Below are 115,343 nucleotides of genomic sequence, written 5' to 3' on the forward strand. Positions count from 1 at the left end.
CAATCCCGTAGGTTTGCGGTGATTATAGCAAGAGGGAAACGCCTGGTTCCATTCCGAACCCAGAAGCTAAGACTCTTTGCGCCGATGGTACTGCACTTTTGTGGGTGTGGGAGAGTAGGTTATTGCCGCTTTATTATTCAATAGCCCCGGCTTCGCCGGGGCTATTTTTGTTTAACAAACTATTCTGCTTGACGGGTAGTGCGCCCGGTGGAAGAAACTCCGGGCAGAGAATAATAGGGGAGAGGTGCCTCTCCTCCCTAACATCCACGGTCGAGGCCGCTCAGGCGCTTAGAGAGGCCGCGGATCCGCATCGCTACAGGTGCACGAAAGCCGCCCTCTATACTAGAATGGTATGGCTTATATTGGGCATTAAAGACGGGCCAAGCGCCCCTCCATAGAGTTGATGCCTCAGGCAGCGGACCGTCCGGACCGACTGCATCCACGACCCGCCACGAGCGGATACCTCCCAAGGAGATTCATGTCTGAGACCCCCCGCCACGAGTCTAACGGCTCCGGCCCCCGTCAGCACCGCAAGAACAACGGCGGCAAGGATTTCCGCTCCAAGAAGGGCGGCAAGAACTTCGGCGGTAAGGGCGGTTTCAAGCGTAACGATCGCGGAGGTAAAAAGTTCGACGGTCGCCGCTCTGACTCGCGTTCGAAGGCACCCCGCTCCAATGGACCCGAGGGTGACGCACCCCGCGAAGAGGTACGTAGCATCGGTGGCCGTGCAGGCTACCGTCCCGCTAAGCCCAAAGCACCCGAGATTGACAGCGATGTGACCGGTCGCGAACTGGACGGTGCAACCTATCGTCAGCTACGTGCCCTGGAGCCTCGTAACGCTGAGACCGTTGCCAAGCATCTGGTGATGGCGGGTCGTTACCTTGACATCGACCCCGAATTCGCGCTGGCGCACGCCGTTGCTGCCTCCCGTAGCGCCGGTCGTATCGCCGCCGTGCGTGAAGCCGTGGGTATCGCTGCCTACGTGGCAGAGGACTACGAGCTGGCCCTGCGTGAGCTGCGTACTCACCGTCGCATCAGCGGTTCCGTGGACCACCTTGCGCTGCTGGTGGACTGCGAACGTGCACTGGGACGACTGCCCAAGGCACAGGAAATGATTGCCGAATTCAAGCGTGAAGAGCTGCCTGCCGAGGTGCGTGTGGAACTGGCTATCGTCGAGTCCGGTATCCTGACCGATCAGGGCAAGAAGAGCCAGGCCGTGGTAGCCCTTCAGATTCCCCAGCTGAACCCCAAGCGCGCATTCGAATATAGCCCGCGTCTCTTTAGCGCCTACGCCGATGCCCTTGCCAACGCTGGCCGCGATCAGGAAGCCGAGCGTTGGGCACGCCTGTCTGTCGTGGCTGAGGCAGCGCTGGGCCAGGGCAACTTCGCGGAGCCCGAAATCTTCGATATTTTTGGCGAGGCAGACCTCTTCGAGAAGGAAGAGAAGCCCGCAGAACGCCCGGTCAAGGCTGCAGATGAGGAAGCCTCCGAGAAGGCAGAAGCAACCGGCTCCGAAGAGAATACCTCCGAGGACTCCGCCGCGGAAGCACCTGAAGATTCTGAAGCCGAGGAAAAGGCCGAGGCTGACGTAGAGTAATAGCCTGTACATACCGAACCGCCGGATGCGGCTCCCCGAGAGCACGCCTCCGGCTGTTCACGCTATAACGGAGAGGCTACCCGTCCGAATAGGAACTGCCCGTGACGAACGATAGGCCCCGGTAGTGCGGAACGGGTACGATAGAGGGAAAATACTAGCCGCTCAGACCCCGGAAGAGGTTCCTATGACCACGACCGCACTCCTTGCCCGATATGACGCGCTCCTCTCAGACCTGGACGGCGTTGTCTACGCCGGCCCCTTCGCCATCGAGGGGGCTCCCGAAGCCCTCAACCGTGCGGAGGAAGAGCTCAACGTACCGGTCATCTTCGTGACTAACAACGCTTCCCGTTCGGTAGAATCCGTCGCAGAACACCTTCGCGACCTTGGAGTGCACACCCGGGCAGAACGAGTCGTCAGCTCCGCACAGGCCGGCGCAAAGCTTCTCGCGCAAAAGATTCCTGCGGGCTCCAAAGTGCTGATTACCGGTACCGAGGCCCTCGCCGACTGTGTGCGCGACGCAGGCCTGGAACCCGTACGCACCGAGGCCGAGGGGCCAGTAGCCCTCATTCAGGGCTTTGACCCGAAGATGGGCTGGGAGGATCTCGCGGAAGCCGCCTACACCCTCGCTAACCCCGAGGTGCTGTGGATCGCCACTAACACCGACCAGACCATCCCTAAGGAACGCGGCCAGGCCCCCGGCAACGGCACCCTCGTCGCAGCCGTGGCAACCGCTTCGCGCCGTACCCCGCTCGTTGCGGGCAAACCCGAAGCCCCCATCTTCCACACCGCAGCACAGGCCCTGAACTCCGAGCGTCCCGTCATTGTGGGTGACCGCCTGGATACCGATATTCTCGGCGCTAATAACGCGCAGATGGACGGCGCGCTCGTGCTCACCGGTGTGCAGACCTACCGCGACGTCATCGAAGCCGTACCCGAACAGCGCCCGACCTACGTGCTGCGTACCCTGGACGACTTCTTCGCACCCTACCCTGAGATTGAGGTGCTCTTCGAAGGCTACGAGGTGATTGCGACCGGCCCCACCTGGCAGGCACGGGTGCGAGGCGAGAACCTGATTCTCACAGGCCCCGAGAACCTCGACGAGGGCACCTTCGCCGGAAGCGAGAGCGAAGCAGAGGCCTGGCGCGTCGCCTACGCCGCCTGGTGGGCAGCCAACCCCGAGCAGGCCGCCGTGCCCGTCATCAAGGGTCTTCCCGGTGCCTAAACAGAACGGAACTATGAACGCCGAGACCACCGACCGTTCTATCGCGGATGCCGAATTTGAGCGGCAACTGGCGGCGACCCTCGCCATGGACCCGGTAGAACGCGTCAAACGTCTCGAAACGATGAGCGAGCAACTGGAAAAGGATCTCGAGAATCTCTCCTAACCTCGCGGCGGTGAGCTCTCAGACGGTAATGTTCTGAGGGTTCACGGCACTACACGACGACAGAAAGAAGATATGGGCAAAGACACCGCGCGCCTCGATAAGTACCTGGTCGAAGCCGGATTCGTGAGCTCCCGAACCCTCGCCGCAAAGCTCATTGCCGCTGGAGACGTGCAGGTCAATGGCAAGGCCGCGCGTAAAGCGTCCAGGCTCGTGGGACCGGAGGATACCCTCTACGTGCGTCAGAGCGAACTGACCGAATACGTCAGCCGCGCAGGCCACAAGCTCGCGGGTGCCCTCGATGCGTTCCCCGATATCGAGGTTGAAGGCAAGCGTTGCCTGGATGCGGGAGCATCCACCGGAGGCTTTACCGACGTGCTACTTCGTCGAGGGGCCCGGCATGTGGCGGCCGTGGACGTGGGGCACGGACAGCTCGTGGACGCGTTACGCGAAGATCCCCGAGTTGGCGTGTACGAAGGCCTCAACGTTCGTTACCTGAAGCCCGAAGATATTGGCGGACAGGTTGAGCTGACGGTCTCGGACCTGTCGTTCATCTCGCTGACCCTGGTCATGGAGGCGCTAGCGAACGCCACCGAAACCGGCGGTGATCTGGTGCTCATGGTCAAACCGCAGTTCGAGGTCGGCAAGCACCGCATCGGACGCGGGGGAGTGGTCTACGAAGAATCCGCCCGCCGTGAAGCGGTGGAAAAGGTACAAACCTCCGCCATCAGTCACGGGCTGCGGGTGATGGGTATGGAGCCCAGTCCGCTCCCCGGTCAGGACGGCAACGTGGAGTACTTCCTATGGTGTCGAAAAGAAAATAAATAGCGTTGAGATAGTCTGAGAGGACTCCAATCGAGCGTGAGTAAAGCGCTACGGCCGGGGACTTCTCGGGCTATCGCGCTATCGAGGTGCCTTGGCAACGGGCCTCCACAGATTATTCGAAATAATTTTCTAAAAATAGAGTATTTTAGAAAATTTTCGAGAACATATTCGGTATGATGGGTGTAGATACACCAACTCAATACCCCAACCATGAATGGGAGAGAGTCGTTATGGCAGAACAAAAGAGCCATGTAGAAAAGGGAGCTGCTCTCGCGCAGGTGCAGCCGGAGGGCGAGCATCACGCGGCGGAACGTTCGGTCAATCGCGGGCGAAAGATCTTGGTCTTTGCGCACGTGGGACGCAAAGAAGCACGAGATGCCGCTCGCCAGGCCTGCGCTCAGCTCTATAAGGCCGGGCTGACCCCCGTCATGACTCGCTCCGATCTGGAAACCCTGAGCGAGAACTGGGATGAGCCCGTTCCCGTGCAGGTGGTGCATGAATCGGTTGCCCTTATCGATATTGAGCTTGGCGTGGTGCTGGGCGGCGACGGCTCGATTCTGCGTGCCGCCGAGATGGTGCGCCGAACCAGTATTCCCCTGATTGGCGTGAATCTAGGGCACGTCGGCTTTCTCGCTGAATCCGAAGAGAGCGACCTGAGTGAGACGGTGCGTCACATCGTTAACAGCGAGTACACGGTCGAAGAGCGTATGGCCATTGACGTTGAAGTCTGGAACGACGGTAAGCGCGTGCATAGCGACTGGGCACTGAACGAAGCCAGCGTCGAAAAGGGTAACCGCGAAAAGATGATCGAGGTCATCATCGAGGTAGACTGCCGGCCGCTGAGTACCTTCGGCTGTGACGGCGTGGTCATGGGGACCCCCACCGGCTCGACCGCTTACGCTTTCTCGGGTGGTGGTCCGGTGGTCTGGCCCGAGGTTGAAGCGATCCTGATGGTTCCGCTCTCGGCTCATGCGCTCTTTGCGCGCCCGCTCGTGGCGGCTCCCACCTCAACCCTGGCGGTAGAGCTCATGCCCGAAAACGGTGCCTCCGGTGTGCTGTGGTGCGATGGTCGCCGCACTGTGGAGCTTGACCCTGGCTCGCGTATTGAAGTGCGTCGATCCGAGAAGTCCGTGCTGCTGGCCCGCATCCACCCCGCGCCCTTCTCGGAGCGTCTGGTGCGCAAATTTGAGTTGCCCATCCGCGGCTGGCGCGGTCCGCAGGAGGCTGAGACGCAGTCCTCCAAGTAGGGGAGGCTACTTACAATATTCGCTACGCGACGGCAATTGTCACCTCTGCAGAGGGGGCGAGAAAAGTTCGAGACGGTCAAAAGAAAAGGAATGAACGTTCGTGATTGAGGAAATTCATATTCGAGACCTCGGCATCATTACCGATGCGAGGCTCCCCCTCGAACCGGGGTTCTCCGTTCTGACCGGTGAAACCGGTGCGGGCAAAACCATGGTTGTCACCGCCCTCGGAATGCTTCTGGGCGCTCGCTCGGACGCCTCCAGCGTGCGCAACGGCGCCAAGAATGCGCTCGCCGAGGCCGTCATCCGCTTGCCGCGAGGCCACCGTGCCCTCGCCCTGGCCGAAGAAGCCGGCGGAACCACCGAAGAGATTGACGAACAGAGCTCGGAGCTGTTGCTGGCTCGCACCGTCAACGCTTCCGGACGCTCGCGTGCCCACGTCGGCGGTTGCTCCGCACCCATCGGCACTCTCGCCCAGATTGGGCAGAGCCTCGTGGCCGTGCACGGCCAGTCGGACCAGCTACGCCTCAAATCGCCCGCAGAACAGCGCCAATCCCTCGACCTGTATGCGGGGGAGGAGCTGGCCTCCCTACTGGAGAAGTATCGAGAGAACTACGAACGCTACCGTGCCGCTGCCGCGGAACTCAAGGAAGTTCGGGAGAACTCTCGCGCTCGCGCACTAGAGGCGCAGAGCCTGCAGGGGGCGCTCGAGGAGATCGCCGCCGTCAACCCCCGCGCGGGTGAAGAGGACGAGCTCAAGGCCGAAATGATGAAGCTCATGAACGTTGAGGCTCTGCGGATTGCCTCCGCGACCGCCCTGACCGCGCTGAGCGGTAGCGAATACTCGAGCGGCGAGGAAGCCAACGTTATGGGTCTGCTCGATGCCGCCCGTAGCGCCCTGCAGGGACAGGCCTCTGCCGATGAAGAGCTTGCCGCCCTGGAAGCTCGTGTCAACGAGCTCATGATCCTGACCACCGATATCGCCTCGGATCTTTCCTCCTATGCGGCTTCCCTGGATGTGGAGGGGCCCGAGCGTCTGGCGCAGGTGCAGACCCGCCGCGCCCAGCTGGCAACGCTCATGCGCAAGTACGGGGCGGATATCGCCGAGGTGCTTGAATGGGCCGAGGAATCCCGCGCCCGCCTGGACACCCTCGTTGACGACCCGCAGCGCCAGGAAACTCTCGAAACGGAACTCGTGCAGTTGCGCAAGGTCTTGGGGGAACAGGCAGAAGAGCTGACAAACCTGCGCCGCGCGGCCGCCCAAAAACTTGCCGATGCGGTGAGCGAGGAGCTGACCGCCCTGGCCATGCCGAACGCATCCCTTGTGGTGGAAGTTGCCGAGGCGGAGAAATTCTCGGTACACGGCCGCGACACCGTCACCTTCATGCTGGCACCCCACCGCACCGCCGTGCCCCGCCCGCTCGGCAAGGGTGCATCCGGCGGTGAGCTCTCCCGCGTGATGCTCGCCCTCGAAGTGGTACTCGCCGAAGTGGATCCCGTGCCCACCTTCATCTTTGACGAAGTCGACTCGGGTGTGGGCGGCAAGGCCGCCATCGAGATTGGTCGCCGACTGGCCATGCTCGCCCGGCACGTTCAGGTGCTGGTGGTGACCCACCTGCCGCAGGTGGCAGCCTTCGCCGACCAGCACATCCTGGTGCTCAAGAACGACGATGCCTCGCTGTCTAAAGTGCAGGTGCTCACGGAGGAAGAGCGCGTGGTGGAGTTGGCTCGTATGCTCTCCGGTCACGACCAATCCGAGTCGGCTCGCGAGCACGCTCGGGAGCTATTGGAAGCCGGGCGGCAGGTGTCCCAGAACCAGGGGTGAAACACCCCGAACCGCAAGTAATGTACCTCGAAATCCACCGCCTGAAAACGGGCGTGCCGGACGACCAAACCCGGCGCACGTGGGGCGGAGGGTATGAGATACTCAAGGGGTACTTGAGGAAAATCTATGAACGGAGTTGCGGGAATATAAACCCCCGCAGACGTTACAGTGGAGACAGAACCCGAGGGGAGAGCTCCGGCCTGCGAGAATCATCTCGCGGCGTAGTTCTCTGCTTGGATAGCAGACAAGAAAATGGTAGGCTTGAATTCCGTGGTGAATGAAAAAAATAACGCTCAGAACGCGTCCTCTAACGACAAGGTAACCCGCCAGATTTTCGTGACCGGCGGTGTTGCATCTTCTCTCGGTAAGGGCCTGTCGGCCTCTTCCCTCGGTCAGCTTCTTCGCTCTCGCGGCCTCTCTGTGACCATGCAGAAGTTCGACCCCTACCTGAACGTCGACCCCGGTACGATGAACCCCTTCCAGCACGGTGAAGTCTTTGTCACCGACGACGGTGCAGAAACCGACCTGGACATCGGACACTACGAGCGTTTCCTGGATGAGAACCTCGACCAGTCCGCTAACGTGACCACCGGTCAGGTTTACTCCTCCGTTATCGCGAAGGAGCGCCGCGGCGAATACCTCGGCGACACCGTCCAGGTGATTCCTCACATCACCGACGAAATCAAGTCCCGCATGCGTCACGCAGCGGAAATCGACAACGCCCCCGACATCATCATTACCGAAATCGGCGGCACCGTTGGCGATATCGAATCCCTGCCCTTCATGGAAGCCGCACGTCAGGTACGCCGCGATGTCGGACGCAAGAACGTCTTCTTCCTGCACGTCTCCCTGGTGCCCTACATCGGCCCCTCCGGCGAGCTGAAGACCAAGCCTACCCAGCACTCCGTCGCAGCACTGCGCGGCCTGGGTATTCAGCCTGACGGCCTGATTCTGCGCTGTGAGCGCGAGGTTCCCGCATCGCACCGCTCCAAGATCGGTAACGCCTGCGACGTGGACACCGACGCCGTCATCTCCTGCGCCGATGCCCCCAGCATCTACGACATCCCCAAGACCCTGCACAGCCAGAAGCTCGACGACTACATCCTCGACTACTTCGGCATCGAGGCACCCGAGCCCGACTTCACCCAGTGGGACCGCCTGCTCGACGCAGTGCACCGCCCCGCCGCAGAGGTGAACGTGGCCCTGGTCGGTAAGTACATCGACCTGCCCGACGCATACCTCTCGGTCTCCGAGGCTCTGCGCGCCGGCGGCTTCGCAAATAACGTGAAGGTCAACATCAAGTGGGTTGCCGCCGACCTGTGCGCAACCGACGAGGACGCAGACCACCAGCTGCGCGGCATGGACGCCATCCTAGTGCCCGGCGGCTTCGGCATCCGCGGCCTGGACGGCAAGATTGGCGCCCTCAAGTACGCACGCGAGCACAAGATCCCGACCCTGGGTATCTGCCTGGGTCTGCAGTCCATGGTGATTGAGTACGCGCGTAACGTGCTGGGTCTGCCCGAGGCGTCCTCCACCGAGTTCGACCCCGAGACCCCCGTACCCGTTATCGCCACCATCGAAGAGCAGAAGCAGTTCGTCGAGGGTGCCGGCGACCTGGGCGGCACCATGCGCCTGGGCCTGTACAAGGCAAACCTGGTGCCCGGCTCTCAGGTAGCTAAGGCATACGGCGCAACCGAGGTTGCAGAGCGTCACCGCCACCGCTACGAGGTGAACAACGAGTACCGCGAGCAGCTCGAAGAGGCTGGTCTCGTGATCTCCGGTACCTCCCCGGATTCCTCGCTGGTTGAGTACGTGGAGCTGCCCGCAGAGGTTCACCCCTACTACGTGGCAACTCAGGCACACCCCGAGTACCGCTCCCGCCCGACCCGCCCGCACCCGCTCTTTGCAGGCCTGATTAAGGCTGCCCTGGAGCGCCGCGGCGCATAAGGCGACCGAACGCGTTGAGCGCCCCATCCGTCCCCTCGGCGGCTGGGGCGCTCGCCGTTTAACCGTCTTAATCCATCGGGGGAGGCGCCGAGTAACGGGGAGAAGTGCGAGGGAGTTCCGAAACGAACCCTCTAGAATAGAAATATGAGCGAAAACCAGCATATTATCGACGAACCCTCAGAACGTACGATTCGCACCCGGACCGTCAAATACAGCGGATACGTCATCGAAACCGCGGTCGAGGAATACGAGCTGAACGAGGACACCGTACTCACCCGCGACGTCGTGGAGATGCCCGGTGCCGTCGCCGTAGCGGTTCTCAACGAACGCAACGAACTGCTGATGCTCAACCAGTACCGGCATCCGGTGCGCATGAACCTCTGGGAGGTGCCCGCCGGCCTGCTCGACATCGACGGTGAGGACCCTCTGCACGCCGCACAGCGCGAGCTCGCCGAGGAGACCGACCTGCGAGCCGCCAGCTGGCACGCCCTGACCGACTACTTCAGCAGCCCCGGCGCAACCAGCGAGGCGGGTCGCGTCTACCTGGCCCGCAACCTGAGCGAGCTGCCCCGCCAGGAGCGTACCGAACGCACTGAAGAAGAGGCAGAGATGACCTACCGCTGGGTTCCCCTGCAGGATGCGGTGCAGTTGGTTCTGGACGGTAAAGTGCACAACGCGCTGGCCATCCAGGCGATTCTGGCCACTTACGCGGCCTCAGCGCGCGGCTTCGAAGGCTTGCGCGAAGCCGCCGGCGGCTGGGAATTCCACCCCTACATGGGGCATCGCCGACAGAAGCCGCAGACCTTCCGTTAGGGTTCGGAGTCTTCTCGCCTGATCCCTCGAAGAGGCATTTCGCGCTACCGTGCGCATCCGAACAAACCCGAACGACCGCGTGAGAAGGGAAGAGATATGGCACAGCCCGCGCTGAAGGGCGCTACCCCCGCGGTTGAGGGGACCGGCGAGCAGACCCCCCTGGAGCGGGCCATCGACCAGTACCTGGTGCATCTGCGGGTCGAGCGGGGTAGCAGCGAGAACACCATCGCCTCGTACGCGCGAGACTTGCGCCGCTACGCCGCGTACCTCTCCACCCTCGGGGTAATCGACCCCGAACGCATTACGACCGCGCAGGTACGTTCATTTATGCGCGAGCTTGCCGCGCCCACCGTACCCCTACCCGGCCTGGCCGTCCCAGTTAAAAAGCAGCCGGAGGAAGAGAACTCCGTGGATGCCGAAGAGGCCGCAGAATCCCTGGCCGTCCTCATCGCCGCCGACGGGGGTCGCGGTACCGAGCCGGGGGAGCGGGGGAGCGGCGAGGGAAGCATCCCGCTGCCACTGGGTCCTAACTCCATCGCCCGCACCATGGCCGCCGTGCGCGGAGCCCACGCCTTCTGGGTTTCTGCCTTTCTGGTGGAAAAAGACCCCGCCGCGACCGTGACGCCGCCCAAAAACGTCAAGCGCCTACCCAAAGCTATTACCGTGGAGCAGATGCAGCGCCTCCTCGCCGTGCCGGATCGAGACACTCCCATCGGCCTGCGAAACCGCGCCATACTTGAATTCCTGTACGCCACCGGTGCCCGCGTGAGCGAAATGCTCAACGCCGATATCGACGACGTACACAGCGAAGAAACCCTGACCGACGAGGACGGCAACGACATCACCCTCCCCGGGTACGTGCGGCTCTTCGGCAAGGGGAGCAAAGAACGCCTCGTGCCCCTCGGAAATTACGCCCACAAGGCCATTCAGGATTACCTGGTGCGCGGGCGGCCCGCGCTCGTGGCCCACGGCAAAGGCACCGCCGCGCTCTTCGTCAACGGGCGAGGCGGCAGGCTGGGGCGCCAGGGTGCGTGGCTCATCCTTAAGGAAGCCGCCGAGGCGGCGGGCCTCAGCGCGGACTTCTCTCCGCACTCCATGCGGCACAGCTTCGCAACCCACCTGCTGCAGGGCGGCGCCGATATTCGCGTGGTGCAGGAGCTGCTGGGGCACGCCTCCATCGCGACCACGCAGGTGTACACCAAGGTCACTCCCGAGGGGCTCATGGAGGTTTACCGGATGGCGCATCCGCGTGCCCACGAGCGGGGATAAAACCCCGCCAATCCGCGGAACAGCCGCTCTTGAGGTAACCTTATAGACAACGCTTAAACTTAAAACTTCGAATTCATTGATGAAGGTGAACCATTGACTGAAGCTCAGGCACAAGAACTCGGCCCCACCGGTCGACCCCTGCGCGTGTACCCCGACCCGGCTCCGCTGAGCAGCCACGGTCCCGCCCGCATTATTTCTATGGTGAATCAGAAGGGCGGCGTGGGTAAGACCACCTCCACCATTAACCTGGGCGCGGCACTGGCAGAATGTGGCCGCAAGGTGCTGCTGGTCGACTTCGACCCGCAGGGTGCCCTCTCCGCCGGTTTCGGCGCGAACCCGCACGAGCTGGACCTGACCGTCTACAACGTCATGATGGACCGCAAGGTCGACATTAAGGACGTTATCCTGCCCACCGGCGTGGAGAACATCGACCTGCTGCCCGCGAACATCGACCTTTCCGCAGCCGAGGTGCAGCTGGTCAATGAGGTGGCTCGCGAGCAGGTTCTCGCTTCGGCCCTGCGCAAGGTGCGCGACGAGTACGACGTCATCCTCATCGACTGCCAGCCCTCCCTGGGCCTGCTGACCGTCAACGCGCTGACCGCCTCCGACGGCGTGATTATTCCGCTGATTTGTGAGTTCTTTGCCCTGCGTGCCGTGGCCCTGCTCGTGGATTCCATCGAGAAGGTGCAGGACCGCCTGAACCCGAACCTCGAGATTGTTGGCGTGCTGGCTACCATGTTCGATGCGCGCACCATCCACTCCAAGGAAGTTCTGGCGCGCATCGTGGACGCTTTCGGCGACAAGGTGTTCGACACCGTCATCAAGCGCACCGTGAAGTTCCCGGACGCATCGGTGTCTGCTGAGCCGATTCTCAGCTACGCCTCGAGCCATCCCGGTGCCGAGGCGTACCGTCAGGTTGCTCGCGAACTGATTTACAAGGGCGGCGCACGCTAGCCCTTCCCCCGATGCGCCCCCTACCGATGCGGCTTGTACGACCCTTGAGCCGCGCCGGTAGGGGGCGTATAATTATGGGGATTCATTCCCGCCCGCACCGGCTACTTCGCCGAATAACGACCGAAGATGCCGAAGATGCCACCGAGAAATCACTGAGAAATCGCCGAGAACGCGAGCCTCACGATACCGGCAGGCATACCCGGCGCATCGACCGGATGTAACGCCCAGACCGCGGGACGGAAAAACACATAAGGAGAACAGGTCTTTATGACCACACACGTCGCTGCCGTGAGGGTACCGACACCGAACGCAGAGGCCGCCCAGAACGCCCGATCCGAGGGCCGCGGCCTGCAGAACCCGGAACGCGGTTTCACCCTCACCCTCAGTAATTTTGAGGGTCCCTTTGACCTTCTGCTGACCCTCATTTCGCGCCGCAAACTCGACATTACCGACGTTGCGCTCGCCGAAGTGACCGATGAGTTCCTCGCCTACCTGCAGGCCCTCTACGCCGAGGGTACGGAGCGAGCCCTGGACGAGGCCAGCGAATTTCTGGTCACCGCCGCAACCCTCCTCGAGCTCAAGACCGCGCGCCTGCTACCGCAGCACCGCGAACCCCTTGAGGAAGATGTCGCCCTGCTCGAGGCCCGCGACCTACTCTTTGCGCGTCTGCTGCAGTACCGCGCCTACCGTGAGGTCGCCGATATCTTTGCCGAACGCTGGGCGCAGGAAGCGCGGCGTTTTCCCCGCGCGGTCGCCCTCGAAGAACGCTTTGCCCACGCCCTACCCGAACTGGTTCTGGCCGGAGGCGCCGAAGAGTTTGCGCGCATTGCGGCCGCCGCGCTGAGCCGGCAGCCCGCCGAACCCGAGCCCGCCGCGGAAGAAATCGTGGAGGAGCTGAACGAGCACCTGCATGTTCCGGTCACCACCATCGCCGCCGAAGAACACTATCTGCTGCACACCCTGCTTGACGCCTCCGGGCGCGAACTGCGCTTTGACGAACTTGTGCGGGGCGCGGGCGACCTGGAAATTGCGGTGGTTCGTTTCTTGGCCCTGCTGGAGCTCTACAAGGAGGGCGCCCTGCACGTGGAACAGGAGCAACCCCTGGGCGAGATTCTGGTGCGAGCCAGCGCCACGGCGGGAAGCTTCGTGATTCGCCCCGAGGCTCTCCCCGCAGCGCGGGACGGCTCGGAGCCTGTACTCCCCGAGAGCGCGGAAGCCCGCGAAACCCCGGAAGCGGAGTTCACCGAGAACGGCATCGACCCGGAGGAGGAACGTGACTAACCCCGAGAACGGATCGCGTTTCAACCGCGAATTCACCCCCGATGACCTGGCCATCGTGAACCTGGGTTACTGGGATCCGAACGCTGAGGACGATACGGGGCTGGCCGCCTCGACGCCGGTCGAGTCCGCGGTCGCACCCGCGGTCAAACCGGTAGCTGAGAACCGGGAGCTGGTAGCGGCCGAATCGGCTGAACCCGCCGAGGAACCGGAAGAGCCTGAAACGGCGGAGGCACCCGACAGCCCGGAAGCACCGCAGGAACCTGCACCTCGTGCAGAGAAGAGCTCGGCGAAAATACCCGCGGGAGGGCCCTCCACAGCACCCAGCGTGGCGGTCGACCCCGACGCCGAGTTCTCGCGTGTCGAGGCTATCCCCGGCGGCGTCAAAAGCGCCATCGAAGCAATCCTCGCCGTCGCCGAGGCCCCCGTGAGCGTGCGCGAGCTTTCTGCCGCGCTCATCGTGAGCGAGCGGGCCGTCGAACACGCCCTCGATCAGCTGTACCGCGAGTACAACGGCGAGGAGACGGAATACGGCGAGGAAGGCATCTCACCCGAGCCGCGCGGATTCCAGCTGCGCCGCATCGCCGGTGGCTGGAAGCTCTACGCCCGCGACGACTTCGCCCCCTGGGTGGCGCGCTTCGTGACTCGCTCCAAGAGCGCGACCCTGAGCAAGCCCGCCTACGAGACGCTTGCCGTGATTGCCTACCGGCAGCCGGTGACCAGGGCGAGGGTAGCCTCCATTCGAGGCGTAAACGCGGATGCGGCCATCCGCCAGCTGCTGCAACGGCAGTTGATTCGCGAGGCCGGGAGAGAAGCCGGAACCGGTGCGACCCTCTACGAAACCACGGACCTGCTGCTGGCGAAGCTCGGTCTGGACTCCCTGGAGGAGCTGCCGGCGCTCGCGCCCTTCCTGCCCGATGACACGGAAGCCGCAGTGCTCGCCGAGGGCAACGACTAAGACAACGAATCAATAAGACGAACGAACGTTCGGGAAGTACCTGAAACGTTCGCACTATACGACAGAAAAGAGAAGAACACCATGGCATATGGAAACTCCTCCCGCGGCGGCCGCTCTGCATCCGGTCGCCCCCAGAACTCCCGCGGTGGCCGACCCGGTGCAGGCCGTCCCGGCCAGGGCGGCAAGCCCGGCGCTAAGGGCGCAGGCGCACGCGGCGGTCGCCCCGGCGCACCGAAGAACGGCGCTGGTAAGGGCGGCGCAAAGGGCTTCGGCGAGAAGAAGGTCGGTGACAAGAAGTTTGGCGAGAAGAAGTTTGGCGCAGGCCGCGCAGGTCGCGGCCGCGGCACCGAACTGCCCAAGCGCGAACGCCGCGCACCGGGCCGCCCCTACCGCTCCGGCGAAGCTTTCGCCCACGAGCGCGGCGAGTACCGCGTCAGCAACTACGCCGGCCCGCACCGTCCCCGCCGCCCCCGCAACGCGCCGGTCGACCACTACGAGTTCTACGACCACGACGGCGTGCGCCTGCAGAAGCTGCTGGCTCAGGCCGGCGTGGCCTCCCGTCGCGTGTGCGAGGAAATGATTACCGAGGGCCGCGTCACCGTCAACGGTGAGGTCGTGACCGAGCTGGGTGTGCGCGTGGACCCCTCCAAGGTGACCGTGCAGGTGGACGGCATGACCGTGCAGACTAACGACAAGCTCGTCTACATGGCCTTCAACAAGCCCTCCGGCGTGGTCTCCACCATGGAAGACCCCGAAGGTCGCCCCTGCATCTCTGATTTCCTGCGTTCCTCCATGAGCGAGCGCGTGTTCCACGTGGGCCGCCTGGACGTCGAGACCGAGGGCCTGCTGCTGCTGACCAACGACGGCGAGCTGGCCAACCGCCTGACCCACCCCTCCTACGAGGTGCCTAAGACCTACCTGGTGCAGGTGCCCGGCCCCATGGAGCCCGGCGTGGGCGCAGCCATGAAGAAGGGTATTCGCCTGGAGGACGGCGTGACCCGCGTGGACGAGTTCAAGCTGGTGGATTCCACCCCCGGCCACGTGCTCGTTGAGGTGACCATCCACTCCGGTAAGAACCGCATCGTGCGCCGCCTCTTCGACGCTGTCGGCTACCCGGTCGAGCGCCTGGTCCGCGTTGAGATGGGCCCGATCCGCATCGGTTCGCAGAAGCAGGGCACGATTCGTAACCTCTCGAAGGTTGAGATCGGTCACCTGCTTGCTTCGGTGGACATGTAGGAACCCAGAGGAGAGTGTCATGAGCCCCTCTACGACATCCCTTCCGCCGGAGTTGCCGATGAGCCCGACCCTGAACGGCCCGGTGCTCATTATCGGCTCCGGCCTGCTGGGCGCCTCGATTGGCCTGGGCCTGCACGCGGCCGGGTACGAGGACGTGTACGTTCAGGACATTTCACCCACCGCCGAGGCCGTGGCGCAGGATATTGGCGCCGGCACAAGCTTCTCCTCACTGACGGAGGACCAGCGGGCCCGCTTTGAGCCGCAGCTGGTGGTTGTGGCCGCCCCTCCGGATGTGGCCGGCACCGTGTGCGCGCAGGCCCTGCGGACGTACGGGCCGCGTCCCGAGACCGGCTACCCCGGCGCCACGGTGACCGATGTGGCCTCGGTGAAGGTGCGGCCCCTGGCGGATGTGCTGGCCTCCGGCGCGGATGCATCGCGCTACGTGGGTTCGCATCCGATGGCCGGTCGCGAGAAGTCCGGGCCGGTGGCGGCCCGCGGTGAGCTGTTCCAAGCGCGCCCGTGGATTATCTGCGAGCACGATTCGGTTCGCCCCGAGTGCGTGCGCCTGGTGCGTTCCGTGGCGGTGGAGCTGGGCGCGATTGTGACGGCGCTGAGCGTGCAGGAGCACGATCATACGGTGGCCCTCATCTCGCATGTTCCGCAGGCGATGAGCTCGTTGCTGGCCTCGCGCCTGCAGGATACCCCGTTGTACGCGCTGTCCCTGGCGGGTCAGGGGCTACGCGATACGGTGCGTATCGCGGCTTCGGACCCGACGCTGTGGGTTCAGATTTTTGCGGCGAATTCCGAGCCGATTGTGCAGACCCTCTACGGGGTTCGCGATGACCTGAACCGGCTCATCTCGACGCTGGAGAACCCGACGGCTTCCGGCGCTCGCCTGGATTTGGCGCAGCTGATGAGCGAAGGTAATGCGGGTGTCGCCCGCATCCCGGGTAAGCACGGTACGGCTCCGGCGGCCTTCGCGACGATGACGGTGCTGGTGGACGATACCCCCGGCACCCTGGCCCGATTGCTCGCCGAGATTGGTGAGTTGGGCGCTAATATTGAGGACCTGCGGCTGGAACACTCGACGGGTGCTCCGGTGGGTATGGCTGAAATCTCGGTCAACCCCTCGATTCTGGAGTCGCTGGTCCGCGATTTATCGGCCCGCGGCTGGCGCGTGGTGAAGTAGAGTTAATGCTGTATTTTCCGGCATGGAGCGAGACGAATTAAAGGAGTGCAGATGCACGAGAACCCTAAACTGACGATTGCTATCGACGGACCTTCCGGCTCCGGCAAGTCGTCTGTGTCTAAGGAAGTGGCCCGCCACTTTGGCCTGGCCTACCTGGATACCGGTGCGATGTACCGCGCCGCAACCTACCGTGTGCTGGAGCTCGGTATTGACCTGAACGATGCCGAGGCCATCGCGAAGGCCGTCAAGGAGATGCCCCTGGTGTTCGGCACGAACATCAACGAGGAAGAGATCATGATGGGCTCCACCGATATCCGTGAGGAGATTCGTAGCGAGCGCATTTCTTCGGCCGTGTCTGCCGTGGCTTCGGTTCCGGCGGTTCGCGAGTACCTCATCGGTCTGCAGCGTTGGACGATTGACCACGCCGTGAACGGTATGGTCGCCGAGGGGCGCGATATTACGACCGTGGTGGCTCCCGATGCTGACGCACGCATCCTGCTGACCGCCTCCGAGGAAGTACGCATGGCTCGCCGCGGCCTGGAGAACTCCGAGAAGTCCGGCGCTTCGGGTGATCTGAGCAAGCAGATTGCTGAGCGTGACGCGAAGGATGCGAAGGTCAATAACTTCATGGAGGCCGCCGAGGGAGTGACCCTGGTGGACAGCTCGGACCTTGATTTTAATGAGACGGTCTCCGCGGTGATTAACGCCGTGAACGACCAGTTGAAGGCGAAGCGCGCGGGCTAGGTTCCGTGGAAACGCCGGGGGAGCGGGGTATTCGCTCCCGAGAAGACGTTGAGCCGCGCTCGCGTGCTGACCGATGGGTTGGCCGCGGGGCGGGTAGAGAAAGGAGCGCGCATGGCTGAGGACGCTATCCGCGACGATTACGAAGAGAAGTACCTGGGTGGTGGCGAGGACGACGTTACCGAGCGCCTGGCTGAGATTGACGACGAAACCGCCGACCAGCGTGCCCAGGCCTTGCTGGAGGGTCTGGAAGACTACGACCTGGATGAAGAGGACCGCGCCCTGCTGGGTGCCTGGGGCTTCGACATTGAGGAAGAGGAAGAGCAGCTGGCCGACCCGGTGGTGGCGATTGTGGGTCGCCCGAACGTGGGTAAGTCGACCATCATCAACCGTATTCTGGGCCGCCGTGAGGCCGTGGTGGAGGATAAGCCGGGCGTGACCCGCGACCGCGTGTCCTACAAGGCCGAGTGGCTGGGCAAGAGCTTCACCCTGGTGGATACCGGTGGCTGGGAGTCTGATGCCCGCGGTATTGATGCTCAAGTGGCCGATCAGGCCGAGATTGCGGTGGAGCAGGCCGATGTTGTGGTCCTGGTGGTGGATGCACGCGTGGGTGTGACCGCCTCGGATGAGCAGATTGTGCGCATGCTGCGCCGTGTGAAGAAGCCGATCATTCTGATTGCCAACAAGATTGACGACGCCCACCTGGAGCCGGAGATTTATAACCTCTGGTCGCTGGGTATGGGTCAGCCGTTCCCCGTTTCGGGTCTGCACGGCCGCGGCCTGGCGGATGCCCTGGACGAGATCCTTGAGGTCATGCCGGAGCACTCGCAGTTCGCTCAGCCGGAGGCGCTGGGCGGCCCGCGTCGTGTGGCTCTGGTGGGTCGCCCGAACGTGGGTAAGTCCTCACTGCTGAACAAGCTGGCGGGTTCTGAACGTGCCGTGGTGAACGACCTGGCCGGTACCACCCGCGACCCGATTGACGAGATCATCGAGCTGGGCGGCTACCCCTGGCGTTTTGTGGATACCGCGGGTATTCGCCGTCGCCAGCACATGGCGAAGGGCGCGGAGTTCTACTCCTCGCTGCGCACCCAGACCGCCCTGGAGCGTTCCGAGGTTGCCGTGGTGCTGCTGGATGTTTCCGAGCCGATTTCTGAGCAGGATGTGCGCATCGTGCAGACCGTGATTGATTCGGGTCGTGCGATGGTCCTGGCATTCAACAAGTGGGATACCCTCGACGAGGATCGCCGCGAGATGCTGGAGCGCGAGATTGAGCGCGACCTGGCGCACGTGCAGTGGGCGCCTCGCGTGAACATTTCGGCGAAGACCGGCTGGCACAAGGACAAGCTGGTCCCGGCCCTGGAGCACTCGCTGGAGTCGTGGGATTCGCGTATTCCGACCGGCCGCCTGAACGCATTCCTGGGTGAGATTGTGGCCGCGCATCCGCACCCGCTGCGCGGTGGCAAGCAGCCGCGCATCCTGTTCGGTACTCAGGTGTCTTCGCGCCCGCCGAAGTTTGTGCTGTTTACGACCGGCTTCCTGGATCCGGGTTACCGACGCTTCATCATGCGTCGTCTGCGTGAGACCTTTGATTTCACAGGCACCCCGATTGAGATTTCGATGCGCGTGCGTGAGCGCCGCACCCTGGGGGAGCGCCAGAGTGCGAAGGCTAAGAAGGGTAAGGGCGGCCGCCGTTAGCGCGGTCTCGGCTCCTTGAATCGGAATGGGCTGCGCGCCGGGGTGACGGGTTGTGCCGTGGCCCCGGCGCGCGGCGCGTTCGGCGCCGGTTGCGTTTTTGAGAACGGGGTCGGCGGACCGACAGCAGATGCGTCCAAAAGATTTTTAAGATTTTTTCTAAAAATTGTGAATCTGGCTTGCGAGGTGCCGAAAACACCGGTATAGTTATTCGAGTGTTCGGGGGAAACCCCGGGCTAATCGTGAATAACGAATCGGGTTGTGGCGCAGCTTGGTAGCGCACTTGACTGGGGGTCAAGGGGTCGCAGGTTCAAATCCTGTCAACCCGACAGATAAAGCTCCGGAAGGATTTTCCTTCCGGAGCTTTTGTATGCTTTGATTCCTGCTCGCATCATTTATCCGATTCGCGGGTGTCGGCTGTTTGGCGCGGCTGACGCGGTCGTGCGCTCGCTGGCGGTTAGAAAGTCCTTGCACGTGTTCCACGCGTTGATGGAACCCTGGGCTAGGCCCGAGGAACCGCTGAGCAATCTCTCCCGGCGAGAGCCTAGATGACCTGCGTGCCAAGTGTCTGTTGCGTTATATTACCTCCCTCGGGCGCGGATTTGGACGGGGGAGGGAGGGGCCGAGCCGCGAAACTGCCGATGGGATGGGTAGTTTGGGTAGAAATGTAAATATGAGCTTGAATCTAAATGTTGGAATACATCTGAATATGTGGGTATTCGATGGTACATTGGATACCAAGGAACCGTGTTTAAAGTTATGCAAACCACCCTTCAGGGGTTTAGATTTCCTTGATATATCAAGGAATATTTGGGTTTATGTGACCTAAACACGGTCTGGCACACTCAGAATTCACAGCCGTAAAACCAACATAAACCCACGCGAAGACACCTCTTCACACAGTACCTTTCTGGCACGACGAGAAGGACGCTCTCGGTATATCCCGCAGGGCAGGGAATCAGGCAGGTTTACGGCATAACGATCCCGCCCCTCGGGGCGCGGAAAGGAACGCAATACAATCATGTGGCAGCAAGTCTACGACCCGCTACACTCGAGTGCCCTCTCTGCACTCGTGGCAGCAGTCCCGATTATTTTCTTCCTTCTGGGCCTCACCGTCCTGAAGCTCAGCGGTATTAAATCTGCCGTCATCTCCCTGGCGCTCGCACTCGTGATCGGTTGCGGCATCTTCGGTATGCCCGTCACCGCAGGTGCAGGATCCATCCTCTACGGTTTCCTCTCAGGCCTGTGGCCCATCGGCTGGATCGTTCTCATGGCAGTGTGGCTCTACCGCATTTCCGTGCGTTCCGGCGGCTTCGAAATCGTTCGCTCCTCCATCTCCTCCATCTCTACTGACCAGCGCATCCAGATGCTGCTGATTGCATTCTGCTTCGGTGGCTTCCTTGAAGGCGCTGCAGGCTTCGGTATTCCGATTGCTATCTGTGCTGCACTGCTGGTTTCCTTGGGCTTCAACCCGCTCAAGGCCGCAATGTTCGCCCTGATTGCTAACGTGAGCTCCGGTGCGTACGGCGCTATCGGTATCCCCGTGACCACCGCGGCGACCCGCGGTGGCGTGGACCTGCACGGCCTCTCCACCGAGTTGGTTCTGGTGATCCAGATTATCGCAGCCCTCATCCCCGTGCTGCTCGTCGCAATTCAGGACGGTCTGCGCGGTATCCGCGAAGTCGGTCTGGTAGCACTGATTGTTGGTCTGATTTACTCTGGCGGCCAGTCTGTCCTGCTCGCAGGCCTCGGTAACCCCGAGCTCGTCGACATCATCCCGCCGCTACTGGCTCTGATTGCCCTGGCACTCATCATGCAGAAGTGGCAGCCCAAGAACATCTTCCGTGAGCCCACCGCGCCCTCCCTGGAAGAGGTTGAGGCTCAGCAGAGCGTCAAGCACACCGGTGGCGAAATCCTCAAGGCATGGAGCCCCTTCGTCTACCTGTCCGTCGTGATTCTGCTCTGGTCCACCGCGATGAAGCCGCTCTTTGCTAAGGGGGGTCTGCTGGCCTTCAGTAACATCACCTTCCCCGTTCCGTGGCTGCACCAGACCATCCAGCAGACCGCACCGATCGTTGCAACCCCCAAGGCAATTGACGTGACCTACACCTGGAACATCATTGGTGCTTCCGGTACCGCAATTCTGGTGGCTGCAATCATCACCATCCTGACCTCCTCCATCAGCTGGGGCGAGGCTATCGAGGAACTCGGTGCAACCTGGAAGCAGCTGCAGACCCCGATCATCATGATCTGCCTGGTCATGTCCGTTGCAAACGTCATGAACTACGCAGGTATGATTACCTCCATCGCACTGGCTGTTGCCGCTGTGGGCGCAATCTTCCCGCTGCTGTCCCCGATCATCGGTTGGATTGGCGTGTTCGTGACCGGCTCCGTGGTGAACAACAACATCCTCTTCGCAGGCCTGCAGGCTACCACTGCACAGCAGATTGGCGTCAGCCAGACCCTGCTGGTTGCATCTAACACCGCCGGTGGTGTGATGGCGAAGATCGTTTCCCCGCAGTCCATCGCAATTGCCGCCGCTGCTGTGAACAGCTCCGGCGAGGAATCCAAGATTACCTCCATGGCAATCAAGTACAGTGCAGCCCTGCTGGTCGTCACCTGTGTTTGGGTTTACGTCCTGTCGTTGGTTATGCCTTCCTAATATTGGCTCGGGTGCCCCTGCCGGGAACCCCGAATCGTGGTGCGAGCCCCCGTCCACCTGCGTGGACGGGGGCTCGCCCGCGTATTGGAGGATTATTGCCCGTACACGGGTGGGGGAGTAGGGGTATTTTCTGGCGAGCGCGGACATATCTGCTGAGCACCCGGTGGGGAAGAAAATGAAGAGGAAAACCGGAGGGCTATTCGGGCGTAAAAATGCGGATGTGCCCCATCTGTGCAGACTTAAGGTAAACCTATCCTGAAGTAGCCCATGAGACCTGTTAGCGTTAGGGGATAAAGTCAAAAGCACGTAGAGCTCGGAGGCGACCGCCCCGGGTTGGGTGGAGGTGCGGAGCCGTCGGCTGGATTGTGCTCATGGCCGTGTGGCTCTACCGCATCGCCGTGCGCGCCGGTAACTTCGACACCGTGCGAGCCTCCGTCTCGTCTATTACCGATGACCAGCGCATCCAGGTGCTGCTGATTGCCTTCTGCTTTGGTGGATTCATCGAGGGCGCGGCTGGTTTCGGTATCCCGATCGCTATTTGTGCCGCCCTACTGGTGTCCCTGGGCTTCAACCCGCTCAAGGCCTCAATGCTGGCGTTGGTCGCTAACGCTGCATCCGGCGCGTACGGCGCCATCGGTATTCCCGTGACCACCGCGGCTAAGGTCGCCAACCTTGACATCGCGCACCTTTCCGCCGGTATGCTCCCGGTCCTGCACATCTTTGTGGCCATCGTACCCCTGCTCATGGTCGCCATTCAGGACGGTCTGCGCGGCATCCGCGAGGTCGGTCTCGTAGCGCTACTGACCGGCGTCATCTTCTCCGGTGGACAGGTGGGCGTACTGCTCTTCCTGGGTTCCTCCGAGCTGGCCGATATCATCCCGCCACTGCTGGCCCTGGTGGTACTGGCCCTAATCATGAGTAAATGGCAGCCCAAGCACATTTACCGCGAGCCCACCGCTCCCACCCTCGAAGAGGTCAAGGCCCAGCAAGGCATCAAGCACTCCGCCGGTGAAATCGTCAAGGCGTGGAGCCCCTTCATTTACCTCTCCGTGACCATTCTGCTGTGGTCCACCGCCCTCAAGCCGCTCTTTGCGGCTAACGGCCCGCTGGGCGCCGCAACCCTGACCTTCCCCATTCCCGGGGTGCACGAAGCTATCGTTACCGGGGCGGGTAAGACCGTAACGGCGACCTTCTCCTGGAACACCCTGGGGGCTTCCGGTACCGCAATTCTGGTGGCGGCACTGGTTACCGTGCTGACCTCGAAGATTAGCTGGGCTGAGGCGTTCGAGGAGTTTGGCGGCACCTGGAACCAGCTGAAGATGCCGATTCTCATGATCTGCCTGGTGATGTCCGTGGCTAACGTGATGAATTACGCCGGCATGACCACCTCCATCGCGCTTGCGCTGGCTGCGGCCGGTTCGCTCTTCCCGCTGCTCTCGCCGGTCATCGGTTGGATCGGCGTGTTCGTGACCGGTTCGGTGACCAACGCGAACGTGCTCTTTGCCGGCCTGCAGTCCACCACCGCAACCCAGATTGGTGTTGACCCGACCCTGCTGGCGGCCGCTAATACCGCCGGTGGTGTGATGGGCAAGATCGTCTCCCCGCAGTTGATCGCCATTGCGGCGGCGGCTGTGAATAGCGCCGGCGAGGAATCTAAGATTACCTCCATGTCTATCAAGTACAGCGCTATTCTGCTGGTCCTGGTGTGTGTCTGGTCCTACGCTCTCTCGCTCATGGTGGGCTAATGCCGCTCACGGGTGCGGTTTGTGGGGCGACGGCACGATAGCCTCCCGACAAGCCGTAATGCACCGGCCCCCTTCCCAATCGTCGACGGTCGGGAAGGGGGCCTTCGTGTTGAAGCGGGGAGTGTAAAGATGGCGTAAGGCTTGCGCTGTCCTCCCAGCCCGGGGACGCGGAATACAGAGCATGGATAATCAACATAGATAATCAATAAATGATAATGATACTCAAATGGTATTTCGCTCTGTAAAAGCTCCTAACATTCAACAAACGATGGTGATAACCTTCTATATGGGCATTGGCGCCGAAGGCGAGCTACGGACTGAGAGATTTTAGCCTCGAGGCCTCCGGCGAGAGAACCGATGCCCCGTATCGTGCATATCCTTTCCCGCGCTGCGCCTTCCGTCAGGGCCCAGCACACAGACACGATGTTGCTACGCCTTCCGGGCGAAACTCGCAGTAGCAGAGGCGGCGTGAGGTTGCGTCTCCGCGCACCCCAAAAGGGTAAACGGGCGTACCTTACAGCGACATCCAAGCCGCTGTAGGTACTCCTGCGGCGGGGAAGGACAGCATATGTGGTCTCAGATTTATGACCCTCTCAACGCCCCGGTGCTTTCGGCACTCGTGGCGGCATCCCCCATCATTCTTTTTCTGCTCTGCCTTACGGTATTCAAGCTCAGCGGCATTAAATCAGCCCTGATTACCCTTGTCCTCACTCTGGGTATTGCACTGGGTGTTTTCCGGCTACCCGTGACGGCGGCGGCCGGTTCAATCCTCTATGGTTTCCTCTCCGCGTTCTGGCCCATCGGCTGGATTGTGCTCATGGCTGTGTGGCTTTACCGCATCACAGTGCGTAGCGGAAAGTTTGCCGTCGTGCGAGCCTCGGTTTCCTCTATTTCACCGGACCAGCGCATCCAGGTGCTACTCATTGCCCTCTGCTTTGCCGGATTTATTGAGGGTGCGGCTGGTTTCGGCATCCCGATTGCTATCTCGGTGGCGTTGCTGGTAGCCCTGGGATTCAACCCGCTCAAGGCCGCCATGCTCTCCCTGGTCGCCAACGCTACCGTGGGCGCGTACGGTGCGGTCGGTATTCCGGTGACCACCGGTGCCGCCATCGGTAACGTGGACCTGGGACATCTCTCCGACCAGATGGTCTGGGTTCTGCAGATTTTCGCGGCCCTCGTGCCCGTACTCGTGGTCGCCATTCAGGACGGCCTGCGGGGCGTCCGAGAGGTCGGCCCGATCGCTCTGGCTACCGGTATCGTGATTTCCGGCCTGCAGAGCATCATGCTGTGGGTCCTGCAGGCCCCCGAGCTCATCGGTATTCTGCCCCCGCTGGTCGGTCTGGTCTTCCTGGCAACTGTCATGCGTTTCTGGCAACCCAAGCACATCTACCGAGAGCCCACCGCCCCGACCCTGGAGGAGCTGGCGGGGAAGAAGGACCCGGCCTACAGCCTGCGTGAAATTGCCAACGCCTGGAGCCCCTTCATCTTCCTTTCCGCGACCATCCTGCTCTGGTCCACCGTGCTGAAGCCCGTCTTCGATGCTAATGGGCCGCTGGGCTTTGCAAACCTTAGCTTCCACGTGCCCGGTATTCACCACCAGATTGGTGATGGCGAGGGCCTGGCAATTCACGCGGTCTTCAACTGGAACATTCTGGGTGCCGCAGGTACCGCGATTCTGGTGGCGGCTCTGCTCTCCGCCCTGACCTCGAAGATTACCGTGCGTGAGACCCTGCAGGAGCTCAACGGATCCTGGCAGCAGCTGAAGAAGCCCATCTATATGATTTGCCTGGTGATGTCCGTGGCAAACCTGATGAATTACGCGGGCATGACCTCTTCTATTGCTCTTGCGGTAGCTTCCGCCGGTGCATTCTTCCCGCTCTTCTCTCCCGCCATCGGCTGGGTCGGTGTGTTCGTGACCGGTTCGGTCACCAACAACAACGTGCTCTTTGCCGGATTGCAAGCAAGCACCGCGCAGCAGATTGGCGTGGACCCCGCTATGCTGGTGGCCGCCAATACCTCCGGTGGTGTGATGGGTAAGATCGTTTCCCCGCAGTCGATTGCGGTGGCGGTGGCCGCCGTGAACCAGGCCGGTCAGGAGTCGAAGGTTACCTCAATTACCATCAAGTACAGCCTCTTCCTGCTGGTGCTACTGTGCATCTGGACCTACCTCCTCTCTCTGTTCATGCACTAGCCCGTCCCCGACTTCTCCTCTGAAGAAGTACGAGGGCTGAAGGCTTCTCGAGCGCCCGTTGCTACACGCCGTAGCGGCGGGCGTTCGCCGTATGCTCGGATGTCCGAATCTGAGCATGTGCGGCGGTGCAATGCAGGCATTACCGGGGAAGAGTAAAATGGGTGCTTGTGCCCATGCACCGAAGACGACGCGTGCGGAGGCGGCCGCCGGGCTGCCGGTCAGACAGTTACCCGCCCGTATATTGCGATGGATGCACACCTGACAGACGACCTACTAGTATGAGGAGACGGCGATGCAGAGCCTTGCAACGGTTACCACCGTTTTCGCCTTCGTGGCAATCGCAATTCACATCTACATCTGGGTTATTGAGTCCTTCCTCTGGACCAAGCCCAAGGGCCGTGAAATCTTCGGCATGACCGAGGAATTCGCGGAATCCACCAGGGAAATGGCGGCTAACCAGGGCCTGTACAACCTGATGATTGCGTGGATTGCGGCAACTGGCCTGCTGGCTTTCTGGTTTGGTTCTCCGCAGGTTGGTGTGGCTCTGCTCTTCGCGGGCCTGGGCGCCATGGCTATCGCCGGCATCTACCTGTTCCTGACCTCCCCGGCTAAGCGTAAGCCCGCGTTGATCCAGCTGGTTCCGCCGCTGCTGTCCCTGATTTTCCTCTTCGTGACCATCCGCTAAGACCTGTCGGGCTCGCAGAGGAGCGCTATCTTCAGGCCGCGCGCTGCATCGAAAGATGCGGCGCGCGGCTTTTCTATGCCCTCCGTGGCCGCGCCACGGCTGATCGCGCCACGGGTGTAGGAGCCCGGCTAGTTGAAGAGGCCTGAGCATCCGCGCCGGTGCGAATCGAGCAGGTGCGCATCCACCATGCCCACCGCGCACATGAGCGCGTACGCGGTCACCGGCCCCAGGAAGACCCCACCCAACGCTTTGAAAGACTTGGCGAGCACCGCGGACTCGGCGGTATCGGTTGGAATCTCCTCCAGAGTGCGCGGTGCAATGGTCTCGTTCGGCGCAAAGGACCACAGCCATGCAGGGAGCCCACCCGGAACGCGCGTACCGTCGGGTAGGGTGCGCTCGCGCATCCGTTCCAGCTCTTCAACGCTTAGCGTTCGGCCCCGGCGACGAACCGTGCGCGGTACCTCGGCCTGTGGAGGTTCGGTGCGGCCCGCCTCGTTGGGGGCGGAGGAAGACGCGATGAGGGGGAGCGGAATCCCCTCGGTGGGAAAGCTATCGGAAGCTGCGGCCAGCTCGCGCATCCGCAGGGTGAGCTTGGCATTGGAAATTACCGCCCGAATCTTGCGTTCGTTACGGATGATGCCCTCATCCTCGAGCAGTCGCGCAACATCTTGCTCGTTAAAGGAAGCCACACGCTCGGGATCGAACCCCTCAAAAGCTCGTCGGAATGCCTCACGTCGCGCAAGAATCGTACGCCAGGAGAGACCCACCTGGAACGCTTCGAGGCTGAGAGCCTCGAAGAGCCCGCGCTCATCGGTGACGGGAACGCCCCACTCTGTGTCGTAGTAGCCGCGCAGGAGCTCATCGGTGACCCACGCGGGGTAGCTCGGGGAGCTCTTGGCGGTGACGTTATTGGGAACCTGCGAAATCATGATTGCTCCTCTCTGAGAATCTCGGTCAAATCGCGCGCCCCGAAAATTATTCCGGAAATATGTTCTAGTTAAACACTACCGCCCCACGCGGTAATTTCGCAAGTATATTCGATATAGTTTTGGGTGAGGGATTGGAATCGAATACGAGTGCAGGAATATGGGTAGGCAAAAAGGGTGGGATGCCCACCGATAAGCGGCGTACATCCCACCCTCTGCGCGGATTCTTTCTTCAGCCCTGTCTCGCCCGACGAACGCAGCTGGCGTTAGAAGAGCCGCGCCTCCCGCACCTCGGCGGGCTCCTCCAGAGCCAGCAGGAAACGCTTGCGGTCCACGCCCCCGGCGTAGCCGGTCATGCTACCGTCGGCACCAACCACGCGATGGCAGGGGATCATGATGGAAATCTTATTGCGGCCCACCGCCTGGCCCACTGCCTGCGCGGGGGCTCCGGGGCCCACGGCCCGCGAAATGGCGCCGTACGTGGTGGTGTACCCGGCCGGGACGGTCTTTAGATGCTCCCAGACGATGAGCTGAAAGTCCGTGCCCTCCGGGTCGAGAGGGAGGTCAAAGGAGGTGCGCTCGCGGGTGAAGTACTCGTCCAGTTGCGTACAAGCCAGCGCGAGTAGCTGTGCGGCGGCGTATTCGCCGGCCGGTTCGTCATCTTCCGCCGTGCCGTGCTCTCGCAGGTAAGCCTCGGGATTGTCGATGAACGTGCCCAGCTCGTGGGGGAGAGGGAAGTGCTTCTGCTCCTCGTACCAGAGGCCCGTGATGGCGTCGGCCTTGGCCGCGATGTAGAGCGTGCCGACGGGGCTGTCGTGCCGGGTGTACCATCGTGCAGTTTCCTCCTCCTCCGAAGCCGGCGGCGCGATGTGCGGGGGCTGAATCTCGGCGGGTGGGTTTTCGACTGACGGGGCTTCACCCGTTGGGAGATCGGCGGGCTGGGGATCCTGCGAGTGCGGGGATGCGGTCGCTTCGGTCATGGTCTTCCTCGGTGGGCTTGCGGGCGCGGTTAAAGGGCGGTGCCCCTCCATCCATCATAGGGGAGGGGCACTTGTGCGCCGTCATCCTAACGCTCAGGCTGCGCATCCTTATGCTCGTGGTGCAGGTGCGGCAGGTGAGTCGAGTGCAGATCGTGACCGAGCACGTCGTGCGCATCGGGGTCCTCAACGGGGAGCACATGCGAGTACTCGGAGTAATAGCGGTAGACGGCGTAAGCACCAATCACGCTCAGAACAATAGCCACGCCAAGGGCCCAGGGTACGGCCGCGGCGGAATAAATCAGCGAGAAGATAACGAGTAGCCAGGATAGCGCGGCGGCGAGAACCGAAACGTTCATGGCGATAATAGCAAGCTTGCGGCGACGAACATCGACCATGGGTGGCGCGGCCTAAGCCGCTTCCTCCTTTCGGGAGCCTATGCTCCGCTACGGTAAACATCGGTATGCATCGTGTGCGCGCCTATCGTTATCGACGACCATGAGCACGCCCCTATCTGCTGATATATCCATTGTACGGCGCTTTCAATAGACAGAGAAGGCGGGCAACGACGGGGCGGTGCGGCAGTCCGTATCGCAAGATGAAGGCGGAATGTTTGCCCGGGGTGATGCCGGCCGGGCGGTTAAAGACCCGTCCGCCGCGGCGTACGAGACGGCGCGGCGGACGGCGATAGGAGCTGTACATGTAGCAATAGCGCGAACCGGCGAGTCCAGCGGGAAAATACATGAAAACCATGCAAAAGACCCGTGCGACACTGACACCTCACGAACAGCGCAGCATTATGTAATCACCGGAAGATGCTACATCTACATTCACTAACGTTACAACGGCATTGAGAGTATTAGAAATTGCCTTGCAACAAACGCTAAACGCTATGTCATAAAAGGTCTGGCGCTGAGGCACTGGGACATCAGCCGCTCTCTCGGCCCTAGACCCCAGTGCGGGGTGTCTTCCACAGTTGAAAGGGTATGCGGAAGGGCCGAGCACCCGTAGCGGGTACCCGGCCCTAGCACATGCTTGAGGGAAAGAGCGCTAAACGAACGCCAGCGCTCCAGATTGCTTAGGCAGTCTGAACGTCCTCGTCAACCCACTCGAGGGTACGGGAGACGGCCTTCTTCCACAGACGGTACTGGCGCTCAACCTCGGCGGGCTCCATGGAAGGCAGCCAGCGCTTGTCCTCGGCCCAGTTGTCCACGACGTCCTGCTCGCCGGTCCAGAAACCAACGGCGATACCCGCGGCGTAGGCCGCGCCCAGGGCGGTGGTCTCAACCACCTTCGGGCGGATTACGGGAACGCCCAGGATGTCAGCCTGGAACTGCATCAGGAACTCGTTGGCGGTCATGCCGCCGTCCACGCGCAGCTCGGAGAGCTCAACACCGGAGTCGGCGTTCATCGCATCCAGGACCTCGCGGGTCTGGAACGCGGTGGCCTCTAGCGCCGCACGTACGATGTGTGCACGGTTCACGTAGCGGGTCAGGCCAACGATGACGCCGCGAGCGTCGGAACGCCAGTGCGGTGCGAACAGGCCGGAGAACGCGGGAACCACGTAGCAACCACCGGAATCCTCAACGGAGGTAGCCAGACCCTCGGACTCTGCGGCGTTCTCAATCATGCGCAGGTTGTCACGCAGCCACTGAATCAGGGAGCCACTCATCGCGACCGAGCCTTCCAGCGCGTACACGGGTGCCGCATCGCCAATCTTGTAGGCGACGGTGGTCAGCAGACCGTTGTCGGAGAAGACGGGCTCGGCGCCGGTGTTCATGAGCATGAAGTTACCGGTGCCGTAGGTGTTCTTCGCCATGCCCTTCTCGAAGCAGGCCTGGCCGAAGGTTGCAGCCTGCTGGTCGCCCAGAATACCCGCGATGGGGGTGCCGCTGAGCAGGCCGGTGGGGCGGCCGAAGCCGTACACCTCGGAGGAGGACTTAATCTCGGGCAGCATGCTCATGGGGATGCCCATATCAGCAGCGATCTGCGGATCCCACTGCAGGGTGCGGATGTTCATCAGCAGGGTGCGGGATGCGTTGGTTACGTCGGTGACGTGAACGCCGCCGTCAACACCACCGGTCAGGTTCCAGACCAACCAGGTGTCGGTGTTGCCGAAGAGCAGGTCGCCGCGCTCTGCGCGCTCGCGTGCGCCCTCAACGTTGTCCAGAATCCACTTGATCTTGGGGCCGGAGAAGTAGGTGGAGAGGTTCAGGCCGACGATGTCGTGGTACTTACCAACGCCCTCTTCGCCTGCGAGCTCTTCAACGATTTCCTGGGTGCGGGTGTCCTGCCAAACGATTGCGTTGTAGACGGGCTCACCGGTGTTCTTGTCCCACACGACGGTGGTTTCACGCTGGTTGGTGATGCCGACTGCAGCGATTTCGTGGTGGTTGACTTCGCCGTTCGCCATGGCGGTTGCTACGACCTTACGGACGTTCTGCCAAATCTCGGTTGCGTTGTGCTCGACCCAGCCGGCCTTGGGGAAGATCTGCTCGTGCTCGAGCTGGCCCTGAGCCACGTTCTCGCCCGCCTTGTTGAACAGGATCGCGCGGGAGCTGGTGGTGCCCTGGTCGATGGAGAGGATGTACTTGCGCTCGACGTTGAGGGTTGCGGAGTGCAGAGAAGTCGTCATTGATTTTTCCTTAGAACAAAAGAACGGAGTTTTTGAGAGGTTTAGAGGGGCAGAACTGCCGGAACGATCAGGCCAGCGAGGATAGCGCCGATGATCGGGCCAACAACCGGAACCCATGCGTAAGACCAGTTGGAACCGGTCTTACCGGGGATGGGTAGGAAGGTGTAGGCGATACGGGGGCCGAGGTCACGGGCGGGGTTGATAGCGTAACCGGTTGCGCCACCAAGGCTCATGCCGATAGAAACAACGACCAGGGCAACAGCCAAGGGGCCAATCTGGGCGGGGGTCTTACCGGATGCGATAATCCAGCCGATCAGGACGAAGGTGCCGATAATCTCGGTGAGCAAGTTCCAGCCGTAGGACTTGATGGCGGGGCCGGTTGCGAAGATGCCGAGGCGGTCGCCCGGGTCCTCATCGAAGTGCTTCTTGTAAGTCAGGTAGGCTGCGGTTGCACCAGCCATTGCGCCGAGCATCTGAGCGACGATGTACAGGGTGATGTTCAGCGGGGTTGCGGGAACGCCGGTTGCCAGGTCCTTGCCTGCGGTTGCCAGGCCAACGGTCACAGCGGGGCTCAGATGTGCACCGGAGAGGAAGGAGAGGTATACGGCGGTGAACACTGCCAGACCCCAGCCGAAGGTGATAACGACCCAGCCTGCGTCCTTAGCGTAGGACTTCTTGAGGGTCACTGCGGCACATACGCCGGCACCGAGCAGAATCAGGATGAAGGTGCCGAAGAATTCGGAAGCGAAGATTCCGAGGGGGGTGGGGGCCCCGGATGCATCCACGAGTGCGGATGAACCGGCTGCAAGTACAGTTCCTGCGGAAGCAAGAAGAGACATTGATGCTCCTTGAAGACGAAGCGTTCGGAAGGACTCGCGAACCGTTGCGTGCCGTATCCAGTGCGACCTTTGCCGTTGTAACGGGTCGGGGCACAACGCTGTGCTGAAATGTGTAGCGGTTGCTACAAAAAATGTTGGTTGAGTGTCTGAACGGGAAGCAGATTGCACTGTGGGTTAGCCCCGTATTTAGCGCTCTGCTTCTTATGCAGGGGATTTATCGTAAACGGTTATTTAACCGTCCGTCCACCCCTCACCGAAAAATATTGAGTTAGCCCATATCGGTGAGGGGCGAACGGTCGGTTCGTACCAAATAATCGGTTACGAGGGGTGTGGAATCTCTAGCGATTAGAGCTTGATGCGGGGATCAACCGCGGGGACGGCCTCAATCTTGGCCGAAGCCTCGGCGTCGGTGGAAGTGGATTCCGCCTCGCGGATAGCCTGCACGCGTGCGGCGTAGAGGTCACGCTCTTCCTTGACCTTCTGATCGTCCCAGCCGAGCTCGGAGCGCAGAATCTCAAGGATTTCATCGGCGGCAGCCAGGCCGCGGTCGCGCTGCTCGAGGTCGAGGCGTACGCGGCGGACCAGCACGTCCTCCAGGTGCAGGGCACCCTCGTAGCGGACCGCGAAGACAACGTCTGCACGCAGGAACTGGGGTGCCTTAGCTAGGGGAGCGCCGAGGGAAGGATCAGCGTCGATGAGGGCACCGAGGTCCTCAATCTGCGCGCCGTAACGCTCGAGCAGGTGGGTGATGCGGTCCTCGTCCCAGCCGTAACGCTCGGCGTAGCGTGCGCGGTTGGCAGCGATGGCGTGGTAGCCGTCGGCACCGACCAGGCCGATGTTTGCGGTCACGGAGGGGTTCTGCTTGGCCTGCTCACCCAGTGCGAAGTTCACGGCGTCCTCAGCCATGACGCGGTAGGTGGTCAGCTTGCCGCCCGCAATGGCGCTCATGCCGGGGGCAACCTCGGTCACGGTGTGCTCGCGAGAAACCTTGGTGGATGCGGCGCCGTCCTTGACCTTGGGCTGCAGCAGCGGGCGCAGACCGGTGTAGGTGCCGATGATGTCCTCGCGGGTCAGCGGGTTAGCAATCAGCTTGTTCGCCTGCATCAGCACGTAGTCGATGTCCTTGCTGGTGGCGACGGGGCGCTCGCGGTCCTCGGTGTAGGGGGTGTCGGTGGTGCCGATAATCCAGTAGCGCTGCCAGGGGATGATGAAGAGAACAGACTTCTCGGTCTTGGTGAAGATACCGTTGGTCGCGTTGATGCGGTCGCGGGGAACCACGATGTGGATACCCTTGGATGCCAGAACCTCCAGGCCGCCGTCGGGGTTGGCCAGGGACTCGGATTCTTCGGTCCACACGCCGGTTGCGTTGATGACGTGCTTGGCGCGTACGTTCAGGCACTCGCCGCTCTCGAGGTCCGCCAGCTGCGCACCGATGACGCGGCCGGATGCATCCTTGTCGAAACCGATGACCTGGGTGCGGGATGCGGCCAGGGCGCCGTAGCCTGCGGCGGTGCGGACCACGTCGATGACCAGGCGTGCGTCGTCAACGCGTGCGTCGTAGAACTGGATGGCGCCGGTGAAGGCGGAGTCCTTGATGTCGGGGAAGACGGTCTTGGTGCCGGCCTTGGTGAAGTGACGCTGGGAGGGGACGCCCTTGTGGCCGCGCGAGCCGAGGAATGCCAGGGTGTCGTACATACCGATGCCGATGGCGGAGTAGGCGCGCTCGATGACGGGCATCTTCAGGGGCCAGAGGAAGGGCTGTGCGTGCACCAGGTGGGGTGCAATCTTGTTCAGCAGCAGGCCGCGTTCGGTGAGGGCCTCGGTCACGAGCTTGAAGTCGAGGTTGTAGAGGTAGCGCAGGCCGCCGTGCACGAGCTTGGAGGACCAGGCGCTGGTGCCTGCGGCCCAGTCGCCGGCTTCGACGATGCCGGTGCGCAGACCGCGGGTTGCGGCGTCGAGGGCGATGCCGGCGCCGGTGATGCCGCCGCCGACCACGAGGACGTCGAGTTCTTCATTGGCCATGCTCTTGAGAGCCTGGGCGCGGGATGCAGCGGTCAGCTGCGACTGCTGTGCAAAGTGCTGGGAGCTCATGTGCTGTTCTCTTCTTTTCTGTGAGAGCCGCTACGGGGCGGCGTTGCCTGTCGTCTTGACTTAGTAAAACCCGATAATGAAATAATTACCAAGTAGGATGAACGGATTTTCACAGGGGGTCTTTGTCCATGAACGAACGCGCTAGCCACACCTACGAGGCCGCGGAGCTCTACTACATCCACAACATGACCATGGATGCCATCGCGAGCCGCATGGGAGTCTCGCGAGCCACGGTCTCGCGGCTGCTCAAAAGCGCCCGAGAAAGCGGCATGGTGCAGATCCGACTGGACGACTCCTTCCGCACCCGCAGCGAACTGGAGCGGCGCATCGGCGAACGCTACAAGGTGCGCGTGACCCTGGTGAACGTGCGCGCCGACGCCACGCCGATTGCCCGCATGAGCCGGGTTTCGCGCACCGCCGCCTCCCTGCTGGACTCGCTCATCGACGACGGCACCCGCCTGGGCGTGGCCTGGGGCTCCACCATGACCGAGGTGTCTCGGCACCTGCCGCGCCGCCCCCTGACCGGCGTGAAGGTCGTGCAGCTCAACGGCGCGGGCAACGCGCACCACTCGGGTATTCCGTACCTGGGCTCTCTGTTGGGGCAGCTGGTCAACGCCTACGAGGCGCAGACCGTGCACTTCCCGGTTCCCGCCTTCTTCGACTACGCCGAGACGAAGGAAGCCATGTGGCGCGAGCGCAGCGTGCAGGCAAGCCTGCGGGTGCAGCAGAGTGTGGACCTGGCCATCTTTGGCGTGGGTGCGTTCGGCGGCCCGATTCCCTCGCACGTGTACTCGGGCGGGTATTTTGACGCGGAGGAGCAGTACCGCCTGCGCGAGCTGGGAGTCGTGGGGGATATGTGCACCGTGCTATTGCGCGAGGATGGGTCGTGGGCCGATTTGGAGCTGAACCGGCGCGCATCGGGGCCCACTCCCAAGGAGCTGGCGCGTATCCCGCGGCGTATTTGCGTGGCTTCGGGGGTGCACCGCGCGAGGGCGCTCCGCGGGGCTCTGCGCACCGGCGCGATTACGGATTTGGTGCTGGACGATGCGCTCGCCAAGGTTCTGATGGATAGGTAGCTTTCTCGAGGGTTACTCCTCGACCGCAGCAAATTATTCGAGCTCGGCCTGAATGATGCTTCAAGGCGACACTGAGTGTCGTCGTGAGGCGGTTCTTAGACGTACAATGTGAGTCGTTTGCACTGCACTCGGTGCAAATTTTTGCTTGCGGATGCAACATTCGCCTGCAGAACACCTATACAGAACACCGATGTCTACCGCTTACGTGCGCACCGCACGAATTGGCGAGTCACTCACCGTTGAAAGAACCAGCCACATGAACATCACCTATAACGCCCAGCGGAACCCGCACCTGGGCGCTCCCGGCGTCACCACCATGCACGGTGAGGCTCAGTCCTCCGACGCGACCCCTCTGCCCGGCCCCGGCGCGGGGCAGTGGCGCATCACCGGAACCAAGCTTGGCGGCGCCTGCCCGACGATCCTTGCCGGGCGCGACGGCTTCATCCAGGTGCTGTGCACCCAGGTCTTTGCGCACGGAGAATTCATCACCCCGAAGCTTTCGATTCTTGACCCGCACACGGGCCGCGAGCTTTCGCACCTGGACATCCCCAAGGGGGCCCTGCTGGGAGGCGTGTACGCCTACCTTGACGCGAAGGACCGCATGGTTCTGGTGGACGGCTCGCAGTGCCTGCTGAAGCTGGGGCACTCGAGCGACGGCCGCACTATTCGCGTGGAGGAGCGCATCGACCTGAGCCGCATGCTGGCCCAGAGCCCCAAGGACGCGGTGGTCGGCCTGGTGCCCGATTGGGGCGGGCGCATCTGGGTCGCCACGAAGAACGGCTACGTCGCGGTCGTTGATGCGGAGCGCGGCACGATTCGTTCCATGCGCTTGAACAGGGCTTCGGTGGCCGGCGAGCGCATCGACAACTCGATTTCGGCCTGCCCGCTGGGGGTGAGCGTGGTGACTTCTCACGCGATCTACATGCTGCAGGCGAGCGCTGCGGGTGAGCCGGCCCTGCGCTGGTGGCACGCCTACGACCGCGGCACGGCCCGCAAGCCGGGCAAGCTCGCCTGGGGCTCGGGCGCGTCCCCGACGTTCTTCGGCCCGAACGGCTCGGACTACGTGATGCTGACCGATAACGCGGACGTTCAGGAGTCGGTCATCGTGTACCGCACCGAGGACGGTTCGAAGGTGGGGAGTGCGGGGTTGTTCACCGCGGGTGCCTCGGGCACCGAGAACTCCATGATCGGCGTGGGGAACACGATGGTGGGCGCGAACACCTACGGCTATCCGTACCCCAAGTATCCGGAGGGGGCGGGCCCCTCGGTTCCGGCGACGGCTCTCTTTGCGCCCGGCATGGAGCGCTGGGATATTACCGACCGCGGCCTGCGCAAGATTTGGGACCGCAAGGATGTGTATTCCTCGGCGGTTCCGCGCTATTCGGCGGCCGACGGGCTGATTTATACGTGTGAGCGTCGCCGCGGCCCGGCGGGGGCGGCGAACGGCGCCTACGCCTGGGCGGTGGCTCTGGATATGAAGACCGGTCGCACGGTGCACGAGCAGCGCCTGCCGCAGCACGTGAGCCTGCTGCTCGGCGGCGGCGATACCCTGCAGATGGTGGGCACGATTGATCGCTTTGGCACGTGGTGGCAGGGCACGATTAGCGGCGTGTACCGCATCGCGAAGGCTTAGGAAGGGCAGAAGAATGGAACGATACGCAATGAACACTTCCCGCCGTACCGCCCTGAAGGTGGCCGGCACCTCGGCGATGCTGGTGGCCGGCGGGGCCGCCCAGGGTGCGCAGGCCGCGACCCGTTCGGGTGGCCGTCGCTCGGCGAGCCCGCGACCGGTGACGCAACGGGGCGGTGGGGGTGCCGCATCGGCCTATCTGATGCGGGTCCCGGTGCGGTTTACCGAACCGAGCGTGCGCCTGGAATTGCGCGCGCAGAACCCCGAGGCGGTCACTGTGGTGCCGCTGCAGGATCGGCCGGCCCGAACCCTGAACCTGCGGAACCTGCCGAATCTTATGGGCATCGTGAACGAGGGAAATACGACTCTGCCGGTGGGCACGCGCCTGCTCATTCGCGCTCGCGCCCAGGACCCGGCGACCGGTCTGCTCCTCGCCCCGGAGGCAAGCTTGGTCGTTTCCGGCGGCGAGGCGGTTGCGGTCGGTGGGTCTGGCCCTTCGGTTCTGGTGCCTCCTGCGGATGCCCTCAGCCTGCAGGCCCTGGGCCGCGATGAGCTGAACGGCGCGGCCGGAGCGGGCGGGGAGAGCGTGCTGGAGCTACGCGTGTCTATTCCGGCGGGCCACCGCCTGGAGGTACGCCTGCGCTACGCGGTCGCTTCGGGGGTGAGCGCCTCGCGCCTGAAGGGCGTGCACTGCTCGGCTTCCCTGGACATGGTGGCGGCTGGTCTGTCGCGGGGCTTCCATGAGGTGCAGAGCCCGGGCGTGGTCGCGGCGCTTGCCTAGTCGCGCCCCTGGCGTCCGCCGTCGGCTTCGTGCTCGCCGAAGGCCACCTTGACCGCGTGGTGGAGCGCCTCGCGCACCATGGCGATGGCGGGGTTGGCGGCGGATTCGCGGCGTACCGCGGTGAAGATTTTGCGGCAGGGCTTGCCGGGTAGCTCTACGATGCGTAGCCCCTCGGTGGTGGAGAGCGAGGAGAGGATGAAGCCGGGCACGATGGTGACGGCGAATCCTGCTTTGACGAGGTTGGAGTTCGTAATCATGTCATTGGCGCTGTAGCGGATGACCGGCTCGAATCCTGCGGTGCGGCACTGGTTGAGCGCCCAGCTGCGGGAGGTGTTCTGTTCCATTTCCAGGACCCAGGGGAGTGCGTGCGCTTCCTCAATTGAGGTGATGGTGGAGGTGCTGGGCACGATGAGGCTGAGCGGGTCTTCGGTGAGTAGCTCGGAGTGCAGTTCGGGGTATTCGGGGATGTGGTGGTGCGGGTAGGCTTCGGAGAGCACCATGTCGTATTCGCGGCTTCGGGTCAGTGAGGTGCCGGTTTCGGGGTCGATCTGCAGCACCTGTAGCGTGAGCGAGGGGGCGTGCTCGGCGAGGTAGGTGAGCGCGGCCGGTAGCAGGGCGAAGGCCGCGGATTGGAAGATGGCCAGGCGCACGCGTCCTGCGGGTTCTCCGGTGAGGTTGGCGACGGAGGTCTGCATGCGATCGAGCTCGCGCAGGATGCTGCGGGCGCTTTCGACGACGATGAGCCCGGCGCTGGTGAGCTGCACGCGCCGTCCAATGCGTTGCAGGAGTGCGGTGCCGGTTTCTTTTTCGAGGGTTGCAATCTGCTGCGAGACTGCGGAGGGGGTGAGGCTGAGCGCCTCTGCCGCGGCGATGATGGTGCCCCGCTCCTGGATTTCGAGGAGCATCTGCATGCGTCGGATGTCGTAGATGGACACGGTGTACTCCTGCTTTCTCCCGTGGGTGCTCCCGTCGAGGTTTTCGTTTCGGCGGGGGAGCGCCGTGCGCGGGTCAATTTCCTTGCGGCTGGGCGTCTCTGATAGTGGACTCTCGTCCATAGTAGCGCGCTCGGCAAACGCCAAAAATGTGCCGCCTTCGTGGGGGAATCGCTTCGGGGGAGGGGCGTTCCAAGCGGGTAGCTCGCGGATAGCGTCTTGTCCGGGGCTTTCTGCGGGTTGTGAGGGGTTTTCCGAGGTGTTTTTGATTCTGTTTTTGATGTGTTCGTTTGTTACGGTCTAGGTTCGTCGTTTGGCCCCGGAAGTGCTAGCCTGGGAGGGATGGATAGCGATGTCGCTATCGTTTTTGCCTGTCCTCGCTGAACACGGTGTTTTGTGAGGGGAGCGGGCGGAATCATCTCTCAGGTTTATTTAGAAAATCTAAACAAACTTTGGAAAAAACATTCAGTTTTTCTAATGAGGTGTTCAGCACTCTTTTGTGGTGAAATAGAGACATCGCCAAACGTGGTGTGTACCGCACACAGTGAATTAGTTAGGAGTCAAGGATGACCCATCCTTTCGCATCTGAGCACTACCAGAAGATGGCTCAGGAAGCTCGTCAGCTCGTTCGTCAGTGGGTGAACGAGTCCCAGTCGATTAAGCCCACCTTCGCGGCTGAGCAGCTGGCAGGCGTTCTGAAGGACCCGAACGGTCTTCCCTTCACCGTCGGCTTCGTCGATGGCGTGATTCGCCCCGAGGATGACAACGTCTCCGGTCGTAACCTGTCCCGCATCGCTGGCCTGGCACCGTCCTTCCTTCCCTGGTACATGAAGTCCGCCGTTGGCTTCGGCGGCAAGCTGGCCGGCAAGGTTGCCTGGCCCACCGTTCCCGTCGCACGCCGCGTTCTGCGTGAGATGGTTGGCCACCTGATTGTCGACGCTTCCGAGGAGAAGCTGGGCGACGCTATCGCAGAGCTGACCAAGAGCGGTAACCGCCTGAACGTCAACCTGCTCGGCGAGGCCGTGCTGGGTGACAAGGAAGCTGAGCACCGCCTGTCCGAGACCAAGCGTCTGCTGGCTCGCGACGACGTCGACTACGTCTCCATCAAGGTGTCCGCAGTCTCCGGCCCCCACCAGCACTGGGCATTCGACGAGGTCGTTGAGACCGCTGTTCGCCGCCTGACCCCGCTGTACGAGCTGGCTGCTTCTTCCTCCCCCAAGAAGTTCATCAACCTGGACATGGAGGAGTACAAGGACCTCGACCTGACCATCGAGGTGTTCACCAAGATTCTGGACCAGCCGCACCTGAAGGACCTGGAAGCCGGTATCGTGCTCCAGGCATACCTGCCCGACACCCTGGGCGCTATGCAGCGTCTGCAGGCATGGGCTGCCAAGCGTGTTGAGGCTGGCGGCGCCGGCGTCAAGGTCCGCCTGGTGAAGGGTGCAAACCTCTCCATGGAGATCGTGGAAGCCGTCATGCACGGCTGGCCGCTGACCACCTGGGACACCAAGCAGGCTGCTGACACCAACTACAAGCGCGTTCTGGACTACGCACTGCGCCCCGAGCACGTGAAGAACATCCGCCTCGGTATTGCAGGCCACAACCTCTTCGACGTTGCTTTCGCACTGCTGCTCTCCGAGGACCGCGGCGTGAAGGATCGCGTCGAGTTCGAGATGCTGATTGGTATGGCCGAGCAGCAGGCAGAGATCATCCGCCGCCGCGTGGGTCACCTGCTGCTGTACGTGCCCGTCGTGAACCCCAAGGAATTCGACGTTGCTATCGCATACCTGATCCGTCGTCTCGAGGAGAACGCCTCCTCCGAGAACTTCATGTCCGGTATCTTCGACCTGGCAACCGACGAGTCCATCTTCAAGCGCGAAGAGGACCGCTTCATGCGTGCACTGAACTCCGTCACCGACGAGGTTCCCGCATCCAAGCGCACCCAGAACCGTCTGACCGAGAACGAGGACAACGTCTTCGTGCCGGCTGGCCGCTTCGAGAACACCCCCGACACCGACCCCGCACTGGCCGGTAACCGCGAGTGGGGCCGCGCAATCCTCGAGCGCTCCAAGACCACCAAGCTGGGCATCGACACCCTGAAGGCTAACGAGCTGACCAGCGTTGCTGAGGCCGAGAAGCTGATCAAGGAAACCGAGGAAGCAGGCAAGGCTTGGGGCAAGCTCTCCGGCCACGAGCGCGCAGAGATTCTGCGTAAGGTCGGTAAGGCTATCGCCCTGCGTCGTGGCGATCTGCTGGAGGTCATGGCAGCCGAGGCTGGCAAGACCCTGGAGCAGGGCGACACCGAGGTCTCCGAGGCAATCGACTTCGCATACTACTACTCAATGCTGGCCGAGGACCTCGAGAAGATTGATGGCGCAAAGCACAAGTCTGTGGACCTGACCCTGGTTGTTCCCCCGTGGAACTTCCCGACCGCTATTCCCGCCGGTGGTGTTCTGGCAGGTCTGGCAGCCGGCTCCGCAGTGATCTTCAAGCCCGCAACCATCACCGCTCGCACCGGTGCCCTGATCGCAGAGATCATGTGGGATGCAGGCGTCCCCAAGGAAGTTCTGAAGCTGGTCAAGGTTGTCGACCGCGAGGCCGGTAAGGTCCTCATCTCGCACCCCGAGGTGGATCGCCTGATCCTGACCGGTGGTTACGAGACCGCAGAGCTCTTCCGCTCCTGGCGTGATGACCTGCCGCTGTTCGGTGAGACCTCGGGTAAGAACTCGATCATCGTCACCCCGAACGCTGACATCGACCTGGCCGTCAAGGACGTCGTCTACTCGGCATTCGGCCACGCAGGCCAGAAGTGCTCCGCAGGCTCCACCGTTATTCTGGTGGGCTCCGTGGCACACTCCGAGCGCTTCCGTCGCCAGCTGCTCGACTCGGTCAACTCCCTGCACGTGGCACACCCGCAGGACATCGAGTCCCAGATGGGCCCCGTCGTTCAGAAGCCCGAAGAGAAGCTGCTGCGCGGTCTGACCACCCTCGGCCCGGGCGAGCGCTGGCTCATCCAGCCGAAGGAACTGGACGAGACCGGCCGCCTGTGGAGCCCCGGTGTTCGCGAAGGCGTCAAGCCCGGTTCCGAGTACCACATGACCGAGTACTTCGGCCCCATCCTGGGTATCATGACCGCTGACACCCTGGAAGAGGCAATCGAGCTGCAGAACGCACCCGACTACGGTCTGACCGCCGGCCTGCACTCGCTGGATGCCGACGAGCTCGAGCTGTGGCTCTCCAAGGTCCAGGCAGGTAACCTGTACGTGAACCGTGCAATTACCGGTGCAATCGTTCAGCGTCAGCCCTTCGGTGGTTGGAAGAAGTCCACCGTGGGTTCGGGTACCAAGGCCGGTGGCCCCAGCTACCTGATCGCTCTGTCCGATTGGGAGCCCGTCCAGTCCACCGCAACCGCAACCACCCACTCGGTGACCGTTCGCGAGGCTCTGGCTACCATCGAGAACTCCGAGCTGGGCAAGCGCGATGACTTCGCCTTCATCAAGCGCGGTGTCTCCTCTGACGCACACGCTTGGGACACCGAGTTCGGCTTCGGCCACGACCCCTCGAAGCTGGGCGTCGAGCGCAACATTCTGCGCTACGTTCCCACCCAGGTTCTGGTTCGTGCCGACGAGTCCGCATCCCCGGCAGAGACCCTGCGCGTTGTGCTCGCCGGCCTGGCAGCTAACGCACCGGTCGCTCTGTCCGTCGGTAAGGACCTGCCGGTCGACGTCCGCGGCGTCCTGGAGAACAAGGGTGTCAAGTACGAGGTCAAGTCGGATGCACAGTTCCGCGAGTACCTGGCTTCGAACGCTAAGACCCCGGTTCGCGCACTGGCCGGTACCCCGCTGGAAGGTACCCGCATCCGCTACATCGGCAACGATGTGAAGTCCATCTACTCGGCACTGGGTGGTCGCCCGGATGTTGCAGTGTACTTCGCACCGGTCACCGAGGCTGGCCGCATCGAGATGCTGCCCTTCCTCCGCGAGCAGGCTGTTTCGATTACCGCACACCGTTTCGGTAACCCGAACCGCTTCTCCGAGCGCGTCATTTCTTCCCGCTAAGGTCTGATGCTCTGAGCCTCTTGTAAGAGAGGCTTAGGCACCGGCTTCGGGCGATGAGCCCCGCATCCCTCGTGGATGCGGGGCTCATCGCTGTTAACGGGCGCGACCTGCGGGAGGCCACTGTCTAACGGTGGAGGGGACGGAGCTCGCTCCGATGCACGGCCTGGAAATATGGTGTCATTGATGCGGTACCGGGGTGTTTGAACGTGCCCCGCGTTACTTCTTATGTGATAATTGTGATACAACGTTCCGCTATCCCACGTGCGGAGCGGACCGGGACGCGGGAAGGCCCGCGCCACGCAAGAACACACTGAAAGGAAACCGCTGCTATGAGCAACGTTCCCGCAGAACTCTCGTACACTTCCGAGCACGAGTGGGTCTCTGCTCTCACCGCTGAGGGCACCGTCCGCGTCGGCATTACCGACCACGCTCAGGACGCTCTGGGTGACGTCGTGTATGTTGACCTTCCCAGCGTTGGCGACTCCGTGGCCGCCGAGGAAAGCTTTGGTGAGATCGAGTCCACCAAGTCTGTCTCCGATCTCTTTGCACCCATCTCCGGCGAGATTGTCGCCGTCAATGAGGGCCTGGAGGACGACCCCGCACAGGTGAACTCCGATCCCTACGGTGAGGGCTGGATCGTTGAGATTCGTCCCGAGAACGCTGATGACCTGGCAAACCTGCTGACTGCAGAGGGCTACCAGGCAGAGCTGGACAAGCTTTAAGCCTTAAGAACCCACCCCTGTGGGGGTGTCTAGAGGTAAAGCGGCGAGACCAAATTGGTCTCGCCGCTTTTCTTTGTAGGTGCACACAAACGCAAATAAACGGGCATCTTTAAGGTTCTTCGCGAGGGTTTATGAAGTCGTTGAAGGAGGGTGAAATAGTGCTAAACCCCAAGTGGGGGGCTCTTTTAGGTTAAATGTGATGAAAACTTCAACCATCGCGAGAAGATAAAATTTTCCTCGTAAAGCAGTCCAATATTTGGAGGGTATGTTTAGCTTTCGGGTTTCTTGCTAAAATTGGTACCGTTACTGCGGAATTGTGTTTGAATTTGTGGTTGTTTTTGGGGTTCAGAAGGGCTTGAAATGACCCTTCTGAATAGCGAAATGCCTTGTGAGGCTATAAGATTATCTGGAAGGTTCACGGTTTATCATTTCGTGATAAACAAATGGGCCGATCTATCACACTCTCAACACAAGAAGCAAAGACAACCGGCACGAAGCGATACCTTTTCCTCGAAAGGGCGCACTACTCACTCAACTCGGTGCGTAACGTAATCGGCCGGTACATACCCGAAAGACATAGATGACCTCACGCATCGATGATGGCTTCAGCAAGTCTGAGGCCGCACTGGACAGCGCGGAGCACGGTGCCTCTGACCGTAACCCGCGCGAGGTGAAGAGCCGAACCATCGGTCAGGTTCTAAGCCAGCTCGACCTGGAATTCCCCGGGATCAGCGCCTCCAAGATCCGATTCCTGGAGGAGCGAGGCCTGGTGCATCCCAGCCGTACCGAAACCGGATACCGCAAGTACTCCCAGACGGATATCGAGCGCCTGCGCTACATCCTCACCATGCAGCGCGATCACTACATGCCGCTGAAGGTAATCCGTCAGCACCTGGATGACCTGGAGGCCGGTCGAGTCCTGAACTCCATGCCGACCACCGTCAGCGAGGAAGTCCTGGACAGCGTCCTCGGTACCAACGCACAGGAGGGCCGTACCTACACCCTACGCGAGTTGGCCGAGTACGCGAACACCACTCCCGAGCTCATCCGTGACCTGATTGACTTCGGTCTTTTGGAAGACGGAGCGGACCACGAGTACACCGACTACGACGTGCTGATTGCCCGCGTTAGCGCGGAACTGACCCAGCACGGTATTCAGCCTCGTCACCTGCGCGCCTTCAAGTCGGCCGCTGATCGCGAGATTTCCCTCGTGGAAATCGCCGTGGCCCCCCTGGCCTCCCGTCGCGATGCGGCGTCGCAGGCTCAGGCACAGGACCGAGCCGATAAGATTCGCAAGCTCTGCCTGCAGCTGCATGCGACTCTCGTCGAGTCGGCCATGCCTACTTACGAGTAGGAGGGCGACTCCGCGGCACGGATCCTCAAGGAGTCGGCCGCGACCGGGTGGTGTCATCTGCCCTTCCTCCGGGGATACGTCCTGTGTGGCGTAAGCCCGTGGTTACCGTCCGTGCGCGGGTGGTAACTCCCAAGATTTGGACGATGCCGCTTCTAAAACGCGGATTTCTACCCCTTCGTCCAACACGAAGAGCTTCTATACCAGGGGCTCCCGGCCTGCCAAAGGCTATTCACTTAACTCAGCGGCGAATGCGTGCCAGTCTCCGGATTGGCGCGCATTCGCTATTTAAGGCCGGGGGAGTGGAGGCGGAGGCCCGTAGGCTCGATACCCGACGAAGAATGGTAACTCGGTGGTAGCTTTGCCCTCGGGGCGGCCCGCGAGATTACCTGGGGCGGATATCGTGGGCTTGCTGTGGGGGGGGGGGAGCGTGAGGGGCATCTTGAGTGGATTCTGAGAGGAGAAAGAACGACTCTCACGGTGCGTTCGATTTTAAGTAGGGCACCGTATCGGTTAAAATGGAGTGAATGAGCCGCGCCTATCGCGCACCGGTCGCTCTGTCGACCCTCGAATCGTTCTCCAGCGGAACGATGTATTCGGGGCGATACCGGCCGCCGATTGATGGGGCGCGGTGTATCGCTTAACGGCTCCCGCTACGCCCAACGGGCATCCGGGAACCGGGCGAAAACTAGCTAAGACGCGTGACTGGCATTCTGCGGATGCCGCATACGAGGACACAAAAGGAGGGGCCGTGGTGGAGCACCAGACCGCCGGACAGACCGGCGAGAGCACAGGCACTGACGAGGCGTACCCGAGCTTCGACCAGCCCCTGGACGGATTCGACGCGCTCTTTCCCGCGGCACCGCCGCCTCGCGGTGAACAGGGTGTGCTCTTCGCAGACCCCGTTTCTGTGGTGGAGGAAAACCTGGGCTACCGTGGTGCTGTCGCCTGCAAGGCAGCCGGCATCACTTACCGCCAGCTCGACTACTGGGCCCGCACCAATCTTGTGGTTCCCACCGTGCGCGGCGCATCCGGTTCCGGTACCCAGCGCCTCTACAGCTTCCGCGACGTTCTCGTGCTCAAGATTGTGAAGCGCCTGCTCGACACCGGCGTGTCCCTGCAGCAGATTCGCCTCTCCATCGAGCACCTGCGAAGCCGAGGCCTGGATGACCTGGCCGATATCACACTCATGAGCGATGGCACCACCGTATACGAGTGCACCTCGCCCAGCGAGGTTATCGACCTGGTACAGGCCGGTCAGGGCGTCTTCGGCATCGCCATCGGTCGCGTGTGGCGAGAAATCGAGATGAACCTCAATGGCCAGCCCGGCGAGGAAATGCACGATTCCTTCGAAGGTGACGAACTCGCCGCCCGCCGCGCCCGCCGCGCCCAGGCCTAATACTCGTCTGACCCGTCGATCATAACTGCGGGGTTCCAGCCCCACAGACCCCATACTTTTTCTTCTGCCCGCCCGAGCACCAACGATGCACGGGCGGGCAGAACGCTATCTGTGGGGGAGAGGGTAAAAACACTCAGGGTGCCAAAAAGGCGCATCGAGACCGCATGGTGGGCATAACGAGCAAATATTCAAGGATAGGTTGAGAAAAAACTCACGTTACCCCCTGTCAGGTCCGGAAGAAGCACGCGGATTCGCTAGAATGAAGGAGCATTACACCTCACTCATATCACGGATTCTCAATGTCCCGAATCGTTAGTATCAGTAGCCTCAAGGGCGGCGTGGGTAAAACCTCCATCACCTTGGGGCTCGCCTCCGCGGCGCTACACAGCGGCCTTTCCGCACTCGTCATTGACCTCGACCCTCACGGAGACGCCAGCACCGGCCTAGCCGTCGACGAAAGTATCCCCGACGTGGCCTCCCTGATTGCCAGCACCAATGAACGAGCCTTCGCCGATGAAGCCGGAGAGTCCGCCTGGAACAGGCTGGTGGGCAAACCGACCCTGCTGACCAACACCCCCGTCGACACCGGTAGCGTGCGGGTCGCCCGCGGGTCGGCACGTTCCACCCTCGTGGACCGCCAGGAAGCCGCACCGTTCATCCGCAGATTCAAGCGCATGGTGGACGCCGCGGCGGACGCCTACGACGTGATTCTGATTGACTGCCCGCCCTTCCTGGGGACGCTTTCCTCGATGGGCTGGGCCGCCAGCCAGCGCATCCTCTCCGTGGCCGAGCCCTCCCTCTTCTCCGTGGCCGGCACGGAACGCACCCTGCGCGCCATCCTGCGCTTCCAGCAAGAGAGCGGCACAAGCATCGACGGGGCCGGGGTCGTCATCAACAAGATGCGCCCGGACGATAGCGAGCACCAGTACCGCCGAGACGAGATGCGCTCGCTCTTTGGTGACCTCGTGGCCGAACCCGTACTGCGAGAAAGCCCCGTGTTGCAGCGAGCCCAGGGTGCCGCCTACCCGATTCACTTCTGGCCCGACGAAGAATCCGTCGAACCCGCCGTGGACTTTACCCGCCTGCTGGTCGGGCTCATGGCCGACCTATAGGCCGTCAACCGGGTCATCGATCGGGCGAAGAGGTGAACGTTCGAGTTGCGTGCCGCATCATGTTCCGGGCTGATCTGGCGATAGGGGTTTCTACGGGAATAGCCGTGCTCCCCGACGCGTTATAGTGGCAGTAAAAGAGCCGCACGCTCCTAGGAATCCCCGACGTTTCCGTACGGGGCCGCGGTCGTGCCGCAGGTAAGACAGAGAAAGAGAAGAACATCGTGAGCATCGAACACCTGGAACGCATCGACGGGGTAGCCCAGTATGACCTCATCGTGATTGGTTCCGGCTCGGGTAACACCCTTATCGGCCCCGAATGGGACGATAAGAAGGTTGCACTGGTCGACGGCGGCATCTTTGGCGGAACCTGCCTGAACGTGGGCTGTATTCCCACCAAGATGTACGTCTACCCGGCAACCATCGCGCAGAAGACCCGCGAGGTCAAGCACCTGGGCGTCGACGCACACGTGGATGCCGTGCACTGGTCCGAGATTCGCGACCGTATCTTCGCCTCCCGCATCGACCGTATTTCCGAGGGCGGCCGCGATTGGCGTGCAGGCCTGCCCAACGTAGACTTCTACGCTCAGTACGCACGCTTCGTCGGTTCGCACACGCTGGAGTTGACCGACGGCACCCGCCTGCACGGTCGGCAGATCGTGATTGCCGCTGGTTCCCGTGCCGTGTTGCCTCCCGTGCCCGGTATTGACTCCTCCAAGGTCTACACCAACGACAACGTCATGCGCCTGGACGAGCTACCCGACCGCATGGTCGTCATCGGCGGCGGCGTGATTGCGGCAGAATTCTCCCACGTTTTCTCTGCGCTCGGCACCGAAGTCACCCAGCTGAACCGCTCCTCCCGCCTGCTGCGCGGTGTGGACGCGGAGGTCGTGGAACGCTTCGAGAAAGCCGCAAGCAAGCAGTGGAACATCGTCAAGGAAGCCTCCCTCGCCGAAATCCGTGAGAACGCCGACGGCAGCGTGACCGTCGTGGCGAAGCGTGCTTCCGAGAACGGTGAAGAGCTGCTCGAAATCCCGGCAGACGCTGTGCTCGTAGCAACCGGTCGCCGCCCCAACACCGACGTGCTGAACGCCAAGAACTACTTCGACGTGCAGGACGGCGGCCTGCTCAGCGTCGACAAGTACCAGCGCGTGCTCTACAACGGCGCGCCCGTCCCCGGCGTCTTCGCCCTAGGCGATGTCTCCAGCCGCTACCAGCTCAAGCACGTGGCCAACCACGAGGCGCGCGTCGTGCAGTACAACCTCAGCCACCCCGAGGATCTGCGCGCGAGCGATCACCGTTACGTGCCGGGCGCGATCTTCAGCAACCCGCAGATCGCCATTGTTGGCATGACCGAGGAGCAGGCCCGCGAGGCTGCCGCTCGCGAAGGATTCGAGATTACCGTCAAGGCCCAGAACTTCGGCGATACCGCCTACGGCTGGGCAATGGAAGATCAGATTGGTCTGTGTAAGCTGATTGCCCGCAAGGACAACGGTGAACTGCTCGGTGCACACCTGGTGGGTGAAGAGTCCTCCGTGCTCATCCAGCCGCTGATTCAGGCCATGAGCTTCAACCAGGATGCCCGCACCCTGGCCCGCGGTCAGTACTGGATTCACCCGGCACTGACCGAAATCATTGAGAACGCGCTGCTCGGCCTGGAATTCGACGAGCCCGCTCAGGCCTAACGCCCGGGCACATGGAACACCTCTGAAGCCTTGAATCTCGGGGGCGCAAAACACCAAAGGAGGGGGTCGCACCGAATCGGTGCGACCCCCTCCTACTTGCGTTTATTGCTTTGGCCAGAACTAGAGCGGCGCGGCCCTAGCTCCGCTACTCGGGCTTCTTTTCTGCGTGCTGAGCTTCTGCCCGCGGAGCATCCTGCGAACCCGGCTCTTCTGCGGTCTCGGCAGACGTGTCGGCGCCCTTCGCGTTTTTTGTGCTTTCCGCGGATTCCTCAGTCTCTTCAGAATCCCCGACGGCTACCGCACGGTTCTCCTGGTATTCCTGAATCATCTCGACGGCCTGTTCACGCAGCTCGCCCAGGCGCTCGGTTGCTTGGTCACGGAACTCGGCCAGACGCTCGGCCTGCTGATCGGCGTACTCGGCCAGGCGCTCGGTCGCCTGGTCGCGCAGCTCCACGAGTCGCTCCGTCTGCTCGGCGGCGTAGTCCTGCAGTCGGGACAGTGAATCCGACGTGGTGGCGGTAACCCGGCCGTACATTTCATCCACGTAGGAGGAGAAATCCTGCAGCACCTTCGCACGGCGAATCTTGTGCGAGGGGGTCAGATAGCCGTCCTCCTCGGTCAGGTCGCGGTTCATGATGCGGAACTCACGGATACCCTCGGCGCGCGAGACCAGCTGATTCGCCTCGTCCACAATTCGCTGCACGGCGGCGCGTACCGCCGGATGCACGGCCGCCTCCGGGATGGACAGTGAACGCGGCAGCCCCAGGTGCTCGAGCTGCTCGGGCAGGGTATCCGGATCCAGGGTCACGAGGGCCGCGATGAAGGGCTTCTCATCCCCCACCAGCATGGCCTGAGAGACCAGGGGAGAGGTGCGCAGATGGTTCTCCGCAATGCCCGGAATGACGTTCTTGCCGCCGGCGGTGACGATGATTTCCTTCTTGCGTCCCACAATCTTCAGCAACCCGGCCTCGTCGAACTCGGCCAGGTCGCCGGTGCGGAACCAGCCGTCCTCGGTGAAGGCCTGGGCGTCCTCCTCGGGGTTCTTGTAGTACCCCTTCATGACGCCCACACCGCGCACCAGCAGCTCGCCGTCCTCGGCGATGGTGCCCTCGGCACCCGGAAGGAGCGGGCCGATTCTACCGATCTGATACGGGGTGATACGCCCGGCCGCGATGGGAGCGCAGGTCTCGGTCAGGCCGTAGCCCTCGATGACCTGCACGCCCACCGCGTGGAAGAAGTGCGCGAGGCGCTCGCCCAGCGGGCCGCCTCCGGAGACAGCGTAGTGTAGCTGCCCGCCCAGGGCCGCACGCAGCTTGGAGTACACGAGACGGTCGTACAGGGCGTACTGCGCCGCGAGCTTGAAAGATACATGGCCGGTGACCTTCGCCTTCGACCAGGCAATCGCGATATCCACCGAGCGGTCGAAAAGAGCCTTGTTGAGAGAACCGCCCTTTTCGGCCTTGGCCTTGGCCCCCTCGTACACCTTCTCGAAGACTCGGGGGACTACCAGCAGCATGGTCGGCTTGAAGCTATCAAGATCGGCCGCGAGGTTCTTAATGTTCGGGGAGTGGCCGATAACCACACCGGCGTCCAGGGCCAGCACCTGAATCAGGCGAGCCAGCACGTGGGCCAGCGGCAGGAAGAGAATCGACGAGTTGCGGGGGTTTGCAATCTCGCTTTCCACGAAGCGCGTGTTGGCGCTCAGGTTCAGGAAATTGCCGTGGGTGAGCGGGCAACCCTTGGGGCGGCCGGTCGTGCCGGAGGTGTACACAATGGTCGCGATGTCATCGCAGGTGGCGCGGGTGCGTGCCTGCTCAAGCTGTTCGTCGCTGACCTCGGAAGCACGGGCGCTCAGTGAATCCAGGTCGCCGTTCTCGATGACCCAGCGGTGCTTCAGCTGCATGGGCTCTTCGGCGGATGCGGAAAGCTCCTCGGCCTCCTTGATGCGGCCCAGCAGCTTCTCATCCTCGACGAAGACCGCGGTGGCCTCGGAGTGGGAGAGCGCCCAGGAGGCCTGGGCGGGGGCATTCGTTTCGTAGACCGGCACGGAGATAGCACCGGCGTACCAGATGGCGAAGTCGATTACGGTCCACTCGAAGCGGGTACGGCTCATAATGCCCACGCGGTCACCCGGGCGGATACCCGCGGCAATCATGCCCTTCGCCAGGTCGGCCACCATACGGTAAAACTCGCTGGCGCGTACCGGCTGCCAATTGCCCGGGGACATCTGGCGACGGTACAGCACGGGGTCCGCGCTGTTGGCGCGGTGACGCTCAACGAGGCTCGTGAGGTTCAACGAGGGGTCGACAATGACCTCTGCGGGGGAAGAAAAGACTTTCATGATGCGCCTTTCGGTTGGGGCGGCCTCTGCACGGTCCCGGTGCGGCTCTACGGGAGTCGCGGGGTGGAATACGGTACTGCGCCTACGGGGTGATGCGGTCCGCGGGAGCAGGGCGGTGGGCTATTTCGGTGACAAAATCCTGGAGCGAGGCGAGCACATACTCGGCGTCGTAGTCGAGCGTCGCCACGTGGTAGCTACGGGTTAGCCATCTAAATTCTACAGGAGCTGAACAATGTTCGAGAAAATATTTATGGGAGCTATCGGACACAGTGTGATCGCCTAGCGAGCGAAGGCACAGCACCGGCGCCTTCAGGCGCGGCAACAGCTCGCGGGTCTCGGCCCCCAGCAGGTGTAGCTGGTACACCGAGGCGGTGGGCGTCAGCCGGTACGCGCCCTCGCTCACGCCCGGAATGGCGATGTCCGAGCCCACCGACTTAAGCGCCGGCAGAAGCTTCGAGACGACCCCGGCGTGGCGCATCAGCGGGTTCACATCCACCATGTAGGGGTTAATGACTGCGGTGCCGAGCACCGGCAGACGCGCGGAGAGGTTCACGGCCAGCGTGCCACCCATCGACATGCCGATGACGACGACCCGAAGGCCCTCGTCGGTGAGACGACGGTAGGCGGACTCGACCGAGTTCAGCCAGTCGCGGTAATCCGTCAGGCGCATATCCTGCCAGCGGGTACCGTGCCCCGCGAGTAGCGGCATCTCCACGGGGTAGCCCAGCGCCGCGAAACGCTCGGCGATGGGGCGCATGCTGTGCGGGGAACCGGTGAAACCGTGCACGATAAGGATGCCCACGCCGGGCTCAGAGGCTCCAACCCCGCGGGAACCTTCGGCGCTCTGGGGCTCCGGACGGAAGGATAGCGGGGAATGATCGAAGACATTGGGGTCGCCCCCGAAACGGTGCTCCAGCATCTCTCGCACCTCCCGGGTGGCCAGGAGGCGGCGCTCGCGGGCCTTGCGCCGCATACGCTTAATCGGTTCAAGCGAGCTATCAAAAATACTCATGGCCCTCCTTAGACAATGCCGGGGGCGCGGGCTAACGGCCGGCGCGGGGGAGAGACGCGCACCGCCCCTCGGCCCTAGAATACCTCGCCCGCCTCGACGGCACCTGTGAGGTGAGCCTGCCGGCGGAGGAGGACGACGGATTCAGCGGAGGGCGGAGCAGGTAGCCGACTCGTGTCGCACATTCGCCGTAATGCGGACGCGGAATACGGTGGCGGTCGGGGAGAGCCACAGAGACAGGCTAGAATTGAGCCGGGAATATTCAGAGAGGAGATCCCCATGCCGACCACCGCCCTGTACCGAAGCCTCAAGATTATTGGTTCGCCACTGCTGACGGGCCTGTACCACCACGAGGTGATGGGGCTAGAGAACCTGCCCAAGGGCCCCTTCATCGTCGCCAGCAATCACCTGGCGTTCTGCGATTCCATTTTTATTCCGCTTGCGCTGCCCCGCACCGTGAACTTCCTCGCCAAGAGCGACTACTTTACGACCCCGGGGCTCAAGGGCCGCGCGATGGCCGCATTCTTCCGCGGGGTGGGCCAGCTGCCCATGGACCGTTCCGGCGGTCAGAAGAGCCAGGAATCCCTCGACGCCGGCGCGCGGGTTCTCGCCGAGGGCGGCATCATCGGCATTTATCCCGAGGGAACGCGTAGCCCCGACGGCCGCGGCTACCGTCCCAAGGTGGGCGTGGCCCGCCTGGCCCTCGAGTCACGGGTGCCCGTCGTTCCCATCGGGCAGATTGGCACCGACCTGATTCAGCCCTCCGGTTCGAACCGCATCCACCTGCGCCACGATGGCGAGCCGATTCGCGTGCGCACCGTCATCGGCAAGCCCCTCACCTTCGAGAAGTACACCGCCGACGTCGAGATCAGCTACCGCTCCCAGCGCGAGGTCGCCGATACCATCGGCGCGGCGATTCGCGCCCTGAGCGGGCAGGAGTACGTGGACGTCTACGCGGATCGCGTCAAGAAGCTCATGGCCGACGAGCACCTGAGCGCCGATGAGGCCGTGTCCCGACTGCAGAACGAGAAACGCTAGAAGGCATAGGCGGACGGCACGGCCACACGGGCCGACTAGGGGTTATCTGAATCCTGAGATGAAGCCCCGGCCCGGGGCGTTCGTAAACACCGTAAGAGTACAATATACCCATCTCTTCCCCGTCCGCGCGGGGTCGAGAGACGACGCACAAGACCATCCCGACGGAGTGAATGATGAGCACCCAGAACCTCAACACCGCGCAGACCGACGACCACGGTCTGGATAACTGGCGCGAGCTGCACATTGACCAGCAGCCCACCTGGAGCGAGCACGAAGACTTCGCCAGCACCATCGCAGAGCTGAACTCGGTTCCCCCGCTCGTCTTTGCCGGCGAGGTGGACGCCATGCGCCAGGCTCTCGGCGAGGTGGCCGAAGGTCGCGCCTTCCTGCTGCAGGGCGGCGACTGCGCCGAGACCTTTGCCGGCGCAACCGCCGACAAGATCTCCGGCCGCGTCAAGACCATCCTGCAGATGTCCGCTGTGCTCACCTACGGCGCCTCCATGCCCGTGGTGAAGATGGGCCGCATGGCCGGCCAGTTCTCCAAGCCGCGCTCCGCAGACATGGAAACCCGCGGCGACGTCACCCTGCCCTCCTTCCGCGGCGAGACCGTCAACGGTTTCGACTTCACCCCCGAGGCCCGCGTGCACGACCCCAAGCGCATGCTGCGCGGCTACCATACCAGCGCTTCCACCCTGAACCTGGTGCGCGCCTTCACCAAGGGCGGCTTCGCAGACCTGCGCGCCGTGCACCAGTGGAACCGGGGCTTCACCTCCAACCCCGCGCATGAGCGCTACGAGAAGACCGCTAATGAAATCGGTCGCGCCCTCAAGTTCATGGAAGCCTGCGGTGTGAACTTCGAGGCCCTCAAGACCACCGACATGTACGTTGGCCACGAGGCCCTGGTTCTGGACTACGAGCGCGCCCTGACCCGCATCGATTCGCGCACCCAGCTGCCCTACGACACCTCCGCACACTTCCTGTGGATTGGTGAGCGCACCCGCGGCGTCGACGACGCTCACGTTGACTTCCTCTCCAAGGTCCGCAACCCCATCGGCGTGAAGCTGGGCCCGACCACCACCACCGAGGATGCACTCGCACTGATCGACAAGCTCGACCCGAACCGCGAGCCCGGCCGCCTGACCTTCATCACCCGCATGGGTGCGAAGAACATCCGCGAGAAGCTGCCCGCAATCGTTGAAGGCGTGCAGGCTGAGGGCGCGAAGGTCGTCTGGGTCACCGATCCGATGCACGGCAACACCATCTCCGTGCCTTCCGGCTACAAGACCCGCCGCTTCGACGACGTGCTCGACGAGGTTCGCGGCTTCTTCGAGGTGCACGAGGCACTGGGTTCGTTCCCCGGCGGTATCCACGTGGAAATGACCGGCGACGACGTGACCGAGTGCCTGGGCGGCTCCGACGCTATCGACGAGGCAGCACTGGCTGACCGCTACGAGTCCCTGTGCGACCCGCGTCTGAACCACTCGCAGTCCCTGGAAATCGCGTTCCTGGTCTCCGAGTACCTCAAGAACCGCGGTAGCCGCGGCTAAGGACGTTTTCGCGTCATCGCTTCTCGTACGCCCTTGCGACGTACTAACGGGCCCGGCCCCTCAAGAGTGAGGGGCCGGGCCCGTATCGTTTAGTGAAGACGGCGCTTAGCTGAGACGGCGCTTAGCGGCGAGGGTGCTTGGAGCGTTCTGGGGTGAGGAGAGATTCTGAGCTCCTAACGGTTTGGTCCCCGGCGGGATCCCGATGAACCCCGATTCCCGATGAATCCCGGCGGCTGAGCATCTAGTAGCCCAGGCCGAAGAAGCTCGCGAAGTTCTTCCACCACTCCGACTGCAGGATGGAGGTCGCGAGCCACCACCCACTGAAGCTGGCGCTCATGCCCAGCAGAATCACCGTCAGCGCCCACACACCCATCGCCGCGCCTGAGGGGGGAGGGGTGAGCTCACGTACCGGCAGTCGGCGGTCGCGGTGGAGAGCATCCCGCGACGTGAAGCCGGAGGAATCGGTGGAACCGGTGCTCCCGCCGGAATCCCGCCGAGAAGTATCAGGGGTGTGCGCCCCGTCCGGGCTTTGCGCGGCATCGGAGTAGTCGGGGTAGGCGTTGAGCGCGCGCTCGGCGTAGATGGGGGCGTACTCACCGAAGGTCGAGATAAACTCCTGCTCGGTCTGCGGCCCGATGCCGACGGAGCCTCCGCCGCCGACGGACGGTGCATCGGATGCATCGGATGAGGCGCCGGAGCTTTGAAGCCCCTCCGACCCCCGCGAGTCATCGGCCTCGTTGGGCTTGCCGCCATCGGCGGCAACCGAAGCCTCGGGTGCCGAACTCTTGAGCGGGGGAATACCCTCGGGGTTGAGCACCGAGTCCTCCGCGTCCACGTCGGCCAGATGCACCTCCTCTCGGGAACCGGTGAGCAGGCTATCCGGAGAATAAACGTCGTAGGCGAGCAGGTCTCCGGCATCGCTAAACGCGCTGATGGGGGTGTTGCGCACCATCTGCCCCGCGCCGCTGCGCTCGGCGATCTCGGCCACCGCCTCCCACAGGCTTGAGGTAGGCTCCGGGACGCTCGGAGCGCGCCAGGACAGCTCGGACTCGCCGAGAGACTCGGCAACCTCCTTGAGAGAGGCGAAAAGCTCGGTGGCGTCCTCGGGGCGGGCCTGCGGCTGCTTGCGGGTGCACCAGGCAATAATTCCGGCCACGTCGCGGTCGATGCCCGGGGCGATATCGCCGAGCGGGGGCATCTCAATATTGGCATTGTGGTACAGCACCTGCTGGTCGTTCTCCAAACCCACGAAGGGCAGTCGCCCCGCCAGCATGCGGTACATCATGACGCCGAGCGCGAAGATATCGGCCTGCGCGCCCACCTTCACCTGCGGGTCCAGGACCTCCGGCGCCACGTAGGCGGGAGTACCCATGGGGGCGCCGGAATCCACCTGATCGTCGCGGCGTGACAGACCGAAGTCCGTCAGCTTCACCTGGCCGTTGGCATCCAGAAGAATATTGCCCGGCTTAATATCACCGTGCAGGTAGCGGTTGGCGTGCACCTCCGAGAGGGCATCCACCACCGGCAGCAGAACATCCAGCGCCTCGTCCAGGCTCAGGGCGCGCCGCGTGCGCAATAGCTGGCTGAGCGTGCATCCGTGCACGTATTCGAGCACGATATACATGACCATCTGCCCGGCCACGTACTCGGTGCCCGAAGAGATGACACCCACCGTGTGTCCGCCGCCCACCTGGCGCATCGAGCGTTCCTCGCGGTGGAATTTCTGCCGGTTGGCGGCGTCCTGCGCCAGAGAAGGGGAGAGGATTTTGAGCGCCACAGGATTGTTCGACCACAGATCCAGCGCGTAGTAGACCTCGCTCATGCCACCCCGCCCAATCAGCGAGCCCACCTGGTAGTGTCCCTCGATAATGGCACCGCTCAGCCACTCCGAAGAGCCGACCGTGGCACCCTGTGCGGGCGCGGTGGTGGCCGGAGGAACCGTAGAAGAGGCGGGAGGATGCGAGGGCGATGAGTGAGTGTGCGCGGAAGAACGGGGGCGCGGGAGGGGAATATTCATACGGCCTCTATCTTATCGCTCGGCCCAATCGCGCGGCGGGGAAAAGGTTATCGGGAGGGCAATACTCAGCTGATTCTAAGGCAACCGCCTGAGCGGATTGTGACGCTCCGCGCGGCTGAGCGGGTCGAAAGTGGTAAATATGAGTCGGCTCTGGCACTCTTAAAAGGTGACTAACGAAAATATTGCTCAGACCTTCGCCCTCGTCGGCGATTGGGTCACTATTCCCGATATTGCGCAGGCCCTCGATCTGAAGGTGACCCGCGTGCACAACCTGATTTCTGACGGTACGCTCATCGCCCTGCGCGACCCCGAAACCAATGTGCGCAAGGTTCCCGCGCTGTTCCTGAACGGTTCGCGCGTGCTGGAATCCCTCAAGGGCACCCTCGTGGTGCTGAAGGACTCCGGCTTCAGCGATGAGGAAGCCATCGTCTGGCTGTACACCGAGGACGAATCCCTGCCCGGCCGCCCGATCGACGCACTGATTGACGGCCGCAAGACCGAGATTCGTCGCCGCGCCCAGGCCCTGGCCTGGTAGCACCGGAGGGTAGCGCCGCAACGCGGAGGCGCAGGGGGCCGGTAAACACTCCGGCCCGGGTGCTCTTCGCACGGCGGGAACTCAACTGATAAAACAGCGGATGGGGTAGCGTTCACGCTACCCCATCCGCTGTCGTTTAACGATTCCTTCGCGATGCACCTCGCGGGCTGAAAACACGCCCGTTTAGGACTTGCGACGTAGCGCGCGGTCCACGATATCGCTCAGCGCCGCGCGCACGAGCTCGTCGAGCTCCAGCGCATCCAGAGCTTCAAAGACCGCATGGGACTTCTGCTCAATCAGCCGCTCGTGCTCGGCGAAAGCACCCGAGGACACCATGAGCTCACGGATGCGCTCCACCTGCTCATCGCTCAGGTTGGGGTTGCCCAGGCTGTCGTGCAGGAGCGCTGCCTCCTGCTCGCTGAGGGCCGCGGAGGTCAGCGCCACCAGGACGGTGCGCTTACCCTCGCGCAGGTCGTCACCGGCGGGCTTGCCGGTCACCTCGGGACGACCGAAAACGCCCAGCTCGTCGTCGCGCAGCTGGAAGCCCTCACCGAGCGGCAGACCGAAGGCCCGGTAGCCTGCCAGCACCGGGTGCTCCTCGCTGATTGCGCTGGCCCCGCTCTCCAAAGCCCGCGCCTGCAGGGCCAGGGCCCCACCGAGCGTGAAGGGGTGCTCGCACGAGTACTTGGCGGACTTGAAGCGAATCACGTTGAGCGCTCGCTGCAGGGCCGAGCTGGCATCTTCGGTGTCGAGCACCTCGGAGTAGACGTCCAGGTACTGCCCGGCCAGAACCTCAGAACGCATACGGTCAAAAATGGTGCGCGCCGGGGAACCGTATAGTGCGCCCTCGCCCAGGGACGCAAAGACCTCCGCCGACCAGGCGAGGGTCAGGTCGCCGGCCAGGATGCCGCCGGTCAGACCGTAGTTGAAGGCGTCGCCGCGCCAGTTATTCTGCTCGTGCGCGGCCTCGAAACGCTTGTGCACGGAGGGGGCGCCGCGGCGGGTGTCGGAGCGGTCGATGATGTCGTCGTGAATGAGCGCGGAGGTCTGGAATAGCTCCACCGCCATGCCGGCCTTCACGATGGACCAGGTGCCGCGGTTCTCGGTCACGGGTGCGCCTCCCGCCCCGCGCCAACCCCAATAGCTCAGCAGGGCACGCAGACGCTTGCCGCCGGTAGAAAGGGATTCGATGGCCTCCAGCAGGGGGAGGGTCTCGGGGGAGATGCCCTCCAATAGTTCGCGCTGCGCGGCAAAGAACTCGGCCATCAGGGTATTGAAGGCGTTCAGGTAGGCGCTCTGCTCATTTTCGAGAGCCTCGGCGATGCCTGCGGGCAGCTCTGCGGAGCCTCCGGCGGGGGAAGGGGTCGTCATACTATCCTCGGTGTACGTGGGGACGATGGGCATGGGTGCGGTGTGCACCCCTCTAGCTTAGTGGAGAAACGCGTCACACGGGGTATTTACGAATATGTTTACTAATATTTAGGAGCTTAATTCGTAGACGTGTGCTATATTTGGGGTGTGGTGAAAGCTGTCGAAGGGAGGTTGAGGGGTGAGTAAGCTGGGCCGCGATAATGCGCGCGTCATTATGCATCTCGATATGGATGCCTTCTTTGTCAACGTCGAACTCCTCGAGAACCCCTCGCTTCGGGGTAAGCCCATTATCGTTGCGCCGACGGGCCCTCGCTCAGTGGTATGCTCGGCCTCCTATGAGGCGCGCGCCCACGGGGTTCATTCGGGCATGCCTCTCAGCTGTGCCCTCTCCGAGGTTCCGCACGCTACGGTCCTTCCCCTGCGCGCGGATTACCGGTACTATTCCCGAGCCGTCATGGGTATTCTGCGTGACCTTAGCCCGCTGGTAGAGCAGGTGAGCGTGGACGAGGCCTTCGTGGATCTTACGGGCGCCTACCGGCACGGGCAGGACCCCGTGCAATTGGCGCAGCGGGCGCGTGAGCGCATCGCAGGGGAACTCTCCCTGCCTTCCTCGGCGGGGGTGGCTCCCAATAAACTGCTGGCCAAGATGGCCTCGACCGGCAGTAAGCCCAACGGCCTATGGGTCGTGCCGCCCGGCCGCGTGCAGGAATTCCTCGACCCGCGCCCGGTCTCGGCGCTGTGGGGCGTGGGCTCGAAAAGCACAAAGCTTTTGGCCGGCTACGGAATCCAGACCATTGCGCAATTGCGGTCCATGAGCATCGAGTGGCTTCGGGACCGTTTCGGTACCTCCCACGGGGAATACCTCTGGACTGTTGCGAGGGGTATTGATGACCGGCCCGTCCTGACCGAACGCGATGAGAAGAGCATGGGTGGCGAGCATACCTTCTCCGAAGATACCGTCGATGCCGCCGCCATCAGCGGGGTTGTGCGCGAGCTGAGTCTCAAGCTCGGGCGGCGTCTGCGCGAATCCGGTCGCCTCGCGGGGCGGCTGAGCCTGAAAATTCGCTATGCGGGTTTCGAGACCCACACTCGATCCGTGCCCCTCAGCTCGCCCCTGGATTCGGGGATGCGCATCGCCGAGCTGGCGCTGGAGGCGCTGCGGGCCGACGGAATCCTGACCGGGGACGAGGCACCGCGACCCATCCGCCTGATTGGCGTGCGGGCTGAGAAACTGGCTCGCGCCGAGGACGGGGTGCAGCAGGCTCTCTTCGAATCCATCGAGTACAAGCCCGCCGGGCGGGGGTCGAGGAATCGGGGGAGCGGAGGCGCGGTGAACCTCGGGGATCTGAACTCTCGATCGTCGAAGCTCGCGCCGGAGGCTACCGAGGCGGTGCTCGTGAAGGCCGGTCGCTGGTCCGAGGTTGAGCACGTCATGGACGCGATTCAGCGGAAGTACTCGGCCGAGAGCATCAAGCCGGCCTCGGGGGTTGCGCTACCCGTCCGGAAGACCGACGACCGTTCGGGAGGGGCCGAGGCGGGCTCCGCGGAAGAGGCTCGTGACGGATAGAGGGACAGGAGAATCGGTGGACCATCGCAGCGGCGAAGGCTGAAAGAAACGGGCGGCTGGTGGGTTCCCCGGCCCCGTCGCATCCACGTGTCGAAATAGCCCCAAAATGGTTCGTAAAATAAGTAGCTGAGAGGCTAAAAATAGTGCGTTGCTCGCGCCTTGCGCGGTAGGATGGAACCAAAGAGTGCGTGCGCGCCACGGGATGCGTTTCAACCCGCTGTGGATACCGGCGCGAACGCGTTGTCAGAAAGACAAAGGAGAACACGATGGCACTGTCCGAGCGTGAACAGAAAGTTCTTGAGCAGCTCGAAGAACTCATGAGCAATGAGGATCCGAACTTTGCCTCGTCCATGTCCTCCACCGGCAATACTGCTCCCGTATTTAGTGCTCGACAGTTGGCGCTCGGAATTCTCTGCGTGCTAATCGGCCTGGGCATTATCATTGGTGCCGTCGCCTCTCACCTCATCTGGCTGGGCGTGCTCGGCTTCCTCTTTGCAGCCTTCGGCGTGTACTTCGCCAGCACCAGCAAGAAGACCCCCGTGGATTCCTTCCTGGGAGGCAAAGCCGGCGGTGCCGCCCGCGCCCGCTCCCGCGAGCAGAAGGAGCGCTCGGCCTTCATGAACCGCCTGGAGGAGCGCTGGGACGAGCGCAACAACGGTCAGAACTAAAACCCGCTGATGGCCCGGGACAGCAGGTTTCGGACCGAAGATACCGAGGTGAAAATACCGAGGTGAAAATACCTGGCTAAGGATGCCGAGTTGAAGGGTTCAAGCCGGAACTCATAATGACTTTCCCAAGCGGAGGCGAGACGTATGTCTCGCCTCCGCTTTTTCGTGCCCGGTGCCTTTCTCCAAGTGGCCTTTTCTTGCTTGGGGGCTTGTGGGCTTTGCTTTCAATCCTTCTGCGTACGGCAAGCTGGTTGCCCCGGGTGAAGGCATATATAGCCCGCCCGGAATAGGAGCTAACTCCTTTTGTATGTGCCTCGCGCCACTCCGCTGCTGTGTATCTAAGTTCTGCCGCTAAACGGCTCTAACCTGTGTAGAAGCTGTGCGTTGAGATAAAAAATGCAAAAGAAGGAATAAAAACCCTAAAAGACCTTCCTCGAGGTGGGGGAGGTGGTGGAAAGTGGGGTAAAGTGGAGGAGAAGGCTGAAGCCCCCTCCCTCAGCCGTGCTCCGCACCCGTTTCCGCTGTGGTGCAGGGCGCACGTCGTATTCTTCCGCTCGCTCCGCAAGCGCCATCGGAAGGGACGTGAGGCGAGGGCGCACGACAGGCTCAGCATCAGGCACACACGGGGGAGGTGACGCGAATGTTCCTGGGAACCTATTCGCCACGGATGGACGCCAAAGGGCGCATCATCCTCCCCGCCAAATTCCGTGAGGAACTCTCAGCAGGCCTCGTTCTGACCCGCGGTCAGGAACGATGCCTGTACGTTTTCCCCTCCGCGGAATTCGAGCGCATCCACGAGCGGATGCGCAGCGCACCCCTGCCGGGGCGAGCCGCCCGCGACTTCCTGCGAGTATTCCTCTCGGGAGCCTCGGATGAGCTACCCGATAAACAGGGGCGCATCACCATCCCTCCGATTCTTCGGCAGTACGCCGGGCTTGGCGACCAGCTCGTGGTCATCGGGTCCGGAACCCGGGCGGAAATCTGGGACGCCTCCGCCTGGGAGGAGTACCTGGCCCGCACGGAAGCCGAGTTCGCGGCCCTGGATGAAGACCCCTTCAGCCCCCTGCTCTAACGACTCGACGGCTCGTCGAATCGGCAGAGACACGGAGTCGACAGGAACGCCGATTCGACAGGAACGCCGATTCGGCAGGGCGATAAATCGGTGCGGACCCGATGCGCGGTCTGCGCCCCCCCCCACACGCTTTATCGACACACCACTCACCACCACGCAGGATTACCTCACACAGGAGCACCCATGAGCGTAGAACGCGCCCCCGAAGCCGGCACCTCCGGCTCCTCGGTGAAGGTCACCGGCGCCTCCATCGACAATCTTTCCGAGCGTGACGCCAGCGAGCGCCACGTGCCCGTCATGCTGGACCGCTGCATCAACCTGCTGGCACCCGGCATTGAGCGTGCCGTGGAGGAACGCGGAACCGCCTACGTGATTGACGGAACCCTGGGCATGGGCGGCCACTCCGAGGCGCTGCTGGAGCGGTTCGAGAACCTGGTGCTCATCGGTATCGACCGGGACCTGCAGGCTCACTCCATCGCGGGGGAGCGTCTGGCACGCTTCGGCGAGCGTTTTGTGCCTGTACACGCGGTCTACGACGAAATCGACCGCGCCATGGAAACCGCCGAGGTGCAGGGAATTGACGGCGTCCTGCTGGACCTTGGCGTCTCCTCCATGCAGCTAGACGAACGCGCCCGTGGCTTCGCGTACTCCTACGACGCGCCCCTGGACATGCGCATGAACTCCGAGGACGAGCTCACCGCGCACATCGTGGTCAACGAGTACAGTGAGGACCAGCTGCGCCGCATTATCCGCAATTGGGGCGAGGAGAAGTTCGCCTCGCGCATCGCCCGCGCCATCTGCACTGCCCGCGCCAACACACCCCTGGAGACTACCGGCGAGCTCGTGCGCATTATTCAGAAGGCGGTTCCCGTCGCGGCCCAGCGTACCGGCGGCCACCCCGCCAAGCGCACCTTCCAGGCGCTGCGCATCGAGGTCAACCACGAGCTGGAGGCGCTCGAACGGGCCGTTCCCGCGGCCCTGGATGCGCTGAACCTGGGCGGCCGATTCGTTGCGATGAGCTACCACAGCCTGGAAGACAAAATCGTGAAGCGCGCCCTCACAGCCGAGGCGACCTCCAAGGCGCCGAAGGGATTCCCTGTGGAACTCGAGGAGCACAAGCCCACGATCAAGATTATTACCCGCGGCGCGGAGCCGCCCACCGAGGAAGAGATTGCGCAAAACTCTCGTGCGGCCAGCGCCAAGCTGCGCGCAGCCGAGAAGATTCGCATCCCCTCCCAGTAGCGATTTGCTCGCCCGCAGGCGACAGACGCTAGTAACCACCTAAGACGAAGATTAGAGAGCGAATGAGCACCCAGCACGCATCCCAGCGCCCCACCCGCGCCCAGGGTACCCCGCGGACTCGACGCGCCGGTTCTTCGCGCCCCTCGGCGGGTGCATCCGGCGCTCTGAGCTCGAGCCTGGGCTCCTCGAACGCCTCGCACAGCGCGGGCGTGACCCGCACCTCCAAGGGTGTACATTCCGGCCGTACCCGTAGCGCGCGGGTGGATCCGGTTACCGCTTCTCAGCCCTTGGTTCGCCCGGCAAGCACCGCCGCCTCTCACGGGGGTAAGCGCACCTCGGGCCACGTTCCCGGACCGGTGCGTGCCGCGGCCCGAACCGAGGAACCGCGCGAGGAAGAGGTCGTCACCCGACGCACGCCGCTGTCCGCGGTGACCCGCCGCGCCCGCCGATTGAGCCCGCCGACCATGCTGGCCGTTTTTGCCGCTATCCCGCTGACCCTGATTTTTATCCTGCTGCTCAATGTGCTGATTGTGACCCGACAGTATGACATGGTGGACCTGCGCGCGCAGGAACAGCGTCTCGTGCAGGAGAACCAGGCCCTGCAGCAGGAGATTGGTTTCAAGGAAGCCCCCCAGGACCTGGCGGTGCGCGCGAGCGCCCTGGGCATGTTCGCCAGCTCCTCGCAGGCCACCCTGAACCTGCAGACCTCCAAGATTGAGGGAACCCCCGCGCCCGTGGCCAGCCCCACCGGCAAGGCCGCGACTAAGGAACAAAACCTGATTGCGCCCCCGGCCGCAGGCTCCGAGGAGAGCTACGCCAAGAGCGTGGTGGATGCGGATAAGACCACCCAGCAACGTCACGCAAGCGCGGCCGCGAGCGCCTCGGCGAGCGCAACGGCCAGCCCCGCCGCGGCCAATAACGCCGCGAACACGAACAACGGTGCTGCTAACGGCACCGCACAGAACGGCCAGGCCACCCGCTAGCCGCCCCCAACCGACACCCCACACAGCACGAGAACCGCGAAAGGATATCCCCGAATGAGCTTCGACGCGCGCCATCACGCGAACGAACCGGCATCCGGGAAGCCGGACCTGACCCGCCGAGGCTTCCTGGCCGGCGCGGCCGCCACCGGTGCCCTGGGCGTCATCGGCGTAAACCTTTTCGTGCGCCAGGGCTTCGACCCCGGCGGGGTTGCCAACGCCTCGCGCCAGAAGCGCCTGCGCTCGCAGGTGCTTCCCGCAGTGCGCGGACAGATTCTCGATATTAACGGCAACGTCATGGCCCGCTCGGTGCAGCGCTACAACCTCACCGCGGATCAGACGGCCGTCGCCACCTTTAAGCGTTACAACGAGGACCGCACCGAGAAGATTGAGGTGACCCCGAGCCAGCTGGTCTACGAGATGACCGATATCCTCAAGAGCGTGGACCCGGGCATCACCGACGAATTCATCAAGTCGAAGCTGGACGGCACCTCCAAGTACTCGGTCATCAAGACCGACGTTTCTCCCGAGATTTTCCACAAGATTGACGACCTTGGCGCGCCCTTCATCTACGGCGAGGCCTTCTCGCAGCGCCTGTACCCCAACGGTAGCGTGGGCGGTTCCGTGGTCGGCAAGTACAACATTGTTGAAGAGGCTGACGGCAACGGCAAGGGCGGAACGGTGTCCCGTAACTTCTCGGTGGGCATTGAGCGTGTCTTTGAGAAGGAGCTTGCCGGTACCCCCGGTGAGCGCACCTACGAGATCAGCGCGGACGGTGTGCGTATCCCCGTGGCCAAGGAGGAGCAGCGCCTCGCAGTTGACGGCAAGAACGTGCGTCTGACCATTAACCGAGACATCCAGTACTTCGCCCAGCAGGTTGTGCGCGCCCGCGCCGAGGAGCTGAAAGCTGAATGGTGTACCGCCATTGTTATGGATGTGCGTGACGGCTCCATTTTGGCTCTTGCTGATTCCTCGACCATGGATCCCGGCGCGAAGACCATCGAGGACGCCACGGATATGACCCCGCGAGCCATCTCGCAGAGCGTGGAGCCTGGCTCGACCGAGAAAATGCTGACCTCCTCGGCGCTGATTGAGCAGGGCCTCACGACCCCCACGAGCGTTTACGACGTACCCGCGACCCTCACGATTGACGGCCAGACTTTCAAGGATGCGTTTGAGCACGGGGCGCAACGCCGTACCTTCTCGGGCATTATTCATGACTCGATGAACACCGGCACCGTGCTCGTGGGTCAGAAGCTCAGCAAGGAAGAACGCTACAACTGGTTGAAGAAGTACGGCGTCGGCGAGTTTACCGGCATCGAGCTGACCGGTGAGCAGCAGGGCATAATCGCTGATTGGCGTGATTGGGACGGCCGTCAGCAGTACACGGTACTGTTCGGTCAGGGTGTTGCGCAGACTCCTTTGCAGACCGCCATGATTTTCCAGGCGCTGGGCAATAAGGGTGTTCGTCTGAAGCCGCGCATTGTGGACGCCATCATTGACGCGGACGGCACCGAACATAAGCGTGCCGTGGAGCCTGGCGAACGCATGGTCAGCGAGCAGACTGCCGCCTCCTGCCTGACCCTCATGGAGAATGTGGTGGAGCAAGGCCACGCCCGTCCGGCGAAGGTGACCGGCTACCGCGTGGGCGGTAAGACCGGTACTGCGGAAACTCCGAGTGAGAAGGGCGGCTACGACGGCAACACGACGTCCTTTATTGGTGTGGCGCCGATTGAGAACCCGCAGTTCTTGGTGGCGGTGACCATGCAGCGTCCTGAGGGTAGCGTGGGTGCGAACGGTACGACGGCTGAGTTCTCCAAGATTATGGAGAAGACCCTGCACACCTATAATGTGCCGCGTTCTACCGGTGAACCGGAGTTGATTCCGATCTTCGCGGACGGTAAGAGTAACGGGTAGAGACCGTCTCTTCGCGCGGGTGAATCAAGATTCTGAACACCCGCCAAGAGATTAAGACCGTAGAATATTGAATGACCCCGTGTGCCCCGAGGCACCACAATAGCGAGCTCCCCGCCCAATCCGCGGAGAGGAAAGAAGGATGATGGATACCGCATCTCACGCATCCGGCCCGAATCTGCTGGGCGGCGATGCCCAGACTCTGCGCCCGAAATCTGTGCGCCCCGTGAGCCTGGGGCACCTTCTCGACACCCTGCGTGATCTCGGTGCCGAGGTGAGCTCGCGTCCGGCCGCGCAGCAGAGCGGCGCTGTTGAGGACGTTGAGGTGACCGGCATCAGCATGGACTCGCGAGGTGTCTGCGCGGGAGACCTGTACGTGGCTCTGCCCGGTGCGAAGGTGCACGGTGCGCAGTTTGCTGAGGCCGCGTTGAAGCTGGGTGCTTCCGCTATTTTGACGGATGCTGCCGGTGCGCAGCTGCTGGGTGAGGCGCCGGTGCCTGTCCTGGTGACTGAGAAGCTGCGCGAGTATGTCGGTCCGTTGGCGGCGCTGATTTATGGTTCGGCGTCGTTCCCCGCTACCCACCGTTACGCGGTGACCGGTACGAACGGTAAGACCACCTCCACCTATATGCTGGAGTCGGTGTTCCGCACCGGCCTGGGTGTGAAGACCGGTCTGATTGGCACGATTCAGATTCTGATTGATGGTGTGTCGGTTCCTTCGAAGATGACCACCCCGGAGTCTCCTCACGTGCATTCGTTGCTGACCATCATGGGTGAGCACGGCCTGCGGTGCGCGGCGATGGAGGTGTCCTCCCACGCGATTGACTACCACCGTGTCGACGGCGTGAAGTATGCCGTGGCCGGTTTTACGAACCTGACGCAGGACCACCTGGACCTGCACGGCACGATGGAGCACTACTTTGGGTCGAAGGCGCAGCTGTTCACCCCCGAGCGCGCCGAGCTGGCCGTAATTACCGCGGACGATAGCTGGGGCGAGAAGATGCACGCCTCCGCCGCCGAGCGGATGGGGGCCGAGCACGTGCACCGCCTGGTGACCGCCCGCGGTGCCGGCCTCGCCGAGGTCCCCTCCGAGTTTGGTGAGCGCGATTGGGCCGTGGTCCGCGTGCAGCGCGAGGGTCTGGGCCACCGCTTCTACCTGGAGAACGGCGCCGGCGAAAGCATTGAGTGCTACACGGGCCTGCCCGCAGATTTCAACGTTTCGAACGCGGCCCTGGCCGCCCTCATGGCGTACCTCGATACCGATGCCGCCGAGCGCGAGCTGTTGCTGCCGGCCCTGGCCTCCGGTCCGGCGCTCACCCCTGTGGTGCCCGGCCGCATGCAGCTGATTTCGCTGGCTCCGCACGCCATCGTGGACTTCGCGCATAACCCCGACGGCCTGACCCGCGCGCTGGAGGCTATGGACCGCCCCGGTGACGGCAAGGTCATGATTGTGTTCGGCGCGACCGGCGAACGAGACCACCTCAAGCGCCCCATCATGGGTGCGATTGCCGCTCAGAACGCCGATATCGTCATCGTGACCGATGACGATCCGCACGGTGAAGAGCCCGCCCCGATTCGTGCCGCCGTCGAGGAAGGCGCGCAGAAGGCGCAGAACCGTCGCGCCCAGCAGATCCTGAACATTTCCCCGCGATCGGCGGCCATCGATGCGGCGATTGCCCTGGCCACCGAGCACGATGCGATTCTCATTGCCGGCCGCGGCCACGAGACCGAGCAAGACGTCGACGGCGTGGACATCGCCCTGGACGACCGTGTGGAGACCGCTCGCGCGTTGCACGCCCACGGCTTCGAGGTGCTCCCCGATTACCGTCGCATGATTGACACCGCAGGGGCCGCGCAGGCCACCGAGACGACCGAGACCGCTGAAGGTAGGTAGAGAATGATTAAGCTCAGCGCCGCCCAGATTCTGGAGGCGACCGGCGGCACCGCAATCGGCCTGGACGGCCGTGAGGAGCAGCTGCACGCGACCTTCGCCACCACCGACTCTCGCGAGGTGGAGACCGGCACCCTGTTCGTGGCAAAGCCCGGCGCCGTCACGGACGGTCACAAGTTCGTTCCCACGGCGTTCGAGAGGGGCGCAACCCTTGCCCTGGTCGAGCGCGAAGTCGTCGATGAGCAGGGCGTTCCCTACCCGAGCATCCGCGTTCCCGACGTGGTGCTGGCCATGGGCGACCTGGCCCGCTACGCGATTGAGCAGATGCGCGCGCAGGGCGAGCTGACGGTCGTCGGCATTACCGGTTCGGCCGGTAAGACCACCACGAAGGACCTGCTGGCCGCCATCTTCACCCCCGAGGGCCCCACGGTCGCTCCGGTGGGTTCCTACAACAGCGAGGTGGGTGTGCCGCTGACGGTTTTCCGCGCGGACGAATCCACCCGCTACCTGGTCATTGAGATGGGTGCCGACCACGTGGGCAACATCGAATACCTGGCGAATATTGCGCGTCCCGACCACGGCGCAATCCTGAAGGTCGGTACCGCCCACGCCGGCGAGTTCGGCGGCGTGGACAATATCGAACGCACCAAGGGCGAGCTGGCCGAGGGCGTTCAGCCCGGCGGCTCCCTCTCCCTGAACGCGGATGACCCGCGCGTGCTACGCATGGCCTCCCGCTCGGTCGCCCCCGTCACCTACTTCGGCGTGGGGGAGAAGACCGACGAAAACGGCCAGCCCTACGAGCGCTACGTGGCGGCGCTGAACCTGCGCACCACCGATGCCGGTTGCCCCGAGTTCACGCTGCGCCTGCCCGACGGTAGCGAGTACGAGATTTCCTCCCGCCTGATCGGTGAGCATCACGTGCACAACCTGCTGGCCGCTGCGGCTGTCGCCTACAACAGCGGTATTGCGGGCGAGAAGATTGCCCGCGCGCTCAACGGCGCGGCGGCTGCCTCCAAGTGGCGCATGGCCCGCACCGACCGTACCGACGGCGTGACCGTCATTAACGATGCCTACAACGCCAACCCCGAGTCCATGGCGGCGGCGCTGCGCACCCTCGCACAGTTGGGCCGCACCGTGGACCCGGCGACCGGTCAGCCGCATCGCACCTGGGCCGTGCTGGGCGCCATGCTGGAGCTGGGCGATGTGTCCGTTCAGGAACACGATCACCTCGGCCGCCTCGTGGTGCGCATGAACATTTCGAAGCTCATCGCGGTCGGTGACACCGCTAAGCCCATCTACAACGCCGCGCACCTGGAAGGCTCCTGGGGCAATGAGGCGACCTGGGTTCAGACCCCGCAGGAGGCCGCCCAGATTCTGCGCGCCGAGCTGCGTCCCGGCGATATCGTGCTCTTCAAGTCCTCGAACGGCGCGAAGCTGGGCCTGCTGGGCGACGAATTCGCCTTCGCCGAGGAGAGCTTCGGCTCCGCCGAGGACGAGGCCCCGACCTGGCTTTCCGCCGGCGACTTTGTTGAGGCTACCGACCTGAGCGAGCACCTGGCCGCCCACCTGGACGGTACCGAGTCCAGCACCTCCGCACAGACCACCAACGAAGGGTAACGCTTCATGATTACCGTGTTGATTGCAGGAATCCTCGGGTTCCTTATCTCCCTGACCGCGCTTCCGGTGTTCATCAAGAAGATGAAGTCCCTCAAGCTCGGTCAGCTGATTCGCGATGAGGGCCCCGCCGCCCACCAGTACAAGGCGGGCACCCCCACCATGGCCGGTCTGATTTTCATCCCGGCGGCGATTCTTGCGTACCTGCTGACCATGGGCATTAGCGCCGTTTTCTTCGGTACCTCGCCGCTGCCGAGCGCCACCGCGTGGCTGACCATCGCCTTTACCCTGGGCATGCTTGGCGTGGGTGCTGCGGATGACATCATGAAGTTCCGCCACAAAGGTAACGAGGGTCTGACCGAGCGTCAGAAGACCATCGGCCTGCTCGCGGTGACCGTTCCCTTCGCCTTCCTGGCTTTCCAGTTCCCCAACGAGTCTGGCGCGCGCCCCGCATCCACCGCGATTTCCTTTGTGCGCGACCTGCCGGTTGACCTCTTTGCCGCCGGTGCGGTGTTTGGTTCCATCCTGGTGGCCGTGTGGATTACCCTCATCTCCCTGTCGGGCACGAACGCCGTGAACTTCACCGACGGCCTGGACGGCCTGGCCGGTGGCGTGATGATGACGATTTTCTCGGGCTACCTGACCATCAGCATCTGGCAGTACGTGCACGCCTGCACCGCGGGCGCCGGCACCGCCTGCTACGACGTGCGCGACCCGGGTTCGCTGGCGCTGATTGCCGCATCCTTGATCGGTTCCCTGGCCGGCTTCCTCTGGTGGAACGTCTCGAAGGCGCAGATCTTCATGGGCGACTCCGGCTCCCTGGCCCTGGGCGGTGCGATGGTTGCCTTCGCCCTGTTCACCCGCACCGAGCTCCTGCTGCTGGTTATGGCGCTAATCCCGGTGCTGGAGGTCTTCTCCGTAATCGTTCAGAAGTTTGTCTTCAAGGTCAGCCGCAAGCGCTCGGTTGCGGCGGGGGAGAAGCCCCTGCACGCGCACCGTTACTTCCGTATGACCCCCTTCCACCACCACATGGAGAAGACCGGTCTGAACGGCAAGTACTCAATCGATAAGAAGGGCCTGGAGCCCGGCACCGTCAGCAGCGGCGAGGTGAACTCCGTGTTCCGCCTCTGGGTTGTCAACGCCCTGTGCGTGCTGGTGGCCCTGGCTCTCTTCTTCGGCGACTGGTTCTCTCAGACTTCTGGAGTGATTCACTAATGTCAACTATGGAACAGGACGCACTGCGCGCCCGCCGCGAGGCAAACGCCCAGGCGATTGCCGTCAACCCGGTGTACGAGAACGAGCGCCTCGCGCAGCTGACCAGCTGGGACGCCCCCTGGGCCGGTCTGCGCGTCGTGGTCGTGGGGATGGGCACCAGCGGTGACGCCGCCGCGGATGTGCTGGCGCAGCTGGGTGCGCGCATCACGGTTATCGACGGGGCAGACACCCCCGAGAAGCGTGAGCGCATCGAGGTTTACCGTAACGCGTACGGACCGGTGAGCGGCCTGTTCGGCCCCGAGCACATGCTCGCCCTGCCGCAGGTTGAGGGGGAGGACCCCGAGCTGGTAGTGACCTCTCCGGGTATTCGCCCCGACCACCCCGTGATGCTGGATGCCTACGAGCGCGGTATCCAGGTGTGGGGTGACGTGGAGCTGGCCTGGCGCCTCAACGACCGCGCCGGCCGCCCCAGCCCCAAGTGGCTGTGCCTGACCGGCACGAACGGCAAGACCACGACCGTGGGCATGACGGATTCGATTCTGAAGGCCGCGGGCAAGAAGTCCATTCAGGTGGGCAACGTGGGCATGCCGATCGTGTACGCGATTGCCGACGACGAGCCCTACGAGTTTTTCGCGGTGGAGCTGTCGAGCTTCCAGCTGCACTGGACCTTCTCCCTGTCGCCCTACGCCTCGGTCGTGCTGAACATTGCCGAGGATCACGTGGATTGGCACGGTTCCTTCGAGCGTTACAAGGCCGATAAGGCCCGCGTGTACGAGAACACCCAGGTGGCCTGCATCTTCAACACCGACCACGCCGACACCCTGCGCATGGTGGAGGAGGCCGACGTGGTGGAGGGCGCCCGCGCGATTGGCTTCAGCGCCACCCAGATGCCTGCCGTGTCGATGCTCGGCCTGGCCGAGAGCATCATCGTGGACCGGGCCTTCCTGAAGAACCGCTACAACGAGGCGCTCGAGCTGGGCGTCGTGCAGGATTTGGCCCCCGCGCCGGGCAAGATGCCGGCCCAGTACACGGTCGAGAACGCCCTGGCCGCGGCCGCCCTGTGCCGTGCCGCCGACGTCGATCCGAAGGCCGTGGGTGCGGGTCTGCGTTCCTTCAAGACCGGTGCGCACCGCAACCAGCTGGTGGGGTACGCTGATGACATCATGTGGGTGAACGACTCGAAAGCCACGAACCCGCACGCGGCCAACGCCTCGATGAGTGGTTACCCCTCGCTGGTGTGGATTGCCGGTGGCCTGTCGAAGGGCGTGGAGTACGACGAGCTGATTACCGATCACGCTAAGCGCCTGAAGGCCGTGCTCATCATCGGCACGGATACCGCAGGCCTCAAGGCTGCCCTGGCCAACCACGCCCCGCAGGTTCCGACCTATAACCTGACCGCCTCGGTGGCCGACCCCTCGGACGGCATCGCCGTCATGAACGCCGCGGTGGCGAAGGCCGCCGAGATCGCTCAGCCGGGTGATACGGTGCTGATGGCACCGGCCGCGGCATCGATGGACCAGTTCAAGAACTACGCGGTGCGCGGCGAGGCGTTTGCGAACGCCGTGGCCGATCAGCTGGCCCAGTCGTAGCCTATTCGGCCCCGGCCGGTACCCTAGCGCGTAGCGGCGTTCGCGGCCCGTGCCGCCTAAGCCGCGCTCTCGGGGGTGGGACGTTTTGGGTTCCACCCCCGCCTCTTTTCCCAATTGTTATCGCCGCCGCGATTCATCGCTGTGGGTTGTGGCGTTCCAAGCCTTAGGAGGGCATGTGAGTACCAGCGCATCCTCGAAGCGTTCTGCGTCTTCGCGGGCTGGCCGTTCCGAACAGACCGGGCACGCCTCGTCCCCGTGGACTGCCCTGAAGGAGATGACGGCACCGGCCCGTTCGTTTGGCAAGCGCCTGTACCGTCGCGGTCTGAAGGCTGACCTGTGGGATGTGCCGGTCATGCTACTGGTGACGACCCTGGGTTTGGCGATTTTCGGCTGCATCATGGTGCTCTCGGCTTCGAGCGTCACCATGATTTCGCAGGGCCAGTCGCCGTTCTCTCAGGTGTCCTCGCAGATTCTCTTCCTGGTGCTCGGTGTGGTGGCGATGGCCGTCATTACGAATATTCCGGTGGGGTGGTATCACAAGCAGGTCGTGGTGAACGCGATGCTTGCGGTGGCCCTGGTGCTGCAGTTGGCGGTGGTGGTTATCGGCGTCGAGGTGAACGGTAACCGTAACTGGATTAAGCTGGGCCCCGTGCAGATGCAGCCTTCGGAGCTCTCGAAGCTTGCAATCGTGATGTGGCTGGCGTGGGTGTATAACCGCCAGGGCGATATTTCGCGGAGCCTCTGGCGTACCCTGTTCCCCTCCATCTACGGTGTGGGCGCCCTGATTCTGCTGATTATGGTCGGCGGCGATATGGGTACGGCCCTGGTGTACGGCTTCATTTTCCTGGGCATGATGTGGATGGCCGGTGCCTCACGTCGGTCAATGCTGCAGATTGGCGGCGCGGTTGCCGCGCTGGCCCTGTTGGGCGTTTTGAGTAGCCCGAACCGAGTGGCCCGTATCTTCGGCATCTGGGGTTCGTGCACGAACGCTAACTGTGATCAGGCGAACTCGGGTGAGGTGGCGTTGGCGACCGGTGGCTTCCTGGGCGTTGGCCTGGGCCAGTCGCGCCAGAAGTACAACTACCTGGCAGAGGCCCACAACGACTACATTTTCGCGATTATTGGCGAGGAACTGGGCCTTCTGGGCACGATGGCGGTTCTACTGCTGTACGTGGGTCTGGTGTACTGTGCGGTGCGTATCATGCTGCGCACCGCCGATCCGCTGGTGCGCCTGGCGACGGGCGGTATTATGGTGTGGCTGACCTCTCAGGCCATCATCAATATGGGTATGGTGTCCCGTATCCTGCCTGTGATTGGCGTGCCGCTGCCCTTTGTCTCCTACGGTGGTTCCTCGTTGCTGTCTTCGCTGTGCGCGGCGGGTTTGCTGTTGGCCTTTGCCCGGCAGACGCCCCTGCGAGGCGCGACAGCCCCGTCGAGCGTTGAGAACCAGAGCGCTCGCGAGATTCGCCGCGCAAACGCCGATTGGAAGCGCCGCCTGCCCCTGCAGGCCGTGGTGGAGCAGGAGGCCGCGGAGCGTGCCGAGGCCGGTGGCCACCTGATGCAGGAGCCGCATCCGCTGTCGAAGCTGGGCAGCCTGAGCGGTTTTGTCCGGCGCTGGTTGGGCTTTGATCCGGAGCAGCGTCGCGAGTTGAAGCGCATCGAACAGCAGCGTGAGGCGGAGCGCGCCCGCGAAGAGGCCCGTGCGGCTCGTGAGGAGGCCCGTGCGGCTCGTGCGGAAGCGGCCCGCGAGAAGTCTGAGCGGCAGAAGCTGGCTCGCCGTGCCCGTGAGGAGGCCGAGCGGCAGAAGGCCCTGGAGGAGGCCGAGCGGCAGAAGACGGACCGCGAGAAGGCGGCCCGCACGAGGGAAACCCGAGAGCAGAAGGCCCGAGAGCGCCGAGCCCCCGGCAAGGCTGCACCCGGCAAGACCGAGCAGCCCCGACCTGCTCGCCCGGTTCAGCGTCCGGCCGAGCAGGGCTCGAAGGAACAGCAGACCCGAGGCCGGCGTCCCGGGCAGGGGGAGCGTCGTCGTCCGCAGAATCAGCGCGGCGGTCTGCCCGCCGGCCTGCAGCCTCTGCATCCCGAGGACCGCGCCCGCCGAGCTCAGCGTCAGCAGCGTCAGCACGGTCAGTCGCCGCGCCGTCAGCCCGGTGGGGGAGAGCGGTAGAGAGATTTTCCGAGGTGGACAGCGGTCGAGAACGGCCTTACCTCTCGGCCCCGCGTTCCTTCAAAGCGCCCCCGACCTGAGCTACAGCTCGCGGTCGGGGGCGTTCCGCCGCGCTCTGCGGTGCGGGGCGATAGCGTAAAATGATGCTGTACCGATGTATTGGGAGAGAGACCTATGACGAAGAAGGCACCCTCTATAGTCTTCGCCGGTGGTGGCACCGCCGGTCACATTAATCCGATGCTTGCGATTGCCCGCGCCGTTCGCGACCTTGAACCGAACGCCAAGATTCTGATGCTGGGCACCGCCGACAAGATGGAAGCCGACCTGGTTCCGGCGGCCGGCTTCGATATCGAGTTCATTCCCCGCGCGGCGTTCCCTCGTAGCATTAACCGTGCCGCTTTGGCTTTCCCCGCTAAGTTCTTTGGTGGCCTGTCGAAGACCCGCCGCATCCTCAAGGATGTAGATGCAGACGTGGTTGTTGGCGTGGGCGGCTACGTGTGCCCGCCTGCGTATTTGTCGGCGTTGAACGCTAAGATTCCCGTGGTCATTCACGAAGCGAACGCGAAGCCCGGCCTGGCTAACCGTCTGGGCGGCCGCTTCGCGAAGTTTACGGGTGTGGCCTTCCCCAATACACCCTTCCCGCACGCGACCCTGGTGGGTATGCCCATGAAGGATGAGATTGCCTACCTGAACCGCGACGCGCACCGTTCGAAAGCCCGCCGCAACCTGGGCCTGGACCCGGAAAAGCCCACCGTTATCGTGACCGGTGGTTCGCTGGGCGCGCTGAGCCTGAACAACGCCGTGTCGGCCTGCCGTGATCGCTTCGCAGAGTGGGACTTCCAGATTCTGCACATCACCGGTAAGGGCAAGACCGTTCTGGACGAGAACGGCGAACCCCTGAGCGCCCCGAACTACCGTCAGATTGAGTTCAGCAACGGCATGCAGGACGTGTACGCCGCCGCCGATTTGCTACTGGTGCGCGCCGGCGCGGCCACGGTGAGCGAGGTTGCCGCGGTGGGTGTGCCCGCTATTTTTGTGCCGCTCCCCATTGGTAATGGTGAGCAGGCCCTGAATGCTCGTTCCCTGGTGGAGGCCTCAGCGGCCTTGCTGGTGAAGGACGCAGAAGTCACCGGTGAGTGGTTTGCCCGTGAGATTCCGGAGCTGATGGCAAACCCCGAAGAACTGGAGCGCATGGGCGCTGCAGCCTATAAACTTGGTATCCGTGACGCGGCTCGCGTTATGGCCGAAGCAGTATTGAAGGCAGCTGAGAACTAATGACTGAACTGATGAATCTTGAGATGGTGCTGCCGGCACCCCTGAACCCGCCGTTCCCCGAGCGCCACGCGATGGACGCGCTGGGTCGCGTGCACTTCATCGGCATCGGTGGCGCGGGTATGAGCGCTATCGCCGCGCTGATGCTGCAGGCCGGCGTGACCGTGAGCGGTTCGGACCGCGCGGAATCTTCGGCCGTTGAATCGCTGCGTGCCGCCGGCGCCCACGTGAGCGTGCCCCAGTCTGCTGAGAACATCGTTGACGTCGATACCGTGGTGATTTCCACCGCGATTCGCGAGGATAACCCCGAGCTGGCCGCTGCCCGCGCGCAGGGCCTTCCGGTTCTGCACCGCTCCGAGGCGCTGGCCGCCGTGATGGGGCTTTCGCAGGTGGTGGCGGTGGCCGGTACCCACGGTAAGAGCACGACCAGCTCCATGATTTCCGTGATGTTCGATCAGCTGGGCCGCAACCCCTCCTTCGCTGTGGGCACCGTGATCGCCGGTCGCGGCACGAACGCGCACCTGGGCGCGCAGGGCCCCGACTCGATTTTTGTGGCCGAGGCCGACGAATCGGACGGCTCCTTTGTGCGTTACCGCCCGGCGATTGCCGTGGTGACGAACGTTGAGCCCGACCACCTGGACTTCTACGAGACCGACGAGCGCGTCTTTGAGGCGTTCAACCGCTTCGTGGGTTCGCTGGCCCCCGGCGGCGTGCTGGTGACCTGCGCCGATGACGCCGGTGCCGTCTCCCTAGCCGCCCGTTCCCGCGCGGCCGGCGTGCCGGTCGTGACCTACGGCGAGTCCGAGGATGCCGACCTGCGCATCCGCGAGATTACGAGCGCGGGTTCCTCCTCCTCGTCGACGGTGGAGTGGTCCTTCGAATGTCGCGGTGAGCGCTTCGAGGGCAAGCAGGAGCTGGCGCTGAAGGTTCCCGGCATCCACAATCAGCTGAACGCCGCGGCCGCCTTCATCACCGCGCTGCTGACCGGTGCTCAGGGCCCCGAAATCGCCGCCGCCCTGGGCGAGTTCGTGGGTGCTGATCGCCGCTTTACACTGCGCGGCGAGGTCGCGGGAGTGAAGGTCTTCGACGACTACGCACACCACCCGACCGAGGTGTTCCGTGCCCTGCAGACCGGCCGCACCGTTGCCGATGGTCACAACCTGTACGTGATTTTCCAGCCGCACCTGTTCTCGCGCACCCGCGAGTTCGCGAAGGAGTTCGCGGAGTCTCTGTCGATGGCCGATCGCGCCTACGTGCTGGATATCTACCCGGCTCGCGAGCAGCCCATTGAGGGTGTGACCAGCGAGCTGATTACGGGCGCCGGCTTCTCCGAGGTGCGCTACGCGACCGCGGAGAGTGCTATCGAGGACATCGCCTCGTACGCTCAGAGTGGCGACATTGTGATGACCGTTGGCGCCGGCGATGTGACGGCTCTGGGCCCGCGCCTGCTGGAGGCCCTGCAGATTCGTCACGACGGCGACCTGACCAAGAAGTCGGAGGCTTAGGCTGTGCCGATGAGTCCCATGCCCCCGTCGGAGGGGCATTCGCGCGCGCCGAAGGCCCCGCGCTCGCGTGCTCGTCGGCGCGCTCAGGAGCTTGCGCAGGAACAGCCTGCGGCTCAGCACACGGCGGAGGCGCAGCCCACTGCTGACGCGCAGACCCCCGCGGCCGGTGTCCCCGCGGCCGGTGTCCCCGAGCAGAAGAAATCTCACGGGTCTGAGTCTCAGACCTCTGATTCTCACTCGGGCACCGCCTCCACCGTGGGTCGTCGCCCCTCGGGGGCTACGATTCGCCCCACCAGCCCGGCTCGTGCCGAGAGCGTGGCCCTTGTGGACGGCGCGATTCGTCGCGTGCCCGCGGCTACCTCCGGTTCGCAGGAGCTCTTCGACGTGGAGGCCTTCGAAGATTCTCCCAAGGAGACCGAGAAGGTATCCGGTCGGTCGGTGCAGGTTGAAAGCGCGCGGGCTGAAAATGCGAAGGACGCGGCGGGGGAGAAGCCCCGCGATAAGCACGGCGAGAAGACCGAAAAGGGTGCCGACCGGGCCGAAAAGACCGGCGACGGTGATGCTTCTTCCGAGCGGAAGACTTCCGCCGACTCCCCGTCGGCGGGGGACGATTCCGCTGAGAACGAGCCCGCAGAGCCCGCCGAGCAGGCCCGCCCCGCAAGCCGCTTCGGCCGCTGGCGCGTGGAGCGAGAGCGACAGCGCGCCGCCGAGATCGAGAAGGAACGCGAGCGTGAGCGCCGGGAGGCGCAGCACGAGCGCATCCTGAAGGATCCCGGCTTGGACGGCCTGCGTGCCGAGGAGCGTCCGCGCAAGGAACGCACCCCGCTCACCCGGGCCCGCAAGCTGCTGTACACGGCGATTGCGCTGGCCCTCGTGGCGGTGCTGTACGTGGTGCTGGTCTTCTTCTCGCCCCTGCTGGCCACTCAGACCATCACGGTACGCGGTGCCTCCCTGCTGGAAACCACCCAGGTGGAGCAGAAGCTGGAGCCCCTGCGCGGGGTTCCGCTGACCCGCATCGACGAGAAGCGCGTGCGCGAGCTGATCGGTCAGGACAATGTGCTTCGCAGCGTTCAGGTGGAGAGCCGCCCGCCGCACGAGCTGGTGGTGACCCTGAAGGAACGCGCCGCCATTGCAATCGTCAAGGTGGGGGAGACCTACCATACAGTGGACACCGACGGGGTGAGCCTGATGGAGTCTTCCTCCGAGCCGAGCACCTCGGTTCCCCTGGTACGATTGAATGGTGATGACCCGCAGCATTCGGATGAGTTCCGCACGATTTCGACGGCCTTGTCAGCGATGCCGGCTGAGCTTCTGGCTCAGGTAAAGGAAGCGAGCGCGACCTCAACCTCGAGTATTACCCTCACGCTGCGGGATAATACGACGGTGCAGTGGGGTACCGCCCAGGAGAGCGAGCTGAAGGCTAAGGTGCTTCTGTCGCTCCGCCAGGCGGTAGCTCAACGGGCTCAGGAAGAAGCCTCTTCAGGTGCCCAAGCGCAGAAGGTGACCGTCTATGACGTGTCGGCCCCGCGCGTACCGGTGACCCGTTAGGGGAACTACCAATGGGCGCTTTCCCTCCCCTTTCTGTGTGAATTCCGCAAAAAGAGGGGGTAATTGCGCTGTGTAGCTAGGAACCACCAAAAACAGTTTGGTATCCTAACAGATAAAGTCATTCTTTAGAGGAAACCTTTAGGCTTAGATTGAGCTGGGGGTCTTCCGAAGCTGGAACACGGAACAATCGAGGATTACATGGACGCTGGAACTCCCCAGAACTACTTGGCAGTCATCAAGGTCGTTGGTATCGGCGGCGGTGGCGTCAACGCAGTCAACCGAATGATCGAGGTTGGCCTGCGCGGCGTTGAGTTCATTGCTATTAACACTGATGCCCAGGCTCTGCTCATGTCCGATGCAGACGTCAAGCTGGACGTCGGTCGTGAGCTGACCCGCGGTCTTGGCGCGGGCGCAAACCCCGAGGTTGGCCGTCAGGCAGCCGAGGATCACTCGCAGGAAATTGAGGAAGTCCTCAAGGGCGCAGATATGGTCTTCGTGACCGCTGGTGAGGGTGGTGGCACCGGTACCGGTGGCGCACCCGTCGTGGCACGCATCGCCCGCTCCCTGGGCGCTCTGACCATCGGCGTCGTGACCCGCCCCTTCACCTTCGAGGGTCGTCGTCGCTCCAACCAGGCCGAGACCGGTATTGCCGCTCTGCGCGACGAGGTCGACACCCTGATTGTGATTCCGAACGACCGACTGCTGTCGATTTCGGACCGCAACGTGTCGATGCTGGACGCCTTCAAGTCCGCCGACCAGGTGCTGCTCTCCGGTGTTCAGGGCATTACCGACCTGATCACCACCCCGGGCCTGATTAACCTTGACTTCGCAGACGTTAAGTCCGTGATGCAGGGTGCCGGTTCGGCTCTGATGGGTATCGGCTCGGCCTCGGGTGAGGACCGCGCCGTGAAGGCAGCCGAGCTGGCTATCGCCTCCCCGCTGCTGGAAGCATCCATCGACGGTGCGCACGGCGTGCTGCTGTCGATTCAGGGTGGTTCCGACCTGGGTCTGTTCGAGATTAACGAGGCTGCACGCCTGGTTCAGGAAGTGGCTCACCCCGACGCCAACATCATCTTCGGTGCCGTCATTGATGACGCCCTGGGTGACGAGGCTCGCGTGACTGTGATTGCCGCTGGCTTTGACGCCGTGAACCCCGAGACCAACTCGAACGCTTCGGCTTCCGCTCAGCCCCAGCGTGCACAGGGCTCCTTCGGCGGCTCGAACGCTGCCGCTCCGGCTTCTAACGGCTACGGCTTCAACGCTCCCGCCGCCGCTCCGGCTTCCACCGGCGCCGCTGGCTTCGACGTTGATCTGCCCCCGGTCGTTGAGGAAGCACCGGCTCGCCGCGACACCCTGGACGTCCCCGACTTCCTGAAGTAGTCGCGCCGCGTGCGTCAGCACGCCGCCCCGTAGGGTTTTGATGGAGGGGAGCTGAGAATAGTCCAACTGTTCTCAGCTCCCCTTCGCTCTACCCGCTTTCGCTCCGAGCACCCCGTACAGCCCCGAGAAAGACATAATGATGAGCAACGCCCCCAAAACTCCGCTGCTGGCCACCGCCGACACCCGCATCCTGGGTCCCTGGCGCGTGCGGGTGGGGTTTACCTCCCGCGAGGCGGGGAACCTGGGCCTGCACGTGGACGACGAGCTGGGTGGTGGCGTGGACGCCTCCATGGTGCGCACCCTCAACCACCGTGCGGCGCTCGAGGAGGCGCTGGATGCGGGACCGTTCTTCTACCTGAACCAGGTGCACGGCGTTGAGGTGGCCCGCCCCGAGGACTACGCCCCGGCCTCCTACGCGCCGGGCACCCCCGCAGAACGCACCGTCGAGCGCGCCCGCGCCATCGCGAAGCTGGCCCCCGTGGCCGATGCCGCGGTGAGCGTCGAGGGCCGCCCGCTAGCGATTATGGTGGCCGATTGCATCCCCGTGGTGCTGGTCGGTTCCGTCGAGGATGAGAAGACCGTGCCCGTTTTGGCGGTGGCTCACGCGGGCCGCCGCGGCCTGCTGGACGGGGTACTGCAGACCACCGTGGCGCGCATGCGGGAGCTGGGCGCTGCGCACATCACCGCGTGGCTGGGCCCCAGCATCTGCGGTGCCTGCTACGAGGTGCCCGAGGCGATGCGAGCCGAATCGACCGAGCTGATCCCGCATGTTCACTCGGTGACGGGCGCGAACACCCCGGGTCTGGACCTGCCGGCCGGCGCTCGCGCGGTGCTGGAGGCCGCCGGAGTGGAGGTATCCACGGAGTGCGCCCGCTGCACGTACGAGGAACCGAGCGTGTACTCGCACCGCGGGTTTACGAATCGCGGCGAGAAGCCCGGGCGCATCGCGGGTCTGGTGTGGGTTGAGAAGCTGGCGGAACCCGCCGAATAGAGTCGCTGAAGGAGAACAAAATGTCTGAACTGAAGGGACCTGACGTGAACGTCGAAGCGCAGGATTTGAAGTACACTCCCGAGCGCGCCGAGCAGCTGCTGCAGAACTACCGCCGGGTACTCGAGCGAATTCGAGCGGCGGAGCAGGACCGCAGCGGGGTGCGCACCGAGCAGAGCGCGCCCGTGCGCCTGGTGACGGTGACCAAGTTCTTCCCGGCCTCCGACGCGGCGGCCCTGCTGGACGGCGGCGTGACCCTCTTCGGCGAGAACCGCGACCAGGAGGCCAGCGCGAAGGCCCGCGAGCTGGCCGCCTACTGCGAGCAGCGTGCGGTACAGCCCCCGCACTGGGCGTTTATCGGTCAGCTGCAGACCAACAAGGCGAAGTCCGTGGTGAAGTACGCCTCCAGCGTTCACTCGGTGGACCGCCCCTCCCTGGCCGATGCGCTGGCGAAGGCCTACGCGAACCAGCTGACCCGCTACGAGGCGGGGGAGGCGCCGGCCCCCGCGGCCCTGGAAAACGGCGGTCTGGACTGCCTGGTGCAGGTCTCCCTGGCCGAGGAGGCGACGGCCGGCCACGCCGCCGAGGGAGCGCGAGGCGGTACGAGCGCCTCGGAGCTTCTGGAGCTGGCCGAACGCATCGAGAACCACGCGAACCTGCGGTGCGCCGGCGTAATGGCGGTGGCACCCCTGGACGCGGACCCGGACGCCGCTTTCGAGAAGCTTTATGGACTGGCGGCCCGGCTGCGCGAGCACCTGCCGCACGCGACCGAAATCTCGGCGGGCATGAGCGGCGACCTGGAGGCGGCTGTTCGCTGGGGCTCCACCTGCGTGCGCGTGGGCAGCGACATCATGGGCCGACGCCCCGCACGCTAAAGCGGCGGGCGGATATGCCGCGCTGTGAGAAGCCGGACGCTGTTATACCGGCTGGAAGAGCCCGTACGCTGGTAATATATACATGCCGGTGCACGACGTTTTGACGTGCGACCGAACCTTCTGAACGAGGGGCCCGCCCGCGGTGCTCCTCGAGAGGCACCGCCGCAACAGGCGGCCGCCCGCGTTCAGTAGCCTGTCCCTGTACCCTAGCGAAGCGAGAGAAACATGCCGAAGCAAAGCCGCCTGGCGGGTTTCCTCGGCCTGGAGCCCTACAACGCCAAGGACTCTGACGCCCAGGACTCCAACACCGCGGATACCGCGCCCGAGGAGCCCCGCTCCCACGAGCAGTCGGGTCGCGGCGGGGAGCACCACCGCGCGGAGGCCCACCGTGTAGAGGCCCGCGCCGAAGAGCCTCGAGCCGACGACCGCGCCGCGCGAGACCGCTCGCTGGGGGAGCACACCGCATCCAAGCACGGTGCGCCCGCAGTCGCACACCCGTACACACCCGAAACCACAGACGAGGCGGAGGAACCCCGCGAGGATCGCCGAGGCGATGAGCCCCGGCACGAGCCCGCGAGCGAACCCGCAGACCATTGGGAGGACGCCCCGGTGCCGAACACCGAATACACCGAGCAGTACGCCGACACCTACTCGAACGACGGCTACTACGACCAGGGCTACGAGCCCGAAGAGACCAACGGATACACCTACGGTTACGAGGAAGAAGAGGACGAATTGCGTCGTATTACCACTATCCACCCCCGCTCCTACAATGACGCAAAGATTATCGGTGAGGCGTTCCGCGAGAACATCCCCGTGATTATGAACGTCGAGGAAATGCCGGACGCCGACGCCAAGCGCCTGGTGGACTTCGCCTCCGGTCTGGCCTTCGCGCTGGAGGGTCGCATCGAGCGCGTGACCTCGAAGGTCTTCCTGCTGACCCCCTCCAACCTCGAGGTGCTGGGCGTCGCCAACTCCGAGAACACCGCAGACTTCAACTCCGAGGGTGAATTCCCCTTCGACCAGGGCTAAGGACTGATTAATGGGTTATCTTTTCGCTCTCGTGACGATTGCGCTGTACCTGTTCTACGTCTTCATGCTGCTGCGCATGCTCTTCGACTGGGTACGCATGTTCGCACCCGGCTGGCGTCCCAAGGGGATTGCCCTGCTGTGCGCAAGCGCCGTTTACGCTGTGACGGACTGGCCCATGGAGAAGCTGCGCAGAGTGATTCCCCCGGTGCGTGTGGGCAACGTCGCGCTGGATACCGGTTTTCTGATCCTGATTGTGGTCGTCTCGATGCTGTTGGGCCCCATGATGAGCCTGACCGCCCGATTCTCCTAACGACCGGAGCCTGGATGCGCCCCGCGGAATGTTACTCAACATTCCGCGGGGCGCACACGTTTAACGGGATACACGCGCTTAACGGGCCACGGACGTGCGCAAACGCTCCGGGGGAGCGGGGGCCGGGGCCGTTGCGCCATGCGCATATTTTGTTGTCTGTACGGCAGAAACCCCGGAGCCGAGGTCCAATGATAGTAAAATGGGTGCCAACGACTGTCTGCGCGATGCGGCACACCGCGCCCGATGCGGGGGCCGAACGCTCCCGCCGGGTTGCCCCATCGGCGCACTCAACTTCGAACCCAACCCGTACTAGAGGAGAAGCCACATGGCCATCACCCCCGAAGACCTGATTACGAAGAGCTTTAAGATCGTGACCGAGGAGTCCGGTTACGACCGCAACGAGGTCGACGACTTCCTGGACGAGCTCGTCGTTGAGCTGCGTGCCCTGTACTCCGAGCGCGACGCCCTGGAGCGCCAGGTGGAGCAGCTCTCCGTCTCGGCTCCCGCATCCCCGGCCGCCGCCGTCTCCCAGGAGGCTCCCTCCGCCGCCGGCGCCCAGGACGCCGCAGCCCTGCTGGCCATGGCCCAGAAGGTGCACGACGACTACGTGGCCCAGGGCGAAAAGGCCAAGGCCGAGCTGCTGGACGAGGCAGAGAAGAAGGCCGACGCCCTCGTGAGCGAGGCTCGCCAGCAGCGCGAAGAGGTTCTGGCCCGCCTGACCGACGAGAAGGAAGAGCTGGAGATTGCCGTGGAGGCACTGCGCGGCTTCGAGAGCCGTTACCGCACCAAGCTGCTGGACCACCTGAACAACCAGGTGGAGGAGCTGAAAAACCTCAAGTCCATCGAGGCTTCCGCCTAAAGCACCGCGCGACCCCGCCGAGGGGCGCTACCGTCCGGATTCTTATCGGCCCGTTTTGCCGGGTTCAGCCTAAGCCGCGGATAAGGAACCGGGCGGTATTTTGCGCTCTCGGGAGGGCTCGGAAACCCCGTGGACCCCGTTCGCGAGGCGACGGGCGGGGCACGAGAATTTCCCCTCATTTGCTAAGCTAGAGGGGCACCGTAGCACGTCGTCGCGGGGACCGCCCCGCTGTCGGCGCCACTATTCACACGACCCGAGGAGAGCCTTGCCCACCACCCCGAATCACGCTGAATCCTCGGCCCCCGTACGCACCGCGGAAACCGCTACCGAGAGCACCGGCCGCGCATCGCGCATCCTGAGCGGGCGCACCGCCTGGTTGAGCGCCCTGGTGCTCGCCGCCGTCGTGTTCGCCATCGACCAGGGCACCAAGTACCTGGTCGTCACCCAGATGCAGCTGGGGGAGCGCATCACCGTGATCGACGGGCTGCTGTGGTGGTACTCGATTCGCAACTCGGGGGCCGCGTTCAGCATGGGCGAGAACGTGACCTGGATTTTTACCCTCGTCATGGTGGCCGCCGCGATTGTGGTGCTCTACCTGCTGCGCCGCACGCGCTCACTGGCCTGGACCCTCGCGTTGGGCGGGCTGCTCGGCGGCATCTGCGGCAACCTCTTTGACCGCCTCTTCCGCGAGCCCGGCTTCGGTTCCGGGCACGTGGTCGACTTCATCTCGGTACCAAACTTCGCCATCTTCAACGTTGCGGACTCGGCGATCTGCGTGTGCATGGCGCTCGTCGTGCTCCTAAACTTCATGGGCCTGAACCTCAACGGCACGAAGGCTCCGCAGGAGAGCGCCTCGAAGAAGGCTAAGACCCTAAAGAGCGCGGAAGCCGACGGCGAGAACACCGGCGCCTAACGGTACGTCACGACGCACAGCACAGACCGCCAACCCACAGCATAGACCACAGCACAGACCGCAGCGCGAGGAGAGAATCATGAGCGAGGAAACCACCGCGGAGCGCATCAGCGCCGAATTCACCGTTGAGGACGCCCTGGCCGGCATGCGCCTGGATGCTGCCCTCGCCGGAGCCCTCGACGCGCCCCGCACCCGCACCTCCGGGTGGATTCGCGACGGGCACGTGAGCATCACCAACGGTGGGCGTGCCGTGAAGGTCGGCAAATCCTACAAGCTCTCCGCCGGAGATTTGGTCGTCGTGGACGCCCCCGCGCCGCGCGACCTGGCCGATATTCGACCCGAGAAGGTGGACGGCTTCGGCATCGTGTACCTGGACGACGATATCGTCGTGGTGGATAAGCCCGCCGGCGTGGCGGCGCACCCCTCACCCGGCTGGCACGGCCCCACCGTGATTTCCGCGCTGATGGGGGAGGGCATCTCTGTGGCCACCTCTGGCGCGGCCGAACGCCAGGGCATCGTGCACCGCCTGGACGTGGGCACGAGCGGCCTGATGGTCGTGGCCCGCAGCGAGCGCGCCTACACCGAGCTCAAGCGCGCCTTCAAGGAACGTACGGTCGACAAGATTTACCACACGCTGGTGCAGGGCCTGCCCGATCCGCTGCGCGGCACGATTGACGCGCCGATTGGCCGTCACCCCGGCAACGAATGGAAGTTCGCGGTGGTTGAGGGCGGCCGTAACTCCATCACCCACTACGACGTCATCGAGGCCTTCGGCCCGGCCTCCCTCGTGGAGGTGCACCTGGAGACCGGACGAACCCACCAGATTCGCGTGCACTTCTCGGCGATGCGTCACCCCTGCTGCGGCGACCTGACCTACGGCGCCGACCCGCGCTTCAGCGCCGAGCTGGGCCTGACCCGCCAGTGGTTGCACGCCCACCGCCTCAGCTTCGACCACCCTGCCACCGGTGAGCGCATGAGCTTCACCAGCGAGTACCCGCTGGATTTGGCCTACGCGCTTGACGCCCTGCGCGAGGGCCGCGTGCAGCTCGGGTAGGTACCCGCATACCTAGCTGAGTTAAGAGAGCCGTCCGGGCCCCGGTACCGCACGGCTCACCCCGGGACCGCACGGCTTACCCCGGGACCGCACGGCTTACCCCGGGACCGCCCCGCCCCGCCGACCGTCAAACGAATCGGTCGGAACACCCCCCACACCTTCAGGAGATATCCGTGGCAACCAAAGACTTTGCGCACCTGCACGTGCACACCGAGTACTCCATGCTGGACGGTGCCGCGCGCCTGGGCGACCTCTTCAACTACGCCAAGGAGCTGGGCATGAGTTCCATGGCCACCAGCGACCACGGCTTCCTCTTCGGCGCCTTCGACTTCTGGCGCCAGGCCAAGGCCCACGACATTAAGCCCATCATCGGCGTGGAGGCGTACCTGACCCCCGGCACGCACCGCACCGACCGCTCCCGCGTGCGCTGGGGCGATGGCTCGCGCGATGACGTGTCCGGCGGTGGCGCCTACACCCACATGACCATGTGGGCCGAGACCACCGAGGGCATGCACAACCTCTTCCGTGCCTCCTCCATCGCCTCGCTCGAGGGGCAGCTGTACAAGCCGCGCATGGATCGTGAGGTGCTGCAGACCTACTCGAAGGGACTGATTGCAACCACCGGCTGCCCCTCCGGCGAGATTCAGACGCGCCTGCGCCTGGGCCAGTTCGACGAGGCGCTGCAGGCCGCCAGCGACTTCCGCGATATCTTCGGCAAGGACAACTTCTACTGCGAGGTCATGGACCACGGCCTCGACATTGAACGCAACGTGCAGGAGGACTTGCACCGCCTGGCCAAGCAGCTGAACCTGCCTTACGTGGCCACCAACGACCTGCACTACACCCGGCAGGAAGACCACACCGCCCACGCGGCGCTGCTGTGCGTGCAGTCCGGATCGACCCTGACCGACCCCAAGCGCTTCAAGTTCGACGCGGATAACTTCTACCTGCGCTCGCCCGAGGAAATGTACTCCATCTTCGGCGATATTCCCGGCGCCTGCGAGAACACCCTCGAGATTGCCGAGCGCTGCAACGTGGAGTTCAACACCAAGGCAAACTACATGCCGAACTTCCCCGTGCCCGAGGGCGAGAACGAGGAATCCTGGTTCGTGAAGGAGGTCGAAAAGGGCCTGCACTACCGATTCCCGCAGGGTATTCCCGATAGGGTGCGCAAGCAGGCCGAGTACGAGGTGGGGGTCATTACCTCCATGGGCTTCCCCGGCTACTTCCTGGTCGTGGCGGACTTCATCAACTGGGCCAAGCGCAACGGTATTCGCGTGGGCCCTGGCCGTGGTTCGGGTGCGGGCTCGATGGTGGCGTACGCGATGCGCATCACCGAGCTGAACCCGCTCGACCACGACCTGATTTTCGAGCGATTCCTTAACCCCGACCGCGTCTCCATGCCCGACTTCGATGTGGACTTCGACGATCGTCGCCGCGGCGAGGTCATCGACTACGTGACCGATAAGTACGGTGAGGACAAGGTCGCGCAGATCGTCACCTTCGGCACCATTAAGGCGAAGCAGGCGCTCAAGGACGCCTCCCGCGTGATGGACCAGCCGTACTCGGTGGGCGAGCGCCTGACCAAGGCGATGCCGCCGGACGTCATGGGTAAGAACATTGCCCTGGCGAACGTGTACAACGAAGAGGATAAGCGCTACGCCGAGGCCGCCGACCTACGCGCCCTCATCGAGGATCCGGTCGATAAGATTTACGGCCAGGTGTTCGAAACCGCGAAGGGCCTGGAGGGCCTGAAGCGTCAGTGGGGCGTGCACGCCGCGGGCGTGATTATGTCCAGCAAGAACCTGGTGGACGTGATTCCCGTGATGCGCCGCGAGGCTGACGGCCAGGTCATCACCCAGTTCGATTACCCCACCTGCGAGGGCCTGGGCCTGATCAAGATGGACTTCCTGGGTCTGCGTAACCTGACGATTATTTCCGATGCCATCGAGAACATTAAGAACAACCGAGGCATCGACCTGGAGCTGGAGTCCCTCTCGCTGGACGACCCCGAATCCTACCGTCTGCTGGCCCGAGGCGACACCCTCGGCGTGTTCCAGCTCGACGGTGGCCCCATGCGCGCGCTGCTCAAGCTCATGGAGCCCGAGGAATTCGAGCACATTTCGGCAGTGCTCGCGCTCTACCGACCCGGCCCGATGGGTGCGAACTCGCACACCAACTACGCGCTGCGTAAGAACGGCAAGCAAGAGATCGAGCCGATTCACCCCGAGCTGGCCGAGCCGCTCAAGGACATCCTCGACACCACCTACGGCCTGATCGTGTATCAGGAGCAGGTGATGGCGATTGCCCAGAAGGTCGCGAACTACACGCTCGGTGAGGCAGACCTGCTGCGCCGTGCGATGGGTAAGAAGAAGAAGGCGGAGCTGGATAAGCAGTACGCCACCTTCCACGACGGCATGATTTCTAACGGCTACTCCGAGGGCGCCGTGAAGGCCCTCTGGGATATTCTGCTGCCCTTCTCGGACTACGCGTTCAACAAGGCGCACACCGCCGCATACGGCCTGGTGTCTTACTGGACGGCCTACCTGAAGGCGCACTACCCGCAGGAGTACATGGCCGCGCTGCTGACCAGCGTGGGCGATAACAAGGACAAGCTCGCGCTGTACCTGAACGAGTGCCGCGCCATGGGCATCACCGTGCTCGCCCCGGATGTCAACGAATCCGCCCTGACCTTCACCCCCGTGGGTGAGGATATCCGCTTCGGCATGGGCGCGATTCGCAACGTGGGCGCGAACGTGGTCGAGGGCATGGTCGCCGCCCGCGAGGAGAAGGGCCGCTACGAGTCCTTCAACGACTTCCTGAAGAAGGTGCCGCTACAGGTGTGCAACAAGCGCACCATCGAATCGCTCATTAAGGCGGGCGCTTTTGACGACCTGGGCCACACCCGCCGTTCGCTGTCCCTCATCCATGAGGCGGCGGTGGATGCGGCCGTGGCCGTCAAGCGCAAGGAGGCGGCGGGCCAGTTCGACCTCTTCGGCTCCCTCGGCATGGACGACGCCCTGGGCGACGAGCTGACCGTGACCATCCCGGACGTGCCCGAATGGGATCGCCGCGAGAAGCTGAACTTCGAACGCGATATGCTGGGCCTGTACGTTTCGGACCACCCGCTGCGCGGCCTGGAGCGCGCCCTCTCGGATGCCGCCTCGCACTCGGTGCACGACATCATCAGCGAGGACTCGCACGTGCGCGACGGCGAAACCGTCACGATTGCCGGCATGCTCACCGGCGTTTCGCGCCGCATCGCCAAGTCCAGCGGTAACCAGTACGCCTCGGTGGAGCTGGAGGACCCCTCGGGCGCGACCATCACGGTCATGTTCTTCTCCCGCGCCTACGAGACGATGGGGGCCGCCCTGGCGGACGACCTCATCTGCTCGATTCGTGGCCGCGTGCAGCGCCGCGACGACGGCAGCGTGAACATGAGCGCCCAGGAACTACAGATCCTGGAAATCAGCGATGACGGCCGCGCCGCACCCATCACGATTGCGGTGCCCGAGTACCTGGTGACCGAGGCGAAGCTGCGCGAGCTGAAGGAGACTCTGCGCGACCACAAGGGTACTGCGGACGTGCGCATGCTCATCCGTACCCGCGATAAGGAACAGCTGGTGCTGCTGGATTCGAGCGTGCGCGTGGAGCCGAACCCGAGCCTCTTCGGCGAAATCAAGACGATTTTCGGCCCGAGCTGTATTCGTCGCTAAAAGAAGAAGACCTCCGCGAGGGGCGGGCAACGCTCAGGGTGGATTCCGAACGTTCTTAAACGTTGGAGTCCACCCTGAGCGTATATTTGCGTATATTCAACGTCACTATTCGGCTCAACCGCCGTCTATCGCGTTAGAATGGGTATAAATATTCTTGAGCGCTGTATATACGGGCGCCACACCGAGCGCCCAGCCAAGGAGAAACGCATGTACTGCCCCTATTGCAAGCACACCGATTCGCGCGTTGTCGACTCCCGCACCACCGATGACGGCGCCGCCATTCGCCGCCGCCGTCAGTGCACCTCCTGCGCTCGCCGCTTTACCACGGTCGAAACCACCACCATTTCGGTGATTAAGCGTTCGGGCGTGACCGAGCCCTTCGACCGCTCCAAGATTGCCGCCGGCGTGCGCAAGGCCTGCCAGGGCCGCCCCGTGGGGGAGGACGACCTCGCCAAGCTGGCCCAGGAGGTCGAGGAGCTGATTCGTGCCCGCGGCCTGGCGGAAATTAACGCTCACGAGGTGGGCCTGACCATTCTGGAGCCGCTGTCGAAGCTGGACGCGGTCGCCTACCTGCGTTTCGCGAGCGTGTACCAGGCCTTCGAGAACCTTGAGGACTTTGAAGAGGCAATTGCCCGTCTGCGTGAGGACCGCATTAACCCGTAGTGCAGAGTAGCGCCGAGACTTCAAGAGACGTACAGAAGGGGCCGCCTTCCGAATGATTCGGAAGGCAGCCCCTTCTGCTGCGTTTAGCCACCTCGCCGCGATACCGTTGTGGCCGCGCGGGTTTAGTGGGGGAGCAGGCCCTTAAGCCTCGCCGCGGCGCTGACGCGGCCGCGGGTGGGTTGAGGAGACCTTACGCCTCGCCGCGGCGCTGACGCGGCCGCGGGTGGGTTGAGGAGACCTTACGCCTCGCCGCGGCGCTGACGCTCGGGCAGCATACCGCCGGCCCACAGCGCGGCACCCACAATACCCGCGTTGTTACGCAGGGCAGCCATGACCATGGGGGTACGAATCTGATCCTCAAAGTAGGGCATGAACTTCTCCGGGTTCTTGGAGATGCCGCCGCCAATGATGAACAGGTCGGGGGAGAAGAGCATCTGAACGTGCTCGAAGTAGCGGTACAGGCGCTTGCCGTACTTCTTCCAGGACAGTTCGTGCACCTCGCGGGCGCGGGCAGAAGCCTGAGACTCGGCGTTGTGGCCGTCGAGCTCCAGGTGACCCAGCTCGGTGTTGGGGATCAGCACGCCGTCGTTGATGAGGGCGGAGCCGATGCCGGTACCCAGGGTGATGACAGCGATCAGGCCGTCACGGTTACGGCCCTGACCGTAGGTTGCCTCAGCCAGACCGGCTGCGTCAGCGTCGTTGAGGCCGTAGACGGTGCGGCCGCCCAGCGCCTCGCTCATGACCTGCTCCAGGTCGGTGTTAATCCAGGAGTCGTCCACGTTCGCTGCGGAGAAGACCATGCCGTTCTTCACCACGGCGGGGAAGTCGATGCCGACGGCCGACTCGGGATCCGGTGCCAGGTCACGGCCCTGCAGCTCATCGACTACGCGGCGTACGACCTCAGCCACAGCCTCGGGGGTTGCGGGCTTGGGGGTGTCGATGCGGAAGCGGTCGGACACGAGGTCGCCGGTGCGCAGGTCGACGATGCCGCCCTTAATGCCGGTGCCTCCAATGTCCACACCAATCTGCAGGTCCTTGGGGGTGGGGGCGGGTAGCTCGGTGATGACGCCGGGCTCGGCGTAGTTAGCCATGATTTCCCTTTCTGTCCTCCGCGCTCGCGGAGGCACGTGTCTGTGATAACGAGTGATAATGAATCGATTCGGCGCGTTCGCCGAAAGAACTGGGCTGACCTAGGGGAGGGTCAGGATATCCGCGCCGTCGGCGGTTACCACGAGGGTGTGCTCAAACTGGGCGGTGCGCTTGCGGTCGCGGGTGACGACGGTCCAGTCGTCATCCCACAGATCCCACTGGATGGTGCCGAGGGTGAGCATGGGCTCGATCGTGAAAATCATGCCCTCGCGAATCTCGGTGTCGTAGGCGGGGGCCGCATCGTAGTGGGGGATGATGAGGCCCGAGTGGAACTCACGACCCACGCCGTGACCGGTGTAGTCGCGCACCACACCGTAACCGAAGCGGGCGGCGTACTTCTCGATGACGCGGCCGATGACGTTCACCTGGCGGCCGGGCTTCACGGCCTTAATCGCGCGGTTGAGGGCCTCCTCGGTGCGCTCGACCAGCAGTCGGGACTCCTCGTCCACGTTGCCGATGAGCAGGGTCTTGTTGGTATCGCCGTGCATGCCGTCCAGGTAGGCGGTCACGTCCAGGTTGAGGATATCGCCGTCCTCCAACACCGTGGTGTCCGGAATACCGTGGCAGATGACCTCGTTCAGGGAGGTGCACACGGACTTAGGGTAGCCGCGGTAATCCACGGTCGAGGGGTAGGCGCCGTGATCGCAGATGTACTCGTGGACCAGCACGTCAATCTCGTCGGTGGTGGTGCCGGGCACGCAAATCTTAGATGCTTCAACGATGGCGCCGGCGGCAATCTTGCCGGCGGCACGGACCCGCTCAACTTCCTCGGGGGTGTACATGTTCGAGTCGTTACCCTCGTTGGCGGTGGGCTTACCCACGTACTCGGGGCGAACAATGTGCGAGGGGACCGGGCGCATCGGGCTGACGCGTCCGGGGGTCAGGCAACCGACAGGTGCGTGACCGGGTTCGGCGGGCAGGTTGTGCGAAGTATTCTTTTTGGTTGAAGACATAGCTTCATCTTACCGGGCTTAAGGGGTATCTGTCCGGTGCGGGGACGCGGAAAATCGGGCGAACCGAAACCCGTACCTTTTTCCCAGATTGTGAATAAAATTTCACGGCTGCCGGCGCCGGGACAGGGAACTCGGGAGAGGCCATGGAAGCGCGGTGCGTGAGGCCGCCCCTGCCTCGTTGCTACACGCGTACGCGTGTGAGATGCTAGACATACTGAATCAATACCGTCGAAGGAGCACCATGAGCAAAAACCACCTGGGCGAAGCCATCGAATCGGCAGTCGAAAAGACCCTGAACGCCGCCACCGAAGCTACCAGCCCCCGGGGCGAAGAGTACTGGTACAACCTCGCCACCGGTGAGGTTGAGCGCGGCCAGCAGAGCGCCGTGACCTCCCTCTGGGGCCCCTTCAAGACCTACGAAGAAGCCGCCCACGCCATGGACCGCGCCCGCGAACGCAACGACGCCTGGGACAAGGACGGCGGCCTGCTCTAAAACGCAGCTCCACCCCTCAAACGCTCAGGTTCTTGAACGTCCCGGGCGCTTGCACCTAGCAGAAGACCCCCGAACCCGGAAACACCGGGTACGGGGGTCGTTCTTCTAAAGCTTTTTCTAAACCTCAAGCCTACTCAAAGGTGTGCTCAGCCGCCGGGAACTCGCCCGAACGCACCTGATCGCGGTAGGCACGGGCGGCCTCCTCCATGACCTTGCCAATCTGCGCGAACTGCTTCACGAAGCGCGGCACGCGGCCCTCGCGCAGGCCCATCATGTCCTGCCAGACCAACACCTGACCGGTCGTCACGTTCGACGCACCAATACCGATGGTCGGCACCGCGCCCACGGCCTCATCCACACGGCGCGCAACCTCCGCGGTCACCATCTCCATGAGCACGCAGAACGCGCCGGCCTCAGCCAGGGCAACGGCATCCGCAAGGACGCGCTCGGCGGCCTCGCCGCGACCCTGCACGCGGAAGCCGCCCAGGGTGTGCTCCGACTGCGGGGTGAAACCAACATGCGCCACCACCGGAATACCGGTGCGCACCAGAGCGCGAATCCACTCGGTCATCGAGGCATCCGCCTCAATCTTGACCGCGTGCGCGCCGCCCTCCTTCATGAGGCGAACCGCGCTCGCCACCGCCTGCTGCGGTGACTGCTCGTAGGAACCAAACGGCAGGTCGGCAACCACCATGGCGCGGGAGGCACCGCGAGAAACCGCTGCGACCAGCGGAATCATTTCGTCCAGGGTAATGGTCAGGGTCGATTCGTAACCGAGCACCACGTTCGCCGCGGAATCGCCCACCAGAAGCATCTCGATACCTGCGCGGTCAAAGACCTGCGCCGTCAGAGCGTCATAACAAGTCAGCATGGAGAATTTCTGCCCGGCCGCCTTCGCCTGCGCCAGGTGCACGGTGCGCACCTTCTTGACGGTATCGAGGTCAAAAGGCTTCGATGCAGAAGCGGGCGCGGGAGCAGCCGCGGAGGTAGCGGCAGACTGTGCCGCGTAGGGCGAAGAGATCTCGGAAGAACGCTCAGTAGTCATGCTGACTATTCTAACCCTGCGCGGCCTCAACCTAGCGCACCGCTCACCGTGCAGGAAGCACGCCTAGTTCCAGATGAGGTTGATGTAGTAGGTCGGGAACGACGCATTCGTGTTCTTGCGCAGAAGCTCCGGAATGGCGAGGGCGGCCTCCTCAAACTCGCGCGGCAAATCGCGCTGAAGGAGCGCCTGCTGCACCATGGCATCCCAGTAGACCTGCATGACCGAGTAGTTGCAGACCTCCTGCACCACGTCCGCGGCGTACGATTCCCACGCCTTCAATGCTTCATCCTCCGGACCGAAGAACCCCTCGTAGCCCTGAGAGAGGCCCTTATCGCAGGCGCTCACCGCGTTCTTCGAGTACTGCAGCCAGTAGCTGCGGCTCAGCTCATCCGAACTGTTGAACGTAAATGCCTCATAGTCTGCCTTCAGCAGGGCGTAAGATGCCTGAATCGAACCGGCCAGCGGGGCGTGCGAGGAGAAGACAATAACGTCCAGAAGGGCGGCGATGTACTCCATCTGTGCCTTCTCGTGGGCCATGCCGGAGGGCCGCGCCGACTGCGCGTAAAGCTGCACGAGGGCGTCCACGGAATTCACGAAGCGCTGAACGTCGGCCGTAGCCTTCACCATCAGATTCAGTAGGCGCTGAACACGCTGGTAGTCTTCGGCTACCTGCGAGAACAGACCGTAGGGCAGCACGCCTCGCTCCGAGGCCACCGCCGCCAGCACCTGGGCCGTCAAGCGCTGACTCTCCGCTTCAGCCCTCGCCACGCTCAGCAGTAGGGCACCACAATAGGCCAAAGCACGGCGATCCACGAGCTGGGGCTGCTGCTGATGCAGCGGCAGAAGGCGCTCGTGAATCTGCCGGAAAATCGCGCTCTGCGCCAGGGCCTTCTGGCCCAGCTCCTCAGCCTTCAGGCGCACGGTATTCGCCGAGAAATCGCGCGGGGTAAAACGGCGGGCGTCCTCGGCGGCAAAGGGCGAATAGGGGCGGCCCATCAGAGGCTGCAGCAGCGAAATCGTGGTAAACAGCGAGAAACGGGCCGATACCGGGTACAGAGAATCTGGGTAGCTCGGCGCATCCACCGCGTTCACTCGCTCCGTGCACAGCGTCAGCCAGGTCTGCTCCACCGACTTCGGCGAATAGGCAGGTGTGCCGATGCCAAGGATGCTCTCACCAAAGGCCTCCGAGGGAATCTTGCCGGGGTTCATCTGGCGCAGCTGCATCTGAGCCAGCGCCAGCTCCACCGTGTAGTTCGTGCGGCGCTTCTTGCTCGCCTCATCAAGATTCTGGAAAGGACGCACCGCCGCAATCTTTTGGGCGCGCGCCTGAGTATGCAGCTCCTTGTTCATCGCGAATTGCTGCGGGTTGCGCTGAATCATTTTCGACACCGCGTAGGCGCTTTTCCCGTTCAGCTTCTCACGGCGCTGAGCACCCTCGGCCGAGAGCGCGTCGTACTTGCCGCGCGTCGCCTGCACGTAGCAGGAGCGAATCAGCTGAAGGGGCAGGAAGAAGAACGCAAACTTCCACGACCAGGTGGAGAGAACAATGGGGATCACGGCGCTCGACCCGACGCGACCCGTGTAACCGAGCCAATAGAGCTCCACGGCCGCACCAATCAGCGCGAACAGCGCCACGGTACGAGTCTTAAACGCGATGCGGGAGGGCCGATCCAGCAGGTAGGTCGTGCCGCCAGACTTGTTGTTCCTCATGACCAGCGGGCCAAACGCGGCAATCACCATGAGGCAGGCCAGGTAGATGACGAAGAAAACAATCGGTGCCGCGACCAGCAACAGCCACTCTAAACCGGTGGGATCGGCACCCACGATGCCGGCCGCCAGCGGAATCTGCGCGACTGAAGAGAGAGGAAGGGAATGTAGCATACGTCCATTATGGCAAGGGGAACGTGGGGGCACCGCGCGGACGGTCATTTGCCGGTATTTCGGACGAGCCCCGAAGGGGAAAGCCGGAAGAGACGGGCCGAACGGGGGAGGGGAGCGCACGAGGCACCGGGCCTTGACTGGAGAGCCCCGCTACGAGAATTTACACAAACGAAACCTCGCGCCCGCCCCTTACGCCGCCGAACCCGATAGGCTAGAGAGACAAGGAACAGACACCCGGTGCTCGCGCCCCGCAAGGATGCACCCCGACGCACCGGCACCCCAAGCGAGAGGCCACCCATGGACCGCCAACAGGAATTCGTACTGCGCACCATCGAAGAACGCGACATCCGCTTTATCCGCCTCTGGTTCACCGACGTGGTGGGAACCCTTAAATCCGTCGCGCTCGCACCCGCCGAGGTTGAAAGCGCCTTCGACGAGGGCCTGGGCTTTGACGGCTCCTCCATCGAGGGTTTCTCCCGCGTCTACGAATCCGACATGCTACTGCAGCCCGATCCCTCCACCTTCCAGATTCTGCCCTGGCGTGGTGAGGAAGACATCACCTCCCGCATGTTCTGCGATGTGCTCACCCCCGACGGCGAAGTCAGCGCCTCTGACACTCGCGGCGTGCTCAAACGCGTGCTCAACAAGGCCGCCGAGATGGGCTTCACCTGCTACACCTCGCCCGAAATCGAGTTCTACCTGCTGGAGTCCTCCAAGCTCGGCGCCGACGGCTTCCCCGTGCCCGTGGACCACGAATCCTACTTCGACCACACCCCCGGCGGCATCGTGCAGGAATTCCGCCGCAAGGCCGTGACCATGCTCGAAGAGGTCGGCATCTCCGTGGAATTCAGCCACCACGAAACCGGCCCCGGCCAGAACGAAATCGACCTGCGCCACGCCGACGCCCTGCAGACCGCGGACAACGTCATGACCTTCCGCACCGTCGTCAAGGAGGTCGCCTACTCGCAGGGCATGTACGCCACCTTCATGCCCAAGCCCTTCACCAAGTACGCCGGCAGCGGCATGCACACCCACTTCTCCCTCTTCGAGGGCGACACCAACGCCTTCTTCGAGGCCGGCGCCGAGTACCAGCTCTCCAAGACCGCGCGCCACTTTATCGCGGGCATCCTCAAGCACGCCCCCGAGTTCACCTCGGTGACCAACCAGTTCATCAACTCCTACAAGCGCCTCTGGGGCGGCGGCGAGGCACCCTCCTACGTCTCCTGGGGCCACAACAACCGCTCCGCCCTCGTGCGCGTGCCCCTGTACAAGCCGAACAAGATGCAGTCCGCCCGCATCGAGTACCGCGGTCTCGATTCGGCCTCCAACCCCTACCTGGCCTACGCCGTGATCCTGGCTGCCGGCCTGAAGGGTATCGAAAACGAGTACCCGCTCATGCCCGCCGTGACCGAGGACCTCGCCGCGATGACCAACGCCGAGCGTCGCGCGATGGGCTACAACCCGCTGCCCGCATCCCTGCGCGAGGCCATTAACATCACCGAGGAATCCGAATTCATGGCGGAGGTCCTGGGCGAGCAGGTCTTCGACCACTTCCTGCGCAACAAGCGTGCCGACTGGGATCTGTACCAGGCGCATGTGACCCCCTACGAGCTCAAGTACAACCTCGGAATCCTCTAAAGCGATCGCTGACGGATCAGGGCGGTACCCGCTACCGGTGACATACCGGCGGGTACCGCCCGCAGGCCTATCAGCTGCACCTAGCAGCTTCACCTTCACCGCCGATTTTTTTACCGCCGAATCTTTACTCCCCACTCAAGGTTTTCTACCCACGGATTTCTACCCACAGTTCTCACGCTATGACTGACAGCTCACACTACCCGCCCACCGGGCTGATTCGCATCGTCGACCCGGCCAAGGAACCCAAACCCATCAGCGATATCGCCCCCGAGGTACTCGACGAAGCCCAGCGCGCCGAAGCCGAACGCAAGGCCCAGTTGCGCCTGCGCACCCGCATGATTGCCGCGGGCTTCCACGACCCGTCCAAAGCCGAACGCTGGCTCAACGCCCCCGAGCTGGCCTCGGTCTCGCAGGATGCGCTCCTGAGCGGCCTGCGCCTCTCGCCCTCCCCGGACACCGCGCTACCGGCCCTCGTACGCCTCATCGAGAAGCACCCGGCAGTGGCCGAGCGCGCCAACCGCGGCGAGGAAGAATTCGGCATGTACCGCATACTCGGCGCCTCCCAGGCGATTGGTGATTTCCTCTACCGCCGCCCCGAGCTCATCGACCCGCTCTTCGACACGCAGGTGTACCCGGCCGAGAGCGCCCTGATTCGCTCCCAGCATCCGGCCTCGATTCTGCCGGAGACCGACGGGGAATTCCTAACCCCCATCGCTCCGCTGGACACCCCCTACCGCCACGATATCCTCACCGCCCTGGGCGCCGACCCGCACTCGGAGCGTCCGCGCGCGGCCGCCGAACAGACCGGCAAGGACGGCTACGTGACCCTGCGCGTGGCCTACCGGGCCGCCCTAGCGCGCATCGCCATGATTGACGTGTGCTGCGAAGACCCGGTCGAAATGATGCCGACCATCGGCCGCCACCTCGCCGATTTGGCCGCCGCCGCGCTGGAGGGTGCGCTCGCCATCGCGCGCACCGAGGTGGCGGAGGGGCTGGGCCCGGGCCTGGCGGCTCCTCGCCGCGGTGAGGCCGTGGATGCCCTGGACCTGGCGATTATCGGCATGGGCAAGTGCGGTGCCCGCGAGCTGAACTACATCTCCGACGTCGACGTGGTGTACGTGGTTGCGCCCGTGGAACCCGCCGCCGCTGGCACCGCACCCAGCGCCGGGGCAGACGAGGAGTCCGCCCCACTCAAGCTCACCGAGAACGAGTGCGTCACCATCGGTACGGAACTCGTGCACGCCCTCACCCGCGCCATCATGGGCCCCGCGCCCGAGCCCGCCCTCTGGGAGGTCGACGCGAACCTGCGACCCGAGGGCAAGGACGGCCCGCTCGTGCGTACCGTTGAATCCTACGTGCAGTACTACAAGCGCTGGGCCGAAAACTGGGAGTTCCAGGCGCTGCTTAAGGCGCGCCCCATCGCCGGTTCGGCGCAGCTGGGCGCCCGCTACGCCCGCGCAATCGACCCCTTCGTGTGGGAGTCCGCCGCCCGTGAATCCTTCGTGGAATCCGTGCAGGCCATGCGAGCCCGCGTGACCGACAATATCCCCTCGCACCAGGTGGACCGCCAGATTAAGCTGGGCCCGGGCGGCCTGCGCGATATCGAGTTCACCGTGCAGCTGCTGCAGCTCGTGCACGGCCGCACCGACCCCGCGGTGCGCACCAAGTCCACGGTGGACTCTCTCGCAGCGCTGACGGCGGTCAGCTACATCAGCCGCACCGACGCCGAGGCGTTCAGCCGCGACTACAAGAAGCTGCGCGTGCTGGAGCACCGCATCCAGCTGCAGCAGCTGCGCCGCACCCACCTGATGCCCGATAAGGAAGCCGAACAGCGCGCTCTTGCCCGCTCGATTCTCTCTCCGGAACGCAACGGAACCCTCTCAGCCGAGCAGATGCTCAAGGCCTGGCAGAAAATTAAACGGAACGTCCGTTCGCTCCACGAGCGAATCTTCTTCCGCCCGCTGCTCGCCGCCGTCTCCACGCTCAGCCGCGACGAGGTGGTCCTCAGCGAACAGGCGGCACAGGACCGTCTGGCCGCCCTCGGTTACCGCGATCCGCGGGGGGCCATGCGTCACATCAAGGCGCTCACCACGGGACTTTCGCGCAGTGCAGATATTCAGCGGCACCTCATGCCCGTGCTGCTGGGCTGGTTCGCCCGCGGTGTGGACGCGGACGCCGGCCTGCTCGGATTCCGCATCGTTTCCGAGTCGCTCGGTAGCACCAGCTGGTACCTGCGCATGCTCCGCGACTCGCCGGCCGCCGCTGAGCGCCTGAGCCAACTACTCTCCAGCTCGCGCCTCATGACCGACCTGCTGGAGGATGCCTCCGCCTCCATCGCCTGGCTGGACAAGGTCGACGACCTCAAACCGCTGGGGGAGGAGGCCCTTGAATCCGAGATTTCCTCGCTGCTGGCGCGCCACGAGGACGCCGTCGAGGCGATGCGCGCCGTGCGCTACCTGCGCCGCCGCGAAACCCTGCGTACGGCCATGGGCTGGACGCTGGGCATCGTCGACATCGAGGACACCTGCGCCGGCCTGGCCGCCATTGACGAGTGCACGATTGACGCGGCGCTACGAATTGCTCTGCGCGAGCTCCATAGCACCGCGGAAAAATCCGAAGCAGGGGAGACGGCGGGGGAGCAACTACTCACTCGCATCGCCATCATCGGCATGGGTCGCCTGGGCGGGGCCGAGAACGGCTTCGGATCCGACGCGGACGTCATGTTCGTCCACGAACCCCTCGAAGGGGTCGACGAGGACACCGCGCAGGAACAGGCCGCGCGCATCGTGAACCGCACCCTCGCCCTGCTCAAGCAGCCCGTCAAGCCCCCAATTCGCGCCGAACGCCCCCTCGAAGTGGACGCCGACCTGCGCCCCGAAGGCAAGCAGGGGGCCATCGTGCGATCGTTGGACTCCTACCGCTCCTACTACGAGCGCTGGGCCGAAACCTGGGAGTTCCAGGCGCTCACCCGAGCCCGCCCCATCGGCGGCGACCCCCAGCTCGGCGAGGCCTTCGTGGAGCTCATCGACCCGTACCGCTACCCGGCCACCTTCACGCCCGAGCAGGTGCAGCAGATTCGCCGCATGAAGGCGCGCGTGGAGAACGAACGCATGCCTCACGGCGCCGACCGCACCCGCCAGCTCAAGCTGGGCCGCGGCGGCCTGTCGGACGTTGAGTGGCTCGTGCAGCTACTGCAGCTGCGGCACGCGCACGCGGTGCCGGGCCTGCGCACCACCTCCACGCTGAAAGCGTTGGATGCGGCGGTCGAGGCGGGCCTGGTCACCGCCGAGGACGCCGAGGTGCTCAGCGGCGCATGGTTGCTCGCCACAAAGATTCGCGGCGGCAACGTGCTACGCGGCGTGCGCCAATCCGACACCCTGCCCTCCGGTCGCGCCGACCTTGAGGCCATCGCGCGCTGGTGCGGATACCCCGCCGGCAGCGCCCGCGCCCTCGAAGAGGACTACCTGCGCCAGACCCGCAACGCCCGCAAGGTCTACGAGCGGCTCTTCTTTGACGAAGCCTAGAAAGGAACGAGTCCTAGAAAAACCAGCCTGATATTTTCGTTGCTGCGGTTTTCATAGGGGAGGGGCGAGGAATCAAAATTGGTTCCTCGCCCCTTTTACGCGCCCCGCAGAAGTCTTTCGAGGTGACAGAATTTTTCGCGAGTGTTCCGCATCGAGTGTTGGTGAGGGCAGAACTGCTCCGGCCTCGAAATGCATAAATGTGACTGGCACCATGAAAATAAATTTTGTTGACCCCCGTCGAAAATGAGTCAAAATGCCCTGTTTTAGCCCGGAATTTCGCGGAACGCGGGGTGTTGTGCGAAGGATTTGGCAAACACTCAAAAACCCCGTATAGTATTTACCTGTCAGCACGACGGAGCGAAAAACTCCAACGGAATGATTCAAATTGAATACGCTGATATGCGGTTGTAGCTCAGTTGGTAGAGCACCACCTTGCCAAGGTGGATGTCGCGAGTTCAAGTCTCGTCAACCGCTCGTAAGGACTCCAAGAGTTCGAACGCGTTCCCCTCGGGGGAGCGTATGCGGTGAGGTGGTCGAGTGGTTAGGCAGCGGCCTGCAAAGCCGTGTACGCGGGTTCGAATCCCGTCCTCACCTCGCAACAAAACAACTGTTTTGTGAGCGCGATTGGCGCAGCGGTAGCGCGCTTCCCTGACACGGAAGAGGTCACTGGTTCGATCCCAGTATCGCGCACAGATGAAGCCCTGATTCTTCGGAATCAGGGCTTTTGTGTTTAATCTTTTGGTTTTCTTGGTTTGCGGAGAGACGGTGCTCCTCAGCTGACTTGTGTCTGTTCTGGAGGCGGTGCTCCGTATATTTCCTCCGCGCCGTCGCAGGGAACCCGCCCTCGCTTCGCTTCGGGCACCCTGAGGGCGCTTCCGGAAAATACGCTCGCCCCGCTCCGTGTCCCCGATGTCACGACGGAGGACACCATCTCTCCGCCCCGTAGGTAAAACACTCGAGCCCGGTTCAGTAAGGGCAGGGCTTGTGTGCGCGATACCGGTATAACGAACTTAAGGGGGAGGGGCTGTCGCCTTCTCAGCCTTTTGCTGGCTTCGCCGGGTCTACATTTGTAGGGCGTGCATCTTACACACTTCCTCCGCGCCGTCGCAGGGAACCCGCCCTCGCTTCGCTTCGGGCACCCTGAGGGCGCTTCCGGAAGGTGTAAGTCTGCCGCCGAATCTCTTCAATAGCTCACCGATACGACCAATTGCTTTGCACACCGCCCCTACCTCCGATACCCTAATGGAGGAAATCTACACTCACAGATACACCGCCGTATCGCAAAGGAACACCCGTGAAATCCTCCCTTAAAGGGTTCGGCATCTTCTTCGCCGTATGCCTCGCCTTCTCCCTCTGGTACGTCGTCCTCGGCGTCGTCATTATCGTAGTCATCGTGGGCATCATCCTAACCATCCGCAAAAACCGGTACTTCGCATCCCCCGAATTCCAGATGCACCGGCAACGCACCGCCACGCTCGCCAGTGAATACAACGAAATCGCCAGCTACGTGCACGACATCTACACTCGCGGAATCTACGAACTCGGCACCTCCACCAACGGTATGTACGGTCACCTCGCCACCGTCGAGGCTCAGCAACCCAAAACCTGGCAGACGCTGCTGCGGAAGAAAACTGACGAACGTCCCCCGCACATCTATAAATCCTCTGAACAGGTCGTTCTCGAAGCTGAACGGGATCCCATCGGCAGCCTCACCAAGTACTTCCACATCGAAGCCGATCTGCAAACCCTCAAAGACGTGCAGCGCCTCTCTGACGATATCGCGCGCCTCGAAACCGCCGTCGACAACGTGCGACGCCGTGAAGAGGACATGCTTGCCCACATCAACCCGCCCCCGTTCATCATCAAGCAGTACGCCGACGAGTTCTGGAAAAAACTCAACGTCTACCACGTGGGGCTGAGCGTGCCGTACCCCGTCTACCGATTCGAATACACCTCAGCAGATGGTAAAGAAAACCGTGCCGTTACCGTCACCCTCGACACTCCGACCCTAGACGCGCTCTCGGAAACTCTCGAACGCAAAATACGCTGGGCATGGCCCGAAGGCGGCGAACGCACCCTCATGACCGCGCAGCTACGCCAACGCATCAAAGAACGCGATAACTACACCTGCCAAAACCCCGGATGCGGCAACTCCATCATGCGTGAACGAATCCTCGTTCTGGAGGTTGTCCACAAGGTTCCGCTGTCTAACGGCGGCAATAATGAGCCCGAGAACCTGCAGACCCTCTGCTGGCGTTGCGTGCGCGGACGGAACCTGCGGCTCGCATAAAGCCGCACCTTCCGAAAGCGACATCAGGGTGCCCGCCCGGGCGCTCTCCGCAGCGAAGCAAGGAAGAGCGGAGCGTCCGGGTGCGGCGGGTTCCCCCGCAGGAGCGCAGGAAGAGGGCGGCGCGAGGCAGCCAAGAGCTCCCATATCGTGCTCAACCCAGGGATTTATGTTAAGGCTGAGGTTAAGGGTATTCTTTTGAACGGCGCCGAGTTTCTTTCCAAAGCAAGCAATTCGATGCTTGCTTGGATTCAGATACCGTCGCGCCGCACACCACCTAATATTTTCCTCATCCTAAAGGGCATACCATGTCTTCATCCCTGACCCGCCGCAAGCTTGTCGCGGGCGTAGCCTGGGCGGCACCGGTCGTCGCGGCATCGGCAACCGTTCCGTCCTACGCGGCATCCGTCGCCGCAGACTGTACCCTGGCGGCCAGCCCTGCCTACAGCATCTCTGGCACCGACGAGGGCGCCAAGACCGTCAAGACATTCACCGTCCCCAACAACGTCTACAAGCTCCGCTTCGAGCTGGTTGGCGGCGCGGGTGGCACCAACAACCGCATGACCCCGGCGGGTTCCGGCGCGAAGGTCACCGGCGTTGTTGCGGTTACCCCCGGATCCACCGTGCAGATCGTGGCAGCCGCGGGCGGCATCGGCGACGGTTCGCTCACCCCCACGGCCGGCGGCGAAGGCTACGGCAACGGCGGCTCCGTGCCCGCCTACACCATCCCCGCCAGCGTCACCGCGCAGGTGGACGCAAAGTACGCTGACCCGGCAAACTCCAAGAGCCAGGTCTACGCCGCATCAGGCGGCGGCTCCTCCGCACTGCTCATTGACGGCACCGTGGTTGCTGTCGCCGGCGGCGGTGGCGGCGCGGGCATGACCAGCTCCGGCGTGTCCTACGCGGACCCCTGGTACTCCAACCTCGACGGCCAGATCGATGCCGGCGTGGCGGCCCTCGGCTCGGATGCATCCCCGCAGTTCGGTGCGGCGGGTAGCGCCTCCGCGGCGGCAGGCTCCAACGGTACCCCCGGCTACGAAATCTATAGGGCTGAACGCTCCAAGGTACTGACCTACAACTCCGGTTCCGGCGGTGCGGCGGGTGCGGGCGGTGCCGGCGGTGCGGCGGGTACCCTGCCGGTCAGCGGCCCCGTCATCGGTTTCGAGACCACCAACAACCAGGTGCTGTTCAGCCAGTTCGTCGCAGGTAACGCGGGCACGAGCGGCTTCGCGGGCAACGGTGGCGACGGCGCGGGCGCGTACTCCTACCAGCTCGACGAGAACCCCGCCAGCGTGCACGAGAAGGGCACCTACGAGGACCGCAACTGGGACCTGGACGTCTACAACGACGAAGGCGCGTACGCGCAGAACTTCAACGGCTACCAGTCCGTGGTGTCCGGCGGCGGCGGCGCGGGCTACGGCGGCGGCGGTTCCGGCGCGGCGCAGTCCGTCTCCTCGATTGTGCTGACCCAGAAGTGGCTAAACAGCCCGACCGGTGTGCGCCAGGGCCTGGGCTACACGATGCAGGGCGGCGCCGGTGGCGCGGGCGGCTCGTACCTCGCCCCGTCGGTGAGCGACGGCTCCATCGCCTCGGCCGAGAACGCGCCGCAGTGGATGCACGACCGCGGTAACGGCTCCGTGACGGTGACCTTCTGCGAGGCGGCTGCCTAACCGTTTCTCCCGCTGAGGCGCTTGAGGGCGGTGCGCCGAGTATTTCCTCAAGCGGCTTGGAATGCTTGAGGGGCGGTGCGCCGCATGTTTCCTCCGCGCCTACGCAGGGGCACCCGTCACCCGGACGCTCCGCTCCTCCTTGCTTCGCTGCGGAGAGCGTCCGGGCTGACACCCTGAGGGCGCTTCCGGAAAACACGGCTGCACCTGTAACGCAAGCAAAGAGCCCCCACACGAGGTGATCGTGTAGGGGCTCTTTGCCGTTCACAGCACAAGCTGAGGTGGGAACCTAGCGCGGAAAGGCGGTGTCGTCCGTAGCGACATCAGGGTGCTCGAGCTCTGCGAGGGCGGGTGCCCCTGTAGGAGCGAGGACGAACACCGCCATCCGCACAACCCGTAGCCTCACAAGCTAGCGCTTGATAGCGTCCAGCGCCTCACGCTGAGCCTTCGCAATGCGCTTCTCAGACACCGTGTAGGCGGTGCCGAGCTCCTGGGCGAAGAAGCTGACGCGCAACTCCTCAATCATCCAGTTCACGCGGCGGAGCGCATCCGGCACGATGTTGCCTGCCGGTAGCGACTTGACCGCGTTATCGTAGGAGTCTTCCAGGTCCTGCACCGTGAGCATGAGCTGGTTGTCGCGGTGTAGGTTCGGGCCGAGCTTCGTCAGGCGCACCTGGGCGGCCTTCAGGTAACGCGGCAGGTGAACCAGCTGGTCGTAGCCGGTTTTCGCCACGAATCCGGGGTAGACCAGGTTCTCCATCTGAGCCTTTACATCGGAGACGGCGTGCATGGTCGTCAGCGAGGTTGCCTTCTTGATAGCCTTCTTCAGCGCGGTGGCTTCGGAGAGGATTTCGGCGACGAGCTTGGTGACGTCGAAGACCGTCTCGATGAGTTCGGCACGCACGTGCTCGTAGAGTTCGCTGTATTCGGCGTGCGTGAAGATGGGCGTGTGCGGCACGAGGTGGTCGAGCGCCGCGACGGTGCAGTCGCGAATGAGTTCGTCGATGGAGCCGTGCGGGTTCTGCGTGAAGACGATTTTCTCCTTGTGGGAGAGGTGTTCGCTCACGTAGCGTACGGGCGAGGGCACCTGCAGCTGGAGCAGGCGGATGATGCCGCGGCGCTGCGCGTGCAGCTGCTCTGCTTCGGTGGGGAAGATGCGCAGGCCCACGCTAGAGCCTTCGTCCACGAGAGCGGGGTAGCCGTTGACTGCCTGGGTGGCGATGATGCGCTGTACCTTGCGGGGGATGGCTCCGTCCGGGAACATGTCGGCGGGGAATTCGGTGAGGCCGGTGACCTCGCGTACTCCGCCGGATGCACCCGCCTCGGACTGGGTGCCCTTCGCCGGGTTCTTCGCGCCCTTTGCGCTGCCCGGACGAGCGGGGCCACTCGCGTTGCTCGAGCCGCCCTGGGCGAGCGCAACCATCTTCGCCATGGCCTCGTCGGATGCGCCGAGCGAGTCGGCGAGGGCGCTGCGAATCTCCTTGTGTAGCTGCTGCTGCAGGGCTCGCAGGTCCTTGCCCTCACCCAGGATTTTGTTGCGGGCGTTGCGCACCTGGAAGCCCATCTTCAGGTGCTCGGGCACGGCGTCCCAGTTGAAGGCTTCGGGTTCGACGACCACGCCGCGCAGGCGGCGCAGTACGAGCGCGAGAGAGGGGAGCAGCTCGTCGGTTGCGGGGGAGTAGTCCTCTTCCAAGGCGGCGCAGGCGGCGCGCGCCACGTCGGGTGCGGGCACGAAGTTGCGTCGAATCGCCTTGGGCAGCGACTTGATGAGCGCGGTCACGAGCTCGTGGCGCAGGCCGGGGATCTGCCAGCGGAACGGTTCGGGGCTCAGCTGGTTGAGGAAGAGAATCGGTACCTGCACGGCCACACCGTCGCGCTTGGCGGCGTCGGTGCGTGCGCCTCCGATGCCGGCGGTGGGGGCGTATTCGTAGCGCAGGTCGAGGGTGAGTTCGCCGCTGTCGGTGCGCTGCACCCACTGGCGGGGGAACTGGGAGTCGTCGTAGTCGGCGGCTTCCTCGTTGATGAGCTTTTCGGGGTTGAAGTCCAGGTAGTTGTCGTCTTCGAGACGTGCCTGCTTCCACCACTTGTCGAAGGCGCGCACATCCGTCACGTGGGCGGGGATGCGGGCATCGTAGAAGGCGAAGAGCACGGAGTCGTCCACGCGCAGGTCGCGGCGGCGCAGGCGTGCCTCAAGCTCTTCGACCTCGGCGAGGGCGCGCTGGTTGCGCAGGTAGAACTTGTGCTGGGTGTGCCATTGGCCTTCGACGAGGGCGGACTGGATGAAGATTTCGCGGGCCGCGGCGGCGTCTACGCGGGCGTACTGCACGGGGCGGTCGGCGTAGATGGTCAGGCCGAAGAGAGTGCCCTTGGCGTAGGCGACGGCCGCGCCAGAGCTGAGGGACCAGTGCGGTTCGGAGTATTGCACGCTGATGAGGTGCTTGCCGACCTCTTCGATCCACTGCGGTTCGATGGCGGCGTTGGTGCGCGCCCACAGGCGGGAGGTTTCGACGAGTTCGGCGGAGAGCACCCAGTCGGGCCCCTTCTTGAACAGGCCGGAGCCGGGGAAGATCGCGAACTTGGTGCCGCGTGCGCCGAGGTATTCGCGGGGGCCGCGGTTGCGTCCCTTGGAGTCCTTCTCGCGTTCTTCCTTGACGCCCACGTGCGAGAGCAGACCGGTGAGCAGGCTCTTGTGGATGTCTACCTCGTGCGCGGAGGCGTTAATATCGCGACCGCCGCTGGCGTGAATGTTGGCGGTTCGGCCCATTTCGCGCAGCTGGGCGAAGAGGTCCTGCCATTCGCGGATGCGCAGGTAGTTGATGAACTCGCGGTGGCACATCTTGCGCAGCTGCGAGGAGGACAGCGCCGCCTGCTGCTCGTTGATGTAGTCCCAGAGCAGCAGGAAGGAGGAGAAATCGGAGGTGTCGTCGACGAAGCGGGCGTGCATGGCGTCGGCTTCTGCGCGCACGTCGGCGGGGCGTTCGCGCGGGTCCTGGATGGTCAGGGCGGCGGCGAGCACCATCATTTCCTTGGCGCAGCCGCGGCGGCCACCCTCGATAATCATGCGGGCCAGGCGCGGGTCCACGGGGAAGGCCGCCATGGCTCGGCCGATGGCGGTGAGGGTTGCGCTGTTGTTACCGCCTCGTCCCTTGCGGCGGGTGCGTTCGGTGAGCGCGCCGAGTTCGCGCAGCAGGTTCACGCCGTCGTTAATGGCGCGGGATGCGGGCGGCTGCACGAACGGGAAGCGCGAGATGTCGCCGGGTTCGCGCACCACGCCGATGGCGATCATCTGCAGGATGACGGCTGCGAGGTTGGTGCGCAGAATTTCGGGGTCGGTGAACTCGGGACGCGAGTTGAAGTCTTCCTCGGAGTAGAGGCGGATGGCGATGCCATCGCTGACGCGGCCGCATCGGCCCGAACGCTGGTTGGCGCTGGCCTGCGAGATGCGTTCGATGGGCAGACGCTGCACCTTGGTGCGTGCGGAGTAGCGCGAGATGCGGGCGGTGCCGGTGTCGATGACGTACTTGATGCCGGGCACGGTCAGCGAGGTTTCGGCAACGTTCGTGGCGAGCACGATGCGTGGGCGCGATCCGGGGGAGAACACGCGGTGCTGCTCGGCGAGCGAGAGGCGCGCGTACAGGGGCAGCACTTCGTAGTTCAGGCGCGGGGACTTGGCGACCATCGCCTCGATGGCGTCCTTGGCGTCGCGGATTTCGCGCTCGCCGGAGAAGAAGATGAGGATGTCGCCGGGGGCTTCCTTGGAGAGTTCCTTGATGGCGTCGAGAATCGCGTCGGTGGGGTCGCGGTCTTCGGCCACTTCCTCGTCGTCCAGGTAGGCGTCTTCCTCGCCCTCGAGGGGGCGGTAGCGGATTTCGACGGGGTAGGTGCGGCCGGAGACCTCGATGATGGGCGGCGCGTCGTCGGGCAGGATTGCTTCGGCGATTTCGCGTTCTTCATCGCTGAGGTTCTCGTCGACGATTCCCTTACCCGGCACGTAGCTGGGGGAGAAGTGGCGGGCGAAGCGTTCGGGGTCGATGGTCGCGGAGGTGATGATGACCTTCAGGTCCGGGCGCTGCGGCAGGATGCGCTTGAGGTAGCCGAGGATGAAATCGATGTTCAGGCTGCGTTCGTGCGCCTCGTCAATGATGAGGGTCGAGTAGCGGCGCAGCAGCTTGTCGTTCTGAATTTCGGCGAGCAGAATACCGTCGGTCATGAGCTTGATGGCGCTGTGTTCTCCGACCTCGGAGGTGAATCGCACCTGGTAGCCGACGGTTTCGCCGATCTTCTGGCCGAGCTCTTCGGCGATGCGCTCGGCCACGGAGCGCGCGGCGAGGCGGCGCGGCTGGGTGTGACCGATGAGGCCCTTCTCGCCCAGGCCGAGCTCGAGGCACATCTTGGGAATCTGGGTGGTCTTACCGGAGCCGGTTTCACCCGCGATGATGACGACCTGGTTGTCGCGGATAGCGTTCATGATGTCGTCGCGGCGTTCGCTGACGGGCAGCTCTTCGGGGTAGGTGATGACCTCGGGAATGAAGGGCTCGTAGCGGCGAGGTGCCGGGCGGTTCTGTTGCTGGTTACCCTTGTTACCGCCCTGCTGGTTGCCCTTGCTGTTACCCTGCTTGCGGGCGCGGCCGGTGCCGCCTCCGCGTCGATTGGAGCGGGAGGCGTTCTTGTGGTCTGCGTTGTTCTTCTGCGCGCCGTTCTTTACCGCGTTCTTCTCGGTGCTTTTTTCAGCGTTCTTTTCGGAGGCGCGCACCTTGGCCGCGTGGATGGCGGCGGCCATGCTCGCCATGGTGGGGGCGGTTCGGGGTGCCCCGGTTTTAGGCGTGCGGGAGGTCTTATCTGCGTGATGGGTTTTCTGCTCAGACATATCCTATCCAGTGTACTCGCCCCCTTCACGGCGGGGAACGGGAGTATGCACCGGGCGAATATTGCGTCATATTTGGGCGGGTTGTACCCCTCGAAAGGGAGGGATCGTCATCTTTGCGCGAGCGAAATCGAGCTCAAGACGTTTCAAAAAGCATCAAAATTATTAAAGAAGCCAATAAATTGGTTATTAATATTTCAAGTATGACGGATGCGAAATAAGTATCTTTTTCGGCTTTCTTTCGATACTTTCGTTCAGGTGTTACAGTGGTGTATAACACAGTAACGAAGGAGTGACTATGCCAACGCCCAAGACGTACACCTCCTCACGCACTCCAGTGTTGGACTGCTGCGAGGACGCACGCCACGAAGAAATCCACCACCGCAGCGAAGAACTGTTCCAGGCCCTCGTCCACGCGAGTCTTCGCACGCACTTTGAACGCCTGAGCTCCGCCGAAACCCTGTACCTGGTGACCGGCGACGGGGAAAGGGTACAGATTTCCCCCGAAATGTACGGCCCCATCACCTCGGTGGCACGGGCCTTCGCCGACCGCAAGGACGTGTGCGTGGTCCGCCAGGATCGCCTCATGACCACCCAGGAGGCCGCCGACTATCTGGGGGTATCGCGACCGACCATCGTGCGACTCCTCGAGCGCGGTGAAATTCCCTTCGAACGCATCAACACGCACCGTCGCGTGGCGTTCGACGACCTGGAACGCTACCGCCTCGACCACGAGCACGTCAGCCGACGAAACCGATAGGCTGAACGCTCGATAGGTCGAGCCGAGCGGGGTTGAGCCGAGCCGAATTGAGCCGAACGGCGCTCACGATTCGCGGCCCTAACGGTAGGTAACGGGCCGCCTACACAGTGGCGTTCATCGTGGCATTCAGGAAAGACAGCATCCGCTGAACAATCTCGGGGCTAAAACAGCGCGAATCCCCGTGTTCGGCGCCCGGAACCAGCACCATATCGGTGGGCACCTGCCGCGTGCGCAGGGCCTGATACACCCGCACCGATTGCTGGTACGGCACGCACGAATCGGCAATGCCGTGCACTAGCATGATGGGTGCACACGCCCGGTCCGTAGCCTGTTCCTCAGTCTGCTTTTCGTCGAAGTTTTTGCGAGAGGGTTCGCCGGCAGAGCCGCCGGCGTATACTCCGCGCGCAAAATTCCCGCGCGCAAGGTCCAGGGGATTCGCCCGTTCCCAATTCTGCAGGGCGCGCTCCCGGTCGATGCCGGGCACGCGCTCCACCCATTCACGCTCCTCGCGCACGGGGTAATCGCATCCCAGCAGGCGCCACTCGGCACCGTCGTCGTCCGGATGCACCAGCGAGTACCCCGCCAGGGGACGGTCGGAGAAGATGGTGCGCAGGTCGCTGACCCCGTAGAAGGGAACGGCCGTGGCAACCGCCGAGCTCACCCCCGGGTAGTTGCTGGAGGCGCGCCCCTCGTAGTACTCGTGCAGTTCGGGATCCCCGCTCGCGTAGCCGGCTGCATCGGGACCGGCGAGCGCCACCATCATGCTCAGATGCCCGCCGGCGCTTCCTCCGGCAATCGCGATGCGCCCGGGGTCGATACCAAACTCGGCGGCACGAGCGCGGAAGAAGCGCACCGCCTCTTTCGTATCGTGCAGATCGCCCGGGAAAATCGCCTGGTGCGAGTAGCGGTAGTTGATGGTTGCGACCGCCCAGCCCTGTTTCTGCAGAGCGCGGCGCATGAGGGTCTGCCGGTTCGTGCGCGGCCCCTCGGGGGTCATGATCTCTACATCGCGTAGGCCCCGGTTCGTGCCGAAGCGCCAGGCGCCGCCGTGCACCCAGATGAGCAGGGGAGCGGGCTCGGTACTACCGACCCCAGCGCTACCCGACTCCTCAACAGAACCGGACCCCTCGGCAGCGCGCGCGGGGTAGAAATCGTAGGCGAAGGCCTCCCGCGTGACGGGCGTTTCGGCCCCGTAGCCCGGCAGGGACAAGCCGTCGAAAAACCCCTCGGGGCGGTAAAAACCGGAGCGGTACTCGTCGACGCTCTGCGCGGCCTCGGAATTCAGCATGAATCAGCCCGTTCTTTAGGTTTCTTAGCTCTTTGGTCTCTAAATTTCTTAGGGAACCAGCACGATCTTGCCGCGCGTGTGGCCGGAGGCCATAAGCTCCTGAGCCGCGGCGGCCTCGGCGAGGGGGAAAATCTTCTCCACGTGCACCTTCAGCAGGCCCAGAGACATGAGCCGGGCGATCTCCTGCATCTGCGTACGGTCCGGGTGGGCCGTCAGCCACTGCGCCTCAAACCCGCGCTCGCGGGCCACATCCAGCGGGTCGGGATTCGTCAGCGTCACGATGCGCCCGCCAGGGACCAGTACCTCCAACGAATCGAGGAAGGTCTGCCTGCCGGTCGAGTTGAGTACCACGTCCATGGTCCGACCCAGCACCGCGCGGAAATCCTCGGTGCGGTAGTCGATGGGCTGGGCCCCCAGCGAGCGCACGAACTCGTGATTCGCGGCGGAGGCGGTCGCAAAAACTTGCGCGCCCGCCTGAATGGCCAGCTGCACGGCGAGGTGGCCGACGCCTCCGGCACCGGCGTGGATGAGCACGCGCTCGCCTTCCTTCAATCGCGCCACTTCGAAGAGCGACTGGTAGGCGGTGAGCCCGGCAAGCGGTGCGCCGCCGAGCTGGGCGCACGGAACGTCGGAGGGAACCTTGGCCAGCTGGTAGGCGGGTGCGAGGACATACTCGGCGTACGCGCCGCCGGGGTACGGGAAGGTCACCATGCCGAAAACGCCGTCGCCGACTTTGAAGCCCGTATAGTCGCCGGCGGTGGCGACTACGGTGCCGGCCACATCCCATCCGGGCACGAAGGGTCTATAGGAGGGGTCGGCCAGCTGCGCGGCGGGACCCAGGCCCTTGCGGGTGGTCACATCGATGGGGTTCACGCCCGCGGCGACCGTCTTGATGAGCACGTGACCGCGCACCGGGGTGGGGATGGGCACGTTCGCCTCGTGCAGAACGCTTTCGTCGCCCCATTCGGTGAGCTGAATCTGGCGCATGGTGGTCACGGTTTACCTCCGCTGGTGTGGTGTTGTCGTGCTTGTTTGAACGGTGTGCGCGTTTCCCTATTCTCTCAACTGCGGGGCCTCCGGAACAACAGGGGAGCGGAGGCGTCCAGCCTCTGATGCTTCCACCCGAGATGTAACCCGAGATATAAAGCAGAAATAAAAAGGAGCCGACACCCGCTGGGCGAGTATCGGCTCCCGTGTTCCCTCTCGAATAAGAACATCGTGCCCCTGAAAGGATTCGAACCTTCGACCCCCAGTACCGGAAACTGGTGCTCTAATCCGCTGAGCTACAGAGGCAACCCCACCATGGTATCAGATATGCGTCGGATAAACGGTCAGCCCCGGCCCAATGCTTGCTAGAATAGGTTCTTATGACTCCTGAAGAACTCTCCGAAGCCATTGCGCTTGCCCTAGAAGAAACCATTTCCTCCGGCCAGCTGACCCTCGTGGAGGGCGCTGAACTGCCCGCCGTCCGAGTGGAGCGCCCCAAGTCCCGTGAGCACGGCGACTGGGCAACCAACGTCGCTCTGCAGCTCGCCAAGAAGGTGGGCAAGAACCCGCGCGAGGCAGCAGCTCTTCTGGCCGAGAAGATCGGCGCCATCCCCGGCGTGGCATCCGTTGACATCGCGGGCCCCGGCTTCCTGAACATCACCCTGGACGCAGCAGCAGCAGGCGAGCTCGCCGCCACCATCGTTGAGGCGGGCGAAGCCTACGGCCGCAGCGACAAGTTCGCCGGCAAGACCATTAACCTTGAGTTCGTCTCCGCGAACCCGACCGGCCCCATCCACCTGGGCGGCACCCGCTGGGCCGCCGTCGGTGATGCGCTCGCCCGCGTGCTGGAGGCTGAGGGCGCTAACGTGGTGCGCGAGTACTACTTCAACGACCACGGCACCCAGATTGACCGCTTCGTGCGTTCCCTGATTGCCGCCGCCCGCGGTGAGGAGACCCCCGAGGACGGCTACGCCGGCGCGTACATTGTTGACATTAAGGACCAGATTCTGGCTCAGCGCCCCGACGCGCTTGAGGCTGAGAACCCCGAAGAGATTTTCCGCGAAATCGGTACTCACCTGATGTTCGATCAGATTAAGGAGTCCCTGGCGGCCTTCGGCACCCACTTCGACGTGTTCTTCCATGAGAACTCCGTGTTCGAGGGCGGCAAGGTGGACGCCCTGCTTGAGACCATGCGTGAGAACGGTCAGCTCTTCGAGGCTGACGGTGCATGGTGGATGCGCACCACCGACTACGGCGACGACAAGGACCGCGTGGTCATCAAGTCCGACGGCAACCACGCCTACGTGGCGGGCGATATCGCCTACTACCAGGACAAGATGACCCGTGCCGAGAACCCCGCCGACGTGGCGATTTACATGCTCGGCGCTGACCACAACGGCTACGTGGGCCGTCTGAAGGCCATCGCCCAGATTCTTGGCTACCGCGCAGACCAGATTGAGGTCATGATTGGTCAGCTGGTGAACCTGGTCAAGGACGGCAAGCCCGTGCGTATGTCCAAGCGTGCCGGCACCGTGGTCACCCTCGAGGACCTGGTCGAGGCCGTGGGTGTTGACGCGGCCCGCTACGAGCTGACCCGCTACTCGGTGGACACCCCCATCGACATTGACCTGGGCCTGCTGACCTCCAAGAGCAACGAGAACCCGGTCTACTACGTACAGTACGCTCACGCACGCACCGCCGCCGTGGCACGCAACGCCGCGGAGGCCGACGTGAAGATTGAGGACGGCGTGGACACCTCCCTGCTCGACTCCGCCGCTGACGGTGAGCTGCTGGCTGTGCTCGGCCAGTTCCCCGCCGCCGTGCGCGACGCCGCGAAGTTCTACGAGCCGCACCGCGTGAACCGCTACCTGGAGCAGCTCGCTTCGGCCTACCACAGCTGGTACGGCGTCTCCCGCGTGGCCCCCAAGGCCGACGAGGAGGTCACTGACCTGCACCGTACCCGCCTGCTGCTGAACAACGCGGCACAGCAGGTGCTGGCTAACGGCCTGAACCTGCTGGGTGTGAGCGCACCCGAGCGCATGTAATACCCCTCGATTCAACCCCCGACCCGGTGCTACCGGGGCGGGGGTTGAACGTATGCCGCCGCCGGTGGCTTCATTGCCCAACCCGGCACAGTGCACAGATATTGAAACTGCACAGACTTTGTCCCGCCGCTACACTGCGTCCCCTAACGCTGAACCCCGGCGCAGTAGCGCACCCGAGCGCATGAGAAAGAGACACGATGAGCGAAGCCCGTTCCCTCTACCGCCCCGAATGGCTGACCCAGCCTGAGAACCCCGCCGACCTGTCCCGAAGCATCTGGACCGATTCCTTCACCCGCAATGCGGAGGGTGAGCTCTGCATCGACGGTGTGACCGTCAGCGAGCTGGCCGCCGAGCACGGCACCCCGCAGTACGTTTTCTCCGAGACCACCTTCCGCGCCCGTGCCCGCGCCTACCGCACCGCTTTTGAGC

81 protein-coding genes, 5 tRNA genes, 1 rRNA gene and 1 pseudogene (1 of these 88 running past the window's edge) are annotated in these 115,343 nt (G+C 63.5%); 69 read left to right on the top strand and 19 right to left on the bottom strand.

The features are described 5' to 3' along the window. Window positions 1–14 precede the first annotated feature (14 nt). The 22 genes and pseudogenes from rrf (at window position 15) to AC3E6W_RS04230 (ending at window position 26,233) form a co-directional block, all read left to right on the top strand. Window positions 15–131: ribosomal RNA gene (gene rrf / locus AC3E6W_RS04125) — 5S ribosomal RNA — on the top strand. Window positions 132–478: 347 nt separating this feature from the next. Further along, complete coding sequence (locus AC3E6W_RS04130; protein ID WP_294647365.1) at window positions 479–1,597, top strand: tetratricopeptide repeat protein; 1,119 nt, start codon at window positions 479–481, stop codon at window positions 1,595–1,597. A gap of 184 nt (window positions 1,598–1,781) precedes the next feature. Further along, entirely contained in the window at window positions 1,782–2,819 is a 1,038-nt protein-coding gene (locus AC3E6W_RS04135) for an HAD-IIA family hydrolase (RefSeq protein ID WP_049343495.1), read from the top strand. Between the two features lie 13 nt (window positions 2,820–2,832). Then, window positions 2,833–2,982 carry a GTPase gene (locus tag AC3E6W_RS04140; protein WP_239662766.1) on the top strand — a complete coding sequence of 50 codons (150 nt, stop codon included), beginning with the start codon at window positions 2,833–2,835 and terminating at the stop codon, window positions 2,980–2,982. A 72-nt stretch (window positions 2,983–3,054) separates the two neighbouring features. Further along, window positions 3,055–3,807: a TlyA family RNA methyltransferase gene (locus tag AC3E6W_RS04145; protein WP_490652405.1), complete on the top strand. Its 753-nt coding sequence runs from the start codon at window positions 3,055–3,057 to the stop codon at window positions 3,805–3,807. A gap of 227 nt (window positions 3,808–4,034) precedes the next feature. Further along, window positions 4,035–5,051, top strand: a complete 1,017-nt coding sequence (locus AC3E6W_RS04150) for an NAD kinase (RefSeq protein ID WP_080975259.1) — start codon at window positions 4,035–4,037, stop codon at window positions 5,049–5,051. Between the two features lie 100 nt (window positions 5,052–5,151). Continuing rightward, entirely contained in the window at window positions 5,152–6,873 is a 1,722-nt protein-coding gene (recN, locus tag AC3E6W_RS04155; protein ID WP_313967652.1) for a DNA repair protein RecN, read from the top strand. A 252-nt stretch (window positions 6,874–7,125) separates the two neighbouring features. Further along, on the top strand, window positions 7,126–8,820 hold the full coding sequence (pyrG, locus tag AC3E6W_RS04160) for a CTP synthase (protein WP_049343492.1): 1,695 nt from the start codon (window positions 7,126–7,128) through the stop codon (window positions 8,818–8,820). Between the two features lie 144 nt (window positions 8,821–8,964). Next, entirely contained in the window at window positions 8,965–9,633 is a 669-nt protein-coding gene (locus AC3E6W_RS04165) for an NUDIX domain-containing protein (RefSeq protein WP_490652406.1), read from the top strand. Window positions 9,634–9,729: 96 nt separating this feature from the next. Beyond that, entirely contained in the window at window positions 9,730–10,902 is a 1,173-nt protein-coding gene (locus tag AC3E6W_RS04170) for a site-specific tyrosine recombinase XerD (protein WP_313967654.1), read from the top strand. Between the two features lie 93 nt (window positions 10,903–10,995). Then, the gene (locus AC3E6W_RS04175) at window positions 10,996–11,856 is read left to right on the top strand and encodes a ParA family protein (protein WP_049332573.1); all 861 of its coding nucleotides are present in this window, start codon (window positions 10,996–10,998) and stop codon (window positions 11,854–11,856) included. 267 nt (window positions 11,857–12,123) lie between these two features. After that, window positions 12,124–13,137: a segregation and condensation protein A gene (locus tag AC3E6W_RS04180; protein WP_490652407.1), complete on the top strand. Its 1,014-nt coding sequence runs from the start codon at window positions 12,124–12,126 to the stop codon at window positions 13,135–13,137. Next, entirely contained in the window at window positions 13,130–14,092 is a 963-nt protein-coding gene (gene scpB / locus AC3E6W_RS04185) for an SMC-Scp complex subunit ScpB (RefSeq protein ID WP_490652408.1), read from the top strand. Before AC3E6W_RS04180 ends, scpB begins: the two co-directional genes overlap by 8 nt. 81 nt (window positions 14,093–14,173) lie before the next feature. Further along, window positions 14,174–15,328: a pseudouridine synthase gene (locus AC3E6W_RS04190; RefSeq protein WP_490652409.1), complete on the top strand. Its 1,155-nt coding sequence runs from the start codon at window positions 14,174–14,176 to the stop codon at window positions 15,326–15,328. 19 nt (window positions 15,329–15,347) lie between these two features. Further along, a complete protein-coding gene (locus tag AC3E6W_RS04195) occupies window positions 15,348–16,517 on the top strand; it encodes a prephenate dehydrogenase (protein WP_298604807.1) in 1,170 nt (389 codons plus the stop codon). Window positions 16,518–16,568: 51 nt separating this feature from the next. Beyond that, on the top strand, window positions 16,569–17,261 hold the full coding sequence (gene cmk / locus AC3E6W_RS04200) for a (d)CMP kinase (protein WP_049332579.1): 693 nt from the start codon (window positions 16,569–16,571) through the stop codon (window positions 17,259–17,261). A gap of 111 nt (window positions 17,262–17,372) precedes the next feature. Beyond that, window positions 17,373–18,953: a ribosome biogenesis GTPase Der gene (gene der, locus AC3E6W_RS04205; protein ID WP_485063664.1), complete on the top strand. Its 1,581-nt coding sequence runs from the start codon at window positions 17,373–17,375 to the stop codon at window positions 18,951–18,953. 252 nt (window positions 18,954–19,205) lie between these two features. Next, window positions 19,206–19,279: transfer RNA gene (locus tag AC3E6W_RS04210), tRNA-Pro, on the top strand. 692 nt (window positions 19,280–19,971) lie between these two features. After that, entirely contained in the window at window positions 19,972–21,612 is a 1,641-nt protein-coding gene (locus tag AC3E6W_RS04215; RefSeq protein ID WP_049332583.1) for an L-lactate permease, read from the top strand. Between the two features lie 353 nt (window positions 21,613–21,965). After that, window positions 21,966–23,357, top strand: a pseudogene (locus AC3E6W_RS04220) (L-lactate permease); the annotation flags it as partial. 568 nt (window positions 23,358–23,925) lie between these two features. Continuing rightward, on the top strand, window positions 23,926–25,548 hold the full coding sequence (locus AC3E6W_RS04225; protein WP_490652410.1) for an L-lactate permease: 1,623 nt from the start codon (window positions 23,926–23,928) through the stop codon (window positions 25,546–25,548). A gap of 292 nt (window positions 25,549–25,840) precedes the next feature. Then, complete coding sequence (locus AC3E6W_RS04230; protein ID WP_049332590.1) at window positions 25,841–26,233, top strand: DUF1304 domain-containing protein; 393 nt, start codon at window positions 25,841–25,843, stop codon at window positions 26,231–26,233. Between the two features lie 128 nt (window positions 26,234–26,361). Here AC3E6W_RS04230 and AC3E6W_RS04235 read toward each other — a convergent pair whose 3' ends face one another. The 6 genes from AC3E6W_RS04235 to AC3E6W_RS04260 form a co-directional block, all read right to left on the bottom strand. Next, a complete protein-coding gene (locus tag AC3E6W_RS04235) occupies window positions 26,362–27,162 on the bottom strand; it encodes a DNA-3-methyladenine glycosylase I (protein WP_490652411.1) in 801 nt (266 codons plus the stop codon). A gap of 263 nt (window positions 27,163–27,425) precedes the next feature. Further along, the gene (locus AC3E6W_RS04240; protein ID WP_490652412.1) at window positions 27,426–28,139 is read right to left on the bottom strand and encodes a methylated-DNA--[protein]-cysteine S-methyltransferase; all 714 of its coding nucleotides are present in this window, start codon (window positions 28,137–28,139) and stop codon (window positions 27,426–27,428) included. An 86-nt stretch (window positions 28,140–28,225) separates the two neighbouring features. Next, complete coding sequence (locus AC3E6W_RS04245; protein ID WP_314082450.1) at window positions 28,226–28,534, bottom strand: N-acyl-D-glutamate deacylase; 309 nt, start codon at window positions 28,532–28,534, stop codon at window positions 28,226–28,228. A gap of 680 nt (window positions 28,535–29,214) precedes the next feature. Next, window positions 29,215–30,771 carry a glycerol kinase GlpK gene (glpK, locus tag AC3E6W_RS04250; protein ID WP_490652413.1) on the bottom strand — a complete coding sequence of 519 codons (1,557 nt, stop codon included), beginning with the start codon at window positions 30,769–30,771 and terminating at the stop codon, window positions 29,215–29,217. A 41-nt stretch (window positions 30,772–30,812) separates the two neighbouring features. After that, the gene (locus AC3E6W_RS04255) at window positions 30,813–31,610 is read right to left on the bottom strand and encodes an MIP/aquaporin family protein (RefSeq protein ID WP_070681354.1); all 798 of its coding nucleotides are present in this window, start codon (window positions 31,608–31,610) and stop codon (window positions 30,813–30,815) included. Window positions 31,611–31,955: 345 nt separating this feature from the next. Then, on the bottom strand, window positions 31,956–33,701 hold the full coding sequence (locus AC3E6W_RS04260; RefSeq protein WP_490652414.1) for a glycerol-3-phosphate dehydrogenase/oxidase: 1,746 nt from the start codon (window positions 33,699–33,701) through the stop codon (window positions 31,956–31,958). Window positions 33,702–33,829: 128 nt separating this feature from the next. Between AC3E6W_RS04260 and AC3E6W_RS04265 the strand changes: the two genes are divergently transcribed. The 3 genes from AC3E6W_RS04265 (at window position 33,830) to AC3E6W_RS04275 (ending at window position 37,188) form a co-directional block, all read left to right on the top strand. Continuing rightward, window positions 33,830–34,777, top strand: a complete 948-nt coding sequence (locus AC3E6W_RS04265; protein ID WP_490652415.1) for a sugar-binding transcriptional regulator — start codon at window positions 33,830–33,832, stop codon at window positions 34,775–34,777. Between the two features lie 256 nt (window positions 34,778–35,033). Continuing rightward, the gene (locus AC3E6W_RS04270; protein ID WP_490652416.1) at window positions 35,034–36,410 is read left to right on the top strand and encodes a 6-pyruvoyl tetrahydrobiopterin synthase; all 1,377 of its coding nucleotides are present in this window, start codon (window positions 35,034–35,036) and stop codon (window positions 36,408–36,410) included. A 28-nt stretch (window positions 36,411–36,438) separates the two neighbouring features. Further along, window positions 36,439–37,188: a transcriptional initiation protein Tat gene (locus AC3E6W_RS04275; RefSeq protein ID WP_490652417.1), complete on the top strand. Its 750-nt coding sequence runs from the start codon at window positions 36,439–36,441 to the stop codon at window positions 37,186–37,188. Here the strand turns inward: AC3E6W_RS04275 and AC3E6W_RS04280 are convergent. Then, window positions 37,185–38,123 carry a LysR family transcriptional regulator gene (locus AC3E6W_RS04280; protein WP_049332608.1) on the bottom strand — a complete coding sequence of 313 codons (939 nt, stop codon included), beginning with the start codon at window positions 38,121–38,123 and terminating at the stop codon, window positions 37,185–37,187. The genes AC3E6W_RS04275 and AC3E6W_RS04280 overlap by 4 nt on opposite strands. Before the next feature lie 563 nt (window positions 38,124–38,686). Between AC3E6W_RS04280 and AC3E6W_RS04285 the strand changes: the two genes are divergently transcribed. The 6 genes from AC3E6W_RS04285 (at window position 38,687) to AC3E6W_RS04310 (ending at window position 48,444) form a co-directional block, all read left to right on the top strand. After that, window positions 38,687–42,178: a bifunctional proline dehydrogenase/L-glutamate gamma-semialdehyde dehydrogenase gene (locus AC3E6W_RS04285; protein WP_490652418.1), complete on the top strand. Its 3,492-nt coding sequence runs from the start codon at window positions 38,687–38,689 to the stop codon at window positions 42,176–42,178. 329 nt (window positions 42,179–42,507) lie between these two features. Beyond that, window positions 42,508–42,900 (top strand): glycine cleavage system protein GcvH, encoded by a 393-nt coding sequence (gene gcvH, locus AC3E6W_RS04290; protein WP_049343473.1) that lies wholly within the window; start codon window positions 42,508–42,510, stop codon window positions 42,898–42,900. Window positions 42,901–43,480: 580 nt separating this feature from the next. After that, on the top strand, window positions 43,481–44,254 hold the full coding sequence (ftsR, locus tag AC3E6W_RS04295) for a transcriptional regulator FtsR (protein WP_049332614.1): 774 nt from the start codon (window positions 43,481–43,483) through the stop codon (window positions 44,252–44,254). An 826-nt stretch (window positions 44,255–45,080) separates the two neighbouring features. Further along, entirely contained in the window at window positions 45,081–45,650 is a 570-nt protein-coding gene (locus AC3E6W_RS04300) for a MerR family transcriptional regulator (protein WP_490652550.1), read from the top strand. Between the two features lie 299 nt (window positions 45,651–45,949). Next, window positions 45,950–46,762, top strand: a complete 813-nt coding sequence (locus AC3E6W_RS04305; protein WP_296543900.1) for a ParA family protein — start codon at window positions 45,950–45,952, stop codon at window positions 46,760–46,762. 221 nt (window positions 46,763–46,983) lie between these two features. Further along, complete coding sequence (locus AC3E6W_RS04310) at window positions 46,984–48,444, top strand: mycothione reductase (RefSeq protein ID WP_490652419.1); 1,461 nt, start codon at window positions 46,984–46,986, stop codon at window positions 48,442–48,444. Between the two features lie 145 nt (window positions 48,445–48,589). Here the strand turns inward: AC3E6W_RS04310 and AC3E6W_RS04315 are convergent, their stop codons facing one another. Both AC3E6W_RS04315 and AC3E6W_RS04320 read right to left on the bottom strand, forming a co-directional pair. Continuing rightward, on the bottom strand, window positions 48,590–50,785 hold the full coding sequence (locus AC3E6W_RS04315; RefSeq protein WP_049343470.1) for an AMP-binding protein: 2,196 nt from the start codon (window positions 50,783–50,785) through the stop codon (window positions 48,590–48,592). An 82-nt stretch (window positions 50,786–50,867) separates the two neighbouring features. Then, window positions 50,868–51,797: an alpha/beta hydrolase gene (locus AC3E6W_RS04320; protein WP_049343469.1), complete on the bottom strand. Its 930-nt coding sequence runs from the start codon at window positions 51,795–51,797 to the stop codon at window positions 50,868–50,870. Window positions 51,798–52,073: 276 nt separating this feature from the next. Between AC3E6W_RS04320 and AC3E6W_RS04325 the strand changes: the two genes are divergently transcribed. After that, window positions 52,074–52,832 carry a lysophospholipid acyltransferase family protein gene (locus tag AC3E6W_RS04325; RefSeq protein WP_049343468.1) on the top strand — a complete coding sequence of 253 codons (759 nt, stop codon included), beginning with the start codon at window positions 52,074–52,076 and terminating at the stop codon, window positions 52,830–52,832. Between the two features lie 173 nt (window positions 52,833–53,005). Then, complete coding sequence (locus AC3E6W_RS04330) at window positions 53,006–54,379, top strand: class II 3-deoxy-7-phosphoheptulonate synthase (RefSeq protein WP_049343467.1); 1,374 nt, start codon at window positions 53,006–53,008, stop codon at window positions 54,377–54,379. Window positions 54,380–54,620: 241 nt separating this feature from the next. Here the strand turns inward: AC3E6W_RS04330 and AC3E6W_RS04335 are convergent, their stop codons facing one another. Continuing rightward, window positions 54,621–56,396 (bottom strand): serine/threonine protein kinase, encoded by a 1,776-nt coding sequence (locus AC3E6W_RS04335; RefSeq protein WP_490652420.1) that lies wholly within the window; start codon window positions 56,394–56,396, stop codon window positions 54,621–54,623. Between the two features lie 166 nt (window positions 56,397–56,562). On the opposite strand from AC3E6W_RS04335, the gene AC3E6W_RS04340 reads away from it, so the two are divergent. After that, complete coding sequence (locus AC3E6W_RS04340) at window positions 56,563–56,931, top strand: Rv2175c family DNA-binding protein (protein WP_049332634.1); 369 nt, start codon at window positions 56,563–56,565, stop codon at window positions 56,929–56,931. A gap of 183 nt (window positions 56,932–57,114) precedes the next feature. Here the strand turns inward: AC3E6W_RS04340 and AC3E6W_RS04345 are convergent, their stop codons facing one another. Then, on the bottom strand, window positions 57,115–58,197 hold the full coding sequence (locus tag AC3E6W_RS04345; RefSeq protein WP_399539972.1) for a polyprenyl synthetase family protein: 1,083 nt from the start codon (window positions 58,195–58,197) through the stop codon (window positions 57,115–57,117). Window positions 58,198–58,480: 283 nt separating this feature from the next. On the opposite strand from AC3E6W_RS04345, the gene dinB reads away from it, so the two are divergent. From dinB to nrdR, 24 genes are all read left to right on the top strand, one after another. Further along, window positions 58,481–59,869 (top strand): DNA polymerase IV, encoded by a 1,389-nt coding sequence (dinB, locus tag AC3E6W_RS04350; protein ID WP_490652421.1) that lies wholly within the window; start codon window positions 58,481–58,483, stop codon window positions 59,867–59,869. Between the two features lie 266 nt (window positions 59,870–60,135). Continuing rightward, window positions 60,136–60,537 (top strand): DUF3040 domain-containing protein, encoded by a 402-nt coding sequence (locus tag AC3E6W_RS04355; protein ID WP_049332637.1) that lies wholly within the window; start codon window positions 60,136–60,138, stop codon window positions 60,535–60,537. 640 nt (window positions 60,538–61,177) lie between these two features. Then, complete coding sequence (gene mraZ, locus AC3E6W_RS04360; protein ID WP_049332640.1) at window positions 61,178–61,609, top strand: division/cell wall cluster transcriptional repressor MraZ; 432 nt, start codon at window positions 61,178–61,180, stop codon at window positions 61,607–61,609. Between the two features lie 183 nt (window positions 61,610–61,792). Further along, window positions 61,793–62,851, top strand: coding sequence for a 16S rRNA (cytosine(1402)-N(4))-methyltransferase RsmH (gene rsmH, locus AC3E6W_RS04365; RefSeq protein WP_490652422.1), 1,059 nt, complete (start codon window positions 61,793–61,795; stop codon window positions 62,849–62,851). Between the two features lie 62 nt (window positions 62,852–62,913). Further along, the gene (gene ftsL / locus AC3E6W_RS04370) at window positions 62,914–63,834 is read left to right on the top strand and encodes a cell division protein FtsL (protein WP_490652423.1); all 921 of its coding nucleotides are present in this window, start codon (window positions 62,914–62,916) and stop codon (window positions 63,832–63,834) included. Window positions 63,835–63,888: 54 nt separating this feature from the next. Further along, window positions 63,889–65,748, top strand: a complete 1,860-nt coding sequence (locus tag AC3E6W_RS04375) for a peptidoglycan D,D-transpeptidase FtsI family protein (protein ID WP_490652424.1) — start codon at window positions 63,889–63,891, stop codon at window positions 65,746–65,748. A 142-nt stretch (window positions 65,749–65,890) separates the two neighbouring features. Continuing rightward, a complete protein-coding gene (locus AC3E6W_RS04380; protein WP_490647601.1) occupies window positions 65,891–67,639 on the top strand; it encodes a Mur ligase family protein in 1,749 nt (582 codons plus the stop codon). Between the two features lie 3 nt (window positions 67,640–67,642). After that, on the top strand, window positions 67,643–69,253 hold the full coding sequence (locus AC3E6W_RS04385) for a UDP-N-acetylmuramoyl-tripeptide--D-alanyl-D-alanine ligase (protein ID WP_490647602.1): 1,611 nt from the start codon (window positions 67,643–67,645) through the stop codon (window positions 69,251–69,253). A gap of 6 nt (window positions 69,254–69,259) precedes the next feature. Continuing rightward, entirely contained in the window at window positions 69,260–70,465 is a 1,206-nt protein-coding gene (mraY, locus tag AC3E6W_RS04390) for a phospho-N-acetylmuramoyl-pentapeptide-transferase (RefSeq protein ID WP_296543913.1), read from the top strand. After that, window positions 70,465–72,054, top strand: coding sequence for a UDP-N-acetylmuramoyl-L-alanine--D-glutamate ligase (murD, locus tag AC3E6W_RS04395; RefSeq protein ID WP_314507119.1), 1,590 nt, complete (start codon window positions 70,465–70,467; stop codon window positions 72,052–72,054). The genes mraY and murD overlap by 1 nt, the downstream gene beginning before the upstream one ends. Before the next feature lie 175 nt (window positions 72,055–72,229). Then, window positions 72,230–74,218: an FtsW/RodA/SpoVE family cell cycle protein gene (locus AC3E6W_RS04400; protein ID WP_490652425.1), complete on the top strand. Its 1,989-nt coding sequence runs from the start codon at window positions 72,230–72,232 to the stop codon at window positions 74,216–74,218. Between the two features lie 174 nt (window positions 74,219–74,392). Further along, window positions 74,393–75,493, top strand: a complete 1,101-nt coding sequence (gene murG, locus AC3E6W_RS04405; RefSeq protein ID WP_490652426.1) for an undecaprenyldiphospho-muramoylpentapeptide beta-N-acetylglucosaminyltransferase — start codon at window positions 74,393–74,395, stop codon at window positions 75,491–75,493. After that, a complete protein-coding gene (murC, locus tag AC3E6W_RS04410) occupies window positions 75,493–76,995 on the top strand; it encodes a UDP-N-acetylmuramate--L-alanine ligase (protein WP_490652427.1) in 1,503 nt (500 codons plus the stop codon). Before murG ends, murC begins: the two co-directional genes overlap by 1 nt. A 9-nt stretch (window positions 76,996–77,004) precedes the next feature. Next, the gene (locus AC3E6W_RS04415) at window positions 77,005–78,543 is read left to right on the top strand and encodes a cell division protein FtsQ/DivIB (protein ID WP_490652428.1); all 1,539 of its coding nucleotides are present in this window, start codon (window positions 77,005–77,007) and stop codon (window positions 78,541–78,543) included. Between the two features lie 198 nt (window positions 78,544–78,741). Continuing rightward, on the top strand, window positions 78,742–79,923 hold the full coding sequence (ftsZ, locus tag AC3E6W_RS04420; RefSeq protein WP_049332658.1) for a cell division protein FtsZ: 1,182 nt from the start codon (window positions 78,742–78,744) through the stop codon (window positions 79,921–79,923). Between the two features lie 139 nt (window positions 79,924–80,062). After that, a complete protein-coding gene (locus AC3E6W_RS04425; RefSeq protein ID WP_490652551.1) occupies window positions 80,063–80,914 on the top strand; it encodes a purine nucleoside phosphorylase YfiH/LACC1 family protein in 852 nt (283 codons plus the stop codon). Window positions 80,915–80,934: 20 nt separating this feature from the next. Then, complete coding sequence (locus AC3E6W_RS04430) at window positions 80,935–81,786, top strand: YggS family pyridoxal phosphate-dependent enzyme (protein ID WP_070649071.1); 852 nt, start codon at window positions 80,935–80,937, stop codon at window positions 81,784–81,786. 225 nt (window positions 81,787–82,011) lie between these two features. Further along, window positions 82,012–82,818 carry a cell division protein SepF gene (locus AC3E6W_RS04435; protein ID WP_049332663.1) on the top strand — a complete coding sequence of 269 codons (807 nt, stop codon included), beginning with the start codon at window positions 82,012–82,014 and terminating at the stop codon, window positions 82,816–82,818. A gap of 10 nt (window positions 82,819–82,828) precedes the next feature. Next, a complete protein-coding gene (locus tag AC3E6W_RS04440; RefSeq protein ID WP_049332665.1) occupies window positions 82,829–83,128 on the top strand; it encodes a YggT family protein in 300 nt (99 codons plus the stop codon). 325 nt (window positions 83,129–83,453) lie between these two features. Continuing rightward, complete coding sequence (locus tag AC3E6W_RS04445) at window positions 83,454–83,987, top strand: DivIVA domain-containing protein (RefSeq protein WP_049346121.1); 534 nt, start codon at window positions 83,454–83,456, stop codon at window positions 83,985–83,987. Window positions 83,988–84,252: 265 nt separating this feature from the next. After that, entirely contained in the window at window positions 84,253–84,900 is a 648-nt protein-coding gene (gene lspA / locus AC3E6W_RS04450) for a signal peptidase II (protein WP_314554977.1), read from the top strand. A gap of 79 nt (window positions 84,901–84,979) precedes the next feature. After that, the gene (locus AC3E6W_RS04455) at window positions 84,980–85,954 is read left to right on the top strand and encodes an RluA family pseudouridine synthase (RefSeq protein WP_070681436.1); all 975 of its coding nucleotides are present in this window, start codon (window positions 84,980–84,982) and stop codon (window positions 85,952–85,954) included. A gap of 173 nt (window positions 85,955–86,127) precedes the next feature. Further along, window positions 86,128–89,670 carry a DNA polymerase III subunit alpha gene (gene dnaE, locus AC3E6W_RS04460; RefSeq protein ID WP_490652429.1) on the top strand — a complete coding sequence of 1,181 codons (3,543 nt, stop codon included), beginning with the start codon at window positions 86,128–86,130 and terminating at the stop codon, window positions 89,668–89,670. A gap of 207 nt (window positions 89,671–89,877) precedes the next feature. Beyond that, window positions 89,878–90,333 (top strand): transcriptional regulator NrdR, encoded by a 456-nt coding sequence (nrdR, locus tag AC3E6W_RS04465; protein WP_049332672.1) that lies wholly within the window; start codon window positions 89,878–89,880, stop codon window positions 90,331–90,333. Window positions 90,334–90,572: 239 nt separating this feature from the next. Here the strand turns inward: nrdR and ppgK are convergent, their stop codons facing one another. Continuing rightward, window positions 90,573–91,424 (bottom strand): polyphosphate--glucose phosphotransferase, encoded by an 852-nt coding sequence (ppgK, locus tag AC3E6W_RS04470; RefSeq protein WP_313967687.1) that lies wholly within the window; start codon window positions 91,422–91,424, stop codon window positions 90,573–90,575. Window positions 91,425–91,523: 99 nt separating this feature from the next. Then, window positions 91,524–92,435 (bottom strand): type I methionyl aminopeptidase, encoded by a 912-nt coding sequence (gene map / locus AC3E6W_RS04475; protein WP_049332674.1) that lies wholly within the window; start codon window positions 92,433–92,435, stop codon window positions 91,524–91,526. A 241-nt stretch (window positions 92,436–92,676) separates the two neighbouring features. Between map and AC3E6W_RS04480 the strand changes: the two genes are divergently transcribed. Further along, entirely contained in the window at window positions 92,677–92,928 is a 252-nt protein-coding gene (locus AC3E6W_RS04480; RefSeq protein ID WP_080978750.1) for a hypothetical protein, read from the top strand. A 130-nt stretch (window positions 92,929–93,058) separates the two neighbouring features. Here the strand turns inward: AC3E6W_RS04480 and panB are convergent, their stop codons facing one another. Both panB and AC3E6W_RS04490 read right to left on the bottom strand, forming a co-directional pair. After that, window positions 93,059–93,973 carry a 3-methyl-2-oxobutanoate hydroxymethyltransferase gene (panB, locus tag AC3E6W_RS04485; RefSeq protein ID WP_490652430.1) on the bottom strand — a complete coding sequence of 305 codons (915 nt, stop codon included), beginning with the start codon at window positions 93,971–93,973 and terminating at the stop codon, window positions 93,059–93,061. Between the two features lie 63 nt (window positions 93,974–94,036). After that, window positions 94,037–95,854 carry a geranylgeranyl pyrophosphate synthase gene (locus AC3E6W_RS04490; RefSeq protein ID WP_490652431.1) on the bottom strand — a complete coding sequence of 606 codons (1,818 nt, stop codon included), beginning with the start codon at window positions 95,852–95,854 and terminating at the stop codon, window positions 94,037–94,039. 297 nt (window positions 95,855–96,151) lie between these two features. Here AC3E6W_RS04490 and glnA point away from each other — a divergent pair, with 297 nt between their 5' ends. From glnA to AC3E6W_RS04525, 7 genes are all read left to right on the top strand, one after another. Further along, window positions 96,152–97,492 (top strand): type I glutamate--ammonia ligase, encoded by a 1,341-nt coding sequence (glnA, locus tag AC3E6W_RS04495; protein ID WP_296543655.1) that lies wholly within the window; start codon window positions 96,152–96,154, stop codon window positions 97,490–97,492. 179 nt (window positions 97,493–97,671) lie between these two features. Continuing rightward, the gene (locus AC3E6W_RS04500) at window positions 97,672–101,016 is read left to right on the top strand and encodes a bifunctional [glutamine synthetase] adenylyltransferase/[glutamine synthetase]-adenylyl-L-tyrosine phosphorylase (RefSeq protein WP_490652432.1); all 3,345 of its coding nucleotides are present in this window, start codon (window positions 97,672–97,674) and stop codon (window positions 101,014–101,016) included. A 401-nt stretch (window positions 101,017–101,417) separates the two neighbouring features. Further along, window positions 101,418–101,490: transfer RNA gene (locus tag AC3E6W_RS04505), tRNA-Gly, on the top strand. Window positions 101,491–101,539: 49 nt separating this feature from the next. Beyond that, a tRNA-Cys gene (locus AC3E6W_RS04510) sits at window positions 101,540–101,610 on the top strand. A gap of 24 nt (window positions 101,611–101,634) precedes the next feature. After that, a tRNA-Val gene (locus AC3E6W_RS04515) sits at window positions 101,635–101,706 on the top strand. A 604-nt stretch (window positions 101,707–102,310) separates the two neighbouring features. Then, window positions 102,311–103,306 carry an HNH endonuclease gene (locus AC3E6W_RS04520; protein ID WP_490652433.1) on the top strand — a complete coding sequence of 332 codons (996 nt, stop codon included), beginning with the start codon at window positions 102,311–102,313 and terminating at the stop codon, window positions 103,304–103,306. A 305-nt stretch (window positions 103,307–103,611) separates the two neighbouring features. Next, entirely contained in the window at window positions 103,612–104,973 is a 1,362-nt protein-coding gene (locus tag AC3E6W_RS04525) for a hypothetical protein (RefSeq protein WP_490652434.1), read from the top strand. A 406-nt stretch (window positions 104,974–105,379) separates the two neighbouring features. Here the strand turns inward: AC3E6W_RS04525 and hrpA are convergent, their stop codons facing one another. Further along, window positions 105,380–109,837, bottom strand: coding sequence for an ATP-dependent RNA helicase HrpA (gene hrpA / locus AC3E6W_RS04530; protein ID WP_490652435.1), 4,458 nt, complete (start codon window positions 109,835–109,837; stop codon window positions 105,380–105,382). A 295-nt stretch (window positions 109,838–110,132) separates the two neighbouring features. Here hrpA and AC3E6W_RS04535 point away from each other — a divergent pair, with 295 nt between their 5' ends. Next, the gene (locus AC3E6W_RS04535; protein WP_049333707.1) at window positions 110,133–110,594 is read left to right on the top strand and encodes a helix-turn-helix domain-containing protein; all 462 of its coding nucleotides are present in this window, start codon (window positions 110,133–110,135) and stop codon (window positions 110,592–110,594) included. 100 nt (window positions 110,595–110,694) lie between these two features. On the opposite strand, the gene AC3E6W_RS04540 is transcribed toward AC3E6W_RS04535, so the two are convergent. From AC3E6W_RS04540 to AC3E6W_RS04550, 3 genes are all read right to left on the bottom strand, one after another. After that, a complete protein-coding gene (locus AC3E6W_RS04540) occupies window positions 110,695–111,882 on the bottom strand; it encodes a prolyl oligopeptidase family serine peptidase (protein WP_490652436.1) in 1,188 nt (395 codons plus the stop codon). A 48-nt stretch (window positions 111,883–111,930) separates the two neighbouring features. Next, window positions 111,931–112,869 (bottom strand): NADP-dependent oxidoreductase, encoded by a 939-nt coding sequence (locus AC3E6W_RS04545; protein ID WP_490652552.1) that lies wholly within the window; start codon window positions 112,867–112,869, stop codon window positions 111,931–111,933. Window positions 112,870–113,101: 232 nt separating this feature from the next. Then, window positions 113,102–113,175, bottom strand: a tRNA-Arg gene (locus AC3E6W_RS04550). 74 nt (window positions 113,176–113,249) lie between these two features. Between AC3E6W_RS04550 and argS the strand changes: the two genes are divergently transcribed. Together argS and AC3E6W_RS04560 are read left to right on the top strand one after the other, a co-directional pair. Then, window positions 113,250–114,914, top strand: a complete 1,665-nt coding sequence (argS, locus tag AC3E6W_RS04555) for an arginine--tRNA ligase (protein ID WP_490652437.1) — start codon at window positions 113,250–113,252, stop codon at window positions 114,912–114,914. 197 nt (window positions 114,915–115,111) lie between these two features. Further along, window positions 115,112–115,343: the start of a diaminopimelate decarboxylase family protein gene (locus AC3E6W_RS04560; protein ID WP_490652438.1), read on the top strand. The gene runs 1,289 nt beyond the window's last position; only the first 232 of its 1,521 coding nucleotides appear in the window; it begins with the start codon at window positions 115,112–115,114; the stop codon falls past the right edge of the window.

The organism is Rothia sp. SCPM-O-B-18226 (M350) (genome assembly GCF_058213595.1).

Bases quoted from the DNA above. Each gene is read 5' to 3' on its own strand.
- AC3E6W_RS04375 (WP_490652424.1), top strand. From the start codon at position 63,889: ATGAGCTTCGACGCGCGCCATCACGCGAACGAACCGGCATCCGGGAAG.
- AC3E6W_RS04330 (WP_049343467.1), top strand. From the start codon at position 53,006: ATGAGCACCCAGAACCTCAACACCGCGCAGACCGACGACCACGGTCTG.
- ftsR (WP_049332614.1), top strand. From the start codon at position 43,481: ATGACCTCACGCATCGATGATGGCTTCAGCAAGTCTGAGGCCGCACTG.
- murG (WP_490652426.1), top strand. From the start codon at position 74,393: ATGACGAAGAAGGCACCCTCTATAGTCTTCGCCGGTGGTGGCACCGCC.
- AC3E6W_RS04355 (WP_049332637.1), top strand. From the start codon at position 60,136: ATGGCACTGTCCGAGCGTGAACAGAAAGTTCTTGAGCAGCTCGAAGAA.
- AC3E6W_RS04230 (WP_049332590.1), top strand. From the start codon at position 25,841: ATGCAGAGCCTTGCAACGGTTACCACCGTTTTCGCCTTCGTGGCAATC.
- AC3E6W_RS04440 (WP_049332665.1), top strand. From the start codon at position 82,829: ATGGGTTATCTTTTCGCTCTCGTGACGATTGCGCTGTACCTGTTCTAC.
- glpK (WP_490652413.1), bottom strand. From the start codon at position 30,771: ATGACGACTTCTCTGCACTCCGCAACCCTCAACGTCGAGCGCAAGTAC.
- AC3E6W_RS04235 (WP_490652411.1), bottom strand. From the start codon at position 27,162: ATGATTTCGCAGGTTCCCAATAACGTCACCGCCAAGAGCTCCCCGAGC.
- AC3E6W_RS04150 (WP_080975259.1), top strand. From the start codon at position 4,035: ATGGCAGAACAAAAGAGCCATGTAGAAAAGGGAGCTGCTCTCGCGCAG.
- mraZ (WP_049332640.1), top strand. From the start codon at position 61,178: ATGTTCCTGGGAACCTATTCGCCACGGATGGACGCCAAAGGGCGCATC.
- AC3E6W_RS04430 (WP_070649071.1), top strand. From the start codon at position 80,935: ATGTCTGAACTGAAGGGACCTGACGTGAACGTCGAAGCGCAGGATTTG.
- nrdR (WP_049332672.1), top strand. From the start codon at position 89,878: ATGTACTGCCCCTATTGCAAGCACACCGATTCGCGCGTTGTCGACTCC.
- AC3E6W_RS04325 (WP_049343468.1), top strand. From the start codon at position 52,074: ATGCCGACCACCGCCCTGTACCGAAGCCTCAAGATTATTGGTTCGCCA.
- AC3E6W_RS04315 (WP_049343470.1), bottom strand. From the start codon at position 50,785: ATGAAAGTCTTTTCTTCCCCCGCAGAGGTCATTGTCGACCCCTCGTTG.
- AC3E6W_RS04140 (WP_239662766.1), top strand. From the start codon at position 2,833: ATGAACGCCGAGACCACCGACCGTTCTATCGCGGATGCCGAATTTGAG.
- panB (WP_490652430.1), bottom strand. From the start codon at position 93,973: ATGACTACTGAGCGTTCTTCCGAGATCTCTTCGCCCTACGCGGCACAG.
- AC3E6W_RS04225 (WP_490652410.1), top strand. From the start codon at position 23,926: ATGTGGTCTCAGATTTATGACCCTCTCAACGCCCCGGTGCTTTCGGCA.
- AC3E6W_RS04260 (WP_490652414.1), bottom strand. From the start codon at position 33,701: ATGAGCTCCCAGCACTTTGCACAGCAGTCGCAGCTGACCGCTGCATCC.
- der (WP_485063664.1), top strand. From the start codon at position 17,373: ATGGCTGAGGACGCTATCCGCGACGATTACGAAGAGAAGTACCTGGGT.
- AC3E6W_RS04445 (WP_049346121.1), top strand. From the start codon at position 83,454: ATGGCCATCACCCCCGAAGACCTGATTACGAAGAGCTTTAAGATCGTG.
- AC3E6W_RS04265 (WP_490652415.1), top strand. From the start codon at position 33,830: ATGAACGAACGCGCTAGCCACACCTACGAGGCCGCGGAGCTCTACTAC.
- AC3E6W_RS04480 (WP_080978750.1), top strand. From the start codon at position 92,677: ATGAGCAAAAACCACCTGGGCGAAGCCATCGAATCGGCAGTCGAAAAG.
- AC3E6W_RS04490 (WP_490652431.1), bottom strand. From the start codon at position 95,854: ATGCTACATTCCCTTCCTCTCTCTTCAGTCGCGCAGATTCCGCTGGCG.
- AC3E6W_RS04455 (WP_070681436.1), top strand. From the start codon at position 84,980: ATGAGCGAGGAAACCACCGCGGAGCGCATCAGCGCCGAATTCACCGTT.
- AC3E6W_RS04535 (WP_049333707.1), top strand. From the start codon at position 110,133: ATGCCAACGCCCAAGACGTACACCTCCTCACGCACTCCAGTGTTGGAC.
- AC3E6W_RS04240 (WP_490652412.1), bottom strand. From the start codon at position 28,139: ATGACCGAAGCGACCGCATCCCCGCACTCGCAGGATCCCCAGCCCGCC.
- ftsZ (WP_049332658.1), top strand. From the start codon at position 78,742: ATGGACGCTGGAACTCCCCAGAACTACTTGGCAGTCATCAAGGTCGTT.
- AC3E6W_RS04255 (WP_070681354.1), bottom strand. From the start codon at position 31,610: ATGTCTCTTCTTGCTTCCGCAGGAACTGTACTTGCAGCCGGTTCATCC.
- AC3E6W_RS04525 (WP_490652434.1), top strand. From the start codon at position 103,612: ATGTCTTCATCCCTGACCCGCCGCAAGCTTGTCGCGGGCGTAGCCTGG.
- AC3E6W_RS04385 (WP_490647602.1), top strand. From the start codon at position 67,643: ATGATTAAGCTCAGCGCCGCCCAGATTCTGGAGGCGACCGGCGGCACC.
- mraY (WP_296543913.1), top strand. From the start codon at position 69,260: ATGATTACCGTGTTGATTGCAGGAATCCTCGGGTTCCTTATCTCCCTG.
- AC3E6W_RS04380 (WP_490647601.1), top strand. From the start codon at position 65,891: ATGGATACCGCATCTCACGCATCCGGCCCGAATCTGCTGGGCGGCGAT.
- hrpA (WP_490652435.1), bottom strand. From the start codon at position 109,837: ATGTCTGAGCAGAAAACCCATCACGCAGATAAGACCTCCCGCACGCCT.
- gcvH (WP_049343473.1), top strand. From the start codon at position 42,508: ATGAGCAACGTTCCCGCAGAACTCTCGTACACTTCCGAGCACGAGTGG.
- AC3E6W_RS04345 (WP_399539972.1), bottom strand. From the start codon at position 58,197: ATGGCCGAGTTCTTTGCCGCGCAGCGCGAACTATTGGAGGGCATCTCC.
- AC3E6W_RS04285 (WP_490652418.1), top strand. From the start codon at position 38,687: ATGACCCATCCTTTCGCATCTGAGCACTACCAGAAGATGGCTCAGGAA.
- AC3E6W_RS04320 (WP_049343469.1), bottom strand. From the start codon at position 51,797: ATGAGTATTTTTGATAGCTCGCTTGAACCGATTAAGCGTATGCGGCGC.
- AC3E6W_RS04145 (WP_490652405.1), top strand. From the start codon at position 3,055: ATGGGCAAAGACACCGCGCGCCTCGATAAGTACCTGGTCGAAGCCGGA.
- AC3E6W_RS04435 (WP_049332663.1), top strand. From the start codon at position 82,012: ATGCCGAAGCAAAGCCGCCTGGCGGGTTTCCTCGGCCTGGAGCCCTAC.
- AC3E6W_RS04425 (WP_490652551.1), top strand. From the start codon at position 80,063: ATGAGCAACGCCCCCAAAACTCCGCTGCTGGCCACCGCCGACACCCGC.
- AC3E6W_RS04270 (WP_490652416.1), top strand. From the start codon at position 35,034: ATGAACATCACCTATAACGCCCAGCGGAACCCGCACCTGGGCGCTCCC.
- AC3E6W_RS04415 (WP_490652428.1), top strand. From the start codon at position 77,005: ATGAGTCCCATGCCCCCGTCGGAGGGGCATTCGCGCGCGCCGAAGGCC.
- AC3E6W_RS04305 (WP_296543900.1), top strand. From the start codon at position 45,950: ATGTCCCGAATCGTTAGTATCAGTAGCCTCAAGGGCGGCGTGGGTAAA.
- argS (WP_490652437.1), top strand. From the start codon at position 113,250: ATGACTCCTGAAGAACTCTCCGAAGCCATTGCGCTTGCCCTAGAAGAA.
- map (WP_049332674.1), bottom strand. From the start codon at position 92,435: ATGTCTTCAACCAAAAAGAATACTTCGCACAACCTGCCCGCCGAACCC.
- AC3E6W_RS04135 (WP_049343495.1), top strand. From the start codon at position 1,782: ATGACCACGACCGCACTCCTTGCCCGATATGACGCGCTCCTCTCAGAC.
- cmk (WP_049332579.1), top strand. From the start codon at position 16,569: ATGCACGAGAACCCTAAACTGACGATTGCTATCGACGGACCTTCCGGC.
- glnA (WP_296543655.1), top strand. From the start codon at position 96,152: ATGGACCGCCAACAGGAATTCGTACTGCGCACCATCGAAGAACGCGAC.
- AC3E6W_RS04335 (WP_490652420.1), bottom strand. From the start codon at position 56,396: ATGAATATTCCCCTCCCGCGCCCCCGTTCTTCCGCGCACACTCACTCA.
- AC3E6W_RS04170 (WP_313967654.1), top strand. From the start codon at position 9,730: ATGGCACAGCCCGCGCTGAAGGGCGCTACCCCCGCGGTTGAGGGGACC.
- murD (WP_314507119.1), top strand. From the start codon at position 70,465: ATGTCAACTATGGAACAGGACGCACTGCGCGCCCGCCGCGAGGCAAAC.
- pyrG (WP_049343492.1), top strand. From the start codon at position 7,126: ATGGTAGGCTTGAATTCCGTGGTGAATGAAAAAAATAACGCTCAGAAC.
- AC3E6W_RS04540 (WP_490652436.1), bottom strand. From the start codon at position 111,882: ATGCTGAATTCCGAGGCCGCGCAGAGCGTCGACGAGTACCGCTCCGGT.
- AC3E6W_RS04245 (WP_314082450.1), bottom strand. From the start codon at position 28,534: ATGGTCGATGTTCGTCGCCGCAAGCTTGCTATTATCGCCATGAACGTT.
- murC (WP_490652427.1), top strand. From the start codon at position 75,493: ATGACTGAACTGATGAATCTTGAGATGGTGCTGCCGGCACCCCTGAAC.
- AC3E6W_RS04180 (WP_490652407.1), top strand. From the start codon at position 12,124: ATGACCACACACGTCGCTGCCGTGAGGGTACCGACACCGAACGCAGAG.
- AC3E6W_RS04165 (WP_490652406.1), top strand. From the start codon at position 8,965: ATGAGCGAAAACCAGCATATTATCGACGAACCCTCAGAACGTACGATT.
- AC3E6W_RS04195 (WP_298604807.1), top strand. From the start codon at position 15,348: ATGAGCCCCTCTACGACATCCCTTCCGCCGGAGTTGCCGATGAGCCCG.
- AC3E6W_RS04130 (WP_294647365.1), top strand. From the start codon at position 479: ATGTCTGAGACCCCCCGCCACGAGTCTAACGGCTCCGGCCCCCGTCAG.
- AC3E6W_RS04275 (WP_490652417.1), top strand. From the start codon at position 36,439: ATGAACACTTCCCGCCGTACCGCCCTGAAGGTGGCCGGCACCTCGGCG.
- AC3E6W_RS04190 (WP_490652409.1), top strand. From the start codon at position 14,174: ATGGCATATGGAAACTCCTCCCGCGGCGGCCGCTCTGCATCCGGTCGC.
- AC3E6W_RS04545 (WP_490652552.1), bottom strand. From the start codon at position 112,869: ATGCGCCAGATTCAGCTCACCGAATGGGGCGACGAAAGCGTTCTGCAC.
- ftsL (WP_490652423.1), top strand. From the start codon at position 62,914: ATGAGCACCCAGCACGCATCCCAGCGCCCCACCCGCGCCCAGGGTACC.
- AC3E6W_RS04215 (WP_049332583.1), top strand. From the start codon at position 19,972: ATGTGGCAGCAAGTCTACGACCCGCTACACTCGAGTGCCCTCTCTGCA.
- ppgK (WP_313967687.1), bottom strand. From the start codon at position 91,424: ATGGCTAACTACGCCGAGCCCGGCGTCATCACCGAGCTACCCGCCCCC.
- rsmH (WP_490652422.1), top strand. From the start codon at position 61,793: ATGAGCGTAGAACGCGCCCCCGAAGCCGGCACCTCCGGCTCCTCGGTG.
- AC3E6W_RS04500 (WP_490652432.1), top strand. From the start codon at position 97,672: ATGACTGACAGCTCACACTACCCGCCCACCGGGCTGATTCGCATCGTC.